Source organism: Rossellomorea sp. QJM3NY_18 (genome assembly GCF_056173145.1).
In genome coordinates this window covers 3,430,723-3,520,000 of record NZ_CM149659.1, presented here as the reverse complement: position 1 = coordinate 3,520,000, position 89,278 = coordinate 3,430,723, and the positions used below count along the sequence as shown (strand labels likewise).

General features: G+C 44.9%; 91 protein-coding genes, 9 tRNA genes, 1 riboswitch and 1 other annotated feature (1 of these 102 cut by a window edge). Of the genes, 69 read left to right on the top strand and 31 right to left on the bottom strand.

Annotated features, from left to right (window positions below):
* Positions 1-85: 85 nt before the first annotated feature.
* The 14 genes from AC0VXY_RS18215 to AC0VXY_RS18150 all read left to right on the top strand — a co-directional run bounded on the left by AC0VXY_RS18215 (position 86) and on the right by AC0VXY_RS18150 (position 9,672).
* A tRNA-Met gene (locus AC0VXY_RS18215) sits at positions 86-159 on the top strand.
* A gap of 90 nt (positions 160-249) precedes the next feature.
* Positions 250-326: transfer RNA gene (locus tag AC0VXY_RS18210), tRNA-Asp, on the top strand.
* A 313-nt stretch (positions 327-639) separates the two neighbouring features.
* Positions 640-715, top strand: a tRNA-Phe gene (locus AC0VXY_RS18205).
* Positions 716-738: 23 nt separating this feature from the next.
* Positions 739-814: transfer RNA gene (locus AC0VXY_RS18200), tRNA-His, on the top strand.
* Between the two features lie 8 nt (positions 815-822).
* Positions 823-896: transfer RNA gene (locus AC0VXY_RS18195), tRNA-Gly, on the top strand.
* Positions 897-906: 10 nt separating this feature from the next.
* Positions 907-983 (top strand) — tRNA-Ile (locus tag AC0VXY_RS18190).
* 9 nt (positions 984-992) lie between these two features.
* Positions 993-1,067 (top strand) — tRNA-Asn (locus AC0VXY_RS18185).
* A gap of 5 nt (positions 1,068-1,072) precedes the next feature.
* Positions 1,073-1,163 (top strand) — tRNA-Ser (locus AC0VXY_RS18180).
* 4 nt (positions 1,164-1,167) lie between these two features.
* Positions 1,168-1,239: transfer RNA gene (locus AC0VXY_RS18175), tRNA-Glu, on the top strand.
* 500 nt (positions 1,240-1,739) lie between these two features.
* Positions 1,740-3,590, top strand: coding sequence for a 1,4-alpha-glucan branching enzyme (glgB, locus tag AC0VXY_RS18170; protein WP_475526111.1), 1,851 nt, complete (start codon positions 1,740-1,742; stop codon positions 3,588-3,590).
* A gap of 16 nt (positions 3,591-3,606) precedes the next feature.
* Positions 3,607-4,764 (top strand): glucose-1-phosphate adenylyltransferase, encoded by a 1,158-nt coding sequence (locus AC0VXY_RS18165; protein WP_475526110.1) that lies wholly within the window; start codon positions 3,607-3,609, stop codon positions 4,762-4,764.
* A gap of 42 nt (positions 4,765-4,806) precedes the next feature.
* Positions 4,807-5,835, top strand: coding sequence for a GlgC family sugar phosphate nucleotidyltransferase (locus AC0VXY_RS18160; protein WP_475526109.1), 1,029 nt, complete (start codon positions 4,807-4,809; stop codon positions 5,833-5,835).
* Complete coding sequence (gene glgA / locus AC0VXY_RS18155; RefSeq protein ID WP_475526108.1) at positions 5,832-7,277, top strand: glycogen synthase GlgA; 1,446 nt, start codon at positions 5,832-5,834, stop codon at positions 7,275-7,277. The genes AC0VXY_RS18160 and glgA overlap by 4 nt, the downstream gene beginning before the upstream one ends.
* A complete protein-coding gene (locus tag AC0VXY_RS18150; RefSeq protein WP_435989519.1) occupies positions 7,267-9,672 on the top strand; it encodes a glycogen/starch/alpha-glucan phosphorylase in 2,406 nt (801 codons plus the stop codon). The genes glgA and AC0VXY_RS18150 overlap by 11 nt, the downstream gene beginning before the upstream one ends.
* Positions 9,673-9,709: 37 nt before the next feature.
* Here AC0VXY_RS18150 and AC0VXY_RS18145 read toward each other — a convergent pair whose 3' ends face one another.
* Both AC0VXY_RS18145 and AC0VXY_RS18140 read right to left on the bottom strand, forming a co-directional pair.
* Entirely contained in the window at positions 9,710-10,474 is a 765-nt protein-coding gene (locus tag AC0VXY_RS18145; RefSeq protein ID WP_435989520.1) for a TraR/DksA C4-type zinc finger protein, read from the bottom strand.
* A gap of 704 nt (positions 10,475-11,178) precedes the next feature.
* Positions 11,179-12,102, bottom strand: coding sequence for a 1,4-dihydroxy-2-naphthoate polyprenyltransferase (locus tag AC0VXY_RS18140; protein ID WP_475527898.1), 924 nt, complete (start codon positions 12,100-12,102; stop codon positions 11,179-11,181).
* Positions 12,103-12,407: 305 nt separating this feature from the next.
* Here AC0VXY_RS18140 and AC0VXY_RS18135 point away from each other — a divergent pair, with 305 nt between their 5' ends.
* The 6 genes from AC0VXY_RS18135 to menC all read left to right on the top strand — a co-directional run bounded on the left by AC0VXY_RS18135 (position 12,408) and on the right by menC (position 19,868).
* Complete coding sequence (locus tag AC0VXY_RS18135) at positions 12,408-13,814, top strand: isochorismate synthase (protein ID WP_475526107.1); 1,407 nt, start codon at positions 12,408-12,410, stop codon at positions 13,812-13,814.
* The gene (menD, locus tag AC0VXY_RS18130) at positions 13,807-15,561 is read left to right on the top strand and encodes a 2-succinyl-5-enolpyruvyl-6-hydroxy-3-cyclohexene-1-carboxylic-acid synthase (protein WP_475526106.1); all 1,755 of its coding nucleotides are present in this window, start codon (positions 13,807-13,809) and stop codon (positions 15,559-15,561) included. The genes AC0VXY_RS18135 and menD overlap by 8 nt, the downstream gene beginning before the upstream one ends.
* Positions 15,533-16,351 (top strand): 2-succinyl-6-hydroxy-2,4-cyclohexadiene-1-carboxylate synthase, encoded by an 819-nt coding sequence (gene menH, locus AC0VXY_RS18125; RefSeq protein WP_475526105.1) that lies wholly within the window; start codon positions 15,533-15,535, stop codon positions 16,349-16,351. Before menD ends, menH begins: the two co-directional genes overlap by 29 nt.
* 15 nt (positions 16,352-16,366) lie before the next feature.
* Complete coding sequence (menB, locus tag AC0VXY_RS18120) at positions 16,367-17,185, top strand: 1,4-dihydroxy-2-naphthoyl-CoA synthase (protein WP_435989524.1); 819 nt, start codon at positions 16,367-16,369, stop codon at positions 17,183-17,185.
* Positions 17,186-17,275: 90 nt separating this feature from the next.
* Positions 17,276-18,757 carry an o-succinylbenzoate--CoA ligase gene (locus tag AC0VXY_RS18115; protein ID WP_475526104.1) on the top strand — a complete coding sequence of 494 codons (1,482 nt, stop codon included), beginning with the start codon at positions 17,276-17,278 and terminating at the stop codon, positions 18,755-18,757.
* The gene (menC, locus tag AC0VXY_RS18110) at positions 18,747-19,868 is read left to right on the top strand and encodes an o-succinylbenzoate synthase (protein WP_475526103.1); all 1,122 of its coding nucleotides are present in this window, start codon (positions 18,747-18,749) and stop codon (positions 19,866-19,868) included. Before AC0VXY_RS18115 ends, menC begins: the two co-directional genes overlap by 11 nt.
* 36 nt (positions 19,869-19,904) lie before the next feature.
* Here menC and AC0VXY_RS18105 read toward each other — a convergent pair whose 3' ends face one another.
* From AC0VXY_RS18105 to yidD, 5 genes are all read right to left on the bottom strand, one after another.
* Positions 19,905-20,627, bottom strand: coding sequence for a 3-ketoacyl-ACP reductase (locus tag AC0VXY_RS18105; protein WP_435989527.1), 723 nt, complete (start codon positions 20,625-20,627; stop codon positions 19,905-19,907).
* A gap of 117 nt (positions 20,628-20,744) precedes the next feature.
* Complete coding sequence (locus AC0VXY_RS18100; protein ID WP_435989528.1) at positions 20,745-21,776, bottom strand: cytochrome d ubiquinol oxidase subunit II; 1,032 nt, start codon at positions 21,774-21,776, stop codon at positions 20,745-20,747.
* Positions 21,777-21,794: 18 nt separating this feature from the next.
* Positions 21,795-23,153 (bottom strand): cytochrome ubiquinol oxidase subunit I, encoded by a 1,359-nt coding sequence (locus AC0VXY_RS18095; RefSeq protein WP_079534053.1) that lies wholly within the window; start codon positions 23,151-23,153, stop codon positions 21,795-21,797.
* Between the two features lie 127 nt (positions 23,154-23,280).
* Entirely contained in the window at positions 23,281-24,207 is a 927-nt protein-coding gene (locus AC0VXY_RS18090) for a metal ABC transporter substrate-binding protein (protein WP_475526102.1), read from the bottom strand.
* 143 nt (positions 24,208-24,350) lie between these two features.
* The gene (gene yidD, locus AC0VXY_RS18085) at positions 24,351-24,587 is read right to left on the bottom strand and encodes a membrane protein insertion efficiency factor YidD (protein WP_435989530.1); all 237 of its coding nucleotides are present in this window, start codon (positions 24,585-24,587) and stop codon (positions 24,351-24,353) included.
* 175 nt (positions 24,588-24,762) lie between these two features.
* On the opposite strand from yidD, the gene AC0VXY_RS18080 reads away from it, so the two are divergent.
* Positions 24,763-25,236 (top strand): S-ribosylhomocysteine lyase, encoded by a 474-nt coding sequence (locus AC0VXY_RS18080; RefSeq protein ID WP_098439263.1) that lies wholly within the window; start codon positions 24,763-24,765, stop codon positions 25,234-25,236.
* A 42-nt stretch (positions 25,237-25,278) separates the two neighbouring features.
* On the opposite strand, the gene ytzI is transcribed toward AC0VXY_RS18080, so the two are convergent.
* The gene (ytzI, locus tag AC0VXY_RS18075) at positions 25,279-25,458 is read right to left on the bottom strand and encodes a YtzI protein (protein ID WP_435989532.1); all 180 of its coding nucleotides are present in this window, start codon (positions 25,456-25,458) and stop codon (positions 25,279-25,281) included.
* Positions 25,459-25,615: 157 nt separating this feature from the next.
* Here ytzI and AC0VXY_RS18070 point away from each other — a divergent pair, with 157 nt between their 5' ends.
* The gene (locus tag AC0VXY_RS18070) at positions 25,616-25,798 is read left to right on the top strand and encodes a hypothetical protein (RefSeq protein WP_435989533.1); all 183 of its coding nucleotides are present in this window, start codon (positions 25,616-25,618) and stop codon (positions 25,796-25,798) included.
* A gap of 50 nt (positions 25,799-25,848) precedes the next feature.
* Here AC0VXY_RS18070 and AC0VXY_RS18065 read toward each other — a convergent pair whose 3' ends face one another.
* On the bottom strand, positions 25,849-26,094 hold the full coding sequence (locus AC0VXY_RS18065; protein WP_475526101.1) for a DUF6154 family protein: 246 nt from the start codon (positions 26,092-26,094) through the stop codon (positions 25,849-25,851).
* Between the two features lie 207 nt (positions 26,095-26,301).
* On the opposite strand from AC0VXY_RS18065, the gene AC0VXY_RS18060 reads away from it, so the two are divergent.
* The 3 genes from AC0VXY_RS18060 to ytkD all read left to right on the top strand — a co-directional run bounded on the left by AC0VXY_RS18060 (position 26,302) and on the right by ytkD (position 27,654).
* Positions 26,302-26,691 carry a phage holin family protein gene (locus AC0VXY_RS18060; protein ID WP_475526100.1) on the top strand — a complete coding sequence of 130 codons (390 nt, stop codon included), beginning with the start codon at positions 26,302-26,304 and terminating at the stop codon, positions 26,689-26,691.
* A 56-nt stretch (positions 26,692-26,747) separates the two neighbouring features.
* The gene (locus tag AC0VXY_RS18055) at positions 26,748-27,086 is read left to right on the top strand and encodes a hydrolase (RefSeq protein WP_435989535.1); all 339 of its coding nucleotides are present in this window, start codon (positions 26,748-26,750) and stop codon (positions 27,084-27,086) included.
* Positions 27,087-27,180: 94 nt separating this feature from the next.
* Positions 27,181-27,654 (top strand): RNA deprotection pyrophosphohydrolase, encoded by a 474-nt coding sequence (gene ytkD / locus AC0VXY_RS18050; RefSeq protein ID WP_475526099.1) that lies wholly within the window; start codon positions 27,181-27,183, stop codon positions 27,652-27,654.
* On the opposite strand, the gene AC0VXY_RS18045 is transcribed toward ytkD, so the two are convergent.
* From AC0VXY_RS18045 to AC0VXY_RS18035, 3 genes are all read right to left on the bottom strand, one after another.
* Positions 27,644-28,453, bottom strand: coding sequence for an ABC transporter permease (locus AC0VXY_RS18045; RefSeq protein ID WP_475526098.1), 810 nt, complete (start codon positions 28,451-28,453; stop codon positions 27,644-27,646). The genes ytkD and AC0VXY_RS18045 overlap by 11 nt on opposite strands.
* Positions 28,425-29,201, bottom strand: coding sequence for an ABC transporter ATP-binding protein (locus AC0VXY_RS18040; protein WP_475526097.1), 777 nt, complete (start codon positions 29,199-29,201; stop codon positions 28,425-28,427). Before AC0VXY_RS18040 ends, AC0VXY_RS18045 begins: the two co-directional genes overlap by 29 nt.
* Positions 29,202-29,268: 67 nt before the next feature.
* The gene (locus tag AC0VXY_RS18035; protein ID WP_435994393.1) at positions 29,269-30,225 is read right to left on the bottom strand and encodes an ABC transporter substrate-binding protein; all 957 of its coding nucleotides are present in this window, start codon (positions 30,223-30,225) and stop codon (positions 29,269-29,271) included.
* Between the two features lie 245 nt (positions 30,226-30,470).
* On the opposite strand from AC0VXY_RS18035, the gene AC0VXY_RS18030 reads away from it, so the two are divergent.
* Together AC0VXY_RS18030 and AC0VXY_RS18025 are read left to right on the top strand one after the other, a co-directional pair.
* The gene (locus AC0VXY_RS18030) at positions 30,471-31,241 is read left to right on the top strand and encodes an alpha/beta hydrolase family protein (protein ID WP_475527897.1); all 771 of its coding nucleotides are present in this window, start codon (positions 30,471-30,473) and stop codon (positions 31,239-31,241) included.
* Between the two features lie 25 nt (positions 31,242-31,266).
* Complete coding sequence (locus AC0VXY_RS18025; RefSeq protein ID WP_079534072.1) at positions 31,267-31,509, top strand: DUF2584 domain-containing protein; 243 nt, start codon at positions 31,267-31,269, stop codon at positions 31,507-31,509.
* 39 nt (positions 31,510-31,548) lie between these two features.
* On the opposite strand, the gene AC0VXY_RS18020 is transcribed toward AC0VXY_RS18025, so the two are convergent.
* Entirely contained in the window at positions 31,549-31,881 is a 333-nt protein-coding gene (locus AC0VXY_RS18020) for a hypothetical protein (RefSeq protein ID WP_435989539.1), read from the bottom strand.
* A 105-nt stretch (positions 31,882-31,986) separates the two neighbouring features.
* On the opposite strand from AC0VXY_RS18020, the gene AC0VXY_RS18015 reads away from it, so the two are divergent.
* A complete protein-coding gene (locus AC0VXY_RS18015) occupies positions 31,987-32,676 on the top strand; it encodes a copper homeostasis protein CutC (RefSeq protein ID WP_475526096.1) in 690 nt (229 codons plus the stop codon).
* A gap of 71 nt (positions 32,677-32,747) precedes the next feature.
* The gene (locus AC0VXY_RS18010) at positions 32,748-33,314 is read left to right on the top strand and encodes a biotin transporter BioY (protein WP_475526095.1); all 567 of its coding nucleotides are present in this window, start codon (positions 32,748-32,750) and stop codon (positions 33,312-33,314) included.
* 44 nt (positions 33,315-33,358) lie between these two features.
* On the opposite strand, the gene AC0VXY_RS18005 is transcribed toward AC0VXY_RS18010, so the two are convergent.
* The gene (locus AC0VXY_RS18005; protein WP_475526094.1) at positions 33,359-33,730 is read right to left on the bottom strand and encodes a DUF2512 family protein; all 372 of its coding nucleotides are present in this window, start codon (positions 33,728-33,730) and stop codon (positions 33,359-33,361) included.
* Between the two features lie 587 nt (positions 33,731-34,317).
* Between AC0VXY_RS18005 and AC0VXY_RS18000 the strand changes: the two genes are divergently transcribed.
* The 6 genes from AC0VXY_RS18000 to AC0VXY_RS17975 all read left to right on the top strand — a co-directional run bounded on the left by AC0VXY_RS18000 (position 34,318) and on the right by AC0VXY_RS17975 (position 38,384).
* Entirely contained in the window at positions 34,318-34,446 is a 129-nt protein-coding gene (locus AC0VXY_RS18000) for a hypothetical protein (protein ID WP_268876385.1), read from the top strand.
* A 12-nt stretch (positions 34,447-34,458) separates the two neighbouring features.
* Entirely contained in the window at positions 34,459-34,929 is a 471-nt protein-coding gene (locus AC0VXY_RS17995) for a cytochrome c oxidase subunit II (RefSeq protein WP_475526093.1), read from the top strand.
* Positions 34,930-34,942: 13 nt separating this feature from the next.
* On the top strand, positions 34,943-36,622 hold the full coding sequence (locus AC0VXY_RS17990) for a cbb3-type cytochrome c oxidase subunit I (RefSeq protein WP_475526092.1): 1,680 nt from the start codon (positions 34,943-34,945) through the stop codon (positions 36,620-36,622).
* A gap of 90 nt (positions 36,623-36,712) precedes the next feature.
* Positions 36,713-37,342, top strand: a complete 630-nt coding sequence (locus AC0VXY_RS17985) for an SCO family protein (protein WP_435989545.1) — start codon at positions 36,713-36,715, stop codon at positions 37,340-37,342.
* A gap of 14 nt (positions 37,343-37,356) precedes the next feature.
* A complete protein-coding gene (locus tag AC0VXY_RS17980; RefSeq protein WP_475526091.1) occupies positions 37,357-37,911 on the top strand; it encodes a hypothetical protein in 555 nt (184 codons plus the stop codon).
* Positions 37,912-37,991: 80 nt separating this feature from the next.
* Positions 37,992-38,384, top strand: coding sequence for a globin domain-containing protein (locus tag AC0VXY_RS17975; RefSeq protein WP_475526090.1), 393 nt, complete (start codon positions 37,992-37,994; stop codon positions 38,382-38,384).
* Positions 38,385-38,435: 51 nt separating this feature from the next.
* Here AC0VXY_RS17975 and ric read toward each other — a convergent pair whose 3' ends face one another.
* The 3 genes from ric to AC0VXY_RS17960 form a co-directional block, all read right to left on the bottom strand.
* Entirely contained in the window at positions 38,436-39,143 is a 708-nt protein-coding gene (ric, locus tag AC0VXY_RS17970) for an iron-sulfur cluster repair di-iron protein (RefSeq protein WP_475526089.1), read from the bottom strand.
* Positions 39,144-39,311: 168 nt separating this feature from the next.
* A complete protein-coding gene (locus AC0VXY_RS17965; RefSeq protein ID WP_475526088.1) occupies positions 39,312-40,007 on the bottom strand; it encodes a Crp/Fnr family transcriptional regulator in 696 nt (231 codons plus the stop codon).
* Positions 40,008-40,050: 43 nt separating this feature from the next.
* Positions 40,051-41,166, bottom strand: coding sequence for a TIGR04053 family radical SAM/SPASM domain-containing protein (locus AC0VXY_RS17960; protein ID WP_475527896.1), 1,116 nt, complete (start codon positions 41,164-41,166; stop codon positions 40,051-40,053).
* A gap of 144 nt (positions 41,167-41,310) precedes the next feature.
* On the opposite strand from AC0VXY_RS17960, the gene AC0VXY_RS17955 reads away from it, so the two are divergent.
* The gene (locus AC0VXY_RS17955; protein ID WP_475526087.1) at positions 41,311-42,033 is read left to right on the top strand and encodes a YwiC-like family protein; all 723 of its coding nucleotides are present in this window, start codon (positions 41,311-41,313) and stop codon (positions 42,031-42,033) included.
* 45 nt (positions 42,034-42,078) lie between these two features.
* Here the strand turns inward: AC0VXY_RS17955 and AC0VXY_RS17950 are convergent, their stop codons facing one another.
* Positions 42,079-42,816, bottom strand: coding sequence for an Mrp/NBP35 family ATP-binding protein (locus AC0VXY_RS17950; protein ID WP_475526086.1), 738 nt, complete (start codon positions 42,814-42,816; stop codon positions 42,079-42,081).
* A 174-nt stretch (positions 42,817-42,990) separates the two neighbouring features.
* On the opposite strand from AC0VXY_RS17950, the gene AC0VXY_RS17945 reads away from it, so the two are divergent.
* The 5 genes from AC0VXY_RS17945 to AC0VXY_RS17925 are packed head-to-tail and all read left to right on the top strand — an operon-like array spanning position 42,991 to position 47,603.
* Positions 42,991-44,172, top strand: a complete 1,182-nt coding sequence (locus tag AC0VXY_RS17945; RefSeq protein WP_475526085.1) for an MFS transporter — start codon at positions 42,991-42,993, stop codon at positions 44,170-44,172.
* The gene (gene fdhF / locus AC0VXY_RS17940; protein WP_475526084.1) at positions 44,169-46,295 is read left to right on the top strand and encodes a formate dehydrogenase subunit alpha; all 2,127 of its coding nucleotides are present in this window, start codon (positions 44,169-44,171) and stop codon (positions 46,293-46,295) included. The genes AC0VXY_RS17945 and fdhF overlap by 4 nt, the downstream gene beginning before the upstream one ends.
* 17 nt (positions 46,296-46,312) lie before the next feature.
* A complete protein-coding gene (locus AC0VXY_RS17935; protein WP_071620144.1) occupies positions 46,313-46,855 on the top strand; it encodes a 4Fe-4S dicluster domain-containing protein in 543 nt (180 codons plus the stop codon).
* Positions 46,856-46,885: 30 nt separating this feature from the next.
* Positions 46,886-47,419 (top strand): QcrA and Rieske domain-containing protein, encoded by a 534-nt coding sequence (locus tag AC0VXY_RS17930; protein WP_435989553.1) that lies wholly within the window; start codon positions 46,886-46,888, stop codon positions 47,417-47,419.
* Positions 47,409-47,603 (top strand): hypothetical protein, encoded by a 195-nt coding sequence (locus AC0VXY_RS17925; RefSeq protein WP_435989554.1) that lies wholly within the window; start codon positions 47,409-47,411, stop codon positions 47,601-47,603. The genes AC0VXY_RS17930 and AC0VXY_RS17925 overlap by 11 nt, the downstream gene beginning before the upstream one ends.
* Before the next feature lie 108 nt (positions 47,604-47,711).
* Here AC0VXY_RS17925 and AC0VXY_RS17920 read toward each other — a convergent pair whose 3' ends face one another.
* Positions 47,712-48,245 (bottom strand): hypothetical protein, encoded by a 534-nt coding sequence (locus AC0VXY_RS17920; RefSeq protein ID WP_435989555.1) that lies wholly within the window; start codon positions 48,243-48,245, stop codon positions 47,712-47,714.
* 130 nt (positions 48,246-48,375) lie between these two features.
* Between AC0VXY_RS17920 and AC0VXY_RS17915 the strand changes: the two genes are divergently transcribed.
* From AC0VXY_RS17915 to moaD, 4 genes are read left to right on the top strand one after another with little or no spacing between them, the layout of a single operon-like run.
* Positions 48,376-49,386 (top strand): MoeB/ThiF family adenylyltransferase, encoded by a 1,011-nt coding sequence (locus AC0VXY_RS17915; protein WP_435989556.1) that lies wholly within the window; start codon positions 48,376-48,378, stop codon positions 49,384-49,386.
* A gap of 19 nt (positions 49,387-49,405) precedes the next feature.
* Entirely contained in the window at positions 49,406-50,707 is a 1,302-nt protein-coding gene (locus tag AC0VXY_RS17910; protein WP_475526083.1) for a molybdopterin molybdotransferase MoeA, read from the top strand.
* Positions 50,707-51,159, top strand: a complete 453-nt coding sequence (locus tag AC0VXY_RS17905; protein WP_475526082.1) for a molybdenum cofactor biosynthesis protein MoaE — start codon at positions 50,707-50,709, stop codon at positions 51,157-51,159. Before AC0VXY_RS17910 ends, AC0VXY_RS17905 begins: the two co-directional genes overlap by 1 nt.
* Positions 51,102-51,410, top strand: coding sequence for a molybdopterin converting factor subunit 1 (gene moaD / locus AC0VXY_RS17900; RefSeq protein ID WP_475526081.1), 309 nt, complete (start codon positions 51,102-51,104; stop codon positions 51,408-51,410). Before AC0VXY_RS17905 ends, moaD begins: the two co-directional genes overlap by 58 nt.
* A gap of 68 nt (positions 51,411-51,478) precedes the next feature.
* Here moaD and AC0VXY_RS17895 read toward each other — a convergent pair whose 3' ends face one another.
* The gene (locus tag AC0VXY_RS17895; protein WP_475526080.1) at positions 51,479-51,997 is read right to left on the bottom strand and encodes a hemerythrin domain-containing protein; all 519 of its coding nucleotides are present in this window, start codon (positions 51,995-51,997) and stop codon (positions 51,479-51,481) included.
* 209 nt (positions 51,998-52,206) lie between these two features.
* On the opposite strand from AC0VXY_RS17895, the gene AC0VXY_RS17890 reads away from it, so the two are divergent.
* The 4 genes from AC0VXY_RS17890 to mobB all read left to right on the top strand — a co-directional run bounded on the left by AC0VXY_RS17890 (position 52,207) and on the right by mobB (position 54,759).
* Complete coding sequence (locus tag AC0VXY_RS17890) at positions 52,207-52,707, top strand: MogA/MoaB family molybdenum cofactor biosynthesis protein (protein WP_475526079.1); 501 nt, start codon at positions 52,207-52,209, stop codon at positions 52,705-52,707.
* On the top strand, positions 52,704-53,468 hold the full coding sequence (gene modA / locus AC0VXY_RS17885; protein WP_475526078.1) for a molybdate ABC transporter substrate-binding protein: 765 nt from the start codon (positions 52,704-52,706) through the stop codon (positions 53,466-53,468). Before AC0VXY_RS17890 ends, modA begins: the two co-directional genes overlap by 4 nt.
* 18 nt (positions 53,469-53,486) lie before the next feature.
* Positions 53,487-54,155, top strand: a complete 669-nt coding sequence (gene modB / locus AC0VXY_RS17880; protein WP_475526077.1) for a molybdate ABC transporter permease subunit — start codon at positions 53,487-53,489, stop codon at positions 54,153-54,155.
* Between the two features lie 106 nt (positions 54,156-54,261).
* Complete coding sequence (mobB, locus tag AC0VXY_RS17875) at positions 54,262-54,759, top strand: molybdopterin-guanine dinucleotide biosynthesis protein B (RefSeq protein ID WP_475526076.1); 498 nt, start codon at positions 54,262-54,264, stop codon at positions 54,757-54,759.
* A gap of 50 nt (positions 54,760-54,809) precedes the next feature.
* Here mobB and AC0VXY_RS17870 read toward each other — a convergent pair whose 3' ends face one another.
* From AC0VXY_RS17870 to AC0VXY_RS17860, 3 genes are all read right to left on the bottom strand, one after another.
* On the bottom strand, positions 54,810-56,318 hold the full coding sequence (locus AC0VXY_RS17870) for a nitrate/nitrite transporter (RefSeq protein WP_475526075.1): 1,509 nt from the start codon (positions 56,316-56,318) through the stop codon (positions 54,810-54,812).
* Positions 56,319-56,439: 121 nt separating this feature from the next.
* Positions 56,440-56,886 (bottom strand): cyclic nucleotide-binding domain-containing protein, encoded by a 447-nt coding sequence (locus AC0VXY_RS17865; RefSeq protein ID WP_435989565.1) that lies wholly within the window; start codon positions 56,884-56,886, stop codon positions 56,440-56,442.
* A gap of 133 nt (positions 56,887-57,019) precedes the next feature.
* Complete coding sequence (locus tag AC0VXY_RS17860; RefSeq protein ID WP_435989566.1) at positions 57,020-57,736, bottom strand: Crp/Fnr family transcriptional regulator; 717 nt, start codon at positions 57,734-57,736, stop codon at positions 57,020-57,022.
* Positions 57,737-58,094: 358 nt separating this feature from the next.
* Here AC0VXY_RS17860 and moaA point away from each other — a divergent pair, with 358 nt between their 5' ends.
* On the top strand, positions 58,095-59,102 hold the full coding sequence (moaA, locus tag AC0VXY_RS17855; protein WP_475526074.1) for a GTP 3',8-cyclase MoaA: 1,008 nt from the start codon (positions 58,095-58,097) through the stop codon (positions 59,100-59,102).
* Positions 59,103-59,238: 136 nt separating this feature from the next.
* Here moaA and AC0VXY_RS17850 read toward each other — a convergent pair whose 3' ends face one another.
* The gene (locus AC0VXY_RS17850; RefSeq protein WP_475526073.1) at positions 59,239-60,030 is read right to left on the bottom strand and encodes a GNAT family N-acetyltransferase; all 792 of its coding nucleotides are present in this window, start codon (positions 60,028-60,030) and stop codon (positions 59,239-59,241) included.
* Between the two features lie 182 nt (positions 60,031-60,212).
* Here AC0VXY_RS17850 and AC0VXY_RS17845 point away from each other — a divergent pair, with 182 nt between their 5' ends.
* Positions 60,213-60,362: a lmo0937 family membrane protein gene (locus tag AC0VXY_RS17845; protein WP_106298475.1), complete on the top strand. Its 150-nt coding sequence runs from the start codon at positions 60,213-60,215 to the stop codon at positions 60,360-60,362.
* 57 nt (positions 60,363-60,419) lie between these two features.
* Here the strand turns inward: AC0VXY_RS17845 and pckA are convergent, their stop codons facing one another.
* On the bottom strand, positions 60,420-62,009 hold the full coding sequence (pckA, locus tag AC0VXY_RS17840; protein ID WP_435989569.1) for a phosphoenolpyruvate carboxykinase (ATP): 1,590 nt from the start codon (positions 62,007-62,009) through the stop codon (positions 60,420-60,422).
* Positions 62,010-62,327: 318 nt separating this feature from the next.
* A riboswitch (SAM riboswitch) is annotated at positions 62,328-62,470 on the top strand.
* A 216-nt stretch (positions 62,471-62,686) separates the two neighbouring features.
* Here pckA and metK point away from each other — a divergent pair.
* The gene (gene metK / locus AC0VXY_RS17835; protein ID WP_435989570.1) at positions 62,687-63,889 is read left to right on the top strand and encodes a methionine adenosyltransferase; all 1,203 of its coding nucleotides are present in this window, start codon (positions 62,687-62,689) and stop codon (positions 63,887-63,889) included.
* A 117-nt stretch (positions 63,890-64,006) separates the two neighbouring features.
* Here metK and AC0VXY_RS17830 read toward each other — a convergent pair whose 3' ends face one another.
* Positions 64,007-64,522, bottom strand: a complete 516-nt coding sequence (locus AC0VXY_RS17830; protein ID WP_435989571.1) for a gamma carbonic anhydrase — start codon at positions 64,520-64,522, stop codon at positions 64,007-64,009.
* Between the two features lie 84 nt (positions 64,523-64,606).
* On the opposite strand from AC0VXY_RS17830, the gene AC0VXY_RS17825 reads away from it, so the two are divergent.
* The 4 genes from AC0VXY_RS17825 (at position 64,607) to AC0VXY_RS17810 (ending at position 70,337) form a co-directional block, all read left to right on the top strand.
* A complete protein-coding gene (locus AC0VXY_RS17825; protein ID WP_435989572.1) occupies positions 64,607-65,410 on the top strand; it encodes an alpha/beta hydrolase in 804 nt (267 codons plus the stop codon).
* A 13-nt stretch (positions 65,411-65,423) separates the two neighbouring features.
* Positions 65,424-66,497 (top strand): tetraprenyl-beta-curcumene synthase family protein, encoded by a 1,074-nt coding sequence (locus AC0VXY_RS17820; RefSeq protein WP_435989573.1) that lies wholly within the window; start codon positions 65,424-65,426, stop codon positions 66,495-66,497.
* A 322-nt stretch (positions 66,498-66,819) separates the two neighbouring features.
* The gene (locus tag AC0VXY_RS17815; RefSeq protein WP_475526072.1) at positions 66,820-69,228 is read left to right on the top strand and encodes an immune inhibitor A domain-containing protein; all 2,409 of its coding nucleotides are present in this window, start codon (positions 66,820-66,822) and stop codon (positions 69,226-69,228) included.
* Positions 69,229-69,332: 104 nt separating this feature from the next.
* Complete coding sequence (locus AC0VXY_RS17810) at positions 69,333-70,337, top strand: LLM class flavin-dependent oxidoreductase (protein WP_435989575.1); 1,005 nt, start codon at positions 69,333-69,335, stop codon at positions 70,335-70,337.
* 40 nt (positions 70,338-70,377) lie between these two features.
* Here AC0VXY_RS17810 and mnmM read toward each other — a convergent pair whose 3' ends face one another.
* Both mnmM and mnmL read right to left on the bottom strand, forming a co-directional pair.
* Positions 70,378-70,950 carry a tRNA 5-(aminomethyl)-2-thiouridylate-methyltransferase MnmM gene (gene mnmM / locus AC0VXY_RS17805; protein ID WP_435989576.1) on the bottom strand — a complete coding sequence of 191 codons (573 nt, stop codon included), beginning with the start codon at positions 70,948-70,950 and terminating at the stop codon, positions 70,378-70,380.
* A complete protein-coding gene (gene mnmL / locus AC0VXY_RS17800) occupies positions 70,947-71,912 on the bottom strand; it encodes a tRNA modification radical SAM protein MnmL/YtqA (protein WP_475526071.1) in 966 nt (321 codons plus the stop codon). Before mnmL ends, mnmM begins: the two co-directional genes overlap by 4 nt.
* 200 nt (positions 71,913-72,112) lie before the next feature.
* Between mnmL and AC0VXY_RS17795 the strand changes: the two genes are divergently transcribed.
* The 3 genes from AC0VXY_RS17795 to AC0VXY_RS17785 all read left to right on the top strand — a co-directional run bounded on the left by AC0VXY_RS17795 (position 72,113) and on the right by AC0VXY_RS17785 (position 73,890).
* Positions 72,113-72,406 (top strand): YtzC family protein, encoded by a 294-nt coding sequence (locus AC0VXY_RS17795; RefSeq protein WP_435989578.1) that lies wholly within the window; start codon positions 72,113-72,115, stop codon positions 72,404-72,406.
* Entirely contained in the window at positions 72,403-72,567 is a 165-nt protein-coding gene (locus AC0VXY_RS17790; RefSeq protein WP_060672924.1) for a hypothetical protein, read from the top strand. Before AC0VXY_RS17795 ends, AC0VXY_RS17790 begins: the two co-directional genes overlap by 4 nt.
* Positions 72,568-72,702: 135 nt before the next feature.
* A complete protein-coding gene (locus tag AC0VXY_RS17785; protein WP_435989579.1) occupies positions 72,703-73,890 on the top strand; it encodes an MDR family MFS transporter in 1,188 nt (395 codons plus the stop codon).
* Between the two features lie 326 nt (positions 73,891-74,216).
* Here the strand turns inward: AC0VXY_RS17785 and AC0VXY_RS17780 are convergent, their stop codons facing one another.
* On the bottom strand, positions 74,217-74,720 hold the full coding sequence (locus AC0VXY_RS17780; RefSeq protein WP_475526070.1) for a cupin domain-containing protein: 504 nt from the start codon (positions 74,718-74,720) through the stop codon (positions 74,217-74,219).
* A gap of 175 nt (positions 74,721-74,895) precedes the next feature.
* Here AC0VXY_RS17780 and AC0VXY_RS17775 point away from each other — a divergent pair, with 175 nt between their 5' ends.
* The 7 genes from AC0VXY_RS17775 (at position 74,896) to AC0VXY_RS17745 (ending at position 82,615) form a co-directional block, all read left to right on the top strand.
* A complete protein-coding gene (locus tag AC0VXY_RS17775; protein WP_475526069.1) occupies positions 74,896-76,254 on the top strand; it encodes a sigma-54 interaction domain-containing protein in 1,359 nt (452 codons plus the stop codon).
* Between the two features lie 264 nt (positions 76,255-76,518).
* The gene (locus tag AC0VXY_RS17770) at positions 76,519-77,841 is read left to right on the top strand and encodes a GntP family permease (RefSeq protein ID WP_475526068.1); all 1,323 of its coding nucleotides are present in this window, start codon (positions 76,519-76,521) and stop codon (positions 77,839-77,841) included.
* A 4-nt stretch (positions 77,842-77,845) separates the two neighbouring features.
* Positions 77,846-78,622: a 3-hydroxybutyrate dehydrogenase gene (locus AC0VXY_RS17765; protein WP_475526067.1), complete on the top strand. Its 777-nt coding sequence runs from the start codon at positions 77,846-77,848 to the stop codon at positions 78,620-78,622.
* A gap of 64 nt (positions 78,623-78,686) precedes the next feature.
* Complete coding sequence (locus AC0VXY_RS17760) at positions 78,687-78,857, top strand: hypothetical protein (RefSeq protein ID WP_475526066.1); 171 nt, start codon at positions 78,687-78,689, stop codon at positions 78,855-78,857.
* A gap of 207 nt (positions 78,858-79,064) precedes the next feature.
* Positions 79,065-79,287, top strand: a binding site (T-box leader).
* Between the two features lie 70 nt (positions 79,288-79,357).
* Entirely contained in the window at positions 79,358-81,772 is a 2,415-nt protein-coding gene (gene leuS, locus AC0VXY_RS17755; RefSeq protein ID WP_475526065.1) for a leucine--tRNA ligase, read from the top strand.
* A gap of 169 nt (positions 81,773-81,941) precedes the next feature.
* On the top strand, positions 81,942-82,256 hold the full coding sequence (locus AC0VXY_RS17750; RefSeq protein ID WP_475526064.1) for a rhodanese-like domain-containing protein: 315 nt from the start codon (positions 81,942-81,944) through the stop codon (positions 82,254-82,256).
* A gap of 176 nt (positions 82,257-82,432) precedes the next feature.
* Complete coding sequence (locus AC0VXY_RS17745) at positions 82,433-82,615, top strand: sporulation protein Cse60 (protein WP_034765594.1); 183 nt, start codon at positions 82,433-82,435, stop codon at positions 82,613-82,615.
* Between the two features lie 46 nt (positions 82,616-82,661).
* On the opposite strand, the gene AC0VXY_RS17740 is transcribed toward AC0VXY_RS17745, so the two are convergent.
* Positions 82,662-83,924: a BaiN/RdsA family NAD(P)/FAD-dependent oxidoreductase gene (locus AC0VXY_RS17740; protein WP_475526063.1), complete on the bottom strand. Its 1,263-nt coding sequence runs from the start codon at positions 83,922-83,924 to the stop codon at positions 82,662-82,664.
* 197 nt (positions 83,925-84,121) lie between these two features.
* Between AC0VXY_RS17740 and AC0VXY_RS17735 the strand changes: the two genes are divergently transcribed.
* Entirely contained in the window at positions 84,122-85,741 is a 1,620-nt protein-coding gene (locus AC0VXY_RS17735) for a putative polysaccharide biosynthesis protein (RefSeq protein WP_475526062.1), read from the top strand.
* Between the two features lie 140 nt (positions 85,742-85,881).
* On the top strand, positions 85,882-86,607 hold the full coding sequence (locus tag AC0VXY_RS17730; RefSeq protein WP_475527895.1) for a pseudouridine synthase: 726 nt from the start codon (positions 85,882-85,884) through the stop codon (positions 86,605-86,607).
* Between the two features lie 320 nt (positions 86,608-86,927).
* On the opposite strand, the gene AC0VXY_RS17725 is transcribed toward AC0VXY_RS17730, so the two are convergent.
* Positions 86,928-87,149 (bottom strand): DeoR family transcriptional regulator, encoded by a 222-nt coding sequence (locus AC0VXY_RS17725; RefSeq protein WP_034765604.1) that lies wholly within the window; start codon positions 87,147-87,149, stop codon positions 86,928-86,930.
* Positions 87,150-88,262: 1,113 nt separating this feature from the next.
* On the opposite strand from AC0VXY_RS17725, the gene pepV reads away from it, so the two are divergent.
* Positions 88,263-89,278, top strand: the 5' portion of a protein-coding gene (pepV, locus tag AC0VXY_RS17720; protein WP_475526061.1) for a dipeptidase PepV. The gene runs 391 nt beyond the window's last position; 1,016 of the gene's 1,407 nt are visible here — the first part of the coding sequence; it begins with the start codon at positions 88,263-88,265; the stop codon falls past the right edge of the window.

Below are 89,278 nucleotides of genomic sequence, written 5' to 3'. Positions count from 1 at the left end.
CAACAGCTTGAATAAGCTTACTGAAGTCGGAGCGGATCTGCGTGATGCATTATGGGATAGTAGAAACTTAATAATATTTTATCGTCGCGGGGTGGAGCAGTTCGGTAGCTCGTCGGGCTCATAACCCGAAGGTCGCAGGTTCAAATCCTGTCCCCGCAATACCATTTTGATTTATTTATGAATTAGGAAATTGATAATTCGCGATGAGTCACGTATGGAAAGTTATTTTTGCTAGCGCAAAATAACTTTGGTCCGGTAGTTCAGTTGGTTAGAATGCCTGCCTGTCACGCAGGAGGTCGCGGGTTCGAGTCCCGTCCGGACCGCCATTTATTTTTTGATATAGTTCTGTTTCTTCAAATGGAAAAGGGTTTCGATAAGCGAGAAGGTCGAGGAAGCGATCGAAGGAACACCGGAGCGTATTTAACATACGTGAGGATGTGACTGAGAGAGCTGACGAAGAGATTCGAAGCTTAGCGGAAGCCGAAAACTATTTGGCTCAGTAGCTCAGTTGGTAGAGCACGATGAATAAGCTTCACCCGAGTAAACTTCAGCATACAGCTCGAGCAGCTCCTTGATTCAGCATCCTGAGAGCTGGACGATGGACTACAACATTCTAATTGTAGGATGCATACTAAATATGGCTCAGTAGCTCAGTTGGTAGAGCAATGGACTGAAAATCCATGTGTCGGCGGTTCGATTCCGTCCTGAGCCACCATTTTTCTATTTAGACACATTATGGCGATTGTGGCGAAGTGGTTAACGCACCTGATTGTGGTTCAGGCATTCGTGGGTTCGATTCCCATCAGTCGCCCCATATTTAGTGCGGGTGTAGTTTAGTGGTAAAACCTCAGCCTTCCAAGCTGATGATGAGGGTTCGATTCCCTTCACCCGCTCCAATTCATTTTTGGGCCTATAGCTCAGCTGGTTAGAGCGCACGCCTGATAAGCGTGAGGTCGGTGGTTCGAGTCCACTTAGGCCCACCATTATATTATTCCGCAGTAGCTCAGTGGTAGAGCTATCGGCTGTTAACCGATCGGTCGCAAGTTCGAATCTTGCCTGCGGAGCCATATTTGGAGAAGTACTCAAGTGGCTGAAGAGGCGCCCCTGCTAAGGGTGTAGGTCGGGCAACTGGCGCGAGGGTTCAAATCCCTCCTTCTCCGCCATTAAGGCCCATTGGTCAAGCGGTTAAGACACCGCCCTTTCACGGCGGTAACACGGGTTCGAATCCCGTATGGGTCATTATGAAGAGACTATCATTGTTGATAGTCTTTTTTTGTTGTTCAAAGCAGCACTATGCCTTGAAATGGAGCTGTTGTAATTATGTTTAATATGTAAAATGTGGTTCTAGGTTTCTGCGTCGATGGATCTATTATCGACTTTTCCCTCTTTTATTATCCACTTTCTAACACCTTTTCCCTCCCTTCATTCGACACCGCTATTTCAACTTCCAAGCAACCAAAATCCTATACAAAATACCGGAATCCCTCTATATTTCCTACAAATATTAAATTTTTTCACAAAAAAACTTTCGACAAATTCCGCTAAGATTTCAACGTATTTCCCCTATGTTTTTACAATGTAAACCTTGCCATTTAGAATAAAATTCCAAATTTGAACTTTTTCAATGTAAGCATGTAGTAAATTGTCGTAATTGAACGACGATTATAAAGAGGATTTTGGTGATGTTGTTAGAAAGTAGTTAAGTAGATTGAAAAAATGTAGGTGAGATGATGAACGCAATGACCATAACAGATTACGATGTATTTTTGTTTCATGAGGGAAATTTGCAGCAGGCCTATCAGTTTATGGGTGCACATGTGAGAAGGGATTCCACTGGGACCTATACAGAATTTTGCGTTTGGGCACCGAAAGCAAGGCATGTTTCATTGGTGGGTTCCTTTAATCAATGGAATGGGAATGGATATGATTTAAAAAAGCGGAACAGTGAAGGTCTGTGGACGATTCGAGTCGATAAAGATCTGACGGGAGAAACGTATAAGTATGAGATTACGACTCCCCTGGGGACAAAGAAGCTAAAGGCGGATCCGTACGGGTTTGCCTCTGAAAAGCGCCCTCATACGGCAAGCGTCGTGTATGAGCTGGAGGGCTTTGCATGGGAAGATGAGAAGTGGCTCGAGGACCGTTCAACCACTACGATCTACGACAAGCCTATGACGATTTATGAGGTTCATTTAGGTACGTGGAAGAAGGAAGCAGGAACGTTTCTATCTTATAGGGAATTGGCGCAGCAATTGATTCCCCATGTGAAAGAGCAGGGATTCACCCATATTGAGCTGCTGCCAGTCACGGAGCATCCATTTGACCGTTCCTGGGGTTATCAGGGTACGGGTTATTATTCCCCTACCAGTCGCTACGGCTCACCACATGATTTGATGGCATTTGTGAACGAATGTCATTTACATAATATTGGCGTGATCCTGGATTGGGTCCCAGGTCATTTTTGTAAGGATGCGCATGGGTTATATGAGTTTGATGGTTCGTTTGCCTATGAGTACAGTGAGGAAAGGGACCGGGAGAATTATACGTGGGGTACGGCGAACTTTGATTTAGGCAAAGGGGAAGTGAGAAGCTTCCTTATTTCCAATGCCCGTTTCTGGATGGACCAGTATCATATCGATGGCTTCAGGATCGATGCGGTGGCGAACATCATTTATTGGGCGAATCAAGGTGAGCTTACGCCGAATGAAGGTGCCATACAGTTTTTGAAAAACTTGAACAAGGCCGTTTTTGAGTGTGATTCTTCGATTCTGATGATTGCAGAGGATTCTACGGACTGGCCACAGGTGACGTCTCCTGTTCATTATGGAGGACTTGGATTTAATTATAAGTGGAATATGGGATGGATGAATGACGTCCTTAAATATATGGAAACCGATCCATCTGAACGAAAGAATGTGCATTCTCTCATTACGTTTTCGTTGTTATATGCGTTTTCAGAGAATTATGTTCTTCCCTTCTCCCATGATGAAGTGGTGCATGGGAAGAAGTCGTTATTAAATAAAATGCCGGGGGATTACTGGCAGAAATTCGCTCAATACCGGTTGCTCCTCGGCTTCATGATGGCTCATCCAGGAAAGAAACTTCTGTTCATGGGAAGTGAACTGGCGCCGTTTTCAGAATGGAAGGACCTTGAGGAATTGGATTGGCATTTACTGGATTACGAATTTCATCACAAATTCAATTCATATTTTAAAGAGCTAATGCATTTATATAAAGGTGCTGAGCCATTATTTCAGATGGATCATCGTTCAGATGGATTCGAGTGGGTTGATGTCAATAATGCAGAGCAGCAGATTTTCTCTTTCATCCGTAATGGGATAGAGAAGGGAAATCATCTTGTGGTAATCTGCAATTTCAGTCCACATGTGTATCACCAGTATAAGGTGGGAGTGGATAAGGTTTCTTCTTATGAAGAGATTTGGAATAGTGATGATGAAAGGTTTGGAGGTTCCCATCAGGTGAATCCCAACCCGCTTACCGTGCACAATGAACCGTATCATGGAAGAGATGGGTATGTGGAAATGACGATTCCACCATACGCAGCCGTTTATTTAAGACCAACCGAGTGAAAGGGGAGAAGATTTAATGACAAAAGGTAGATGTGTGGCCATGTTGTTAGCAGGTGGAAAAGGGAGCAGGTTAAGTTCATTGACGAAGAGTCTGGCGAAACCGGCCGTACCATTTGGAGGAAAGTACCGTATCATTGATTTTACCCTGAGCAATTGTACGAACTCAGGCATCGACACTGTCGGCGTTCTTACCCAGTACCAGCCCCTGGTATTGAATTCTTATATCGGGATCGGGAGTGCGTGGGATCTTGACCGCAGAAATGGTGGCGTGACCGTGCTGCCCCCTTATTCTGAATCATCCGAGATGCGCTGGTATACGGGGACGGCAAGCGCCATTTATCAGAATATGAATTACCTAGAGCAATATGATCCCGAGTACGTATTGATTCTGTCGGGGGATCACATATACAAAATGGATTATAGTAAAATGCTTGATTATCACATCGAGAAAAAAGCAGATGTCTCGATTTCAGTCATTGAAGTGGGATGGGATGAAGCGAGCCGTTTCGGACTAATGAACACGAATGAGGATATGCGTGTCACGGAGTTTGAAGAAAAACCGCCTTTCCCGAAAAGCAATCTTGCGTCGATGGGTATTTACATCTTCAACTATTCCGTGTTGAAGGATTTTCTGGAGATGGATGAACGGAATCCAGATTCGAGCCATGACTTTGGGAAGGATGTCATTCCTCTCCTCCTTGATGAGAAGAAGAAACTGATGGCTTATCCATTTGAAGGCTATTGGAAGGATGTCGGTACGGTCAAGAGCCTTTGGGAAGCGAATATGGACCTGATAGATGAACAGAATGAACTGAACCTGTTCGATCATGATTGGAGAGTGTATTCGGTTAATCCGAATGAGCCTCCTCAATATATTTCAGAAGAAGCCCATGTGGAGGGATCTCTTGTAAATGAAGGGTGTACGATTGAAGGAACAATTCAAAAGTCCGTCCTCTTCCAGGGAACAACGGTGAAAAAGGGAGCGCATGTCAGTCGTTCAGTCATTATGCCGGACGCAGTCGTTGAAGAAAATGCCTATATCGAGCAGGCGATTGTGCCTTCGAATGTAAAGGTTCCAAAGGGCTTGTGCATCATGCCGGAAGAGGGATCCGATGAAATCATCCTGGTGACGGAATCATTCATTGAAGCACTGCTGGAACAGGAAAGAGTGTAAGGTTCAAGATCATCTTAACAACATTAGAGGAGGAGAAGTGTTTTGAAAAATACGATGCTTGGTGTTATCGACGCTACGAGTTACTATGATTCCCTGGAGGATTTATTGTTACATCGCTCATTAGCGGCCCTTCCCATAGCCGGCAGATACCGATTGATTGACTTTGTCCTTTCCAATATGGTGAATTCCGATATCGGCAGTGTGGCGATTTTTCCAAAGTTTCAATACAGATCGCTGATGGATCATCTTGGATCAGGAAAGAACTGGGATCTGAACCGGAAGCGGGATGGCTTGTTTTTCTTTCCTGCTCCTGGGTTGGAAGCGAATGAAGAGGGCGTCGGATCCTTTAATCACTTTGCCCATCATATGGACTATTTCAGACGCAGTACACAGGAATACGCGCTGATCAGCAATTGCTTTACGTTATGTAGCATCGATTATCAACCGGTACTCGAGCGTCATATCCGTGTCGGTTGTGATATAACGGAAATGCGGCACAATGGCAGCTCACTAGAAATGTACTTAGTAAAAACGTCTACACTGATTGATTTGATCGAGAACAGACGAGAAACGGGCTATACATGTATGCAGGATGTGGTGGACGACATGGATAGCGGATTTAAGGTGTGCGGATATGAGCATGAAGGATTTGTTCAAACGATTGACTCCATTGGAGAATACTATGAGGCAAGTATGAAGCTTATGAACTTATCCTATTGGAAAGAGCTGTTCAAGAAAGATATGCCCATTTATACGAAAGTGAAGGATGAGCCACCGACACGCTACACATCAGCTGCAAGTGTGAAAAATAGCATCATCGCCAATGGATGCTTCATTGAGGGCAAAGTGAAGAATTCTACCATGTTCAGAGCGGTGAAGGTCGGCAGGAATACCACCATTTCTAACAGCATCATTATGCAGAAGAGCCAAATTGGAGATAACTGTGTACTGGAGAATGTGATTCTGGATAAAGATGTGAGAATAGAAGATGGCGTCAAGCTTATCGGAGAAGCAAACAATCCAATTGTCATTCGCAAAGGGATGATTCAAGGAGCGCTGATGAATTCGTGAAAGTGTTATTTGTAGTATCTGAGTGTGTCCCATTTATTAAATCCGGGGGCTTGGCGGACGTTGCAGGCGCTTTGCCCAAGGAGTTAAGAAGTTTAGGCACGGATGTCAGGGTGATTCTGCCTAAATACGGCGGGATCCCTCAAGAATTCCGTTCCAGAATGAAACGGAAGAAAGAGTTTTTCGTGTCAGTAGGCTGGAGAAATCAGTATTGTGGAATTGAAGAGTACAGTGAAAATGGCGTGACATATTATTTTGTGGATAATGAATATTATTTTAACCGGGAGCGTTTATACGGATACTTTGACGATGGGGAGAGATTCTCCTATTTTACAAGGGCAGTGTTGGAAAGTATCGCTGTTCTTGATTTCTATCCTGATGTGATTCATTGTCATGATTGGCACACGGGCATGGTGCCGTTCCTACTCCGGAGCGAGTATCAGGAGAGACCGGGCTACTCATTTATCCGCAGCGTATTCACGATTCATAACCTGCAATTTCAAGGAATCTACCCTAAACAGGTGATGACCGACTTATTAGCTATCCCGGAGAAGTATTTTCATCATGAGTACCTCGAGTTTTATGGGAATATCAATTTCATGAAAGGCGCGCTCATTTCTTCGGATTTCGTCACCACGGTGAGTCCTACCTATAAAGAAGAAATCCTCACGCCTTACTACGGGGAAAAGCTTCATAATATACTTGGCAAGCGGTATAACCAATTATTAGGGATCCTCAATGGGATTGATGATGAAGTGTATGATCCTGATGACGGGGAGTTTCCTTTCTTCAGCGGAAATCTTCAAGGAAAGAAGCAGGCGAAGCAACATCTGCAAAAAGGCCTGGGCCTCGAGGAAAATGAAGAAATCCCTCTTGTGTCCATCATTTCGAGATTGACGAACCAAAAGGGTCTTGAACTCATCAGGGGCGTCTTTCATGAAATGATCCAGGAAAATGTCCAGTTTGTCCTGTTGGGGACAGGTGATTGGGAGTTTGAACAGTTCTTCAGGGAAATGGAGTGGACGTATCCTGATAAGGTCAGGGTACAGATCGGCTTCAATGAAGAATTGGCAAAACAGATTTATTCTGCCAGTGATCTGTTCCTGATGCCTTCCAAGTTCGAGCCTTGCGGGCTGGGACAGTTAATTGCCATGAGATACGGAGCCCTGCCACTTGTAAGGGAGACAGGTGGACTGAACGATACCGTTGAATCCTACAATGAGGAGACGAAGAGCGGCAACGGCTTCTCCTTCAAAAACTTTAATGCTCACGATATGCTTTACACCTATCGAAGAGCCCTATCGTATTTTCACGAAGATCCGGAAACATGGACTCATATTGTACGTAACGCAATGAATAAAGATTATAGTTGGGCCCAATCGGCCTTTAAGTATAATCAACTATACGCTGACCTGGTATCAAGGAGTGAAAGCCATGTTTTCTGATCCGATTGAATTCAAAGAATTGTTTCTGAAGAAGCTAGAAATGATGTATGGAAAGACGTTCCCTGAGTCCACCAGTCAGGATCAGTTTTTCACATTAGGTCATTTGATTCGTGAATATATTTCGATGAACTGGATCCATACGAATGAGCAGTACCGGTTCAATAAACAAAAGCAAGTGTATTATTTATCCATCGAATTCCTGCTCGGGCGTCTGCTCCGGCAAAATCTGACGAATCTGGGGATTTACGATATTGTGGATAAAGGTCTTCAGGATCTTGGAATCGACCTTGCGGAAATGGAAGAGGTCGAGCACGATGCAGGCCTTGGAAATGGCGGCCTTGGCCGTTTAGCTGCCTGCTTTCTGGATTCCCTGGCTTCCCTTAATTTACCCGGCCATGGATATGGTATCCGTTATAAGCATGGATTGTTTGAACAAAAGATCGTGAACGGATTTCAGATGGAGCTTCCGGAACAGTGGCTGCGTCATGGACATGTGTGGGAGGTCCGCAAATCAGATCTTACCGTCGAAGTGCCTTTCTGGGGGAAGGTGGAATCATATACTGAAAAGGATGTCTTAAGGTTTCGACATGTAGATGCAGAAATCGTCGCGGCGGTTCCTTATGATATGCCTGTAGTGGGGTTCGAAACGTCGACGGTCAATACGCTTCGTTTATGGAGTGCCGAGCCTGCGGCCTATAAAGCGGGAAAAGATATGATGAAATACAAACGTGATACGGAAGCCATCACAGAATTTCTATATCCTGACGATACCCATGAGGAAGGGAAGATCCTGCGCTTGAAGCAGCAATACTTCCTGGTGTCAGCAAGTATCCGATCCATTCTGGATTCGTACCTTTACCGAAATGGGGATCTGAAGGAACTGCATGAGAATATTTCAATCCATATCAATGATACCCACCCGGTTCTTGCCATCCCCGAACTGATGAGGGTCCTTCTGGATGAATACTCCTTTGAATGGGAAGAAGCCTGGGAAATCACGACGAATACATTCGCCTATACAAACCATACGACTCTGTCAGAAGCACTGGAGAGATGGCCAATCCGTATATTCCAGCCCCTCCTGCCCCGCATCCACATGATTGTGAATGAAATTAATGAACGGTTCTGCAGGGAATTATGGAAAGAGTATCCCGGTGAGTGGAAGCGGATAGAGGACATGGCGATCATCTCACATGATGAAGTTAAAATGGCCCATCTTGCGATTGTAGGAAGCTTCAGTGTGAACGGTGTGGCAAAGATCCACACGGAAATCCTGAAGCAGCGGGAAATGAACTTATTTTATCAATATTATCCTGGGAAATTTAATAGTAAAACAAATGGAATCACCCATAGAAGGTGGCTCCTTAATAGCAATCCATCCCTTTCGAATCTGATTACCTCTTCGATCGGGGAGGAGTGGATCAAAGACCCTTCCAAACTGGTGAAGCTGAAGGAGTATCACCATGATACGGCATTCCTGAAAGACCTGTATGATGTGAAGCAGGGAAATAAACAAAAGCTTGCCGGGCTGATATATGAAAGCAATGGAATCATCGTCGATCCGTCCTCGATATTCGATATCCAGGTGAAGCGGCTTCATGCGTACAAACGTCAGTTAATGAATGTGTTGCATATTCTTCACCTGTATAATCGCTGTGTGGAAGATCCGGGATTTGATTTTCATCCACGGACATTCATTTTTGGGGCAAAGGCGTCCCCTGGATACTATTATGCCAAAAAGATCATTAAACTAATCCACTCGGTAGCAGATCTCGTGAATGATCATCCACTTGTGAAGGGGCGCATTAAAGTCGTGTTCCTTGAAAATTACCGGGTGTCCCTTGCAGAAGAGATCATCCCGGCAGCTGACTTGTCCGAGCAGATATCGACGGCCAGTAAGGAAGCGTCGGGTACGGGGAATATGAAGTTCATGATGAACGGGGCTTTGACCCTTGGGACACTTGACGGTGCGAATATTGAGATCCTCGAACAGGTCGGGAGGGACAATATCTTTATATTTGGATTAACGGCTGAGGAAGTGATGAAATATCAGCACCATGGAGGCTATTACGCCATGGAGTACTTCCACTACGATACAAGGATCAAAAAGGTGTTGAACCAATTGATCGATGATACCCTGCCGGATGCAGGTGATCATTTCGAAACCATTTATGACTCGTTACTGACTGAGAATGATCAATTCTTTGTGTTAAGGGATTTCGATTCCTACGTAAGGGTTCATGAACAGGCAGGAAAGGCGTATGAAAACAAAGAGCACTGGTCACGGATGTGCCTGCAGAACATTGCCAATTCCGGCTATTTCTCCAGTGACCGGACAATCGAGCAATATGCGAAGGACATATGGGGCATTGCACAGGGGAGTTTAACGAAATAGAAAAAACGCTTGGGAATCGAATCCCAAGCGTTTTTTTCTATTTTTTCTTCTTATCGGAAACGTAGCTGTCTCCATCTTTATAGGGGATGTCACCCAGTGGTGATTCCATATCATTCTCATCGAGCATGTCCTCATACTCTTCATGTGTCTTCGACGGATAGGCTTTACGGTTCGATCCTTCCATGTCGGTCCCGACGAATGATTCAAAATCCTCGGTGAACCCTTCCGAAGTGTCCTCATCCTGATACAGGTCTGAGTAATCCTCGTGATCCCCTTCAAAATCGGATGGGGTTTCAGATGTCCCGAAACGGCCGACTTCCTGGAAACTGTCCTGGTCGTCACGCACGTTCCCATCTGTTTTATGTCTGAATTCGTTATCGACAGGCGGTTGCAGTACATCTTCTTCTACCGGCCTATCCTGGGGTGTCGACTTCTCTGGTGTATGTTCCTTACAATAAAGAGTCGTCGGAATGACTTCGAGACGCTCGTAAGGGATATCCTGTCCGCATTCTTTACATTGACCATACGAACCGGCTTCAATCGCGTGCAGGGCTTGCTGGATTTTATCCAGTTCAAGCTTGGCATGGTCGTCGATGGCGAAATCCTTCTCCCGTTCATATAACTCTGTACCCATATCGGCAGGATGATTATCATAAAGGGAGAGTTCTCCTGTGTTATCGCGTTCATTTGTATGGTGAAGATTATCTAAATCCTGATGTAAATGTTCTTTTAACTGCTTTTCCTGTTGCACCAATTCTTGTTTTAAAGTCTGTTTTTGACTGTCTGTTAGCAATTTCTTCACATCCTTCATTATGTTCGCTTAAATCTTGTCCTAACCATACTTTATCCGAAAGTGGGATGGTTAAAACATAAAAGGTTTTTTTCGAGCCGGTCAATTAGCCAGTGCTAGTTGATTTCCGCTGCAGGTGCTCGCTTTCCGCGGGGCTTGGCGGTGAGCCTCCTCGGCTGCATGTGGTGTCCTACCCTTGTCCAACTCCGGCGGCTAGCCCCTCGAGGTCATAAGCTAAATGGTCCAAGAAGGCAAAAAACGCCTTCTTAGGCCCATTCATCTTATGCTTGTCGGGGCTGAACAAGCCGCCTCCGCTTTTCGTTGTTTCCCGCAGGAGTCGAGCACCTTCCGCTTCAATCAACATTGGTTTAATAATTTTTAAAAGGATAAGCATCAGAAAAAGATTCTTAACAATTATAATGGATGAGTGCCAAAAGAAGCAGGTTTAGTCAAAACAAAATCCGAACGATCATTCGAAATTCTTCATTTGAAAATCGAATGATCGTTCGGATTTATTGTTTTTGTAAAAGCATATAAAAGGTAATTAAACGGTTCTAGCTGTTGATTGGAGTGCAAGACGAAGACTCCTACGGGAAAAGCGGAATAGGTGAGACCCCGCAGGAACGACAGTGACGAGGAGGCTCGCCTTCCGCCCGAGGAAAGCGAAGTCTTGCACGGAAATCGGGCAGCGGTTTAACAAGGAAACCTAAATCTTTCTACAGCATATAAGCAAGTAATAATCCAATGGATAACAGGAAACCAAAGATGGTATTTGTTTGTGCCGTTGCTTTCATGGCGGGCATCATTTCGATGGGGTGTGATTTCCCGATGAATCCTTTTGTTGCTTTGATTGCTTTAGGGACGCTCAAGAAGGCTACGAACAGCCAAGGTGATGAGATCCCCGTTACGACCAATCCGATGATCCAGGCGTAGGATACGACAAACATACTGCCTAAGAGGATGATGGCGCCTTTTTTTCCTAACAGGATCGCAATGGTTTTCCGGCCGTTTTCTTTGTCTCCATCGAGGTCGCGGATATTGTTGGCCAATAATATGGAGCCTACCAATATGGAAACCGGAATTGAGATGAGTACGCTGTCCCCATTGATGTAGCCGGTCTGGATGTAAAATGAGATGATGATGATCACAAATCCCATGAAAAATCCAGCTACGATTTCGCCGAATGGTGTGTAAGCAATTGGCATTGGTCCGCCAGTATAAAAGTACCCCGCTGCCATGCACACTATTCCTATGAGAGCCAGCCACCATGTACTGTTAAGACAGATATAGATCCCTAACAGAAGGGCGATCCCGTACAGTGAAAAGGCAAGATTGATGACCGTTGATGGTTTGACACCATTACGGACGATCGCTCCGCCGATCCCGACCGAGTGTTCAGTATCGAGGCCTCTTTTATAATCATAATATTCGTTGAACATATTCGTCGCCGCCTGAATCAATAGGCAGGCAACCAGCATGGCTGCAAACAGCAACATGTCCACTTTCGTAAATTGCAACGCGAGTACCGTCCCTAATAGTACAGGTACAAACGCTGCTGTAAGAGTGTGGGGCCGGGTCAATTGCCACCAGATTCTCCACCCTTTATCTGATTCCAACACGTTGGATGCTTGTTGTTCCATCATTCTCTCTCCCTTACGTAACAAGGAATTTTCAGAAAACATTACAATTCCTTTACAGATTAAAGTGTAGGTAAAGGGAAGTAGACTGTCAATCATTTTCTACAAATTCGTGAAGGTTCTATTTTCCAGTAATTGAGGACTTTTACAAAGCTTTTGGTTTCTCAAAAGAAGAAAAAGGGTTTATTATATATATAATAAGGATAAATATTGTAAACATGTCTTGAACTCCGTTGACACACCATAAGTACAGGTGTATCTTATAGTAAGTTTGACTATTGTACGTGATTTTGTTTGGGGGAATTCAATTGGTTACCATCCATAAGACCAATATTGAAAAAGCATATGATACAGCAAGAATGAAGGCTAAACAAATACATCGCCCCGTCCTTCTCAGTATAGTGGAGGAAGTTGATGCCGTGGATCCTCTTTCTTTTTATTATGGAGGAAACTCCTTTCATGGTGAGCGCTTCCTATGGAAGGACCGCGATCATACCATCACATTGGTAGGGCTCGGAGCGGCTCAGATTCTGTCTACAGATGAAAAAGAAGAGCGCTTTTTTACCGTTGAGAACGAGTGGAAGCGCTTTATCCGGGAATCTGTGATCGTGGCGGGGGATAAATGGGCAGGAACCGGTCCACTATTATACGGCGGGTTTCGTTTCGACCCGATGAACGATAATAGTGAAGAGTGGGATCATTTCTCTACTGGGACATTCCAACTCCCGATGTTCATGTTAACAAAGCCTGAAAAAACGAATTATTTGACGATGAATGTCATCTGTCATCCGGATGAGGATGAAAGCTTATTCCAAGAGCGTATCAGATTGAAAGAAGAGCTTCTTGCAAACGCCCGAAAGGCCATCATCCCTGAACGCCCTGAGTGGACTGGGAACCGTGATGTAAAACCTGAAGAATGGAAGGAATCCGTCCAGAGTGTAGTGAATCGCCTGCAAAAGGGTGAGATGGATAAAGTCGTCCTTGCGAGAAAATGTGAAGTGTCATTCGACCAACAGGTGTCATCTGATTTCGTATTGGACAATCTGTGGAAGCAGCAGCCCGACAGCTTCGTCTTCAGCTTTGAATGGGAAGGAAGCTGCTTTATCGGCGCAACTCCGGAACGACTCGTAAAGAAAACAGGGGGAGAAATCCTCTCCACCTGCCTTGCAGGTTCGATTGCCAGGGGGGATACCTTGGAAAGTGATGAGAAACTTGGGGAAGAGCTGCTCGAGGATGAGAAGAACCGGTACGAACATCAGCTTGTTGTGGACAGCATCCAACAGGCCCTCAACCCGTTTTGTGACACACTTTCGATTCCTTCTACGCCACAGCTTATGAAGCTTAAGGATATCCAGCATCTCTATACACCGGTCATCGGAGAGGCATCTGAGCATACGTCGCTTTTGAACCTTGTTGAAAAATTACATCCCACTCCCGCACTGGGTGGCGTACCGAGGGACAAAGCGATGCATGTGATCAGGCAGGAGGAAAATATGGACCGTGGTCTATATGCTGCTCCCATCGGTTGGATCGATGCCTATGGAAATGGTGAATATGCCGTCGCCCTTCGCTCAGGCCTCCTGCAGGGAGACAAGGCCTACTTGTATGCAGGGTGCGGAATCGTAGCCGACTCAGAGCCTGAAAGTGAATTCAAGGAAACACAGATGAAATTTCGGCCGATGCTCCGGGCATTAGGGGGAACCGTACATGATTGATGAACATCAGAAGAACCTGACAGATTATTTAGCGGCCTTCATTGAAGAATTGGTTGGAAATGGAGTAGACGAAGTCGTCATCAGTCCCGGCTCTCGTTCTACTCCTTTAGCGTTGTTATTCGCCCACCATCCCGGGGTGAAGACGTATATCAATGTGGATGAACGCTCTGCGGCTTTTTTTGCATTGGGGATCGCCAAGGCTAAGAAAAAGCCCGTCGCCATCCTTTGCAGTTCCGGGACGGCCGGAGCCAATTACTATCCTGCTGTCATTGAAGCTCGCTATGCAAGGGTGCCCCTCATTGTGCTGACAGCGGATCGGCCCCATGAACTGAGGGAAGTGGGTGCCCCTCAAGCCATTGATCAGATCGATCTTTACGGGAAACACGTGAAATGGTCCATCGACATGGCATTGCCTGAAAGCATCCCGTCCATGCTGCAATATGCACGATCCTCTGCTGTCAGGGGCGTAGCTCTTTCAACGGGATATCCGGAAGGGCCGGTTCATTATAATTTCCCGTTTAGGGAACCGTTGATCCCGGATTTACAAAAAGTTGAACTCTCAATCGGGAAACCGGGAAAAAGAGTCCTTCAAGGAGAGCGACAGTTATCTCCTGACTTCAAGCATGAACTTCAGGAAACATTAGGGAATTCAAAGCGTGGCCTCATCGTGTGCGGCCCCGGTCTAAGCGAAGAGGCTGTTCCGTCCATCATACGATTTGCCGAAGAATATGCACTGCCGATCGTTGCGGATCCACTGTCCTTCATGCGGAGCGGGAACCATTCTAAAGATAATATCATTGACTGCTACGACACGTTCTTACGAATTGATGAACTGAAAGAATCACTACATCCAGATCTCATTATCCGTTTCGGTGCCATGCCTGTATCGAAGGCGCTTATGCTGTTTATGAAAGGCCTGACGGATATCCCGGCCTGGGTTGTGAGTAAAGGGGAAGAGTGGCAGGACCCGACGGCACGCGGTACCGATTTTATTCACTGCGGGGAAAACCTGTTTTGTCAAAGCTTTATGGATCAAAGTGGGAAAAGAAATAGGGCATGGCTTGATGAGTGGAAGCATGTCAATAAGGAAACGAAGAGTTTACTCGTCAAGGGTCACCAATCCTGGGATGAAGGAATGGCGGTCCATCAGTTGATACAGCATTTGCCTGAAGGAGCGACCCTGTTTTCCAGCAACAGCATGCCAATCCGTGATTTGGATACATACTTTTTCACGAATGACCTGTCCCAGCGGATCTTTGCCAACCGCGGAGCCAATGGAATTGACGGTGTGGTATCCACGGCTCTCGGCATGAGTACAATATCTCAGCCAATGTATCTCCTGATTGGGGATCTCGCCTTTTTCCATGACCTTAATGGGTTATTGACAGCGAGGAAATATCAATTGGATATGACGATTGTGGTGATGAACAATAATGGGGGCGGAATCTTTTCCTACCTGCCCCAAGCAGGTGATCAGACTCACTTCGAAGACCTGTTCGGAACCCCGATGGACTTGGAATTTGCTCATGCAGCCAAACTATACGGAGCACATTATTTCCATGTTGGAAGCGGGGAAGCATTCCTTCCGGCTCTCCAGGAAGCAGAGCAAAGCAAGGGAATAAAGATCATTGAAGTTGTGACCAATCGGGAAGAAAATGTAGCAAATCATCGTAAATTGTGGAATTTTGTTTCCCGGGAAATGACTCAGAACCTAAAGGGTGAAAATCTTGATTCTTCAAGTAGATGATATCCGCTATTTTGTAGAAGTGAAGGGGGAGGGAGACCCTTTGGTTTTCCTTCACGGATTCACAGGCGATACAACAACGTGGTCCAGGGTCACCGATCAATTGTCTGCTACATATCGATGTGTCAGCATTGATTTGATTGGTCATGGTCGTACGGAGTCCCCGAAAGACGTCACAAGATACACAATGGAGCGGGTTGCAGAAGATATCTGCAGCCTTCTAGATGAGCTCGAAATCGACAACGCAGTGTTGGTCGGGTATTCAATGGGTGGGCGTATCGCACTTCACTTCAGCTTGGCTTATCCTGAAAAAGTGAAGGCATTGATATTAGAAAGTGCCTCTCCCGGATTGAGGACGAGTGAAGAAAGAGAAGAGCGACGGAAGAAGGATCATGCATTGGCGGACAGAATAGAAAGTGAAGGCATTAAAGACTTTGTCGACTTCTGGCAGGAGATTCCCCTGTTCGCCTCTCAGAAGAGACTATCGGATAGAGAACGTTCCGATATCAGGCAACAGCGACTGAGGCAATCGGTCACAGGCTTATCCAATAGCTTGAAAGGGATGGGTACCGGGGCACAGGATTCTTTATGGGACAGGCTTGGTGAACTAACATTTCCAGTCCGGTTACTCGTGGGAGAACTGGATCATAAGTTCGTTCATATTGCAGAAGAGATGAAAAAGCTCAATCCCGATTTTCAAATCCTGACATTTTCCAACACCGGGCATGCAATTCATGTGGAAGAATCGCGAAAGTTTGGTACAATAATAGAGGAACTACTTTTTACTACATAAAGGAGGAACAAACCAATGGCTTTTGAATGGGTTTCAGAAAGAAATTACGAAGATATTTTATACGAAACATACAATGGAATCGCTAAGATCACGATCAATCGACCAGAAGTTCACAACGCATTCCGTCCTAAAACCGTCATGGAACTAATCGATGCATTTGCTTATGCACGCGACGATTCCAAGGTTGGTGTCATCGTTTTAACAGGTGCAGGTGAGAAAGCGTTCTGTTCAGGCGGAGACCAACGTGTACGCGGTCATGGCGGATATGTAGGGGAAGATGAAATTCCTCGCTTGAATGTATTGGACTTACAGCGTCTGATCCGCGTTATTCCTAAGCCGGTCATTGCAATGGTAGCGGGTTATGCGATTGGAGGCGGACACGTCCTTCACGTCGTATGTGATATTACGATTGCAGCAGACAATGCAACCTTCGGACAAACAGGTCCTAAAGTAGGAAGTTTTGACGCTGGATACGGTGCAGGATATCTTGCACGCATCATCGGTCACAAGAAAGCGAAAGAAATCTGGTACCTATGCCGTCAATACAGTGCTCAGGAAGCGCTTGATATGGGCCTTGTAAATACAGTGGTTCCATACGAGCAACTTGAAGCGGAAACGGTTCAATGGGCATCAGAAATGCTTGAGAAAAGTCCGACTGCCCTTCGTTTCTTGAAAGCTTCATTCAACGCAGATACAGATGGACTGGCAGGTCTGCAGCAACTTGCAGGTGACGCTACCCTTCTCTACTACACAACAGAAGAAGCAAAAGAAGGACGAGACGCATTCAAAGAAAAGCGTAAGCCGGACTTCGGACAATTTCCTCGTTTCCCTTGATTTGAGGGCAGCCTGATGAATCTGATATGGATTCATCGGGCTTTTTTAAATGAAAAATGAATCAAAACGAAAGGAATGGAGAATGACAGAATGACAACACAGGAATTGCCTAACTGGCTGAAACAACGAGCATTTTTAACCCCTGACCGAATGGCTTTAACGAATGGTGATGTGGAGTATACATTTGGTGAGCTGTGGGAAAAAGCCATTTCGATCGGGGAACAACTACATACCATCGTAAAACATTCGTCTCATCCTTTTTTGGGACTCATGATTAAAAACAAAGTGGAGTCTGTCTTACTTGTTCATGCCATTCAACAGCTCGGTTTCACGACTGTACTCTTAAACAATAAGTTAAGTGAAAATGAACTTTCTTTCCAGATTCAAGATATGGGATTAGGGACGGTCATTTATGATGATGAATTTGCAGGGAAGCTTTCTTTTTTAGGGGAAGACGCGGTCGGAGTCTCTTTCTCTCAATTATTCGACACTGTCCCGACAGGATTTGAGGTGAAGGATCATTTTCAGTTAGATCAAGCATGCTCGGTCATGTACACATCAGGTACGACGGGAGCGCCAAAGGGGGTTCTTCAATCGTATGGGAACCATTGGTGGAGCGCCATTGGGTCTTCCCTGAATCTTGGTATAAATGAAAATGATACATGGCTTTGTTCTGTACCCCTTTTTCATATCAGTGGTTATTCAATCCTGATGCGAGGTGTTATTTACGGAATGAACGTGCGTCTGTTTGAAACCTTTGACGTGGAAGGGATCAACCGTGAATTGATGTCAGGGAATGTCTCCATCATGTCGGTTGTCAGCAATATGCTCTCCCGTTTGATGAGAGGCATGGGGGATGAAACCTATCATCCAAGTTTCCGCTGCATGCTGTTGGGCGGTGGTCCTGCGCCACTTCCATTGCTGCAGAAGTGTGAAGAAAAAGGGGTCCCGGTCTTCCAAACCTATGGTATGACAGAAACCGCCTCTCAAATTGTGACATTGGCACCAGAGTACAGTATGTCTAAGCTCGGATCGGCCGGAAAGCCCCTCTTTCCTTCTGAATTAATGATCAAGAAAAAAGAAGGTGCGAATCAAGAAGGGGAAATCCTTGTGAAAGGGCCGAATGTGACGAGTGGCTATTACCGGAGAGAGGAAGCCAACGCCAAAAGCTTTGAATCGGGCTGGTTCCATACGGGGGACATCGGATATGTGGATGAAGAAGGGTTCTTATTTGTCCTGGACAGGCGTTCGGACTTGATTATTTCCGGAGGGGAAAATGTGTATCCGGCTGAAATCGAGAGTGTCCTCCTCAGCTGTGACGGGGTGGAGGATGCAGGAGTGGCAGGCATTACAAGTGACGAATGGGGACAGATTCCATGTGCCTTCATTGTGAAAAAAGATCATCTGACAATAGAGGATATTATCACACATTGCAAGAAGAACCTGGCGTCTTATAAACGTCCGAAAAAAATCGTGTTTGTCGATGAACTTCCACGAAATGCGTCAAACAAACTGCTGAGAAGAGTGTTAAGAGAGCAGTGGGAAAAAGGAATGGTCGCCGATGAAGATTAAATCCATCACCCTTCACGTTATTTCCATGCCTTTAAAAAGTCCATTTGTGACCCATCTTCAAACGGTTAAAGACCGCGAAGGCATCATCGTCGAAGTCAAGGACAGAGATGGAATGTGCGGACTGGGGGAAGGAGTCGCCTTTTCCACACCGTGGTATACAGAAGAAACGGTCAAAACATCCTATCATATGCTGAAGGATGTCTTGATCCCCCTAATGAACAGCCGGCCTTTTCACCATCCTGAGGAAATCGGGAAGCGGTTTGAAGCCGTCCGGGGAAATGCCATGGCGAAGGCTGCCCTTGAAATGGCCTTATGGGATCTTTATGCGAGGCAGCAAGAGGTGCCATTATGGAATATGATCGGCGGGACGCGTAAAGAAGTACTTGCCGGGGCTGTAATCGGAGCTGGCTCGGTTCCAGAGATGGTCACGCAGGCTGAAGACCTTGTGCAAGAAGGATATCAACGAATAAAGCTAAAAATTTCTCCAGGGGCCGATGTGGAAATCGTAAAAGAATTGAGATCCCATTTTCCAAAGCTTTCCTTTTTAGCTGATGCGAATTCAGCGTATAGTCTTGAAGATACACCCCGGCTTCAAGCATTGGATGAATTCGATTTAGAGATGATCGAGCAGCCCCTTGGCATCGACGATTTAGTGGAACATTCTTTACTGCAAAAGGAGATAACCACACCGATCTGTCTCGATGAAAGCATCGTTACCCCCCACGACATGAAGAGTGCGATTCATTTGAATAGCTGTGGAGTGGTCAACATCAAGCTTGGCAGGGTCGGGGGATATACGAGTGCGCTTGAGATCTATCGGTTGTGCCGGGAAAACGGGATAAAGGTTTGGTGCGGCGGGATGATTGAATTCGGGGTTTCCCGGGCTCATAATCTGGCGCTTTCAACCCTTGAAGGATTCCGGGTTCCTGGTGACATCTCTTCCTCCTCGAAGTATTGGGAAGAAGACATCATTACCTCACCGATTGTTGTGAGAAATGGTGTGGTGGAACGTTTGGAAGGCAGCGGGATCGGAGTGGAGCTCAATAGAAAGCGCTTGAGTGCCGTGACACTGTTTAAGGAATCCTTTCCATTCAATGAAAAGCATGTTTAGTCGATCGAGAGCACATGCTCCCTGGCTTTCTTTCATTTAAAACGGATTCGTGGCCCACTGAAGGGATTGTTTGATAAAGATCCTCTGGTGTAATTTCAGCTGTGATACCATATGCTCTGCCAAATCCTCGGGCTGCATATACTTTTCTTTGTCAGCTTCCTCAAGCTTGTCTCCAAAGGTCAGGTCCGTTGCCACCAGGCTAGGATTCAAGGTCATGACACGGATGTTATGTTTTCGGACTTCCTGCATCAGCGCCTCCGTCATCCCTTGGACGGCGAACTTGGATCCACTGTATGCCGTGCTTCCCTCAGTGCCTTTCAAGCCGCTGCTTGAAGAGATATTGATGATGTCCCCCCGGTTCTTCTCGATCAGCTGGGGCAGGACGGCACGGGTGACATAATAGGTGCCGAATACATTGACCTCAAAGGTCCGTTTCCACTCTTCCGGATTGATTTCGAGGAATGGACCGTACGTTCCGATACCTGCGTTATTGATTAAGATGTCTGCAGGACCCAGGTCATTTTTAAGTTTTGAAACGGCCATATCCACTTGGTCCATATCGGAAATATCCGCTACAGCCACACTGGCTTTCACTCCAAGGGATCGAGCTTCCTCTGCCACTTTTGCCAGGGTGCTTTCTGTGCGTGCGATCAACCCGACATGCACGCCTTCACGGGCAAGCTCTAATGCAGTCGCCTTTCCGATTCCGCGGGCAGCCCCCGTAATATAAGCCGTTTTGCCTTTAATCGATTGTGCCATCTTCCATCATCCTTTCAATCAGGTTCTATCGTAAGTGTAAAGTGTAGGAGTGCGGATAGGCAACTAATCTACCTGATGGATAGGAATGAAAAAAGCTCCGGGAGTCCCGGAGCAGATTCATTCACTTTTTTGCCGTAAATACCGTTTATCATTCATGAATAAACTCCAGAAGTAGACAAAACCAGGGAACAGGATGATGAACCCGACGATGTAGGTGATGAATACAGCCTTAAAGGAGTTGGGATCGGTAAAACCCGATTGGATCGTGACCTCAGGATAGATGATATAAGGTAAATGTGCCTTACCGTACACATAACTCGCCAGGACATATTGAAAGGTAACCGCAATGACGGCCACCCTGGGCATCCCTTTCATCCCTTCTTTGTTCGTCGGCAGGAACAAAGCACCTCCCGCGACGAGGAACCCGAGAAGGGAAACCCATAGTAGCGGCAAATCTTCCATCATCCGGTCATAAATCCATGCTGCCTCATGTTTCATGGTAAACATGATGAGAAAGGCCATGATAACCGAAATGGGACCGATGATCAGAGCATCCCGGCGATAAACTTTGAAGGCTTCAAATTCCTTTGAAGCCTTGGAGTAGTCAGCGAGAAGCAGAGAGGACAGAAATAGCGTACTCGCGACGGCGAATCCGAAGAAAGCATATTCATGTGGACTAGTGAACAATTTTCCCAGGTGAAGGGTCTGGCCGTCGCTGAAGTCAATATAAGGTCCGTGGGAAATGGGCAATACGCTGATGAGCAGGCCCGGAATCAATAAGCCGGTGATCCCCGTTACGTAGGTCAGCGGCTTTCTGTAGTCATCTGCGACATGAGAGAATACAAGGAAGGCACTCCGCAGGGCCAGAAGCAAAAGAATCAAACTTCCGGGAACAAGTAGAACGGTTCCCAATGAATAGGCGGCTCCAGGGAACATACTGTACACGGCGACGACCAGGGCTACGATGAATGTATTGGTGACCTCCCAGGTCGGGGACAAATAGCGATTGGCAATGTTTGTCGCTTTCGTTTTATCATGATTGATGTAGATCATCGACCAGAACCCTGCGCCGAAATCCATCGTCGCCATGACGGCATAGATAAAGACGAATCCCCATAGGATCGTAATGGCAATCAATGATTGAGTCATATCTTCACCTCCAGCTGTTTAAGTTGATAAAGGAATATCCTTGTGACTCGCTTCTGCTTTATTAATATCCTTTTCAGGTGGATTCCGTTTGAAATAATAGAGAAGAACCAGAACGACGGACACGGCCAAAATCGCATAAACGGATACGAATAGTATGAAAAGGGTTCCTAAGTTCCCTGAAGTGGTCACCGAGTCTTCCGTACTGAGGATACGATAAATCGTCCAAGGCTGTCGGCCGGTACAGGCGAAGATCCAACCGAATTCGATGGCCATGATCGACAGCGGTCCACCTGCAACGAACGCCCACATCAGCCATTTCGGGAATCGGTCCTTTTTCAGTAACTTGTTCCATACATAGGCGACCAGTGACAGTAAGATAAGCAGTGAGCCGATCCCGACCATCGCGTTGAATAGGGTATGGACGAATAGAGGCGGCCAATATTCTTCAGGGAAGTCGTTCAATCCAATCACTTCCGTATCGAAACTGTTCCCGGCAAGGAAACTGAGTGCCCATGGAATTTCGATCCCCCACTTTACTTCTTGTGTGACAGGGTCGGTGAATCCTCCAACGGAAAGTGGAGCATGAGTCTGGGTTTCGAACAGACCTTCGGCGGCAGCTAATTTCTCAGGCTGATACTCATGGAGCTTCTGGGCAGATTCGTGACCATTGATTGCGGTCAAGAATGCGAAAACACCACCGACTAATAAGCAAATCATGAGCGACTTGCGGTGAAAGGCATAAATTCTCGATCCGAATGAAGATCGGAGCATTTTAAAAGCGGATACGGTTGCAATCGTAAACGACCCCACTACATAGGCCGATAACGCCACGTGTCCGGCTGTCACGAAGAAACTTGGATTAAAGAATGCCTTCCACGGATCTACATTGGTAATTTGCCCGTTTATGATTTCAAATCCGGCAGGCGTTCCTTCAAACGCATGTACATTGGTAATGAGTACAGCTGAAGCAAGACCGCCGATGGCGACAAGGACCAGGCTCACAATCCTCATCCATGGGGCGATGCGACTGGCTGCATACACATAAATGGACATAAACAATGCTTCAACAAAGAAAGCATAGATTTCAATTTGAAACGGGAGGGCCATGACGCGCCCGATGACCTCCATGAAGCCCGGCCAAAGGAGTGACAGTTGAACGCCAGCGATCGTCCCGGTTGGGATACCCACCCCTAACAGAACGGCAAACGCTTTGGTCCAGCGCTTTGCCATCACCGAATAATCAAGGTCATTGGTCCGTTGAAACATAATTTCGGCAACAAGGATCATTAACGGAATACCCACTCCAAGTGTGGCAAAAATGATATGAAATCCCATTGTGATCCCAAACATGGAACGAGCGATTACTAATTCATCCATTTTCAAATCTCCCTTACTAGTCTTTAACATTTCCTTATTGTCCACTTAATGGAAAATAATATTCACGTTTTTTAGGAGGGAGGGCTTCGTATACCACATAAAAAAAGGGCAGCCACGGTGGCTGCTCTTATTGCAAGGCTTTTTTCAACGTTTCAATGTTTCTTTTCATCAATGAAAAATAATCCTCATCCTTTTTTCGATCATCTGCTGTAAGGACGGATAAATTATGAAGCGTCAGTGACTTGGCACCCAATTCATTTTGAACGACTTCTGTCAGGCGTGAAGAGACGTTCTGTTCAAAGAGAATGTATTGAACGTTGTCTTTTTTTCCTTTTTCAATGATGTTCTTCAGTTCCTGCTGGGACGGTTCATTGGCAGCATTTAAGCCGGCGATGGCTTCCTGGTGAAGTCCGTAGCGTTCTTCCCAATAGCTGTAGGCTGCGTGGGACACGTAAAATGTCTTCTTTGGTGCGTTGTCAGCCATCTTTTTGAACTCAGAGTCCAACTCGTCCAGGTCACTCGACAACGTTTTAAGATTCTCCTGGAACTCATCTTTATGCTCGGGCATTTCCTTCGAGAGGGTGTCGGCGATATTCTTGGCCATTTCCTTCGAATACACGGGATCCAGCCAGACGTGAGGGTTCACATCGTGGTTATGGCCGTCATGGTCGTGTTCATCAGCACCTTCTTCATGAGGCACTTCGATTCCTTTACTTGCCGGTACCACAGTAACGTCTTCATTTTCTAATAATGATTTGGAGTTTTCAACGAATCCTTCAAGGCCCATCCCAACATAGAAGAAAACGTCCCCATCGGCCATCTTCATCATATCTTTCTGAGACGGTTCGAAGGTATGTTCATCGGCACCAGGAGGGTAGATGCTTTCAACGTCCACATAATCCCCGCCGATTTTTTTCGTGAAATCCTCCAGTGGATAGACCGTCGTGTAAATCTCTAACACATCTTTCTTTTTGCCGTCCTCACCGGAGTCGGCTCCGCAAGCAGACAATACGAAAATCAATAATAATAGCAAACCCATGCGAATATAGTTCAAGAGGAATCCTCCTTTTTAAGTCTTAACTGTAATGATTACGATTTAGCACAAAGGTTATTTTACTACCGATATGGGGAATTAGCAAGATAAATGGATTGTTTTTATAAAAAAAAGACTGCCTCCCCATTTGGAGCCAGTCTGAATCATTTATCTTTTTGCCCTGGCCATTCTTCCGGCACGTGGTCGATCCCTCCAGGATGAAATGGATGGCATTTTACAATCCGCTTGATCGTCAGCCAGCCGCCCTTGAGTGCGCCAAACCGGCTCACGGCCTCGACACCGTAATGAGAGCAGGTAGGATAAAAACGGCAAGTAGGGGGTTTAAGAGGAGAGATGACGCGCTGGTATATCTTGAATATGACTAACAATATTCGTTTCATGATTCGTCTCCCCGTTGATTTTCTTTTACTATATCAGACTCTGGAGGGGGATTGAAAGGTTTTGGCCTGTCAGACCGGGGGGGAATGGTTTTTTTGCCTAATTCAGATTAAGTTGATGAAATAACTATGAATTTACGTTATACTATGAAGTAGAAACTAAATGGGAGTGATTTTAATGCCTTCAGTAGAAAGCTTTGAATTAGATCATAATGCAGTGAAAGCTCCATTCGTCAGACATTGTGGTGTGCATAAAGTAGGAAGCGACGGACTTGTGAATAAGTTTGATATCCGTTTCTGTCAGCCGAACAAACAAGCGATGAAACCTGATTCCATTCATACTCTTGAGCATTTATTAGCCTTCACGATCCGTAAATATGCTGAGCCATATGCTCATTTTGATATCATTGATATTTCTCCGATGGGTTGCCAAACGGGATATTATTTAGTCGTCAGCGGGGAGCCGAAAGTGGAAGAGATCATCGACCTGTTGAACGCGACGATGAAAGAAGCGGTAGAAATCGAGGAAATCCCTGCAGCCAATGAAAAGCAATGCGGGCAGGCGAAGCTTCATGATTTAGAAGGAGCCAAGAAACTGATGCGTTTCTGGTTGAGTCAGAGCAATGAAGAATTGAAGCAAGTATTCGCATAAAGAAAAACCACCGTTCATGATTGAACGGTGGTTTTTTACTGTTTACTCTTTATGTTCCTTTTCCTCGTCCTGTTTCATCTGTTGGAGGTGAGGATTGTTTTCGAGTGGATCAACTGTATGTTTAACGGTTGTATAGGCTTTGGACGTTGTAAGGGCACTGACGAAAATCACCAGGATACAAATGACAACCGCAATGATCAGAACAAGAGTCATTGACATCATGCAACCCCCTTTTTTTCACTATTTTACCATAGAAAGATCAGCCATTCAGGAGAAAAAACAACATTTCTATGACGTTTCCTATGTTTTCCATTGGAACTTTGTTATTCTGAATATAGTATGCACCATTCTTGACAGACGAAGCGAGGGGGAAGATACCATGGAAATGTCTTCTATGATGGGGAAACAGGTGGCAGAGCTTCAGAGGACGCTCAGTATGAATCTGCTTAAGAGCCAAATGGCGACTCAAACGGCACAAGTCACGGTGATGATGAGGGATATGCAGGCCAGTCAACCTGCACAGCATCCAAGTAAAGGACATGCAGTTGACACAAAAGCATGAAAAAAGCGTTGCTCCGGGTAATCGGAGCAACGCTTTTTAATTGCACTTGTTTAATGTAAGCTCTTCTTCTCCAACCTCACCCGTTCTTCGCTGCTGGACCATTTTTCTTTCAATGTTTCAAATATGTATAAGCGGAAGAAGTATTGTAATTCTTCTGTTTCCATTTCCTGGATCATTTCCAATAGTTCATTCCTGGATGTATCTTCTAAGATTGTAAGGGCAATGAGGTCTAAGTCTTCGTCGGTACCTTTGATTCTTCCACGGTACATTTCGTAAATCTCTTCGATCAACTTCATGCACATCACCTCCCTTTTGTTCCATTTTATCATGAACGTTTATGAATTACTCTACATATTATGCTAGGACAACTCTTATTTGTCTTTACCCTTTTATCGGAATTTTTAACCATGGAAAGGCGTTCTGCCACAGCCGGAGCAACGTTGCTCCAAGAGATGAACAGGTTGTCTGCGATAAACCAGCCACTAGAAAAGGAGATGCTTTAATTGGAGAAAAGCATGCTGTTCGTTGGGTCGGGTCTTAGTGCCATTATACTTACTCTATTCGGAGAGTGGGACATGTTGATTACGTTTTTATTGATCGCCGTGACCCTCGATTACTTCACGGGGATGATTGCGAGCGGGATCGAAGGTATGCTGTCAAGCAAATTCGGGGTGAAAGGGATCGGCCGGAAAGTGCTGATCTTCGCGCTCGTTACCGTAGCTCACCTTATTGATACTATACTAACAAATCAACGCTTTATTCGTAATGCCACGATTATTTTTTATTTATGTAATGAGATGATTTCGATCATTGAGAATGTCGGGAGAGCAGGAGTACCCGTTCCTGAATTTTTACGAAAAGCGGTAGAAGTGTTAAAGAAGAAATCGAAGTGAATAGAATTTCGTCAATTGAGGAAAATGAAGGGTAAGTACAGTGAAGGAGTGGGAAGATGAACGAAGAACGACATGATTATTATATTGAAGTGGCCACCGGTGAAATTTCAAGAAGCTCGACGGATTCCGAATGGAACTTTAAAATATCTGCGACCGATGAAGAAATCACCCAGCTCCGGGAAGTGTTCGATTCCAATCACTCGGTCGACTGGCAAGGTTTCTACCGCTCACACGTTCCTTATGTTCAATATCATTTTGACCGGGAAAATGATGCCTATGATGAAAACCTGCATCAAGTATATGAAATGCTCCACCGGCTGGGAGATGAAGATGTGAAGACCTTCATCGAAAGCATAGGCATCCTCGATTCCAAGCCTCATGAAAACCACGAGTAATGATAAAAGTGTTGGTTCAGAAGTAATATCTGTGGACCAATGCTTTTTATTTGTGGTTAGATGAAAGAAAGTGTGTACGGATGAGGTGACGTAAATGGAACAGTTTATAGATGAAAATGGAAAAAGAGTAGAATTATCTTTTCATAAGGGTGAGTTTCAACAGGAATCCTATCATGTCCTCGTGATCTGCTGCTATAAAGGCCAATGGTTATTGACCCGCCATAAAAAAAGGGGTCTCGAGTTTCCAGGGGGAAAGAGGGAACAGGGAGAGACCCTCGAGGAAGCTGCGACCCGTGAAACGTTTGAAGAGACGGGGGGAGTGATCAAAGAGCCTCTATTCATCGGGGAATATAAGGTGTTTGACCGCACTCCGTTTGTCAAAACGATCTTCTTTGCGGAAGCAGAAGAGATGATCCAAAAAGATGATTACCTGGAAACAGAAGGTTCCGTCCTTTGGAACGGTGATTTTTCACAGATTCACGGAGACCCTTCCTTTAGTTTCATCATGAAGGATCAGGTGGTGGAATCGGCACTGAAAAAGGTGAGAGAAATGGATCTTATGACTTGATCCATTTCTTCTCGAGCTGCTCCACGAGCTTATACATAATGGTTGCGAATACGGCAATGACGAGAAGGGAAAGAAGGACAAGGGTAAAGTTAAAGACTTGGAATCCGTAAATGATCATGTAGCCAAGCCCTTTGGCGGACACAAGGAATTCCCCCACGATGACCCCTACCCAGGACAGCCCTACATTGACTTTTAAGGTCGAAATAATGGTAGGGAAGGAGGCGGGAAGGATGACTTCTTTAAACATCTGTCCCCGTCTTGCCCCGAATGTCTGCATCACCTTCAAGTAATTCGGATCTACTTCCCGAAAGGATGTATAGACGACGATGGTGGTGATGATGACAGAGATGACGGTCCCCATGGCGATGATGGAGGTGAAGCCCGGTCCAAGTCCCACAATCAAAATCGGCCCGAGGGCGACCTTAGGCATGGCGTTCAGGATGACAAGGTAGGGATCCAGTACTTTCGAGAGAAACGGTGACCACCAAAGTAAAGCGGCAAGCAGGGTGCCGAGCAGGGTGCCGAGGATGAAACCGATGACGGTTTCTCCAAGTGTCACAGACAGGTTGGCTAAAAGGCTCCCATCCACAAATTTCACGATGAACAGTTTCCATATTTTCGAAGGAGAACTGAAGATGAGGGGGTCCACCCAGCTGTTACGACTGGCAATCTCCCACAGTGAGAAGAAGACGGTGAAGATAAGGGCTTGATAAAACCACACCCATCGCTGCTCACGTTTCAATGATAGAATGTATTCCTGGTGTTTTTGTTTAATCGATTCTTGATTCAAGTTTTTCAAGCTCCTTCCAAATGGTCTGAAAAAATTCCGGATATGCTTCATGATTTCTGACCTCGAAGGGCATCAATCCTTTTAACGGTTGTGGTACCTCGAATATGATATGGACACGCCCCGGTTTCGAACTGAATAGAATGATGCGGTCACTCATGGAGATCGCTTCCCCGATATCATGTGTGACGAGGATGGCCGTTTTTCCGAAAGACTTCAAAGTGGAAAACACCAGATCTTCTAACTTCAATTTCGTTTGATAATCAAGTGCAGAGAAAGGTTCATCCAGGAGAAGCATTTGAGGCTCGGTGATGAGAGTCCGGATCAGCGCGACCCGTTGACGCATTCCCCCTGATAATTCCCGTGGGTAAGCCGTCTCTACAGCCTCAAGCCCCATTTCCCTCAATAAAGCATATGCTTCCCTTCTTTTGTCCTCTGTCAGGTTCCCCATTATGGCCAAACCGAGAAAAATGTTCTCCTCAATTGTCTTCCACGGAAACAGATAGTCCTGCTGAAGCATATAACCCAATTTCTTCTTCATATTTCTGATGGGCTTATTGTGTAAAGATACGGTTCCTTCTGTGGGCTGAATGAGACCGGCAACGATGGAAAGGAGCGTCGTCTTTCCGCATCCCGATGGACCGATGAAGGAGACGAATTCCCCTTCTTCCACCTGTAATGAAATGTCTGTGAGGGCATGGGTGGCCGTTTTCGGTGAGAAGTAGGTGTGATGGACGGAATCAATCGATAGAAAGTTCACTGTTTTAAGCCTCCATTTTCAAATTTTTACAACTGAAGGGCTGACGTGTGTCAGCCCCCGGGTATTACTACTTTGATGCTTTTTCAGCGATGGATGTATTTACGAGCGTTTTGTGATCGATGGACTGAGGGAGTTCTCCTGCTTCATCCATGATGGCCTGAAGATTGTTCCACTCTTCTTCATCCAGGATCGGGTCTGTGGCGAACGAACCTTGTGATTTATACCGGTCGACAACCGTTTCGATCAGGTCCACTTCCGTATCTTCAAAGTATGGCTCAATCACTTTGGCGATGTCGGCGGCTGAATGTTCTTCCACCCATTGCTGAGCTTTATAAAGGGCTTTCGTGAATTTCTCCACCGTTTCTTTGTGTTCTTTCATATAACTGTCTTTCGCCATGAAGGTTGTGTACGGCACATGCCCTGATTCGGTGCCAAAGGAAGCGACGATATGGCCTTTACCTTCTTGTTCAAAGATGGAGGCGGTCGGTTCGAATAATTGGACGTAGTCGCCGGTACCAGATGCAAAGGCATTGGCAACATTGGCGAAATCAATGTTCTGGATCAGGTTTAAATCGTTCTTCGGATCAATGCCGTGGTTCTTCAATACGAATTCCCCGACCATTTGAGGCATGCCGCCTTTACGCTGGCCAAGGAAGGTTGAACCCTTCAGCTGATCCCATTCGAAGTTCTCCACCTTTTCCCTGGAGACGAGAAACGTACCGTCGGTTTGGGTTAATTGAGCGAAGTTGATGACAGGGTCATCCGACCCTTGTGCATGGACATAGATGGACGTTTCAGAGCCGACCAGTGCGACATCCGCGCCGTTTGATAATAGGGTGGTCATCGTCTTATCCCCGCCCCATGTGGTGGTCAGCTCAATGTCGAGACCTTCCTCTTTGAAGAATCCTTTTTCGATCGCTACATATTCAGGTGCGTAAAAAATCGAGCGGGTCACTTCCGCAACACGCACCTTTTGGACAGCCTCCTCTTTTTCTCCACATGCAGTCAATCCGATGGTCAACATGAGAATGAGGAGTATACCTAATCCGCTTCGAATCCATTTTTTCAATTCAATCTTCCTCCTTTATTTTTTCCGGATAATTCAGTAGTTGGGATGAGTGCAATTGCGCCTTGTTTATTTAGTTGGCAGTAGGGTAGGATGGTCATAAAGCAACGTGAATTCAATTTGTTAAAATAGTCTATGTAGAGTATAAAAATTGTGTGAATACCCATAGCACGTTTTGAAAGGAAGAGAATATGAAGAACGGAATGATCGTGAAGAAAACGTTGTTTCCCTCTCCGAACCCACAGGTTGAATTATATGAAATCACCTATATATCCTCGGGACTGAAGGTGAAGGGCTTACTGGCTGAGCCTGTTTTAAAGGGTACATACGACGGTTTCCTCTACTTAAGAGGAGGGATCAAAGGTGTCGGCATGGTCAGGCCCGCCAGGATCGCTCAGTTCGCATCACACGGATTCATCGTGTTTGCGCCATATTACAGGGGGAACCTGGGGGGAGAAGGGAATGAGGATTTCGCCGGGGATGACCGTGAAGATGCTGTTGCAGGAGTGGAACTGTTGAAAGATCACTCCCGGGTGGCAAAGAATCGGATCCATGTATTCGGATTCTCGAGGGGCGGCGTCATGGCCCTGATGGCAGGGATCGAGTCGAGGGACGTGACGTCCATCGTCACATGGGGAGGAGTGTCTGATATGTTCTTGACGTATGATGAACGAAAGGACATGCGGAGAATGATGAAGAGGGTGATCGGGGGAAGTCCGAATAAAGTTCCCGAAAGATACGAGTGGAGGACTCCCCTATATTCACTTGAAAATCTTGAGGCACCGGTCTTGATCATTCATGGTGAAAAAGATCAGAACGTTTCAGTCGAGCATGCATATAGATTAGAAAAAAGATTGAAGGAGCTCGGGAAGCGGGTTTCGTCCCATTACTTCAAAGAGTTTACCCACTACTTTCCGCCCCGAAAGAATCAAGAAATCGTTTCCCTGCTAATATCATGGATGAAAAATCAATAATCTAATAAGGATTGAGGTCATATAGATGGGCATGGGTCTGGAATTAAATACGATGATTGTGACAAAAGGAAAAGAAGTGAGAAAAGAGGAGAATCTGTTTCAGCTTCAAAAGGACGGATACCGCCTATATCCGATGCATCTTCCCATTGATGTGAAAAAAACGAAGCACAGTGATCCGAGTGGTTTCGGGAGGATTGAAAAGATGGAGTGGAAAGATGAGAAGACGACGATCGTCTACCGGCTCATTTCCCTCAATTCCACCAATTAAAACCGGAAGGCTGTAAACAAATGCTTACAGCCTTCCGTTTTATTTGATTTCCTCATATAATAGATAGCGATTATCCTTCATTTGGGCGATAAGATAGTTCTTGTGATCTTTTACGCTATATATTGGGGTACCTTCCGCCAGCGTGTTGGCGGTGAAATTATTGACGGGATGATACTTGGTTTCAATCTTTTCTTTAATGGATCCAACCTTTTCCTGAAGGGTGAGTTTTTTCTCGGCGGAAACCTTTACGTACTCTTTGTCGTTCACGACCATCATATCCCCATACCCGCATAATTCATACGATGCAGGTTTCTTCTCCCCGCAGGCACTTAATACAAATACACATAACACTAATACGGCCAGACGCTTCATATGTCTCCTCCTTTTTATTCCGCACATACTCAAAAGATATTCAAGCTTGTACGCCAACATGTTTATTTTTTTCTAATCAATTTAATCACGTTAGGAGACGTTTCCATGAGTGAACTGGAAGTTATTGTACTGAATGAAGAAGATGCTAAGATTGCAGAGGGCTGTGGAGCAGACCGCCTTGAATTAGTATCGGCCATTCATGAGGGAGGTTTGACACCTGATTATCACGTCATTGAAAAAGTAATACATGCGGTTTCCATCCCTGTTCAAGTAATGCTGCGTCCGCATAGCAAGTCGTTTACCTATAGTGACTCTGAACTTAGCCATATAATTGAACAGGTGAAAATTTTTCATCAAATCGGAGTCCGGGGAATCGTATTTGGAGCTTTAACAATGGATGGGGAACTCGATATGTCTGCCTTGGAGCAGATCCTGGAGGCGTCACAAGGTCAATCCGTAACGTTCCATCGGGCGATAGACGTCTCGAACAGCCCATTATCCCTGTATAAAGAGTTATTTCAATCGAATGTTAGCATCGAGCGCATACTGACCTCTGGTGGGAAATCCGGGGTGCGGGAAGGGATTGGGACGGTTAAAGAGATGCAAAGGTATGAGAAACAAGGGGGACCTCTCATTATGCCGGGATCTGGCCTTACAGCAGAAAACATGCTGAATATACACAAAGAATTGCATGCAAAAGCATATCACTTTGGGTCAGGGGTTCGAAAAGACAACTGCTTTGAGTCTGGGATCGATCCCCAAAAAGTGCACGCCATTAAAGAAATCATAGACTAAATTAAGCTTCCCTAAATCCTGTACTTTGTGTTAACTTAATATTATACATAGTTTACATACATGAGGGGGATATGAAAGTGAACGGAGAGAAATTAAGGGTGATCATTCACTGTGCCATCTTTGCTGCGATTACGGGGATTTTCGCTCAAATCGAAATTCCACTGCCGCTCGTTCCAATCAGTGGACAAACATTAGCCGTCGGTATTACAGCGACGATTCTCGGGAGCAGATATGGGGCATTTGCCATGGTATGCTATGCAGCCCTGGGAGCCGTCGGTGTTCCAGTGTTTGCAGGTTTCAGTGGAGGAGCACAAGTGCTCGTAGGACCTACTGGGGGCTACATATTCGGTTTTATCGTAGCAGCATTTTTTACAGGCTTCATTCTTGAAAAGACGAAGTTTACCATTCCCATGGCGATGATTGCCAATACAACCGGAATGATCATTACGTTGATCCTGGGTACCATTCAACTGAAATTCGTGGCCGATCTTAGCTGGAGTCAGGCGATGGCAGCAGGAGTCTATCCATTTATTGTAGTCGGGCTTGTTAAAGCGTTTCTTGCAAGCTGGATTGGGATCACAGTGAGACAACGCCTGGTTCAGGCGAGATTGATCGGGAATCGGAAAATAGCGGCATAGTTACCGGGTCATAGGCCCTTCTTCAATAAGCATGCGGACGTGCTTCATACGGAATTCTGTTTCACGGATCCGAGCTCATTTCTTTTAATGTAAAAGTGAAAAAAATATTCTCCCACTGCCATCATTAAAGCCGATATAAAGGCGGAAGACGCTGCTATCCCGGCATTCAGACCTTCAAACAAGATCACAACTGAAAAGACCAGTACAAATGTCAGTGCTAAGTCAACCGCAGTGGTAAGTAGGTTATTTGTTTTATGTAAGAAAGCCATGTCTCCGATACCATAAGAAATCGCTCCATATAATACAGCGGTGAGGGCAATGCTCTCTGCAGAGAGACGAAAACCCAAGCCCATTACAATGGATAACAATGCCAGGGTCATGATGCCTTTTAAGGCAAATGCTTTTACATGGTTCATGAGAATCTCCTCCTTGGAGGGTAAGGTATACATGCATCTTTTTGTGTGTATTTCCCGTCAGACTGAAAAATAAACAATCATGAAGCGAAACTGATCCGCTTCCTTGCAATCTGGTGAAAGGGAAAATCATCGATCAAATGAAGGATTCTTAGGGAAATAGATTGAAGCGAGGCTGGGACATAACTAAGTCCATTCCCTTTAAAAACTCTTTAATGACGAACAATTAAAAATTAGTGGGTCACTCGCTATACCGCTTTTGATTTCCGTGCAAGACTTCGCTTTCCTCGGGTGGAAGGCGAGCACCTGGAGCGGAAATCAACCACTACTTACTACATCCAAAAGTAACAATTACGTATACAGTCAAATAATCAATCCGAACAATTTCGATTTTCAAAAAAGAATTTCGAATGATTGTTCGGATTTTCTTTTGACTAAACACTTATGTTAGTATGTTTTATTTGTGTCTGAAAAAGCACCAATTAAATTTCTTGCCATTTAATCCCTCAAGTTGTGATTTAGACCACTTCAAACATAATGGTCATTGAGTATGATGACAATAAGTTCAGTAATTGAAGGGGGAGAGGGAATTGGAGAAAAAGATGGATGGGAAATCGAAAGAGGTTCAATGGGGTACATGGTTCTCGGTTGGAATCGTCGGGCTTGTCATTTTTTTAACATATCTCTTACTTTTTGGTTTTTATTTTTCAAGAGTATAGGAGGTTTACACGATGAAGCTGAGTAGAGCAGAAGAAATTTGGCTGATTGCAAGTTTTGGAATGATTCTCATATTTATGCTCATTACCGGATATCAAACATTTGCTCTCGGAATGGGACCGCCGAGCCACCAGGAAACAATCGATCCACAGCAGGTGGATGAAACAGCTCCGTTTGATAAACCCGGCGTAAAGAAACTCGCTGACAATGAATACGAAGTGGTGATGACTCTTCAACTGTTTAATTTTACCCCAAGTGAAATTGAGGTTCCTGCAGGGGCTACTGTTCATTTTATCTTAACTTCGAAGGATGTCACACATGGATTTCAGGTAGCAGATACAAATATTAACGCGATGGTGATGCCGGGATATATTCAGAAAATCACTCAAACGTTTGATGAACCCGGAAGTTATCTTGTACTGTGCAATGAATATTGCGGAGCGGGTCATCAGGCAATGAGCACGACCATTAAGGTGACAGAATAAGGAGGGAAGGGCGATGGAACTGGTTAGAAAAGAGGAAATGAACGTAAATAAACATGTGAGCCTGGGGGTATCTCCACAAGATGCAAAACTCTCCAAAACGTACTTATTGGTTGCATTTATTTCTCTCCTCCTGGGAGGAGTGCTCGGGCTGTTACAAGGACTCAACCGTGCCGGCCTGCTTCAATTACCGCCATGGTTAAATTACTATCAAGTGCTGACTGCACACGGTATTCTGCTTGTCTTAGTACTGACTGCGTTCTTTACAATCGGGTATTTCTACGCAGCTTTGTCCCATACCTTAGGGGGATTGCTTCCTAAGGTCCGGAAAATGGCATGGACCGGGTTTTACATGAAGGTGGCGGGGCTTGTGATGGCGGTCATTCCGATTTTGAAAAATGACGCATCGGTCATGTATACTTTTTATCCTCCGATGGCGGCATCTCCCCTGTTCTATATTGGGCTGGTCTTTATCGTACTGGGTGTATGGATGTGCGCGTTCGGTTCATTCCTTTCAGTCGCTCACTGGAGGAAGAAGCACAAGGGTGAACATATTCCGATTCTTGCTTTCTTTGCCACAGGAGTGTTTGTCCTGCTGTTCTTTGGGAGTATTCCTGTGGCCCTGGAAGTGTTCATCATTATTCCCTGGACCTTCGGCTGGATTGATACGATCAATGTCATGCTGAGCCGGACGCTGTTCTGGGCTTTCGGGCACACATTGGTGAATATTTGGTATCTGACGGCCGTTTCGGCATGGTACGTCATCGTTCCTAAAATCATTGGCGGAAAACGATTCAGTGACACATTGACAAGAGTTGTCATTATCTTATTGGTCATAATGAACATTCCTGGAGGGTTCCATCATCAGATCGTAGACCCTGGTATCTCAGAAGAAATTAAGTATATGCATGTGTTTATGAGTCTGGCCATTTCTTTCCCTTCATTAATGACGGCTTATGCCATGTTTGCTGTCTTTGAACGGACCGGGCGGAACAAAGGAGGAAGAGGACTGTTTGGCTGGTTGAAAAAATTACCGTGGAAAGATGTAAGATTCCTTGCTCCGATGATCGCGATGATTGCGTTTATCATCGGGGGAGCGGGTGGAATTGCGCAAACAACGAATCAGCTGAATCAAGTCGTTCATAACACGATGTGGGTCGTAGGGCATTTTCATATAACAGTGGGAACTTCCGTCATCCTTACTTTCTTCGGTATCAGTTACTGGCTGGTCCCTTATGTTTCAAAACGGACCCTGACACAAGAAATGAACAGACTCGGAATTATTCAAACCATCACTTGGACAGTCGGGATGATTTTCATGGCTATTTCGATGCATTGGATCGGCTTACTTGGTTCTCCGCGCAGAACATCCTATACAACATATGGCGATCATGCAACGGCATTAAGCTGGGATCCATACTTGTTTTTCATTGCAATTGGCGGCACCTTACTGTTCATCGGTGTTCTGCTGCAGGTGTATATCGTTTTGAACCTCATGTTCTGGGCACCAAAAGGAGACACGGAATTTCCAATAGCAGACAGCGATCCCAAGGACGGAAAAACCCCTTATTGGACTGAAAAATGGGGCCGCTGGATTGTCATCATGCTACTGTTGGTCGCCATGGGGTACGTCATTCCAATCGTGGACTTCATCATGAATGCACCACCTGGTTCCCCGCCATTCAAAACATGGTGATAATCAGAAAGATAGAGCTGTCTGGCGGCGATGCTGCAGGGACGGCTCTATTTCACTTGAACTACAGGAATGAAATGAGGAGGTCGTACGATGAATAAAGTGGATCGAAATCTTCTCTCAACCATTATTGTGCTCCTATTCGGATTAGGTTTATTTTTCACTGGAACTGACGGCTTTAAAGCTTTCACTGCAGAAGAAGCCAGATTACTAAACCTGCAGGATGAAAAACCTGAAGTACCTGATCTCGTGCTGGAAGACAGCAAGGGATCCTCTTATACATGGGATGAGTTTCAAGGGAAATATGTCTTTATCACTTTCTTTTATACTGCCTGCACAACCGTTTGTCCGCAGCTGGAAACGAATATGGCAAAGGTTTATCAGCAAGTGCCGGGGGATTCTCTCGGGGAAGATATCGTGTTCCTGAGTATCAGCTTTGCTCCTGATCAGGATACACCGGCAGCTTTAACGAAATATAAAACCTATTTCGGGAGTGATGGAGAAACATGGAGAATGGCCAGAATCACTGATGAAGGAGAGTTGAATGCACTTCTTGATGCCTTCGGCGTAATTGTTATACCTGATAACAATGGAAATTTCACTCATAACTCTGCTTTCTATCTGGTAGACCGGGAGGGGAGGCTACAGGAAGTGCTGGATCATAGCGACATAAATGGAGCGGCTGATGTTGTGGATTCTTATCTCAAAATGGAAGCCGATTAAAGGGAGGGAACGTGATGAAATCTTTTTTCTACGGGAGCCTATTGTTCATCTTTCTTATTCTGCCTCCAGTAGCCGAGCTGCTTGAATCGGTTATGATTATCCACATGCATATGCAAATGCCGCTCTTGATCATTGCAGGCATGCTGATGGCACCATTATTTCAAAAAAACTCTTTCTTGAGGAGATGGAATGAAAATGGCCAGCCGGGAATTCTTCTTTTTATGTTGATCTTTTCATATTGGCTACTGCCGAGAACAATGGATGAGGCGCTTTCTTCAATGTGGATGGAAGGATTTAAGTTTATCAGTTTACCATTTTTGGCCGGTGTTCCTCTCAGGGACAGCTGGACGAAAGTAACCAATGGAACGAAGAGGGTTGTCCTAATCGCTATGACCCTTTTATCCGCCCTCATGGGATGGATCTATATATTTTCTCCCAATCAGCTATGTAACAACTATCTGATTGTGGAACAGGTTACACTCGGCTGGGGGTTCTGGACGATGGGGCTTTGTATCAGTATTTATATCGTGTATGACATGTTCAGTGAAAAATGGGAAGACTCTTATTAGAGCCTGTGATTATCGTCACAAATGGCAAGGTTTCTCTCTGATATAGTGGAGAAAGAGATACGAAGCAAGGAGGGGTACAATTGAAATTTCAATCTTTATACGATGAAATCGGTCCTGACCGGATACAGGCACTGGTGGAGGCATTTTATCCCAAGGTCTACAGAGATTCAAATCTGAGGCCGCTGTTTGAAGGTGAGATGTCGGAAATCATGAGAAAACAATACATGTTTCTAACCCAATTTCTCGGGGGTCCGCCATTATACAGTGAAGAATTCGGTCCACCCGCGATGAAAGCAAGGCATCTCCCTTTTGAAATCACTCCAGAGAGGGCAAGGTGCTGGCTGCATTGCATGAAAGAAGCATTCGAAGAAACTGGTTTGAACGACCTTCCCGAGGGAGAGGTATTCTATACAAGGCTTACCCAAGTGGCCGCAATCATGATCAACTCAGAAGAAGATACCTTTCATTCATGAAAAGAGAAAATACCCCGTTTCTTGGAGAAACGGGGTATTATTTATTCCAGATTACATCGTCTGTACAGCACGAGGGAAAAGAATATTATTTTCCAAGTGGATATGCTCGAATAAATCGGATTCCAGTTCTTCCAGACGCTGATATATAAGGCGGTAGGTCCCGCATGCACCTGGAGGAGGAGTGAAATCATAAGTGACCTTTCGTATTTCTTTTATGATATCTCCTGCATGTTGATGCTCGTCTTCCAAAGCAGAAAGAATGGTCGATAATTTCTCCTTGTTTTCAGGCTTTGGATCCTCTTCGAATGCAATAAGGGCCGGGAAGTCTTCCGTTTCTTCTTTGATTGTATGCTGCTCAAGTTCAACCTTCAACTGGTTAAACAGTTTATGAATCTGTGCTAAATGGGGGTGCTGTGCTCCGTGAACGCGAAGTACCTTGGTCACATATGGAGTCAGTTTAGGCAGTTCTTCATTTAAGTAACGGTGATGTTTGCCGACGATATATTGAATCAACTCCGTGAGTGAAGCCTGTTCCCAGTTGATGGTGGATTCGTTCAATCTCTTGGCTTCCTCGTACAGTGCATTTAACTCGGTGAGGACTTCTTCTGACGAAAGGTTCCTTTCTTCGATCGCTTCAATTAAAGGGCGATTTCCTCCACAGCAAAAGTCGATTCGATTCGCCTTGAAAAAGTCGCTTGCTTTCGGAAATTCTGTGACGATATTCCCTATTATGGATGACTCTGTGAATATTTGTGTCATTTTAATCCCTCCATATTTGTCGTTTTACTTGTTTAACTGTCTTTATCGTATCAACAACTGAACGAGACTTTCGTGATACATATCACAGATTAGAATGAAATTCATCACGGGTTAACTGAATTTTTGACAGTCATTCTCTTCAGAAAAGAGCACTCGTCCTGTCCGTGATCAATGAATGATTTCCTCTTTCAGTTTGTCGGGGTCGATCACATAGAACCCTTCTGCATCAAGCTCAATGAGATCTTTTTTCCTTAGCTGGTTAAGAGTTCTACTGACTGTTTCACGCGAGGTGCCGATCATGTTGGCGAGTTCTCTGTTCGTAAAATGGGTAGTGATTTTATACAGGTTTTCAACCTTCACACCATTGGACTTTGATAGACGCAGGAGAAGCATAATGACCTGTTCATACGTATTGTGGAGAATTTTCTCTTCCAGGCGGCTTTGAAGATCGACAATTTTACCCCCTAGAACCCGGAATAACTTAATGCAAAGCTCAGGGTGTTGAATCAGGATTTTCTCGAAATCTTTAATGGGGGTGACGATGAGCTGCGCTTTTTTTATGACCTCGGCGTTTGCAGGAAATGTCCCTTGCCTGAAAAAACCGGCGTGAGGGAACATTTCACCGTCCTCAAGTACCGATACAATCTGTTCTTTTCCAGTGGCATCGGTTTTATAAATTTTCACGATGCCGGAGTGGATGAAGAAGACACGGTCGAGAGGTTCTTCCTGCATGAAAATAATCGAACGGGCATTGTATATTCTTGAAGATGAGATTGATATGATTGGCTGCAGTTCATCGTCGGATAACTCCTTGAATAGTGGAACGGTTTGCAGATGCTTTTTAATATCTTCTTTATTTAACATGAAGGGCTCCTTTCTGCGTTTGGACTATTAACATTATCACCATCTAAACACTCTTTTTCCTCATGCTCTTCGGTATATACACGCATGCTGGTTCGCTTTCCATGTAATCGCCTGTCAGGGCATAGGCTCTTGAGCGGGAACCTCCGCACACGTAGCGGAATTCGCATTGTCCGCATTTCCCTTTATATTTATCAGGATTTCTCAGGTCTTTAAAAATAGGTGAGTGCCTGTAAATTTCGGATAGCGGCTGCTGCCTTACATTCCCGGCTTTGATGGGGAGAAGTCCGCTGGGATAGACGTCCCCGATATGGGAGATGAAGACAAATCCATTCCCGTCATTTATTCCTCTCGGTGCCCGTCCCAGACCATCAAATTGACCAGTTTTGCCTGAATGTAAAGCATCCTGATATTGAATCTTTTTTTGTTCATCTTTATTTTGTCTCATTTTTTCTGAGATGACCACACGTCGGTAATGCTGCGCGGCAGTGGTTTTTATATCGAAAGGCACCCGGAGGCTTAATTGATTCAGCCAGCGGAATACTTTTTCGTGCTCCACGGGTGAAATCATGTCTGCTTCTTTACCTCTCCCGATCGGCACAAGGAAGAAGACACTCCACAACACGCAATTTAACTCCTCTACCAATTCGGCCATTTCTTCAAGCATGTCGACATTATAGCGGGAGATGACGGTGTTGATTTGAAGAGGAAGTTCAAGTTCGTGGATGTAGTTGATCGCGTTCATGGTCAAGTCGAATGAACCGGATGTTCCTCTGAAATGGTCATGTACTTCTGCTGTCGGACCGTCCAGACTGAACGCCCAGCGAGCAAGACCTACTTCTTTCGCTTTCTCAATGGACTCCTTGGTGACGTTGGGTGTTGCGCTTGGTGTCATGGAGACACGCACTCCTTTTTGAATCGCATAGGAAGCAATATCATATACGTCAGGCCGCATGAGCGGATCTCCGCCTGTGAACACAAGCATCGGGTTGTTCATTTCATAGATGTCATCTATCAGTTTTTTTCCTTCTTCAAAATCCAATTCAAGCGGATGCCGTTTGTACTGCGCTTCTGCCCGGCAGTGAAGGCAGTGAAGCTCACACGCTCTAGTTAATTCCCAAATGACGATAAATGGGTTTTCGTCGAAATTCATATCAAACATCATATTTCCTCCCGTCTTGCAATGATTGAAAGATTTATATGTTTAATGATATAGAAGGATGGGGGAGTAGTAAGTGAATTACATCACACACTCTCTTTTCTCTAAGGAGTATGATTAAGGCATCATCTATAGGAAAGCAGGTGTATGATTGTGAAAATGGTCCTTCCCAAACAACATGGTGCCTGGGCGATGCTATTGATTCCTTACGTACTGGGAATCTCGGCAAGCACCTTTCACCTTATTCACATCCCTTTGTTTATTGGCTGGTTCTTTTTGTATCTTGCCACTTATCCTTTGATCATGGTCGTGAAGGGGAAGAAGGTGTCCTTCTATATTAAATGGGCATTGGGTTATTTAGCCGCGTCATTCTTTTTTTTAGCAATCGTTTTGGTTTATGACTGGCAAATGGTCTTCTTCGGCTTAGCCATGATTCCTTTCTTTCTAATAAACATCTACTTTGTAAAGAAAAAAAATGAGCGGGCACTTGCGAATGATCTATTCGCCATTTGTGTATTTTGTATTGGAGGGCTTGCAAGTTTTTACGTGAGTACAGGCAGTCTGACTGTTGAAGGATGGAATATTGCCCTGTTGTCATTCTTGTATTTTGCAGGCAGTACATTTTTTATTAAATCAATGATAAGAGAAAAGAAAAACACAAGATTCAAATGGTGGTCATGGGGTTATCATGCATTTGTTATTTTTCTGCTATTTCTTTGGAAGGAATCCTGGCTGTGGGTGGTACCATACGTTCCAAGCTTGATTCGGGCGGTTTTCCTTCACGGTAAAAAACTGACAATCATGCAGCTGGGAATCATAGAAATCGTAAACTCCGCCTTTTTCCTTCTACTTACAACCGTCTTGCTATAAATCCCGTCCCTCGCTTCAGATTTAAAGAAGCAGGGGACGGGATTTTTATTTGAATTTCTGGTCTATGGCCTCTGCCAGCTGGCTGTAGTGGTGAAATAAGCTGGTATCTTCGCCGTAGATGGATGGAGTTTCAGACGTTTCGATTGGTTCTTCGATTGGGAGTTTCGCCAAAACGTCTGTATCTAATCGCTCCGCTAACAGATCCCCTCCGCCTTTTCCGAACAAGAAGTATTTTTCACTGCTTTCTTTGGGCTGAAAGTACGACATGTTTTCAATGATGCCTAAAATATCGTGCTCCGCTTTCAGTGCCATTGTTCCAGCTCTTTCAGCTACAATCGATGCTGTTTGATGAGGGGTGGTAACAATGATTTCTTTACTTTGCGGGATGTTCAGGTGCATATCGAGGGCGATGTCCCCGGTTCCGGGAGGCATATCGAGAATGCAGTAATCCAGCTCTCCCCACATCACATCCTTACTGAAATGCTCGACCATTTTCCCTAACATCGGTCCGCGCCAGACGACAGGGTCGTTGTTTTTTATAAGAAAACCCATCGACATGATTTTTACTCCGTGAGATTCGACAGGAATGATTTTCCCGTTAAATGTTTTGGGACGGCTGTCCACATTCATCATTTTCGGGATGCTGAACCCGTAAATGTCCAAATCAATCAAAGCGACGCTTTTTCCTTGTCTTGCGAGAGATACGGCGAGATTCGTTGAAACCGTCGATTTTCCTACTCCGCCTTTTCCACTTGTTATAGCTATTACATTACCTGATAGCATGTTCACACCTCTTTCACAAATTTTAGGTAAATTTCCATCGTGTGACGTACTTCACAGTCTGAAAAGTAGTCTTTCTGTACAATGATTACAAGTTGAAAATGAATCAACGTAATCAATGTACCAAATATGCAACTGCGTTGATGTTAAAAAAGTCACATGGAGGTTGGGCATGAGATGAGAAAGCCGCTCGAACGCTCGTTTTATTCAAAAACCAGTCAAAAATCATTTTTCATTATCCTGTTTTTGATTTTCACATCCTGGATCGGGACCGGACAGTTTTTACATTTTGATATGGCCTTAATGGGGTATTTTATTTCTTCGTTAATATTTGCCATCGGGTTGACGATACGGATGTCTTCATGGCTCATCCGGCCGGCAACCCATCAGGTCATCAAACGGAGTTTCTCGAATTTGAAAACCAGTTCAAGGAAAAAACGTAATTTAATATCAATCGGTAAAACAGCATTTGAAAATATCTTTTTACAGAAATTCATTTTTAAAAGAGAGATTTACCGGGGTGTACAGCATTTCCTTATTGCATGGGGGTGTATTGGATCCTTTGCGATTACATTCGGTCTGACGTTCGGCTGGATGCACTTCGAACTTGTCGATCCCGAAACCTATACCATCGTGGTCATGGGAGTAGAGACGATTTCAATGGCCGCCCATGGATTATTCGCAGAAATGGTGTATAACGGATTGAACATCACCGCCACGATGGTACTGATCGGTGTAACCATGGCACTTGTCAGAAGAATCGCCAGTCAGGACGTGAAAGTGACACAGCGCGCGGAATTTGATTTATTTCCTTTATATTTACTCCTTGCGGTAACGGGGACAGGACTTTTACTTACCGTTTCATATGCACTGTTAGATGGCTGGATGCACCACTACATGACATTGATCCATCAGGTTACAGTGGTCGTCTTACTCGTTTACTTCCCATTCGGCAAACTGTTCCACCTGCCGATCCGACCGCTGACAACAGCAGTACCGTTGAATTATCAGGAACAGATAAAAGTGGATACGAGACCATGTCTCAGATGCGGAACCACCTATAGCAACGATGATCAAATCACTGATGTGAAAGATATTCTGGCTGTTCAAAACTTTGATCTCCAGCTTGAAGACGGGAGTTATCTTTCTGACTACTGCCTGCCATGCCGCCGGAGGATCAGGGTGATGAAACAATTGAATGCAAAGCCCCATCTAAAGAGCAGGGATCCGATTTCAACCCTGAATGGGATTCAAATGGGCGGATTCAGTAAGAAGAGAACAGACGATTATTATCAATTCCCTGAAGAGGTTCAAAAAGAAATCGATCAGTACAAGGAAAAAGGAGGCAGTGAAAAATGAGTCAGTATATCGTAAAAGAAGGAGTAAAGAACCTTCACAAACCAGGCGAAGAGCTTATTACGACGCACTGCTGCTATTGTGGCATGCAGTGCGGGATGCATATTCGTGTAAATAAGAAGTCGGGCAAGGTAGTGGGTGTTGAACCCCGCTATGATTGGCCAGTTACAAAAGGAAAAATGTGCCCAAAAGGTGTAACGGCCTATCAGACAATCGAACATGAAGAGCGTATCCTGACGCCGCTGATCAAGAAAAACGGAGAATTCGTGAAGGCAAGCTGGGACGAAGCACTCGACTTGATTGAAAAGAACTTCAAACGTCTGCAAGCTGAAAGCGGGAAGGATGCCTTGTCTGTATTCGGTGGCGTCTCGATGACTAACGAAAAATGCTATTTGGTCGGTAAATACGCGCGAGTCGGACTGGGCACAAGATTCATTGATTATAACGGCCGATTCTGTATGAGTTCCGCTGCAGGAGGATTTCTGAAGACGCTTGGAACTGACAGAGGATCGACGCTCCCATGGCCGGAACTTGAACATACCGATTGTTTCTTTATCGCTGGTTCCAATACCGCGGAATGCCATCCTACAAGCATTCAATGGATATGGAAAGCGAAAGACAAGGGGGCGAAACTGATAGTGGCTGATCCGAGGGAAACGCCGACAGCCCGCGTGGCAGATGTACACTTGGATTTGAAACCCGGTACAGATTCAGCCCTTGCGAACGGAATGCTCCATCTCCTAATAAAAAACAAGTACGTCGATCATGAATACGTTAAAAAGAGATGCAATAACTTTGAAGAACTAAAGAAAGCAGTTGAGAAATTCACACCGGAGCATACGGCCAGCATTACTGGCGTGTCGGTTCAAAAAATCTTGAAAGCTGCACATATTTTCGGATTATCTCCTCGTTCAGTCGTCATGTTTGCCAGAGGGGTGGAACAACAGTCAAAAGGGGTGGATAATGTTTCCCTCTATACATCAATGGCGCTTCTCCGAGGACAAATTGGAAAGTTTGCCTCAGGTGTAGCCACTTTCACCGGGCAGGGAAACGGTCAGGGAGGAAGGGAGCATGGTCAAAAAGCCGATCTGTTGCCGGGATACCGCAAATTGACGGATCCCGAAGCTGTGAAATATATATCCAAGGTATGGGGGATCAAACCCGAGGAAATGCCGAAACCTGGTGTATCTGCTTATGAAATGTTTGATGAAATCCAAAAAGGCACCATTCGCGCTATGCATGTCGTTTGCAGTAACCCTGCCGTTTCCGCCCCGAATCTGGAACACATCTGGAACGGCTTCAGAAAACTGGATTTCCTTGTGGTGAGTGACTTCTTCCTATCTGAAACCGCACAGTTTGCGGATGTGGTCCTGCCTGCTGCCACATGGGCGGAAGATGAAGGGACGACCACGAACCTTGAAGGCCGTGTCATCAGGATCCGTAAAGTGCGAGAGCCTTTAGGTGAATCAAAACCGGACTGGGAAATCCTCAGTCTCATTGCCAAACGAATGGGCAAAGGAAAGCATTTCAATTACAAAAATGCAGGAGAAATCTTCGACGAATTCCGCTTGGCATCAAAAGGCGGAAAAGCCGATTATTACGGTATCACCTGGGACCGTATCGATAAAGAAAGCGGAGTCTTCTGGCCTTGTCCTTCTGAAGACCATCCGGGTACCCCGACAATGTTTACTGAGAAGTTTGGAACGCCTGATGGGAAGGCGAATCTGCCAAGCGTTGCATGGAAAGAAGCCGGAGAAATTCCCACTAAGGAATACCCATTATTTTTAACAACCGGCCGTGTGGTGTTCCACTACTTGTCCGGGGCACAAACGAGAAGGGTCAAATTCCTGATGGAGCAATGTCCTGAACCATATGCAGAAATGCACCCGGCACTTGCAAGTAAATACGGTTTAGAAGATGGGGATTTGGTGAAATTGATCACACCCCGCTCACATATGATTGTAAAGACCAAATTAACCAAGGCGACGCGAAGGGATACAGTATTTGTCCCGTATCACTGGGGGAAGGAATTAGCGGTCAATCAGCTGACGAATCCATGTTTAGATCCCATTTCAAGAATGCCTGAATTTAAAGTGTGTGCCTTGAAGCTTGAGAAACAACATTAAGAAAGGAGTCGGGATGAATGAATAAAATCATGTATCTGGAATTTGAAAGGTGCATTGGCTGCCGTGCCTGCCAAGCGGCTTGCCGCGAGTGCGGTGATCATGATGCAAAAGAAAGAAACTATGTGGAATATGTAGATTTCATGGAAAGCCGCCAGACGTATCCAATGCTCTGTATGCAATGTAAGGATCCCGCTTGTGCGCGTGTCTGCCCGGCCAATGCCATCCAAATAACAGAAGAAGGGGTCGTTCTTTCAGCAATGGAAGAAAAATGTATCGGCTGCCGCAATTGTACTTTTGGATGTCCATTCGGAATACCGAAGTTTGATTTTGAAGAAAACAAAATGTACAAATGCGATATGTGCTACGATCGCTCAAAACATGATATTGCCCCAATGTGTGCGTCTGTGTGTCCGAGTGACGCGATTCGCTTTATCGATTTTGATGAAATGCAGCAGCTTCGCAGAAAACGCTCTCAAATGAACCTCGTAGAAGGTAAGAAACCACAGGAAGGAAACAAGTGGGATTACGTTCCGGAATTCTTCGGAGTATATACAGATTAAGTCAAGATAAGGCGAAAGGAGACGTCACCTATGCCTCAAGATCATAAAAACAAACGCAACAGTAAAGATACCAAGGATGAAATGATTCATCTAATCGATAACCTGAACCGTGATGATGACCTGAAATACAATCGCCGGGCTTTCCTGAAGTCTGCAGTGGGGGCATCGATTACGCTGGGGTTAGCGACTCTTCCGTTTTCAGTGATTGCCCTGAATAGAGAAGAAGATGACACGAACCGGAAGATGATTACACGATTAAAAGATCTGCCAAAAGACAGTTCAATGAATTTTAACTATCCGACTGATGATGAGCCTGCAATCCTGGTTCATACCAAAGAAGGAAAACTGAAAGCATACAATAATAAATGCACACATCTTCAGTGCCCGGTATTTTATGAAAAAGAAGAATCTGTCCTGCTCTGTCCTTGTCACCGGGGGTTTTTCAGTGTAGATAACGGCCAGCCTTTAGCGGGGCCGCCTCAGCGTGAACTGCCTCTGATCGAACTGGAAGTAAAAGATGGAGTGGTGTTTGCAGTCGGAAGGAAAGTCCGCCATGGTGAATAAGAAATATTGGATCATCATATTTCTGACATTAGCTGTAAACGTCGTGATGCTTCAGTGGACAATCGAGTCGTTTTATGGCGAAGAGTATGAGCATGTATGGTTGTATACAGCAATCGGGACTACTTCCTCACTCGTCTGTTTCCTCACGTATTGGCAATGGAGGAAACAAGAGTACCGGAAGTAAACTCTGCAAGAATAAACGGTGATACATTCAGAGGGAAAAAAGTGGATGGTAAAACAAAAAAGAGCATTCCGAAAGTGAATCTTTCGGAATGCTCTTTTGTTTAGTGGATCACCATTCATTTGTAGCCTCTACCTTCAAATTCTCGCCTTTATACGTTCTTTCACCAAACAGAGTAATGACGGTGCATTCCAATATGTTTGAAGAGACATCCGCACTATAGTTTACAAACATTCCGGCGGCAAGCTCTTTGCCTGCTTCATCCAGCACTCTTACTTTTTTACCTTCCAGGGTACGGAACTTCGCTTCCTGAAGAAAGGAGACCCATTGATCCCAGTTGGTCAAGATATAAGCCCCGGTCCCTTCAGATAGGTAACCCAATAGACTTCCGGAGTCATCACACTGAGCCTCGAGTTCTTTAATGAGTTCAACAAGCAGACGATGAACAGTCTTGTATTCTTCCAGATTCAATTGTGGAGAGAAGCTGATTTCTACCGTTCGATCGATGAAATCGGCCTCTGCCTCTACTTGTATTTTACTGTTTTTATAAATATAGTTTCCCCCGCGTTTTTTAAAACCTTGCTTCATTAATGCCTCTTCTATCGAGCGATCTGCAAAAATCGAATGCAGTTTAACTGATAACATGATGAATTTCCCCTCCTGTGAACTTTGTCACTTACTATCGTATCGTTACCATTTATTATAGTAGATAAAGAAAAGGAGCACTGTGATATTTATTACGCTAGAAGGCTTTTTTTAAAAAGGGGGGTATGCAATGAATGCTCGTTATTCAAGACAGGAGTTGTTTCGGGCAATTGGTGAAAAAGGCCAGAAGCAATTAACCAAGAAACATGTGCTTGTCATAGGTGCAGGCGCGTTGGGGTCAACGGGCTCTGAGGCGTTGGTAAGGAGCGGGATAGGAAAACTGACGATTGTGGATCATGACTATGTGGAGTGGAGCAATTTGCAGAGGCAGCAGTTGTATACAGAAAAAGATGTAACAGCACAGATGCCTAAGTCCATTGCTGCCAAGAACAGACTAACTGAGATAAATAGCTCAGTCACAATTAACGGCCGCGTAATGGAGGCAACGGCGGAATCCCTTCTCCCGTACCTTCACGATGTGGATTTAATGATAGATGCAACAGATAACTTTGATACACGAATGATGATCAACGATCTTTCACAGAAATATAACATTCCCTGGATTTTCGGATCATGTGGGGGAAGTACGGGGATGAGTTATACGGTCATCCCTGGAAAAACCGCATGTATGAGTTGTTTACTGGACCGACTGCCGATGGGGGGCACCACATGCGATGCAGCTGGCATCATCTCCCCGGCTGTCGGAATGGTTGCCGCTTATCAAGTCACAGAAGCGTTAAAGCTCCTGGTGAATGATGTAGAAGCCCTGAGGGGGGGATTGATTACATTTGACTTGTGGAATAATCAGCAATACAGCATGAAAACGGAAAAAGCGAAGAAGTCTGACTGTCCATCCTGCGGTGAACATCCTACCTATCCATACTTACAATATGAAAACCAAATAAAGTCGATGGTATTGTGCGGTAGAGATACAGTGCTGATTCGGTCGCCTCAAGAGCGGAATCTAGTTGAACTTCAGAAAACGATATACTCTTTGGGAGAAACGAAACTCAACCCTTACTTGCTATCTCTTCAATATGAAGGATACCGGTTTGTATTTTTCAAAGAGGGAAGAACCTTGGTTCATGGCACAAACTCAATAGAAGAAGCGAAGAAAGTGTATTATAAGATTATCGGTTAAGAACGGAGGATTTACAGGCATGGTAGAGAAACGAACGCCCATTAAAGTAACGGATGCTGTACAGCGGGTAATGAAGCGGTCACCGGCGGGAACGGTGGAAAAGGTGAAGATCGAGCAGGTTTATGGACGATTTTTAGGGGAGGATTTAACGGCAAGTCACGATGTCCCACACTTTGACAAGTCTCCTTACGATGGTTTTGCGTTAAAGGCAATCGATACGAAGACAGCTTCAAGAGAAACACCGGTCACACTGGAAGTCATCGCAGAGATAGGAGCTGGAAGTGTACATAAAGGAGTCGTACAGCGGGGGGAAGCGGTTCGAATCATGACCGGGGCCCAAATACCTGCCGGGTGTGATAGCGTGGTCATGCTCGAGCTTGCGGAATCTTTCAGCCTGGAGGGAAAAAACTTCGTCAGGATCAACCGCGTTTATAATGAAGGAGATAATATTTCACGCAGAGGCGAAGATACTCAAAAGGGAACGGTGCTTGCTGAAAAAGGAACGTATATCAACCCGGGGATCGCAGCTCTCCTTGCCACGTTCGGATACAAGGAAGTACCTGTCAGCGTGAAACCGAAAGTCGGGGTGCTGGCAACCGGGAGTGAGTTATTGGAAGTCCGGGATGATTTAGAACCTGGTAAAATCCGAAACAGTAACACCTATATGATTCTTTCCCAAATTGAAAGGGCAGGAGGAGAAGCGGTTTATTTCGGTCAATTCGCTGATGACTTCGAGGTCTGCTACCAGCAGATCCTGTCCGCTCTTCAACAGGTGGATATGCTGATTACGACAGGGGGCGTGTCAGTCGGTGATTATGATTATCTTCCTGAGATTTATGAAAAGATGGAAGCGGTCGTGCTCTTTAATAAAATCGGCATGCGGCCTGGCAGCGTGACGACGGTCGCTGAGAAAGACGGAAAGCTTTTGTTCGGGTTATCGGGTAACCCTTCAGCTTGTTATGTTGGATTTGAGCTTCTCACAAGACCTGTCATCAGAACGTTCCTTCATAGCCCAGCTCCATTTCTTCAATTAGTGACAGGCGTCCTGGGCAGGGATTTCAAAAAGCCTAATCCATTTACCCGTTTCGTCCGGGGAAGTATCAGATTTGAAAATGGAAGAATTATGGCATTCCCATCCGGCCTTGATAAATCAAGCGCTGTCGCTTCCTTGGCTGACACGAATGCACTGATTGTCTTACCTGGGGGAACGAGGGGATATGAAGAAGGCATGACTGTCCAGATCCTCCTCCTGGAAAATCAAGAAGGCCAATCAGGGATGTCAATCGAAAGTAAAATAGATTCCGTTGAAGGAGTGAAGTGATGGAGTTATTTGAAGTGAAATCAGAACCGCTTTCGATAGAAGAAGTCACAAGTAAAGTCGAACGCAGAGATGCCGGCGCCATCACTACTTTTATCGGTACAGTACGAGAGTGGACCAAAGGCAAACGAACTCTGTACCTGGAATACCAGGCTTATGAACCGATGGCAGCCAAGATGCTTGCGCAAATAGGAAAAGAAGCAGAAGAAAAGTGGCCGGGAACGAAAATGGCGATTTCCCACCGGATCGGCAGATTGGAAATTTCCGATATTGCGGTGATCATCGCTGTCTCCTCGCCTCATCGTAAAGCTGCCTATGAAGCGAATGAGTATGCCATCGAACGAATTAAAGATATTGTTCCAATTTGGAAAAAAGAACATTGGGAATCCGGGGAAGAATGGATCGGAAACCAAAAGGAAACCGTACCGTATCCATCAGGACGGCCTCATCTTTAAGAAGGGGAGTGAATGCAATGATCAAGATTCTAGTATTTGCTGGATTACGTGAAGAAACAGGGAAGAGTGAAATAGAGATAGAAGCTGACAATCTATCTATTTCAGGTCTTAAACAACAGCTGCTGGAAACATATAACTCACTTAATCTCAACGGTGCAATGATCGCCGTTAACGAGGAGTATGCAACAGACGATACAATGGTTAAAAGCGGCGATGTCGTGGCGTTTATTCCTCCGGTAAGCGGAGGGTGAAAAGAAGGTGTATCCGATGAAGAAGGATACACCTTCTTCTCTTGATCAATGCAATGCAACAGCCAAGACTATTGAGACACCTCTCTGAAAGCCTCTAATAATCTCTCTTTTTCAACCTCGGATAATAGGTTTTGAGCCATCGGAAACAATACCTTTTCTTCCTTCATAAAATGCGAAGTTAGTACATGATACGCTTCAATGACCAGCTTGCATGTCTCATGTACGAATTCCCGATGGCCGCTCATCACTTCCGTTTCCTTGAGGAAAGCTGAGATTAATTCCTTCGCTTGATCATGCTCCATTTCCATCACGACAAGTGGACCGTTGCTGCGTCCAATGTAAGTTGCCATTAATTCAAATAAGTGACCTTCTTCCTTTTGGGAATGGGATTCGAGTGCTGTCATAAAGGCTTGGACTTTACTGCGTAGTTCTGTCAGTTTTTCCATGCGTATCTCGGTGGCACTTTCTTTCGTGATGCAGCCGGCTTTCTCAAATAAATCCAACTTTTGTTCATTTAACTGTATATGTTCATTTCGTAAAATCTGTAAGGCTTCGCATAGTTCTTCAGGCTGATGATTCGTAGACATGTGATGGCATCCAAGCATTTGTTTTCTCCTCCTTCAAGTGGTTAAAGCTTACTCTAAGCTTACAAAATAAGGAGGGGGAAGGATGTGATGCGCCTCACTTTTTTAAAGAACATTCCGTGAAAAATCGATAGGCTTTCCCGTGATGTTTTTCACAATTGAAAACGAATCATCATGATACAATAAAGAAAAATCGTAAAAGGAGAATCGACATGAAGTCAGCAGCAGAGAAAAAGATAAATGTCATGATCATTACGGTAAGTGATACCCGTACCGAGGAAACAGATAAGAGCGGCGACTGTATGATACAACTGCTGGAACAGTCAAGTCATCATATTGTGCAGCGGGAAATCGTAAAAGACGAGGAGCTGTTGATCGGGGAAGCGATAAAGCGCGGGTTGTCAAACGATGAAGTGGAGGTCATTTTATTGAACGGGGGAACCGGAATTTCAAAGAGAGATGTGACGATCGAAGTGGTTCGCTCATTTCTTCAGAAGGAATTACCGGGGTTTGGAGAAATCTTCAGGGCTCTTAGCTATTTTGAAGATATCGGATCTCCGGCCATTCTTTCCCGTGCCATCGCAGGAGTGGTGGATGAGAAAGCGATCTTTTCCGTTCCAGGTTCCACCGGTGCCGTAAAGCTTGCAATGGAAAAGCTGATCCTGCCAGAAATAAGCCATATTCTTACGGAGTTACATAAACATAAATCATGAAGAAGAAAATCTTACAATCTCTCTTTTGGGTCATCCTGTTTGCCGGTGCGTCAGGATGCCAGTCAGACAAGAAAGAAGAGACGGTTATTACGATAGGTGCGGCAGCGAGTCTGAAAAGCAGTCTGCTGGAATTGCAGCAGGAGTTTGAAAGAGAGCATGAAGAAGTCAAACTATCCTTTCATTTCGGGTCCACCGGTGCGATTCGAAAACAAGTAGAACAGGGTGCCCCGATCAATGTCTTCCTGGCTGCTTCTAAGGACGATTATGAATCCCTTTATAGGGAGGGACTGGTTGAAAAAGGTGATAGATTAGTAGGGAATAGAGTAGTCGCTGTGACGAACAAACCTGAAGAGATTCAGTCACTTAAGGATGTCTGGAAGTCGGAGGAAAAAGTAGTCATCGGAAATCCTGCATCAGTACCTGTGGGAAGATATGCGAAAGAACTATTGGAACAGAGCGGGCAATGGAAGGAAGCTGAATCGCGTTTTATTTATGGAAAGGATGCGAGACACGTGCTCATGCTTATGAATCAAGGGGCGGCATCTGTTGGATTAATCTATCACAGTGACGTTGAGTTCGAAGAGAATCTACGCATTATTGATTTTTTTGAGGAGTATCCGCAAAAAGATACAGGCTACTACGGGGCAAGGGTGAAACGAAGTAAGCATCAAGAGGAATCAAATGAATTTCTCGACTTTTTAGAGAGCAAGGAAGCGATGCAGATATTTAAGAAAGAAGGATTTATCCATATCGGAGAATAAGAGGAGCAGGTGTTTTAAGTGAACGGTGATTTTTTCTTTCCCATACAATTGTCTATACTGGTTGCTTGCATGGCATCAGCCGTTTCATTAATACTTGCTGTTTTGGCTGCCTATCGAACTGTCATTACAGATGGCAGGGGCAGCAGTGTTTTGGAGACCGTTTATCTTTTGCCGCTTGTCCTTCCTCCTTCTGTACTTGGTTTTTTGTTACTATTTGTATTCGGTATGAATAGCCCAGTGGGGCGGACGGTCGAACTGCTTTTAGGACAAACCATCCTTTTTTCTAAGTCGGCAGCAGTCATAGCGGCTGTGATTGTGTCGTTTCCGCTTATGTATCAGTCTGTGAAAACAGGTTTTGCAGAAGTGAATCGTGACATTGTCGGGGCTTCAAAAGTAGATGGCGCGTCCAATTGGAAAGCCTTTTATCACGTCGTTCTCCCGCTGGCCAAGAGATCGATCGTCATGGGGGTCATTCTCGGCTTTACAAGAGCTTTGGGGGAGTTCGGGGCGACCCTGATGTTTGCAGGGAATATCCCTGGAAAAACGCAGACGATCTCGACGGCCATTTATGTTGCCCTCGAATCAGGGGAAAGTCATTTAGCCTGGAAGTATGCGGGAGTAAGCATCGGTTTATCTTTTCTATTATTGTTTCTGATGAAAGGGCTTGAAGGACGTAAGGATGGGTAGGTCAAAAAAGCCCAAAGTGAACAACTAGGGGTTTTAAAATATCAGGACTCTCTTAAGAAGTCACCGCTTTTTCCGCCGAAAATGATTTTGAAAGGAGCTGACGCGAATGAAAGTGATTCAAGTTGTCGGATTTAAAAACAGCGGAAAGACTACTGTATCTTCGAATGTGATCACCTATGCGGCCAGGAAAGGAATAAAGACCGGTTCGGTAAAGCATCATAGCCACGGTGCCCCGGATGTTGTGCCGGGGACGGATAGTGACCGTCATCTAAAAGCCGGAGCCACTCTTGCCGGAGTGGAAGGGGGCGGTATTTTCAACGTATCTCTCCAACTGGAAGACTATGATTTCGATGATATTCTTCGAATCTATGAATTAATTAAGATTGACGTGCTGGTGGTTGAAGGATACAAAGAAAAACTTTATCCCAAAATTGTATGTATAGGAAATCAAAAAGACTTTTCCCTTCTTGACTCTCTGGAAAATGTTCAAGCGGTCTTTTTACATTCTCATCTTTCCTTGCCGCCGGACTATCATCTTCCCACTTTCACTGCAAAAAGGCAGGATGCCTTCGAACTATGGATCGATTCGTTCATCAACCCTTGATCATGTAAAGAGAAGCTGTTTCCTGTTGAGAGGAAACAGCTTCAATGAAGCTAGTTGATTTTTCTTTTGCTTTCAGAAATATCGCTGAACTGTCCGACATAATATTTTACATTGCCGGCATCATTACAAACCTCTGAAATAGTCAGCCATTGTAAATAGACTTCTCCATTTTTTCGTTTATTCCAGATTTCACCTTGCCAATATCCCTGATCTTTTAATTCATTCCACAGGGCTGAGTAAAAATGCTGATCATGCCGGCCGGATTGAAGAATGCTTGGTTTTTGTCCAACGGCTTCTTCTTTTTCATAGCCGGTTACTTTAGTGAACGCCTGATTTACCCGTTCAATGACACCCTTTTCGTTTGTGATCATCATTCCCTGGGCGGTGTTCTCGAGTACTTTATTTTCCAACTTTAATTTTTCACGGAACGTCATCATTAATACGATGACAAAACTGAGAAGGGCGAATTGGGATAATGCCATGAAGCCGATGGCATAGTGCCCCGTTAAACTGAAGACGGTTGTTAATACTAAGGGAGGAAAGAATCCTCCCAGGCCTCCCATGGCAGCCACAAGACCATTTACGATACCCGCCTGTTTCGTGAAATAGAGCGGGACAAGTTTGAAGATCGTTCCGTTCCCGATCCCGGCACAGGCCGCGACGGTTAAAACACCAGTGGTATATACCTCAATCGTAGGGGAGAAAGATAATAATACACCTGAAAATGTTAATCCTCCGAAGACAAACAGCAGGATGATGTATGGATTGAATTTATCAGACATCCATCCGCCGATCGGGCGCATAAATGTTGATAAAGCGATGAAACCTGCCGTCCGTAACCCAGCGTCAACCGGTGTTAAATTAAATTCATTAACCAAGAAGTTTGGCAAATAAATGGTGAATGCGACAAAAGATCCAAATGTGATGAAGTAAAATAGACATAATGCCCATAACGTTGAATTTCGGTATACTTCTTTTACCTGTTTAACGATGGAAACATTCACTTTCTTTTCTTTGCGGTCACCAAATACAAAGTTTAAAACGGCGAATGCTAACAGTAAGACAAGATAGAAGCGGACCGTTGTCACCCATCCAAATGAGCTGGCGAGGACAGGGGCGGAAAATGCGGTTACCGCAGTACCGATATTGCCCGATCCATATATTCCGTTGATGAATCCATGCTTGCTAGAAGGATAATATTTAGGGAGAGAGGTTACACCTATTGAAAAAGTGGCTCCTCCTATACCAATCAAAAGACCTCCAATGACTAAATCCGTGAGTGAGTCAGCTTGACTGATGTAGAATACAGGGAATAATAATGCGATAAAGCTTATCGTGAAGATTAATCTGGCACCGAATCGATTTGTGTAATATCCAATCGGGATACGAAGCACACTTCCCAAAATGACGGGGATTGCTGTCACTAAGGCAACTTCTCCGTCCGTTAAATTAATATCCTGACGAATATTCGGCATAAGTGAAGAAATGAGTACCCATACCATAAACCCGGCGATGAGACTTGATGTTTGAAGAGGCAGCTGGATTTTTGTACTCTTCATTGGATGATTCCCCTTTCAATCCTAAAAAAATGAAAATCTATATCCATATCCTAACAACGGTATACATATAAGGTTGTGAAGTTTATCACACGAGCAAAAAAAACTTCACAGGAGAAACTCTTCAACTCATTAAATTCACAATTTCTTCATAAGAGCTTTTCAAGTTTTTATGAAAAGATCGCAATATATTTCTTTGCAGCAATGGATGCTGGTCCGATATATTGATGATTAATTGAAGAGGGGCTTCCATATATATTGTGGTTTCTCTCACCTCAAGACTAATTGAATCCCCATCTTTATGATAATGAAGAAAGACACTCGGCATAAACATATCATTTGTTATGAATGACCCAATTTTATATTGAGAATCCCGGGATTCTTTAATGTGAACGTGGAGAGAACCGGATAATATGATGATCATCGAGTTTCTCTTCTGTAAGCAAATAATGTCACCCTCTTCTTTTTTTATGATGCTTGAAGCTTCCACTATCCTTTTCAGTTGACTATTCCCAATGTCTTGAAACAAGCTGAGACTTTTCAGGTAAAGCAGATAATCCTGCTTATGCATTCCTTCTCCTCCTCTTATAAATGCATTTTCATCATTATAAAAGAATCCCTGAAAAATAACTGTGACACTTTTCACAGTTATTGGAATATAAAAAGGCGGCCTCAACTTTACATTGAGACCGCCTCACATTCTCTTAATCTATGTTGCAAATATCAATCGAACAGTTTTCACAACCGATTTCTCCTCTAAGGTATTCTAAATCCATAATGATGATCTTGCCGTCAGATGTATAATCAATGATATTCTTTTTCTTTAATTCACTCAGCATACGGTTAACACTTTCTCTCGTCGCAGCACAAAATTTGGCTAATTCCTGATTGGTGAGATGAATATCGAGAAGAATTCCTTTTTCATTTTTAATCCCATAAGAGTTTGATATACGGATAATGGTGGAATAAAGGGCGCCTTTTTTTCCATTCATGATTAAATCCCTGATTTTTGATTGGTTTTTTCTAAGGTGAGTTGAAATCCATTTCATAAATTCGAAGGTTAAGGGGGCATCGTTTATTAGATTTTTTTCTAACGCATCTCTTTGTATGACGTGAACTTCTCCTTCTTCTAACGCATATGCACTTAACATGTAAGTGGCATCATCAGAGAAAAGCGTCAATTCTCCAATAAAGTCGTCCTTTTTACATATTCGCATGTTCAATTCCTTGCCTTCAAGACTCAACTTGCTAATTTGAAAAATACCGGATTTAATCAGATATAATTCAGCTGCTTCTTCCCCTTCCTGAAATAAGAAGGTGCCTTTCTTTATTTTTCGTGGAGTTCCGATTGACTGTAATAAAGAAGCCAAATCCTCAGAAACAGTGGAAAGGTCGCTTTTTCTTTTGTTATTCAATTCCATTAAGGTATCACCACTCCTAAATTTGAGTACCAATAAACATCTACTAGATAACATATATTCTACATGTAACTTTTATCACTATTGCATTTAAAGTAACATGTTATGCTTACGTTTACAACTAAATTCTGGAAAGGAAGATATATACTTTATGGGCCTGAAGTGGAGTCAATAGACGTTCTTTATATAGAGGAAAAAGAGATGGGGAAAAATGCGAGCGGATCCTTTAGAAATGTGAATACAGTCCATGATTTGGAAAATTTTAAATAAAAAGGAGGACTGTGATAAACATCATAATGAACCCTGACCCTTCGTGATAAGATGAACACATATCGCTACAAAAAGTAAGGAGTGCGAGAAAATGAAGAATGTTCTCGATACCCGAAAACGACCGATGCGTGATTTAAGAATTTCAGTAACGGATCGTTGTAATTTCAGATGCAGCTACTGCATGCCTAAAGAGATTTTCGGGGCTGATTATCCCTTTATGAAACAAGATGAAATCCTTTCCTTCGAGGAAATTGTCCGCTTAGCAGAAATATTTGCGGAATATGGAGTGGAGAAGATTCGTTTAACCGGCGGAGAGCCTTTACTGAGAAAAAATCTTCCGGTGTTGGTAAAACGTCTTTCGGTGATTGATGGGATTAAATACGTCACGTTAACAACAAATGGAGTGTTCCTGGCAATGCATGCCAAAGAGCTGAAGGAAGCAGGTATATGCCGGGTAAATGTCAGTCTTGATTCTCTTGATGATGATGTATTCAAGAATATAAATAATATGAATACGAGTGTCTCAGCCGTTCTGAAGGGGATCTTCTCAGCAAGAGAGGCGGGGATTGAAGTCAAGGTGAACATGGTTGTCAAGAAAGGGTTAAATGATCAGGAAGTATTGGCAATGGTGCGTTTCTTTAAGGAAGAAAACATTACACTGCGTTTTATTGAATATATGGATGTTGGCTGTACGAATGGTTGGAATTTCAAAGACGTCGTCTCAAAAAAACAGCTATTTGATATGATTCAGGAGCATTATCAACTCGAACCTGTTAAGCAGGACTTCTTTGGAGAAGTAGCTAAGAGATATCGCCACAAAGGAACGGATACCGAGGTAGGGTTTATCTCCTCAGTGACGGAAACTTTCTGCGGTTCATGTACGAGGGCGCGGTTATCAACAGATGGAAAGCTTTATACCTGTCTGTTCGCCTCAGAAGGATACGACTTAAGAGACATGCTCCGGTCAGGTGCATCTGATGAGGAAATTACTGCGAAGATCCAATCTATCTGGGAAAAGCGGGAGGACCGTTACTCTGAAGTCCGCACCGAAGAAAGCAAGATGAATCGTAAAATCGAAATGTCGTATATTGGTGGATAAGGTGAATCCGCTGGGCTTTTTTTATGGAAATTGAATCACCGTAAGAAAACGATTGGTACAGGCGAAATTGATCCAGAACCGGAACGTGGCAGCATAATAAAAAAGTGGATGCCTATTTATAGGAATCCACTTTTTTTCATTTGAATTTATACATTGACCAATAACCGATATCTTTGAATCCGATGCGCTTATAAATTTTTCCTGCTTCAGGATTATCATAAAATAGGCATAGTTCTTTTCCTTCGCTCAAAACGTCCCGGCAAAGCTTTGTCATGCACTCGGTGGCGTAGCCCTTCTTCTTATATTCCGGATGGGTGCATACGGCGACGATCATGGCGGACATGCTGTTCTCCGCTGTGGTGGAAGCGGAAGAAACGAACTTTCCGTCCTCTTCTACATAGTAACTGCGGGCAACCCCCTTTTCTATCCCATGCTTTCTCTTCTCTACGGTAAAGTCTCCACCGCTGAATTCCGGGATAGCGTTCAACAGCTCCACAAGTTGCGGTAAATCGGTGAAAGAAGCCTCTTTCACATGCGGCAGGTCCCGGTCTTCCATGGAGGATGTACTGTCACATTTGGCATAATACATATGTCTTTTCGAATTGATTGTCCTGGATAAGAAGGGTTCAACTTCAGTGACAATCCGTTTTAATCCTGAAACGATGCTGTAGTCTTCTGTCTCATTGATAATGGCGGCGAAGCCTTCAGCGTCAAATTCCCCCATGGAAAAAGGGATGAAGTTTTCCCTGTATTTGAGAAGGATTCCCCTAAGATTTCCTTCCTTATCAAAATCTCCCCAAATTTTCTGGAAATCCTGTTCATATCCAAAGGCTTCGATGTCCCCGATGATGAACAAGTTCTCAGCAGGCTGCTGCTGAATGAGTTGTTGACATATCTCATGGTCTTTCTCTGTAAGCTGTCTGATCATCTCAATTCCCCCCTGTGAAATTTAATCATAATCATACCAAAATTAGTAATATTTAGTAAAGTGCTATTTTTCAGAGGAATCGTAAAAAATAATAAGGAAATGGTAATGGTTTTAAAATTCATCTTTTAGGGAAACTTAAGAGCACAACAGTTTTTCTATAACAGTTTTAAGGAGGAGCACACATGCTTTGGACCATAATCGGAATCTTATTAGTTCTTTGGTTACTAGGATTGATCTTTAAAATCGGTGGAGCTGTCATCCATGTTCTACTGATTATTGCCGTTGTGGTATTCTTATTTAACAGAATCACCGGCCGCAAAAAAGGGCTATAACGATAACAAAGGTCCGTCCCTCAGATTTGAGGGACGGACCTTTGTATGTTAAGTGATTTATTTTACGGCCGGGCCGCCTTTTTCCTCGATGTCAGAAGGGACGTTCGAGAATTTCTTGAAATTCTCGTTGAATTTGTGAGCCAGTTCTTTTGCCTTCACTTCATAGGCCGCTTCATTGGACCATGTCTTCTTCGGTTGAAGCACTTCGTCTGGAACACCAGGAACGTGAACCGGGATGTTCAGGCCAAAGATCTCGTCTGTTGCGGTTTCGACATTCGTAAGCTCATCCTCAAGGGCTGCCTGGATCATGGCGCGGGTGTAGGAAAGCTTCATGCGATTCCCAACTCCGTATTCTCCTCCGGTCCAACCGGTGTTCACAAGGAATACCTGCGCATTGTGCTCATCGATCTTCTTACCAAGCATCTCTGCATAACGAGTGGCAGGAAGCGGAAGGAACGGTGAACCGAAGCATGTCGAGAATGTTGCCTGTGGTGACGTGATTCCACGCTCCGTACCTGCAAGCTTTGAAGTATAACCGCTTAGGAAATGATACATTGCCTGTTCTTTCGTCAGCTTGCTGATTGGAGGTAATACGCCGAATGCATCAGCTGTTAAGAATACAATTGTATTTGGGTGCCCTGCGATACTTGGTTCCACGATGTTTTCCATCGCTTGAATGGGGTAGGCAGCACGCGTGTTTTCTGTTAAAGTGTTATCATCATAATCCGCGATGCGGGACATTTCATCAAGAACGACATTTTCAAGGACGGAACCGAAACGGATCGCATCAAAGATCTGAGGTTCTTTTTCACGTGTCAGACCGATGCACTTAGCGTAGCAGCCGCCTTCGATATTGAATACGCCGTTCGGGGACCAGCCGTGCTCATCATCACCGATCAAGCGGCGGTTGGGATCTGCGGATAAAGTCGTTTTCCCTGTACCGGACAATCCGAAGAATAACGCTACATCGCCTTCACGACCGACGTTCGAAGAGCAGTGCATGGAAAGGATATCGGATTCAGGAAGTACATAGTTCATGACAGAGAAGATTGATTTCTTCATTTCACCGGCATATTCCGTACCGCCGATCAATACGATTCTCTTTTCAAATGAAACGATTATGAACGTTTCAGAGTGAGTTCCGTCGACTTCAGGGTCAGCTTTGAAGTTCGGAGCTGAAATCACGGTGAATTCGGATTGATGCTCTTTCAACTCTTCTGTTTGAGGGCGGATAAATAATTGGTGGGCGAACAGATTGTGCCAGGCGAATTCATTGATCACTTGAATCGGCAGTCTATGTTTTGGGTCTGCGCCTGCGAACCCTTTAAATGAGAAAACTTCTTCTTTTTCTTTTAAGTATGTGATGACTTTTGTATATAATTTATCGAATGATTCCGAAGAGATCGGCTGATTGACAGAACCCCACTCGATTTTATCCTTCGTAGTTGGTTCTTCCACAATAAATTTATCTTTAGGAGAGCGTCCTGTGTATTTACCAGTTTCTGCTCTGACTGCACCTGATGATGTTAAAACGCCTTCATTTCGTTGAAGGACCTTTTCGACTAGTTGAGAAACAGATAATTGTTCCTGAATGTTTTGACCGTTAAGTAATTCTGTTAATTCATTAGACATGCTCACTGAATTCATTAGAACCCTTCCTTTATATAAATTTATTTAATGGTATCGTTTTCTTCACAAAAATAGTATAACACAATCGAGCTATTAGTCTATACTATTTATTTAATTTTATAAGGTGTCTTCATTTTGTCACATTTCTTGACCGAATAAAGCTTGTTTCTTCTTATTTATATGTAATACTTCCTGCAATGTTTAGCCTCATTACCCCATTAGGTTATTTTAATGAAGAAAAACAGGCTGAAATCATGAAATGAATGGTTAAACCTGTCATCCAAAAAAAGTTGACACCACTTGTCCTAACCGTTATCATTGTTCCTTGAACGGATACTCTTATCCTGAGCTGGTGGAGGGAGCAGACCCTATGAAACCCAGCAACCTGCTAAATAGTGAATGGATTCATTTCCTTAATGAATCCGATTAAGCGAAGGTGCTAAACTGAGGCAAGGTCTCTAAACCTTGAACGATAAGAGAGAAAAGGCGCGGCTATGATCTGAAACCTTTCCTCTGAAGCTTTTTTCCCCGAGGAAGGGTTTTTTCTGTTTATAGTGGACCACATGCACATAAATCATGATTTATTTATAAATGAATCATGTTTACTTCATACTACTTAGGGAAATGAGTACCGTATCTGTTTACTGTTTTGTCAGAAGAATCGTTCTGACAAATATGCTTAAGGAGGAACCTTGATGTCAACTAAACGTCGTCTGTTTACATCTGAGTCCGTAACCGAAGGACATCCAGATAAAATTTGTGACCAAATCTCTGATTCAATTCTTGATGCAATTCTTACGAATGATCCGAATGCCCGTGTAGCGTGTGAAACGTCTGTCACAACGGGTCTTGTTCTGGTTGCCGGTGAAATCACTACGAATACGTATGTCGATATTCCGAAAATCGTTCGTGAAACGATCCGTGAAATCGGCTATACCCGTGCGAAATACGGCTTCGATGCTGAAACATGTGCCGTTCTTACATCCATTGATGAGCAGTCGGCTGATATCGCTCAAGGTGTCGATCAGGCCCTTGAAGCCCGTGAAGGTCAAATGACGGATGAAGAAATTGATGCCATCGGTGCAGGTGATCAAGGGCTGATGTTTGGATTCGCATGTAACGAAACGAAAGAGCTTATGCCTCTTCCGATTTCCCTTGCACACAAAATCTCCCGTCGATTAACGGAAGTTCGTAAAGAAGAGATCCTTCCTTACCTTCGTCCTGACGGAAAAACGCAAGTAACCGTTGAATACGATGAAAACGATAAGCCGGTCCGCATCGACACGATCGTTATCTCGACTCAGCATCACCCGGAAGTGGCGTTAGAGCAGATCCAACGTAACTTGAAAGAATACGTCATCGACCCGGTTGTACCGAAAGAACTGATCGATGAACAGACTAAATACTTCATCAACCCGACTGGCCGTTTCGTAATCGGCGGACCTCAAGGTGATGCGGGACTTACTGGACGTAAGATCATCGTTGACACTTACGGCGGATACGCTCGTCACGGTGGCGGTGCATTCTCTGGTAAGGATGCAACAAAAGTGGACCGTTCAGCAGCTTATGCAGCGCGCTATGTTGCGAAGAACATCGTGGCAGCAGGCCTTGCTGACAAATGTGAAGTTCAATTAGCGTATGCTATCGGTGTTGCGAAGCCCGTATCCATCTCCGTTGATACATTTGGAACAGGGAAAGTTTCAGAAGATGTATTGATTGACGTTGTCAGCAATAACTTTGACCTGCGTCCTGCAGGAATCATTAAAATGCTGGACCTTCGTCGTCCAATATACAAGCAGACAGCTGCTTACGGACACTTCGGCCGTAACGATATCGATCTTCCTTGGGAACGCACGAACAAAGCAGAAGCGTTAAAAACGGAAGCACTGGGCAAATAAGGGAAGATAGAAGAGACCAACACTTTTTCAGAGTGTTGGTCTCTTTTTTGATGATATTCACAAGAAAATCTTCCATGAGTATTCTCAAGGAGGATGGGGTATCCCAAGTATAGGAAGTTAAAACGGTTTGATGCTCTTATAATACTGTCCTTTTTCAGCGTATTCCCTTGAGATGCGCTTCATTTCACTGATATCGTGCTCATTGAGCTCCCTCACGACCTTTGCGGGTCGTCCGAATGCCAGGGTATTAGGAGGTATGACCTTCCCCTGTGGAACAAGGCTTCCGGCTCCGATGAACGCCCCTTCGCCGATTTCGGCATTATCGAGGATGATGGAGCCCATGCCGATCAATGCCTTTTTCCTGATCTTGCAGCTATGTAAGATCACCCCGTGTCCGACAGTTACTTCATCTTCAAGGATAAGAGGGTTATTTGGACTCTGATGAAGGATGGAGTTATCCTGTATATTTACTTTATCACCGATCTTAGTGGGAGCGACATCCCCTCTGATGACGGTATTGAACCAAATACTTGATTCTTCACCGATCTCGACATCTCCTGAGATGGTCACATAATCAGCGATGAAAGCCGAATGTGCGATGATGGGTTTTTTATCGTAATATGGATAGAGCATTTTTTACTACCCCTTTCAATAATATTTATTATAATAATGGTAGCAGAATTCATTCATGGAGAGAACTACAAAGGAGGATTTGCCATGTGGAAATGGGAATCAGATCAAGAGGCAAAGGCAGTCATCGTCATCATTCATGGGGCGATGGAACATCACGGAAGATATGGTTGGCTCATTGAAATGTGGCGTGCTGCAGGCTTTCACGTCGTCATGGGTGACTTACCCGGTCAGGGAATGACGTCAAGAAGCCATAGGGGACATATCGATTCCTTTGATGAATACATCGTGGAAGTGAAGGACTGGGTCCAGGCAGCCTATCAATTCGAATTGCCTGTCTTTGTGATCGGTCATAGTATGGGCGGGCTTATCGCCATACGACTCCTGCAGGAATCCCATGTGAACGTAGCGGGTGTCATTTTATCCTCGCCGTGTTTAGGATTGGTTACGACCCCGGCTAAACCGGTCGAGCTATTATCCCTCGGTTTAAATAAAATCGCTCCGATGGTGAAGTTCCCGTCAGGTTTGACCATCGATATGGCGACTCGGAACGCAGATGTCCGGGAAATCGACAGCAATGATACGCTCTATATAACGAAAGTGTCTGTCCGCTGGTACAGGGAGCTCGTACAGGCGATGAAAGCAGCATTCACCAACCTGGAAAAAATGCCTGATGTCCCCTTGCTTGTAATGCAGGCGGGGGATGATAAAATCGTCGAAAAAAAAGCTGTGAAAAAATGGTTCAATGAGCTGTCATTATCTGAAATGCATTACAAAGAATGGCCAAAGTGCTATCATGAAATTTATAATGAACCTGAAAGAGAAGAAATTTATGAGTATTCAAAGATCTTCATTGAAAGTCGCTTGAAAGCGCTGGGATACATTTTGTAAAAGAGGTGATGAAATGTCGATACCAAGTGATCCCTTTTCATTAATGACACGAGTATATCGCACCGTTTTTCCTATCGTGCATGAGGAATTGGACGGCTGGAAAAAAAGGGCGGAAAAGATACCCAATCAGGAACTGAGGAACCAGGCACTTGCGAGCATCCACCATAAAACGTTCCATTGCGAGGGAGGATCGATTCTTTCCCTTCTGGCATTGGATCATAAAGCAGATACGATCCGATTCATCGTCGCCTATCAGACGATCAGCGATTATCTGGATAATCTGTGCGATCGCAGTGTGTCCCTTGATCCCGATGACTTCGCCCTCCTTCATCAGTCCATGAAGGATTCCCTGACGGTGGGGGCGGAACCCGTCAATTATTATGCATTAAGACGGGATCAGGATGATGGAGGATATCTCAGAGATTTGGTCCTGACCTGCCAATCCGTTCTACGTCAATTAAGTCACTACGACAGTATCAAGGAAGATCTCCTGGAACTGTGTGAGTACTATTGTGATCTGCAAATACATAAACACGTGAAGAAAGAAGAGAGAGAGGGAAGGCTTCAGGATTGGTTTGAAACCCATCGCCCGAACCTGCCTGAAATGGACTGGTATGAGTTTTCCGCATGTTCGGGTTCGACTCTTGGAATCTTCTGCTTAGTCTCTTATGCCAATCGAAGTGACTTTAAGCCTTCGTATACAGAGAAAATCAAGCGGGGGTATTTCCCGTACATTCAAGGATTGCATATCCTTCTCGATTATTTCATCGATCAGGATGAGGACCGGGAAGGGGGAGATTTGAACTTCTGTTTCTACTATGAAAATGATGAGCATTTAAAAGAGCGACTCATCCATTTTCTGCAGAAGGCCGATGAACATACCCATGAGCTCCCCCATGCCCATTTTCACCGGTTGATCAATAAAGGACTCATCGGGGTCTATTTATCCGACGACAAAGCCAGTAAACAGGCGAGCGTCCAATCATTCTCCAAGCAATTCATCGGAGAAGCCGGCTGGATCACCAGATTCTTCTACCTGAACGGGAAAATTTACCGCAAATGGAGAAACCGCAAAAAAACATCTTAATAGACGCTCGAGGGACGGACTTCCGAAATACTTCGGAGGTCCGTCCCTTTTTTTGTCTATTTTCCCCAACCAAAGTTGGACACAGTTATCCAATGTAAGACTAAATATACCATATTTATACAAAATATTTTTGTTGATTTTCCTGGTTTAGTGACTATAGACCTATTATTCTGTCGAGCTTATATAGATCTTTTTAACTATATTGTATTTATTTCGTAATACTAAATAACCAAATTTATTCTGAATATATTTACTTTTCAGAATAGTGGAGTATATTGTAGTTAGTGTAAATATTTAGTACATAACTAAGGGGGAATCGTGTTTGAAATCACGTAAAGTATTATCCATGGCCATGGCCGCAGCACTGAGTGTAGGGGCATTTGCTGTACCTGCATCAGCTGCAACCGTGGGGCCTGAGAATGTGTTAGCGAAGCCAACGGTGAAATATGATCATAAGCATGGAGGGGCTTTCGATTTAGGAATTGCAAATGATGAACGCCTGATCGAGATGCTGAAGAAAGAAGGAAAGATCAAGAAGAATGCGACAGCTGCAGAAGCACAGAAGGGACTTCAAAAATTCCTGAAAGCGAAAGCAGATTCCGCTGAAAATCATCCAGGGGAACTTCAGGATGAGGTAGCGGAAACGAAGACCAAGCTGAAAAAAGAAATGAAGAAAAACGGTTTGACTCATGGTAAAGGAAATAAGCTTGGACATGCGAAGAAAAATAAACCTGACTCGGTTGAAGAAGAAGCATATGATGGTGAGAAACGAACAGATGAAGTGTTAGTCCTTCTCGTTGATTATCCGGACAAGCCACATAACACCATGACCGAAGATGAAACGGATATGTATTATGAAGGTGAAGATGCTTATTCAAGAGAACACTATCAGGATATGCTTTTTGGTACAGGTGGCTGGACAGGGCCTGACGGTAAGACCTATGTATCCATGAAACAATACTATGAACAGCAGTCTGGCGGAAGTTATTCAGTAGATGGTGAGGTTGCTGGCTGGTACACAGCGGACAAGCCTGCCGCTGAGTATGGTGGAAATGATCCCCAGCCGGATGGCAGCGACGTAAACGCACGCGGCTTGATTAAAGAAGCACTTGCTAAAGCTGCTGCAGACCCTGAAGTGAACCTTGCTGATTATGATAAGTGGGATCGTTACGATCTTGATGGTGACGGAAATTATCTTGAACCGGACGGGCTTGTCGATCACTTAATGGTCATTCACTCAGGTGTTGGTGAAGAAGCGGGTGGTGGATCTTTAGGATCTGACGCTATCTGGTCCCACCGTTGGAATCTTGGCGGGATCTTCCCGATTGCCGGATCTCCTACTCCTGAAGTTGATTACTGGGGAGAAGGGACAATGTACGCGTATGATTACACAATCGAACCGGAAGACGGTGCAGTCGGAGTCATGGCCCACGAATATGGACATGATTTAGGATTGCCTGACGAGTATGATACACAATACTCTGGTGCCGGTGAAGCAATCAGCTACTGGTCCATCATGGCAAGCGGAAGCTGGGCGGGGGACATCCCTGGAGCACAGCCGACTGGATTCAGTCCTTACGCGAAGGAAATGCTGCAAGCTTCAGCTGTAGTGGATAGTGAAGGTACAGAAGGAAATTGGCAGACTGGTACAGAAGTAGCCCTTGAAGATCTAGATAGTAAAGGGATGGAAGTCCTTCTGGACGAAGCTGCTACAAAAGGTACGAACAATGATGTCGTGAAGGTGACTCTTCCTAAAAAAGAAGTGCAGGGAATCAAACCTGCCTTTGGTGAAAAGTACTACTACAGTACAAAAGGGGATGACCTCAATACGACGTTAGTATCTCCTGAATTCGACTTAACCAATGCTACAACCGCTACATTCGATTTCAAAACATTGTATGAAGTGGAGTTTGAGTACGACTATCTATACGTAACCGCTAAAACAGCCAGCGGCAAGGAAGTTGAATTGGATGTCATCGGTGACGATGATACGAATGGGGATGCAAGTGCTGAAACGACAAATGGTGAATGGGTGGATAAGTCGTATGACCTCAGCCAATTTGCAGGTGATAAAGTGACGCTTGAATTCAACTATGTGACGGACGGCGGCTTGGCCCTTGACGGGTTTGCTATGGATAATGCAACACTGACAGTGGATGGAAATGTCGTGTTTGAAGACGGTGCTGAAGGTGAGGCTCAATTCACAACAGATGGTTTTGAAGTATCAAATGGAATTTCGCTTAAAGATCATTACTACCTGCTTGAATGGCGCAGCCACAACGGTGTCGATGAAGGTCTTGCCAACATCCGCCGTGGTGCAAGCCTTATGGAATATAACGAAGGATTAGTTGTATGGTATGTGGATAATTCATTCTCTGATAACTGGACTGGTAAACATCCAGGAGATGGTTACCTTGGAGTTGTCGATGCAGATCAAAAGGCCAACTACTGGAGCGACGGTTCAGTTGGATCTACTCGCTACCAGATCCACGATGCTGCATTCAGTCTGAATAAATCAGAGAAGATGTTCCTTGATTACACTGATTTACTCGGCCTTACAATGAAAGACAACCACACTGCCCGTAATCCATTATTTGATGATAGCAAGGATTACAGCAATAAAGCTCTTGTAGACGCTGGACGTAATGTACCGAACTACGGATTGAATTTCCGTGTAACAGGAGAAAGTGCTGACGGTACAGTCGGTAAAGTGTTACTTTACAAAAAATAAGGAAGCAAAAAGGGTGATGGCCATTCCGGCCGTCACCCTTTAAGCATGTTAGTGGACATTTTTTTCCTCAGAATTGATAATAATACACACATCAATCAAAGGAGATGTCCATTTTGAAGCTAAGTGTACTAGATCAGTCACCGATTGCAGAAGGAATGAGCCCACAAGAGGCTTTAAATCATACAGTGAAATTAGCACAGCATACAGAGAAACTGGGGTTTGAACGGTTCTGGGTATCAGAACACCATGATTCCGCGAGCCTTGCCGGTTCATCACCGGAAGTGCTCATTGCCCATCTTGCACAGAATACGTCACGGATCCGCGTCGGATCCGGGGGAGTCATGCTTCCCCATTACTCTTCATACAAAGTAGCGGAGAATTTCCGTTTGCTTGAAGGCTTGAATCCGGATCGGATCGATTTAGGCCTGGGGAGGGCTCCCGGTGGAATGCCGATGGCCACGATGGCCCTGCATGACGGGAAGCCTAGAGATGTAAATCGTTACCCGGAACAAATCGATGATCTTCTCGGTTATCTGACGGATTCCCTACCTGATACCCATCCATACCAGGGACTCACGGCAGCACCGATGATCAAAACCATGCCGGAAGTCTGGATGCTTGGGTCAAGTCCATCCAGTGCCATGCTTGCCGCGCAAAAAGGACTTCCTTATACATTTGCCCAGTTCATCAATGGTGAAGGCGGTCCTCAATATACGCAAGCCTACCGGAATAACTTTGTCCCATCAGAGTACCTAAACGAACCGAAGAACATCGTAGCCGTTTTTGCCATCTGTGCCGAAACGGATGAAGAAGCTGAAAGGGTCGCGTCAAGCATCGATCTATCCATCCTGATGATCGAACAGGGCATGCGATCGAACGGAACCCCGAGCCCTGAGAAAGCGGCAGCGTATCAGTACACCCCATTCGAAGCCATGAGAGTGCGGGAAAACCGCAAGCGCATGGTGGTCGGAGGTCCGAAGAAAGTAAAAGAAAAGCTACTCGCACTCAGCGAGCAGTATCAAACCGATGAAATCATGCTTGTCAGCATCACCTACGATTTCAAAGATAAACTTAAATCATTCGAGCTGATCGCCAACGAATTATTATAAAAAGATAGGGACGGACCTCCGCGGAGGTCCGTCCCTACTTTCATCTTTTCTCAAGCGCCACGATAAATGGCGGGTTATTAAGCTGGTTTATGAACTGGTATCTCAGGACATGCACGTAGTTTTGGTCCAATCGCTCTACGTAGCGGAGGATATAGTCCCGTTCAACGGCGCCTTCAGGATGTCCATGATAAATGACAAGGACGAGGATTCCTTCAGGAGCCATCATTTCGAGAATTTGATTTAACGCGAGTATCGTCGTCTTAGGACGGGTGACGATATCCTTGTCACCGCCGGGCAAATACCCAAGATTGAAGACGGCCCCCGTCACTTTCCCGTAATGCAATGGCGGGATGACGTTCATGACGGTCTCATGTCCCTGATGGAACAGGGTCACCCGGTCAGCGAGATCGTGGGTGATCAGTTGTTCCCTCGTATTATGGATGGCTTCTTCCTGGATATCAAAACCGTATACCCGGCCATTTTCCCCAACCAGGCGAGCGAGGAACAGGGTGTCATGCCCATTCCCAAGCGTCGCGTCTATCGTGATATCTCCGGGTTCCACCGCCCGTTCCAGAAGCTCTCTCGCGAAAGGTAGTATTCGATCTAATTTCATGCTTTCACATCCATTTTATAATATTTTCCCTGCCAGCTGTCCCGGCGTTTCAATTCATCATCAATGGCGTTCAGTACGCTCCATTTATTCACGCTCCACATCGGTCCGATCATCAAGTCGATAGGTCCGTCCCCTGTGATTCGATGAACGATCATTTCAGGAGGGATGACTTCTAGTTGGTCACAAACGAGTTTCACGTATTGATCAAAGTCCATGAACTCCACGAGACCTTTTTCATATTGCTTGACCATGGGGGTTCCCTTCAGTAAGTGCAGAAGATGGATCTTGATTCCCTGAACGTCAAGCTTTGCCACTTCACGTGCCGTTTCCATCATCATTTCCTCATTTTCCTGTGGAAGTCCGTTAACAATATGGGAACATACACGGATCCCGTGCTTGCGCAATTTATGGACACCTTCGACATAACACTGAAAATCATGGGCCCGGTTGATTAAGCCCGCCGTTTTTTCATGGACGGTTTGCAGCCCGAGCTCAACCCATAGATACGTTCTCTCATTCAATTCAGCCAAATATTCGACGACGTCGTCAGGAAGGCAATCAGGGCGTGTGGCGATGGAAATGCCTACGACTCCATCCTGCTTCAGAACGGATTCATATTTTTCCTTCAGGACGTCAACGGGTGCATGGGTATTCGTGAACGCCTGGAAATAAGCCATGTACTTTCCGTCTTTCCACTTTTTATGCATTCTTCCTTTGATGTCATTGAATTGTTTCTCTAAGGAGTCGACCCTGCTTCCGGCAAAATCCCCGGATCCGGATGCACTGCAAAAGGTACAGCCGCCGTGTGCAACCGTGCCATCCCTGTTTGGGCAATCAAACCCGCCGTCGAGGGCAACTTTAAACACCTTATGTCCGAAATGGTTTCGGAGGTGATAATTCCATGTGTGATATCGTTTTGAATCTGTGGCATATGGAAATGGGTTTGTCCCGATGACAAACACCTCCTAAATTTCAAGTGATATAGCGGTATGTATGACGCTAAAAAGATTTTATCATGAACACGGGGACAAATGTATCCTGCGCATGGAAATAGGCGAAGATTACCACTTTTGAAACGGGCAAACAAGTTCAAACTAAGATGGAGGAGAGTAAGGATAGGACCTTCCTCTCCTTGATTCCAACCATCAAGGAGGTAGTCGAAATGGCAACAAGGAATTCGATGGATGAATGCATTCAGAAGTGCGAAGATGCCATTCGTTACGCTCAACAACAATATAAAGCAGGGACACAGCAGGAGCATTATCATGATGTGGAGTATACACAGGCCATGCAGCAGCTTGAAGAGGCGGTCAACGACGTGGCTCACATGGCGAACAGTGCAAACTCCCAACAGCGTGAACAACTGCATCGCATGAGACTTCAACTTCAAGCGATGCAAAATGAAATGATTTTGTTGGATCATGATCCGAATGTAGTGGGAGGTAAATTACATTGAGTACACGCTCCGATCAAAACAACCCTGAACAAAAGACCCGTAGTGATTTCCGGAAATTGGATACGGAATTCGGTGCTGAAAACAATCCTGTCAAAGAAGCTAAAAAACGCTACGAAAAACAGGGTCAGCCCGTTAAATCCAATCATCATAACGGGAAATAAACGTCCCCGGCCAGGTGCTCAAAAGGAGTGCCTGGTTTTTTTGTGATTTCAAAAAAATAATTCTTGCCCCCTTTCCTGAAAAGGAGTAAAATCCTTTTGGGACTCGAAATAAAAGGGTGGAAAGGGGGCAGAATGATGCCCAAATCATTATGGTTACTTGTCATTGGAATGATGGTGAATGTGACAGGTGCCTCTTTTTTATGGCCGCTTAATACGATTTACCTTCATGAAAATTTAGGGAAGTCACTGTCTGTAGCGGGAATTGTGCTGATGATGAATGCAGGCGCGAGTGTGATCGGGAATCTGATCGGAGGGACTTTATTCGATCGTTTTGGCGGTTATCGTTCCATCCTGTTAGGAATTTCAATCACATTATCCGCCCTGATCGGCATGAATATTTGGCACGGCTTTTCATACTATATCGTCTTCCTGACTGTTGTCGGATTCGGGTCAGGTATCGTATTTCCTTCCATGTACGCCATGGCAGGTTCGGTGTGGCCGGAAGGGGGACGGAAAGCATTCAATTCCGTCTATGTCGCTCAGAACATTGGAGTGGCCGTAGGGGCCGCATTGGGCGGGTTCGTCGCCTCATTCTCCTTTAACTATATATTTATGGCCAATCTGATTATGTATATCGTCTTTTTCTTCATCGCCTTCTTCGGATACCGGAGCATTTCGGTTGAGGGTCATCATACGTCGGTGTTGAATGAATCGAAGGTGATAAGGGATAAATCGAAGCTGAAGGCACTGCTCTTCATATGTGCAGCCTATCTTTTATGCTGGATGGGGTACGTGCAATGGCAGTCCACCATCGCCACGTATACGCAGGAAATCAATATATCCCTGAAACAATACAGTTTATTGTGGACGATCAATGGAGCGTTGATCGTTCTTGCTCAGCCGCTTTTATCCAAAGCAATCAAGCGCTTTGAAAACAATTTAAAGCTGCAAATCATGATCGGGACCATCATTTTCATGATTTCATTCGGTGTAGCTTCGATTGCCGATCAATTTCAGTGGTTTGCCATTGCCATGATTATCTTGACGATCGGTGAAATGCTCATTTGGCCGGCGGTCCCGACAATAGCGAACTCACTTGCTCCAAAGGGCAGAGAAGGATTTTATCAGGGGATCGTTAACAGTACGGCAACCGGTGGAAGAATGATCGGTCCGTTTATCGGAGGGGTGCTGGTTGATGTATTCAGCATGCAGGTGCTCTTCATGACACTGATCGCGTTTTTCATCGTATCATTATTGATTACCAGTCAATATGACCGTCCATTGAAAAAGAAAAGCGCCGTGACAGTATCCGTTCAACAATGAAGAAACCCCCAATGAGTAAATCATTGGGGGTTTTCTCCATATAAAAAGGGCTCCCATTTCCTATGGAAGCCCACTTGCAAAAAAATTGAGGCGGATAATCAGCAAACGCCACATCGTTTGTTGTCACAAGGACGTGATCACCGACTTACACAATTCAGCTCATCGCTATAATAGAATAGCATAGGACTTGAAAGAAAACAAGACTATTTTATAAATATAATCTTTATCCGAAGATTATATTGTGCATTTATAAGTAATGATAGCCGTTTCTAAGAAGCATTACTATAGAGAAATAGGAATGAATACAGTGCAGAATGGTTTCTAACTCATTTTTTGAGCCAATATTTTATCAGAGGACCCTTATCGCCAAATACTGGGTCTGATGTTGGAAGGGGAACATTTTTGATCTCAATTAACACACTGGGGCGTTCACGTAATGAGCCCTTTTTTAAATTATAACTGTCTCCGTCCGGATAGGCACCGGCGACTTTAAAGTCGGGACTTGCTGACAATTTCTTATGACCGGTCCCGGCTGGCAGGATCATCACATCACCTTGATGGACCGTCACTTCCTTGCCCATTTCCCCGCCTAATTGAACGCTTGCCTCACCCTGCATGACACCCAATACTTCGTGGGCATTGCTGTGATAATGGTGATAATCGTAAATGCCGTTTGTCCAGCTGTTCAGCCAGTGATTCTGGTTGAAAATCTCTTCGGCTTCATTTGCCTGATTGAGTGCGTTCCGGTAAATGAGTACGGGCAGGTCCGGGTTATTTGGGATGATTCCATCGTCTTCGAAATAAAATATATTCAGTTCTGCGATTCTCATCCTTTCATTCCTCCATTCATTGTTAAGAAGATTCCCTAATACGACAGGCATTAAACCGAATCTCGACTGGTAATTGAAGTTATTGACAAATCTGAATTGTTTTCAAAAAGCCCATGATAGGATGTGCTACTATAGAGGTATATGTTCTCTTGCAAAACAGAGGAGGCGATGGGAAATGAGCAGTTTATTAAAAAAGGTGTCCGTCGACATGATCGAAATCATTCTTGAGAACGCTTTCGAGTGGCTGGTCGTCGTCGATGACGAAGGAATCATCATCTATATAAACGATAATTACTGTCGCTTTCTTGAGGTTGAACGGGAGAAAGCGATAGGAGCACATGTGACCAATGTGATTGAAAACACGAGAATGCACATTGTAGCTGAAAGCGGGAAAGAAGAGGTGGCCGACCTTCAATATATCAAAGGAAATTACATGATTGCCAACCGAATCCCTATTCAAGTGGACGGGAAGGTGATCGGGGCATTCGGAACCGTCATTTTCCGTGATACGAGTGAATGGATGCAAATGAGTTCACATGTGAAAAACATGATGTCAAAAATCCAAAGTTACATACAGGATATCAATACCGGGGTGAAATACTCGCTGAATGATATCATCGGGGAATCACCCGGTATGAATGAATTGAAGGACAAAGCACAAATGATCGCCCCGAGTGATATTTCCATCCTGATCAGAGGGGAAAGCGGAACGGGTAAAGAGCTGTTCGCCCACAGCATTCACCAGCTGAGTGAAAGAAGTGGACAGCCTTTCATTAAAGTGAACTGTGCAGCGATCCCTGAACAGCTCTTGGAGTCGGAGCTCTTTGGTTACGAAGAAGGAGCATTTTCCGGGGCCAAAAAGGGCGGAAAGAAAGGTAAATTCCAGCTTGCCCATAAGGGGACATTGTTCCTTGATGAAATCGGTGACATGCCTCTTAATATGCAGGCGAAGCTTCTCAGGGTATTACAGGAAGGGGAAGTCGAGGCAGTCGGTTCAACCCGGATTCAGAATGTGGACGTGAGGATCATTGCCGCCACGAACCGTCCGCTGGAAAAAATGATGGAAGAAAAGAGATTCCGGAGTGATCTGTATTACCGGATCAATGTCATCCCGTTTCAGATCCCTCCACTGCGAGAGAGGAGAGAGGATATTGAAACCCTCTCATCCTTTTTCTTGGAAAAATCCACAAAATCCTCTGGAAAACGCATCAAGGATTTTGACCAAGAGGTGATGCAGATTTTTCTCTCCTACAGCTGGCCGGGTAATCTGCGTGAATTGGAAAATGTCATTCATGCTTCAACCTATCTGTCGAATGGAAGCAAAATTTCCCTTCAGTCATTACCGACATATATGAAGTCGGGTAATGTATATGGAGTGGGATCGAAAACGCTGAAAGAAATCCTGGAAGAAACGGAAAAGTCCGTCTTGACTCAAAGTCTCCAAGCCCAACCCGATAAGCGAAAGGTTGCAGAGTCGCTCGGAATCAGTAAATCCACCCTGTATGAAAAATTAAATAAATATGGGCTTTTATAAACTCATTAGATAGTCCGGAAATGCGGAAAATAGTCCGCTTTTCCGGACTATCTTTTTTAAAGAGAATGGTGAACATTTCGTGACTGAAGGATGAATTTGTCCAGGATTTCGGACTCCCAAAAAATCCGCCAGTGTTTTAATAGTAATCTGAAAGTTGGCACAATTATTGCATGTTTCTCAGTGAATATATTTTTGGGAAAGGGGAGCGTACACAGCAAGATGAAAATGTAAGCGTCATCATATGAGGATAAAGGGGGAAATACCATGTTAAGCATGATCGGTTTGATTGGAGGACTCATTTTATTAATCTTTTTAACGATGAGGGGCATGAATATCCTGATCGTTGGGCCCATCTCGGCATTGTTTGTCGCAGTGCTGAGCGGCATGCCGCTTTTTCCGCAACTGGCAGGGAAAGGTGAAGCGGATCTCGTCACGAACTATATGTCAGGTTTCACAAGCTTTGTCGCTGCCTGGTATTTGATGTTCTTACTGGGAGCCGTCTTCGGAAAAGTGATGGAGGATAGCGGTGCTGCAGACAGCGTATCCCGTTTCGTAGTAGAAAAATTGGGGATGAAATACGCTGTGTTCGCCATCGTGCTTGCCTGTGCGGTCTTAACGTACGGGGGAGTCAGCCTGTTCGTTGTAGCATTCTCGGTTTATCCTATGGCTGTCAGTCTATTTAAACAAGCGGATCTGCCACGCCGTTTCATTCCGGCGGCATTGGCGTTCGGGTCGGTCACATTCACGATGACCTCAGCCGGTTCACCGGAGATCCAAAACTGGATCCCCATCGAATACTTAAACACAACGCCTTATGCAGGCTGGGAAGTCAGCTTGATCGTTGCCGTATTCATGGCGGTGTTTGGGTACTGGTGGTTAAAGCGCATGATCACGAAGGCTGTGAGAAAAGGAGAGAAATTCCACGCACGTGAAGAAGATCCGATCATTGATGAAGGCAGACCATTACCAAACCCGTTCATGGGATTGATTCCATTATTGGTCGTCCTCATCCTGGCTTTTTCATTCCACGATTCTTTAAAGCAATCGGCTCTGATTATCGCCTTGCTCGGCGGGGTCATTTCCGCCTATGTATTGAATCGTAAGTATTTCAAAGGCTTCTGGGGAGCTGTTTCCGAGGGGACGGTCGGAGCGTTGATTGCGATCGGGAACACGGCTGCCGTTGTCGGTTTCGGTGGGGTGGCCAAAGCCGTGCCTGCCTTCACTACAGCAGTCGATGTCATGACGAATATTCCCGGTTCACCGTTGATCGGTGGAGCCATCGCCGTCAGTGTCATTGCCGGAATGACAGGTTCGGCTTCGGGTGGTCAGGCGATTGCACTGCCGATTCTTGCACCGCATTACGTCGAGATGGGTGTCAATCCAGAAGCCCTTCACCGGGTAGTGGCAATATCTTCAGGAGCACTGGATTCACTGCCGCACAATGGTTATGTCGTGACGACGATCCGCTCGATCTGTAATGAATCACACGGAGAAGCGTATGGCGCTGTCGGAGCATTGACAGTCATCGTTCCTCTTATCGGATTGGCACTTGCGATTGTATTGTTCAGCTTGGGAGTGGGGGTTTAAGAAAATGGTAGAAAATAAAGTGGTATTCATAACAGGGGCAGCCCAAGGCATCGGCTACCAAATCGGCAGGGAATTTGCCGTTGCTGGAGCGAAAGTCGTCCTGACGGATTTGAAGGAAGATGCTGCCCGGGAAGCTTCAGAATCCCTTAAAACAGAAGGATATGAGGTTCTCGGATTGGGCTGTGACGTAACCTCGGAATCAGAATTAAAAGAAGCCATCGAAAAAACGGTGGATCATTTCGGGAAGCTCGATGTCCTGATCAACAATGCAGGGCTACAGCATGTATCACATATCGAAGAGTTCCCTACTGAAAAGTTCGAACTGCTGTTAAAAGTCATGCTGACGGCCCCATTTGTCGCCATCAAGCATGTTCTTCCCCACATGAAGAAGCATGGTTCGGGGCGGATCATCAATATGGCGTCCATTAACGGATTGGTTGGATTCTCCGGCAAAGCCGCCTATAATTCTGCGAAACACGGAGTCATCGGCTTGACGAAAGTCGCGGCACTGGAAACGGCGGAGCATGGCATCACCGTGAATGCGGTTTGTCCGGGCTACGTGGATACGCCTCTGGTCCGGAACCAACTGGCGGATCTCGCGAAGACGCGCAACGTCCCTTTTGAGAGGGTGATTGAAGAAGTCATCTATCCTTTGGTGCCCCAGAAACGATTACTGGACGTCAAAGAAATTGCAGACTATACGATGTTCCTTTGCAGTGATGCAGCAAAAGGGATCACCGGGCAGGCCGTTGTACTGGACGGCGGGTATACGGTTCAATAGATTGATTGAGGAGAAATGGCTCTTTAGGGGGCCGTTTCTTTTTTTGATGGTGTGGAGAAAGTGGATGTTTAGTTGGATTAAAATGGAAAATGGCTGGATTCTTCATCAAAACGGCCGGATTATCTTCCGTTTCGGCTGGATTCTTGGTCAAAACGGCTGGATTTTTCTCGATATCGGCCGGATTTTCAGCAGAATCGGCTGGATTCGTCTGGAGACCGGTCCCAACTTGTACTGAAAGGGCCGGACTCCTCTCCCGTGACCGGTCCCTTTCCAACGAAAAACCCCGATTCTTCTCAAAAACAGTATGATAACAGACGAGTACGGCCAAATTTTCAACCATACTCTGGAACAAATGACAAAATTCTTATCCACAAACCAACAATAGGCTTGCGCTTCTGTATATTTTTCACTAAAATAGTGAATACATATAGTGTTTACTTATATCGAAACGTTGATCAGGAGTAGTAGTGACGGTTTTCTGTCGTAGAGAGTTGACGGGTGGTGAAAGTCAACCAGAAGCATCATGAACTCGCCTGCTGAGTTGCAAGTGTGAAGTAACAGTAAGACTTGCCGTTTTCCGCGTTAAGGATGAATGAAGCTGAGTGCGCGTACACTAATGTGGGTGGTACCGCGGGAGAATGTACATACAGACTCTCGTCCCAAATATTTATTTGGGATGAGGGTTTTTTTGTTTTTTAAAAGAAAGGCATATGACAATCAAAGGAGGATCTCAATATGAGTTTTAATCATAAGAGTGTTGAGACGAAATGGCAGCAGTATTGGGAAAAGAATAAAACGTTCAAGGCAACCGAAGACGAAAGGAAATCCAATTTCTATGCACTGGATATGTTCCCGTATCCATCAGGTGCCGGCCTTCACGTCGGACATCCGGAAGGGTTCACGGCGACAGACATCCTTTCCCGCATGAAGCGTATGCAGGGGTACAATGTCCTTCATCCGATGGGCTGGGATGCATTCGGTTTACCGGCTGAACAATATGCCCTTGATACAGGGAATGATCCGGCAGAATTCACTCAAAAAAATATCGATACGTTCCGCCGACAAATTAAATCACTTGGTTTCTCTTATGACTGGGACCGTGAAGTCAATACGACTGATCCCGGTTACTACAAGTGGACGCAATGGATCTTCACAAAGCTTTATGAAAAAGGCCTCGCTTATGTGGATGAGGTTGCCGTGAACTGGTGTCCGGCACTTGGGACGGTCCTTGCCAATGAAGAAGTCATCGACGGGAAGAGCGAACGCGGTGGTCATCCCGTAGAACGCCGTCCGATGAAGCAGTGGATGTTGAAAATCACAGCTTATGCAGACCGCCTGGTGGAAGACCTTGAAGAGGTTGACTGGCCGGAAAGCATTAAAGACATGCAGCGTAACTGGATCGGACGCTCTGAAGGGGCAGAAGTGAATTTTGCCATTGACGGTCATGACAAATCATTCGATGTATTCACGACCCGTCCGGATACAATCTTTGGTGCGACCTATGCGGTACTTGCTCCTGAACATCCATTTGTAGCAGAAATCACCACAGACGAACAGCGCTCGAAAGTGGATGTGTACATCGATAAGATCAAGTCGAAAAGTGATCTTGAGCGTACAGATCTTGCAAAAGAAAAAACGGGTGTATTCACAGGTGCTTATGCCATCAACCCGGCTAATGGTGAGAAAATGCCGATCTGGATCGCCGATTACGTTCTGATGAGCTACGGTTCAGGCGCGATTATGGCTGTTCCTGCCCATGACGAACGGGACTATGAGTTTGCGAAAGAATTCGATCTTCCAATCGTGGAAGTGGTTGCGGGTGGAAACGTTGAAAAAGAAGCGTACACAGGTGACGGAGATCATGTGAATTCCGGTTTTCTTGACGGATTTGGTAAGGAAGAAGCGATTGCGAAAGCCATTTCCTGGTTGGAAGAGAAAAATATCGGAACGAAGAAAATTACGTATCGCCTTCGCGACTGGCTATTCAGCCGCCAGCGTTACTGGGGTGAGCCGATTCCAGTCATCCATTGGGAAGACGGTACGACAACGACTGTTCCTGAAAGTGAGCTGCCGCTTGTCCTTCCGAAGACGACTGAAATCAAGCCGTCCGGAACAGGTGAATCTCCGCTTGCGAACATCAGTGAATGGGTGAACGTCGAAGATCCTGAAACAGGCAAAAAAGGACGTCGTGAAACAAATACGATGCCTCAATGGGCAGGGAGCTGCTGGTACTACATCCGTTATATCGACCCACATAACGAAGAAGCCCTTGCCGATGCGAAGAAAATGCAGGAATGGCTGCCGGTCGATACGTATATTGGTGGAGCCGAGCATGCTGTCCTTCATCTGCTGTACGCCCGTTTCTGGCATAAGTTCCTTTATGATATCGGAGTAGTTCCAACGAAAGAGCCGTTCCAGAAGCTGTTCAACCAAGGAATGATCCTTGGGGAAAACAATGAAAAAATGAGTAAATCGAAAGGGAATGTCGTGAATCCCGATGAGGTTGTTGAATCTCATGGTGCCGATACCCTTCGCCTTTATGAAATGTTCATGGGACCACTGGAAGCGTCCATTGCCTGGAGCACGAACGGACTTGACGGAGCGCGCCGCTTCCTTGACCGCGTATGGCGCCTGCTTGTCGAGGAGGACGGTACCATTTCTTCTAAAGTGAAGGATGCACCGAACAGCGACCTTGATAAAACGTATAACCAAACCGTCAAGAAAGTGACAGAGGACTACGATGGCCTTCGTTTCAATACAGGGATTTCACAGCTGATGGTATTCATCAATGATGCCTATAAAGCGGATACCCTTCCGAAGGAATACGTGGAAGGATTCATCAAGCTTCTATCACCGATCGCTCCGCACATGACTGAAGAACTTTGGAGCAAGCTTGGTCATGAAGGAACGATTTCCTACGAAGCATGGCCGACCTTCGATGAATCGAAGCTTGTGGACAACGAAGTTGAAATCGTCCTGCAAGTGAACGGAAAAGTGAAAGCCAAAGTCATGATCCCACGCGACATGACAAAAGACGAACTAGAAAAAACAGCCATGGAAAACGATGAAATCAAAACACAAATCGATGGCAAAACCATCCGCAAAGTCATCGCAGTACCAGGCAAACTAGTCAACATCGTAGCCAACTGATAATGGTGAGGGACGGACCTCGAAATGGGTATGATTTTAAGCGTAAATCGCTTTAAATCAGCATTTCGATGAGGTCCGTCCCTCTTTTGGATCTGATGTTTTTGTTCTGGGGACGTGCTTTGGTATAATCTTGGTGAATGATTAAATGAATCTTGAAAGGAAGTTGAAAATGGATAGTATTAAGACGGTTACAACGGATGAGCTGGAGAAGAAGTTGAAGAATGGTGAAGATTTGCTACTAGTGGATGTTCGTGAGGATGAAGAAGTGGAAGAAGGTATGATTCCGGGAGCGAAACATATCAAGATGGGGGAAATCCCTGAGTCACTTGATCAATTCGATAAGGACAAGGAATATATTTTTATCTGCCGTTCAGGAAACCGCAGCGGAAATGTTGCCCACTACATGCATGAGCAAGGGTATAAAGTGGTGAACATGGAAGGCGGCATGATGAACTGGGCTGGGGATACGGCTGCAAAGAAATAAGGATATTTGAGTTGGGAGCACATCCTTTTTAAAAAGGGGTGTGCTTTTTTCGTATGTTTACATTCTCCGCCACAACCACACTCACCACTCCGTCCCATAGAAAAATCCTCACCTCAATTGTTTGAAAATAAACTATTCTGACAATACTGATATAAAACAATCCGGGAGGGGATTCCATGATCCAGGTGAAAGTCTTCGATTATGAGCATGAAAAAGATTTAGAGAAGGATATGAACCATTTCCTCAGTAAAATGGATGATAAAAAGATTGTGGATATTAAATATCATGTGGCTGCGATGTCGGAGGAAGTGGAGGACCAGATCTATTGCTTCTCTGCCATGGTGGTGTACAGAAAATAAAAAGGTTGATCACTCAGAATTTGAGGATCAACCTTTCTTTTTGACATTAAACCTTTGCGGCATTCAACCCGGCAAGTCGGCCGGTCACTAAGGCAGAGGTGATGTTGTATCCACCTGTGTATCCATGGATATCAAGCACTTCCCCGCTGAAGAAGAGGCCGTCCATCTTTTTCGAAGCCATCGTTTTCGGTTCGATTTCTTTGATGGAAACTCCTCCGCCGGTTACGAAGGCTTTATCAATGGATAATGTGCCATTCACATTGAAGGTGAATTGTTTTAAGAGCTTTGCAAAATGACGGATCTTTTCTGTGGAGATGTGATCCCCTTTTTCATCATGATCGATTTCTGCGCGATCCAGTAAAAATAGAAGATAGCGTTCAGGAACCAGGCCTTTAAAAATATTTTTCGCTGCTTTCTTCCCATCTTCCTTCACCTGTTTATGCAGGGACTGGAATAACTGCTCTTCATTTTGATCGGGCATGGAGTCGATTTGCATGGTCACGTGTGTCAGGTTCCATTTCTTCATTGCCTTTACGACGTATTGGCTGCAGCGGAGAACAGCCGGGCCGGAAATGCCGAGGTGAGTAAAGATCATGTCCATCTTATGGGTGACGATCTTTTTCCCTTTCGGATTCAGCACGCTTAAATCGACGCTGCGCAAAGAAAGACCCTGAAGCTCTTTCTTTTTTACAAATGGCTCGTCCGACGTAAGGGGAACCTCTGTCGGAAACAGATCCGTAATGGTATGCCCCGCTTTTGTCGCCCATGGATACCCGTCACCTGTTGATCCGGTGTGAGGGACGGACTTTCCGCCGACCGCGATCACGACAGCATTGGCAGCAATCGTTTCCCCGTCTTTCAAGAGGATGCCCACCGTTTTGCCGTTTTCGTACAGAACCTCTTCGACACTGGTGCTTGTCCGGGTGTCGACTTTCAATTCCTTCATGCGCCCGAGTAATGCTTCGACTACATCCATGGCCCTGTTCGATACAGGGAACATCCGTCCGTGATCTTCTTCTTTCAACTGGATTCCCAAGTTTTCAAAGAAGGAAATGATATCTTCATTATTAAACTCAGAAAATGCGCTGTATAGAAAACGGCCGTTTCCCGGGATGTGCTTGATGATTTCCTCAACAGGGAGCCGGTTGGTCACGTTGCAGCGGCCGCCTCCGGAAATGGCAAGCTTTCTGCCAAGCTTTGTTCCTTTATCTACAAGGAGGACTTTCGCGCCATTTTCCCCGGCTGCGATACTGGCCATCAAGCCCGATGGTCCTCCACCTATGATGATGACATCGTATTTTTTTACCATTTTTCCCACCAACTTTTAATATTCGCTTCAGAAAAGAAGTTTCACCTTATTTTAAATGGGATGTGTTTTAAATACAACATTCGAAAAAAATTGTCATTCGATTCGTACAGTAGTAAACTACTGATAGTGTGTAAATTTCTTAGTTCGAATTTATTTTGTTTGTGTAACGGGCAACAAGATATATAGAGAGGGATACTATGTCATCTAAATTAATAAGAGGAACGTTTATCTTAACGTTAGGGACCTTTATTTCGAAGTTTTTGGGTCTTTTTTATGTTATACCGTTTGATGATTTGTTAAAAGGTCATGAAGAAGGGGCGTCCCTTTATCAATATGGATATGTACCTTATACGATCTTTCTGACAGTAGCGACTGCAGGAGTGCCACTGGCCGTTTCAAAATTCGTTTCAAAATATAATGCCATCGGGGAATATGCCGTAGGGCGGAAATTATTTAAATCCGGGCTCGTGCTCATGACACTGACAGGGGTTGTATCATTCCTTATCATGTATGCATTCGCACCGATTTTCGCAGAAATGACGATTAAAAGCGATGAGCAGGTCATTTCCGTTGCTCAGGTGACCACCGTTATCAGGGCTGTGAGCTTTGCCTTGATCATCATTCCGTTCATGAGTTTGATCCGCGGATTCTTCCAGGGTCATCAATCCATGGGGCCGACAGCGGTTTCCCAGGTGATTGAACAAATCGTCCGGATCGTATTCCTCCTTGGCGGGATTTATGTCGTATTGAACATTCTGGATGGGACCGTGACAACGGCCATTTCCGTTGCGACATTCGCAGCTTTCGTAGGGGGGCTTGCAAGTCTTGGAGCATTGATCTGGTATTGGTTTAAGCGGAAACCTCATTTGGATGAACTCCTTGAAGAGGACCGCGGGAACGAAGAGGTTTCGTTAAAAGCGATGTACAAAGAAGTCATTGCCTATTCGATTCCCTTCATTTTTGTGGGGCTCGCCAATCCATTGTTTCAACTGGTGGATCAGGTCACGTTCAATACCGCCATGGCTGATATCGGGAACGCGAAGGTCTCGGACCACGCTTTTGCCGTATTGAACTTCTACACGCATAAGCTTGTCATCATTCCGGTGTCACTGGCGACAGCTTTTTCCATGACGCTGATTCCTCTGATCACGACGTCTTATACGAGTGGTGACCGGAAGACGATGCGCAGGAACATTGACCAGACCTTTCAGATTCTGTTGTTTCTGACCGTGCCGGCAGCACTCGGACTAGCCCTTTTAGCTGAACCGATGTATACGTTGTTCTATCACAGTGATGCGCTCGGAACCTCGATTTTACGTTCCTATGCACCGGTAGCGATCCTGTTTGCATTATTTGCTGTCACTGCAGCGATTCTTCAAGGGATCGATGAGCAGAAATTCACGATTTTCAGTCTTCTAGTCGGCTTGCTGCTGAAGCTTGTTCTGAATATCCCGCTCATTCGCCTGTTTGAAACACAGGGTGCCGTGCTTGCGACAACGATCGGATATGCAGTGGCGATCCTGATCAATCTATATGTGATCAAAAAGTATGCACGCTATCAGTTCAGATTGATTTTGAGAAGGACCATGTTCATCGGCGCATTGAATGCCGCCATGGCCGGGGTCGTATTGGTGCTGTATGGTATCCTGGTTAAATTCCTAAGTCCGGAGACAGGATTCCAATCAATCATCCTTGTAGCCATTTGCGGTGGAGTGGGGGCACTCGTTTACTTCTACCTGAGCTTAAGAAGCAAACTCGCAGACCGGTTGTTCGGTGACAAGATTTCGAAAATCCGCAGTAAACTGCGCATTGGGTAAAAGAAAAAGGGATGATGCTTGATCATCCCTTTTTTATTTTGATTAAAGCTGCTTACCTTCAGCAGCCTGTGTGAAGAATAATAGTAGGAAGGGCCACATGCCCAATGGAGACAGACATAAAAGGAATAAATTGGAGAGTGATTGAGATGAGAATAGATAAAATGCTTGCGAATATGGGCTACGGCAGTCGGAAGGAAGTAAAGAAATTATTGAAGGATGGCGGCCTCCAAGTGAATGGGGAAGTCATCAAGGATGGAAAGATCCATATTGATACGGAAAAGGACATCGTCATGCTGTACGGTGAACAGGTTGAGTATAAGGAGTATGTCTACCTGCTGATGAATAAGCCGCCGGGGGTCATTTCCGCTACTGAAGACGGACAGGATGAAACGGTTATTGACTTACTTCAGCTGGAAGATCAAATCTTCAATCCGTTTCCAGTTGGAAGACTGGATAAGGATACAGAAGGCTTCCTCCTTATTACGAACGACGGTCAATTATCCCACCAGCTTCTTTCACCGAAGCGCCATGTGCCGAAGACGTATTTTGCCGTGATCGATGGAGAAGTGACAGAAGCGGATGTGGAAGCGTTCAAAAATGGTGTCACCTTGGATGATGGGTATGAAACGAAGCCGGGGGATTTAACGATCTTAAAATCCGGTCTGACTTCGGATATCGAATTGACGATTACGGAAGGGAAATTCCATCAGGTGAAAAGGATGTTTGAAAGTGTCGGGAAGCGCGTGGTTTATCTGAAGCGTTTGACCATGGGACCCCTTGAGCTTGATGAAGACCTGGAGCTTGGTGAGTACCGTGAACTGACGGAAGAGGAAGTAACGCTTCTTAAAGAATATAAACCCCAATAAAAAAACGGGGCAGCACCCTTCGCTAAAGGTGCTGTCCCGTTTTTTTGTTATTTTAGTCCGCTTTTCGATATGTCCAGCTCCGGTGGCTAGTCCCTCGAGGTCATAAGCCAAGCAACCCAAAAAGGCAAAGAGCGCCTTTCCGGGTTGCTCGTCTTATGCTTGTCGGGCCTGAGCAAGCCGCCTCCGCTTTTGATATGTCCAGCTCCAGGGTTTAGAGGCTCGAGGTCATAAGTCAAACCTGCCAAAAAGGCAAAAACCCGCCTTTCCGGCAGGTCCGTCTTATGCTTGTCGCCTCTGGGCAAAGCCCTTCCGCTTTTCTTTTAAGAAGTCAGTTTCACTTTCTTCTCTGTAGTTGTCCACTGTCCCCGACTCGGGCTTTGGACAAGGTCGTTATAGGCTAACACGTTGAGATCTCTTTGTATGGTGCGAGGAGTAATGCCAAATTCGTCTACAAGATCTTGAGTTGTTACAGTACCCTTCTGTTTGATGTACATGTATACAGCTTTGATTCTAGTGAGCATACGATTGGTTGAAGGTTTCAAAAAACCACTCCCTCATCATTTTTCCAAAAAGGCAAAGACTACATGCGTCATGTGTGCACCTCACGTGCTACCATATGTACTATGCGCTTTAGACAACCCCTTTTCTACAAATAGAGTTTACTCATAAGATGTCAGACAATTACATTGTACTCCTAATCCGACAAAATTTCTAGAATATTGTCCAAATTTACAAACAATTTACCTAGTAACTTGTTGGGTGTATTCCTAGAATATGAAGAAAATGCTAAAAATATGTATTAATATCTATAAAGCTCTTCTCGTGTAGTTTAAAAGTAGACCGTTCCTTTCAGCTGCAGGCACAAGATTCGCGCGGGGAGGAAGTTGAGCCTCCTCGGGCTTTGCCCTGTGGGATCTCAACTGTCTAGCTACAGCGGCTAGCCCCTCGAGGTCATAAGCTAAATGGTCCACGAAGGCCAAAAACGCCTTCTTAGGCCCATTCATCTTATGCTTGTCGGTGCTGAGCGAGCCGCTTCCGCTTTTCGAGCCTTTCCTCTATTTCCCGCAGGAGTCAAGTGCCTTCCGCTACACTCCACTCTGTGCTTCTATATTCTGACTGCCTAATAACGGATAGACAGAAAATTTGTAGATATGTTAATGGTTTTTTTTAACATCACTGAGGATTTGGATTTATGAGTATTTAAGGCTCTGCTCTTTTCTTAAATTTTGATTTGCAAATGCTATGTCATTCAAAATCTGCCGGAGGGGAAGTAATAGTTGATAAAGCTAAAAGCAATGGTGACATTTAATATATAAGGGGTAAACACTTACACTTGGAAAGTTGATTGGAGCGGAAGGTGCTCGACTCCTGCGGGAATTGCTGGACAGGTGAGACCCCGGAAGGCAAAGCCTGAGGAGGCTCACCGCCAGCCCCGCGGAAAGCGAGCACCTGGAGCGGAAATCAACCAACCTCTCACTACATCAAAGCAACAATGGTTACGAAAATAGCTTTATTTAAAGATAAGCGATTTCTATCTTTGAGAAAATGAGTTGTTTCATAAGTAAGGACTTTTCTCCATTCGCCCCGTTTGGATTTCCCCGTCAAACAGTATAAAATGGGAGGGGAAGACAATACATATAAAGCAGGTGGTAGGTTTGAGTATCAATTGGACGAATGAAGTGGAGAAGCGTAAAGATGATTTGCTTAAGGACTTACAGAAATTCCTTCAGATTAAGAGTGTGCTGGATGAAGAGGATGCGACTGAAGAAGCACCGCTCGGAAAAGGTGTGAAGGAAGCCCTGTCTTACCTGTTGACTCTGGGTGAAAAAGACGGATTCACTCCTAAAAACGTTGATCATCTTGCGGGGCATTTAGAATTCGGCGAAGGGACGGACCTCCTCGGCATTCTTTGCCATGTGGATGTGGTTCCGGAAGGGGACGGATGGAGCGTCGACCCTTATGGCGGTGAGATCAAGGACGGAAAGATCTTTGCCCGCGGAGCGATCGATGACAAGGGACCGACGATGGCCGCTTATTATGCTATGAAAATCGTCAAGGATCTGGATCCAACCTTCAATAAGAGGATCCGCATGATCATCGGGACGGATGAAGAAAGCGATTGGAGATGCGTAGAGCATTATTTCAAGAATGAAGAAATGCCGACGATGGGATTTGCTCCTGACGCCGATTTCCCGATCATCCATGCTGAAAAAGGGATCGCGGATTATGATTTGGTTCAGGTGAAGCCCGAGGAGGTTACTGAATCAGGGATCAAGGTCCTTTCCTTCGAGTCCGGCCGCCGGTATAACATGGTACCTGATTTTGCAAAGGCGATCATGGCTGTCGATGAAGACCATACGAAATGGGTACAGGATTTTGAAATCTTCACAAAAGATGAAGGCGTCAAAGGAAGCTATTATATTGAAAATGGGGAGCTTGTGTTCCAGGTGGAAGGCGTATCCTCACACGGAATGGAGCCTGACAATGGAAAGAATGCAGGGCTTTATTTAGCCGCTTTCTTATCAAAACTGCCACTCTCCTCTCAAGGGAAGCAGTTCTTTGAATTTACGACGAAGCATTTCTTCAAGGATTCAAGGGGAATCCAGCTTGGTATCAGCTATACGGACGACATTACGGGGGATCTGACCATCAATGTAGGGAAGCTCCGCTA

What these genes read in the sequence shown, in the direction of transcription:
- glgB (WP_475526111.1), top strand. Translation starts at nt 1,740, where the DNA reads ATGACCATAACAGATTACGATGTATTTTTGTTTCATGAGGGAAATTTG.
- AC0VXY_RS18165 (WP_475526110.1), top strand. Translation starts at nt 3,607, where the DNA reads ATGACAAAAGGTAGATGTGTGGCCATGTTGTTAGCAGGTGGAAAAGGG.
- AC0VXY_RS18150 (WP_435989519.1), top strand. Translation starts at nt 7,267, where the DNA reads ATGTTTTCTGATCCGATTGAATTCAAAGAATTGTTTCTGAAGAAGCTA.
- AC0VXY_RS18140 (WP_475527898.1), bottom strand. Translation starts at nt 12,102, where the DNA reads ATGGAACAACAAGCATCCAACGTGTTGGAATCAGATAAAGGGTGGAGA.
- menD (WP_475526106.1), top strand. Translation starts at nt 13,807, where the DNA reads ATGATTGATGAACATCAGAAGAACCTGACAGATTATTTAGCGGCCTTC.
- menB (WP_435989524.1), top strand. Translation starts at nt 16,367, where the DNA reads ATGGCTTTTGAATGGGTTTCAGAAAGAAATTACGAAGATATTTTATAC.
- AC0VXY_RS18115 (WP_475526104.1), top strand. Translation starts at nt 17,276, where the DNA reads ATGACAACACAGGAATTGCCTAACTGGCTGAAACAACGAGCATTTTTA.
- menC (WP_475526103.1), top strand. Translation starts at nt 18,747, where the DNA reads ATGAAGATTAAATCCATCACCCTTCACGTTATTTCCATGCCTTTAAAA.
- AC0VXY_RS18105 (WP_435989527.1), bottom strand. Translation starts at nt 20,627, where the DNA reads ATGGCACAATCGATTAAAGGCAAAACGGCTTATATTACGGGGGCTGCC.
- AC0VXY_RS18100 (WP_435989528.1), bottom strand. Translation starts at nt 21,776, where the DNA reads ATGACTCAATCATTGATTGCCATTACGATCCTATGGGGATTCGTCTTT.
- AC0VXY_RS18095 (WP_079534053.1), bottom strand. Translation starts at nt 23,153, where the DNA reads ATGGATGAATTAGTAATCGCTCGTTCCATGTTTGGGATCACAATGGGA.
- yidD (WP_435989530.1), bottom strand. Translation starts at nt 24,587, where the DNA reads ATGAAACGAATATTGTTAGTCATATTCAAGATATACCAGCGCGTCATC.
- AC0VXY_RS18080 (WP_098439263.1), top strand. Translation starts at nt 24,763, where the DNA reads ATGCCTTCAGTAGAAAGCTTTGAATTAGATCATAATGCAGTGAAAGCT.
- ytzI (WP_435989532.1), bottom strand. Translation starts at nt 25,458, where the DNA reads ATGATGTCAATGACTCTTGTTCTGATCATTGCGGTTGTCATTTGTATC.
- AC0VXY_RS18070 (WP_435989533.1), top strand. Translation starts at nt 25,616, where the DNA reads ATGGAAATGTCTTCTATGATGGGGAAACAGGTGGCAGAGCTTCAGAGG.
- AC0VXY_RS18065 (WP_475526101.1), bottom strand. Translation starts at nt 26,094, where the DNA reads ATGAAGTTGATCGAAGAGATTTACGAAATGTACCGTGGAAGAATCAAA.
- AC0VXY_RS18055 (WP_435989535.1), top strand. Translation starts at nt 26,748, where the DNA reads ATGAACGAAGAACGACATGATTATTATATTGAAGTGGCCACCGGTGAA.
- ytkD (WP_475526099.1), top strand. Translation starts at nt 27,181, where the DNA reads ATGGAACAGTTTATAGATGAAAATGGAAAAAGAGTAGAATTATCTTTT.
- AC0VXY_RS18035 (WP_435994393.1), bottom strand. Translation starts at nt 30,225, where the DNA reads ATGTTGACCATCGGATTGACTGCATGTGGAGAAAAAGAGGAGGCTGTC.
- AC0VXY_RS18030 (WP_475527897.1), top strand. Translation starts at nt 30,471, where the DNA reads ATGATCGTGAAGAAAACGTTGTTTCCCTCTCCGAACCCACAGGTTGAA.
- AC0VXY_RS18025 (WP_079534072.1), top strand. Translation starts at nt 31,267, where the DNA reads ATGGGCATGGGTCTGGAATTAAATACGATGATTGTGACAAAAGGAAAA.
- AC0VXY_RS18020 (WP_435989539.1), bottom strand. Translation starts at nt 31,881, where the DNA reads ATGAAGCGTCTGGCCGTATTAGTGTTATGTGTATTTGTATTAAGTGCC.
- AC0VXY_RS18015 (WP_475526096.1), top strand. Translation starts at nt 31,987, where the DNA reads ATGAGTGAACTGGAAGTTATTGTACTGAATGAAGAAGATGCTAAGATT.
- AC0VXY_RS18010 (WP_475526095.1), top strand. Translation starts at nt 32,748, where the DNA reads ATGAAAGTGAACGGAGAGAAATTAAGGGTGATCATTCACTGTGCCATC.
- AC0VXY_RS18005 (WP_475526094.1), bottom strand. Translation starts at nt 33,730, where the DNA reads ATGAACCATGTAAAAGCATTTGCCTTAAAAGGCATCATGACCCTGGCA.
- AC0VXY_RS17995 (WP_475526093.1), top strand. Translation starts at nt 34,459, where the DNA reads ATGAAGCTGAGTAGAGCAGAAGAAATTTGGCTGATTGCAAGTTTTGGA.
- AC0VXY_RS17990 (WP_475526092.1), top strand. Translation starts at nt 34,943, where the DNA reads ATGGAACTGGTTAGAAAAGAGGAAATGAACGTAAATAAACATGTGAGC.
- AC0VXY_RS17985 (WP_435989545.1), top strand. Translation starts at nt 36,713, where the DNA reads ATGAATAAAGTGGATCGAAATCTTCTCTCAACCATTATTGTGCTCCTA.
- AC0VXY_RS17980 (WP_475526091.1), top strand. Translation starts at nt 37,357, where the DNA reads ATGAAATCTTTTTTCTACGGGAGCCTATTGTTCATCTTTCTTATTCTG.
- ric (WP_475526089.1), bottom strand. Translation starts at nt 39,143, where the DNA reads ATGACACAAATATTCACAGAGTCATCCATAATAGGGAATATCGTCACA.
- AC0VXY_RS17965 (WP_475526088.1), bottom strand. Translation starts at nt 40,007, where the DNA reads ATGTTAAATAAAGAAGATATTAAAAAGCATCTGCAAACCGTTCCACTA.
- AC0VXY_RS17960 (WP_475527896.1), bottom strand. Translation starts at nt 41,166, where the DNA reads ATGTTTGATATGAATTTCGACGAAAACCCATTTATCGTCATTTGGGAA.
- AC0VXY_RS17955 (WP_475526087.1), top strand. Translation starts at nt 41,311, where the DNA reads ATGATTGTGAAAATGGTCCTTCCCAAACAACATGGTGCCTGGGCGATG.
- AC0VXY_RS17950 (WP_475526086.1), bottom strand. Translation starts at nt 42,816, where the DNA reads ATGCTATCAGGTAATGTAATAGCTATAACAAGTGGAAAAGGCGGAGTA.
- AC0VXY_RS17945 (WP_475526085.1), top strand. Translation starts at nt 42,991, where the DNA reads ATGAGAAAGCCGCTCGAACGCTCGTTTTATTCAAAAACCAGTCAAAAA.
- fdhF (WP_475526084.1), top strand. Translation starts at nt 44,169, where the DNA reads ATGAGTCAGTATATCGTAAAAGAAGGAGTAAAGAACCTTCACAAACCA.
- AC0VXY_RS17935 (WP_071620144.1), top strand. Translation starts at nt 46,313, where the DNA reads ATGAATAAAATCATGTATCTGGAATTTGAAAGGTGCATTGGCTGCCGT.
- AC0VXY_RS17930 (WP_435989553.1), top strand. Translation starts at nt 46,886, where the DNA reads ATGCCTCAAGATCATAAAAACAAACGCAACAGTAAAGATACCAAGGAT.
- AC0VXY_RS17925 (WP_435989554.1), top strand. Translation starts at nt 47,409, where the DNA reads ATGGTGAATAAGAAATATTGGATCATCATATTTCTGACATTAGCTGTA.
- AC0VXY_RS17920 (WP_435989555.1), bottom strand. Translation starts at nt 48,245, where the DNA reads ATGTTATCAGTTAAACTGCATTCGATTTTTGCAGATCGCTCGATAGAA.
- AC0VXY_RS17915 (WP_435989556.1), top strand. Translation starts at nt 48,376, where the DNA reads ATGAATGCTCGTTATTCAAGACAGGAGTTGTTTCGGGCAATTGGTGAA.
- AC0VXY_RS17910 (WP_475526083.1), top strand. Translation starts at nt 49,406, where the DNA reads ATGGTAGAGAAACGAACGCCCATTAAAGTAACGGATGCTGTACAGCGG.
- AC0VXY_RS17905 (WP_475526082.1), top strand. Translation starts at nt 50,707, where the DNA reads ATGGAGTTATTTGAAGTGAAATCAGAACCGCTTTCGATAGAAGAAGTC.
- moaD (WP_475526081.1), top strand. Translation starts at nt 51,102, where the DNA reads ATGGATCGGAAACCAAAAGGAAACCGTACCGTATCCATCAGGACGGCC.
- AC0VXY_RS17895 (WP_475526080.1), bottom strand. Translation starts at nt 51,997, where the DNA reads ATGTCTACGAATCATCAGCCTGAAGAACTATGCGAAGCCTTACAGATT.
- AC0VXY_RS17890 (WP_475526079.1), top strand. Translation starts at nt 52,207, where the DNA reads ATGAAGTCAGCAGCAGAGAAAAAGATAAATGTCATGATCATTACGGTA.
- modA (WP_475526078.1), top strand. Translation starts at nt 52,704, where the DNA reads ATGAAGAAGAAAATCTTACAATCTCTCTTTTGGGTCATCCTGTTTGCC.
- mobB (WP_475526076.1), top strand. Translation starts at nt 54,262, where the DNA reads ATGAAAGTGATTCAAGTTGTCGGATTTAAAAACAGCGGAAAGACTACT.
- AC0VXY_RS17870 (WP_475526075.1), bottom strand. Translation starts at nt 56,318, where the DNA reads ATGAAGAGTACAAAAATCCAGCTGCCTCTTCAAACATCAAGTCTCATC.
- AC0VXY_RS17865 (WP_435989565.1), bottom strand. Translation starts at nt 56,886, where the DNA reads ATGCATAAGCAGGATTATCTGCTTTACCTGAAAAGTCTCAGCTTGTTT.
- AC0VXY_RS17860 (WP_435989566.1), bottom strand. Translation starts at nt 57,736, where the DNA reads ATGGAATTGAATAACAAAAGAAAAAGCGACCTTTCCACTGTTTCTGAG.
- moaA (WP_475526074.1), top strand. Translation starts at nt 58,095, where the DNA reads ATGAAGAATGTTCTCGATACCCGAAAACGACCGATGCGTGATTTAAGA.
- AC0VXY_RS17850 (WP_475526073.1), bottom strand. Translation starts at nt 60,030, where the DNA reads ATGATCAGACAGCTTACAGAGAAAGACCATGAGATATGTCAACAACTC.
- AC0VXY_RS17845 (WP_106298475.1), top strand. Translation starts at nt 60,213, where the DNA reads ATGCTTTGGACCATAATCGGAATCTTATTAGTTCTTTGGTTACTAGGA.
- pckA (WP_435989569.1), bottom strand. Translation starts at nt 62,009, where the DNA reads ATGAATTCAGTGAGCATGTCTAATGAATTAACAGAATTACTTAACGGT.
- metK (WP_435989570.1), top strand. Translation starts at nt 62,687, where the DNA reads ATGTCAACTAAACGTCGTCTGTTTACATCTGAGTCCGTAACCGAAGGA.
- AC0VXY_RS17830 (WP_435989571.1), bottom strand. Translation starts at nt 64,522, where the DNA reads ATGCTCTATCCATATTACGATAAAAAACCCATCATCGCACATTCGGCT.
- AC0VXY_RS17825 (WP_435989572.1), top strand. Translation starts at nt 64,607, where the DNA reads ATGTGGAAATGGGAATCAGATCAAGAGGCAAAGGCAGTCATCGTCATC.
- AC0VXY_RS17820 (WP_435989573.1), top strand. Translation starts at nt 65,424, where the DNA reads ATGTCGATACCAAGTGATCCCTTTTCATTAATGACACGAGTATATCGC.
- AC0VXY_RS17810 (WP_435989575.1), top strand. Translation starts at nt 69,333, where the DNA reads ATGTCCATTTTGAAGCTAAGTGTACTAGATCAGTCACCGATTGCAGAA.
- mnmM (WP_435989576.1), bottom strand. Translation starts at nt 70,950, where the DNA reads ATGAAATTAGATCGAATACTACCTTTCGCGAGAGAGCTTCTGGAACGG.
- AC0VXY_RS17795 (WP_435989578.1), top strand. Translation starts at nt 72,113, where the DNA reads ATGGCAACAAGGAATTCGATGGATGAATGCATTCAGAAGTGCGAAGAT.
- AC0VXY_RS17785 (WP_435989579.1), top strand. Translation starts at nt 72,703, where the DNA reads ATGCCCAAATCATTATGGTTACTTGTCATTGGAATGATGGTGAATGTG.
- AC0VXY_RS17780 (WP_475526070.1), bottom strand. Translation starts at nt 74,720, where the DNA reads ATGAGAATCGCAGAACTGAATATATTTTATTTCGAAGACGATGGAATC.
- AC0VXY_RS17775 (WP_475526069.1), top strand. Translation starts at nt 74,896, where the DNA reads ATGAGCAGTTTATTAAAAAAGGTGTCCGTCGACATGATCGAAATCATT.
- AC0VXY_RS17770 (WP_475526068.1), top strand. Translation starts at nt 76,519, where the DNA reads ATGTTAAGCATGATCGGTTTGATTGGAGGACTCATTTTATTAATCTTT.
- AC0VXY_RS17765 (WP_475526067.1), top strand. Translation starts at nt 77,846, where the DNA reads ATGGTAGAAAATAAAGTGGTATTCATAACAGGGGCAGCCCAAGGCATC.
- AC0VXY_RS17760 (WP_475526066.1), top strand. Translation starts at nt 78,687, where the DNA reads ATGTTTAGTTGGATTAAAATGGAAAATGGCTGGATTCTTCATCAAAAC.
- leuS (WP_475526065.1), top strand. Translation starts at nt 79,358, where the DNA reads ATGAGTTTTAATCATAAGAGTGTTGAGACGAAATGGCAGCAGTATTGG.
- AC0VXY_RS17750 (WP_475526064.1), top strand. Translation starts at nt 81,942, where the DNA reads ATGGATAGTATTAAGACGGTTACAACGGATGAGCTGGAGAAGAAGTTG.
- AC0VXY_RS17745 (WP_034765594.1), top strand. Translation starts at nt 82,433, where the DNA reads ATGATCCAGGTGAAAGTCTTCGATTATGAGCATGAAAAAGATTTAGAG.
- AC0VXY_RS17740 (WP_475526063.1), bottom strand. Translation starts at nt 83,924, where the DNA reads ATGGTAAAAAAATACGATGTCATCATCATAGGTGGAGGACCATCGGGC.
- AC0VXY_RS17735 (WP_475526062.1), top strand. Translation starts at nt 84,122, where the DNA reads ATGTCATCTAAATTAATAAGAGGAACGTTTATCTTAACGTTAGGGACC.